We start from the raw sequence: 81917 nt of genomic DNA on the forward strand, positions 1-81917 counted from the left end.
TGAATTTGGACGGGCGGTTTGACTGATGAATCCCCATGTCTAGAACACGACCGACGTAGTAGTACGCGTCTCTATGTCTCATATGAGACTTAAATTGAGTCTATATCTAAGTCTTTTATGAGACTATGAGATGCGATTGCGATCGCAATTTGTACGGGAGCATTTTGGCAATTGAACATAACAGTATTATAAGTCTCACTCGAAACAGTGAGACTTAACTTGAGTCTAGAATTAAGTCTTCTTTGAGACTATGAGATATGATTACGATCGCAATTCTTCTGATCAGCCTACGTGCTGGTTGGTAATTGGCCGTAGTAATGCACACGTCTCAATATCTCAATTGAGACTTAGCTTGAGTCTATGTCTAAGTCTTCTCTGGGACTATGAGATGTGTCGCAATTCTCTGATCAGCCTAGGTGCTGGTTGGTAATTGGCCGTACTAGTATGCGTCTCAACATCTCAATTGAGACTTAGCTCGAGTCTGTTTCTAAGTCTTCTCTGAGACTATGAGATTCGATTGCGATCGTAATTTGTACAGTAGCTCTACGAAAGCACGTTAGGGCAATGATTAAACGCAGTATCGACGCGATCACGAAAGTTCTCAAAGTCATCCCATCGTTGCCGCATCCTTCACTCAAGGTTTGAAATTATGTTTGCAAAGCGATCGCAACTCACACAATGATCAATTCTGGTCAATTCACTCAAAGCACCAAAACCATTGACCTAAAATGCCAAGACCTAAAATGCCAATGCGGTGGCAGCACAACCAATAAAAGCTCTCCAAGTGCTACAAACCCTGGAGAGAAGAATGATTACTGAAAGTATAACGATCGCTGCGATCGCCAATGACCCGCTCAAAGCGTCAGAATTGGGAAGACTGCCGAGTGCAACTAACTATTGCTCTCTTCTAGAGCGGGTTTGGATTTTTGGAGAATTGGGGGACGAAGAAAAATAGGTTCAGAAGGCGTTGCTTGATCAGCAGCTTGATTTAGAACGATGCGATCGACTTTTTCCGGGCCCAAGGTTTGCAGTTCTGATAGAAGATCAGCGGCATCTGCGCTAAATTTCTGAACATCAATTCCACCATAGTCTGGCTGGTAGTCTCGCAGCCGATTCAGTCCTTCACCCAGCAAAATGACTGCACCACGCCAGTTGCGGTTGCCCAAGTGGTAGAGCGCCACCGACACTTGTAAGATGCCTTGGTAGAATTTCTTCTCGAACGTAGGAGCCTCGATCCAGATTGCTTCTAAGGTATCGTGGCAGGCATAGAAGTCGCCTTGATTGAATTGCTCGACTCCAAGCCAAAACTCAGCTGGTAGGGCTTCGATCACGGTTGCTTAAACCTATAGTTGCTTATCTTATGAAACATCTCCACTCTAAAGGTGTCTGCTGCGTTTCTCCACTGCACCCTAGGAGGACGTTGAATCATTTTGTAGCTGACGTTGAAGCGATTGGTTTCGCCCCGCTCCGGTGGGCTGCTCTGGCTGGATCACCAGTCCAGGCAGAGGAATAAGCTGCTTCGGTCGGTCATTCCATAAGATCCAGCGACTTCCGTTCGGTAAGCTATGGAGGCTGAGGGGATTTTGGGTCAGCCAAATCAAAGATGTCATGGGAAGACGCTCGATTTGAGTCTCTTCTGCAGGTGTAATTGCCGCTAAAGTTTCTAAGACAGCTTGATTTCCAGCAATAACACCGCTCCCCGCCGTCCAGACGCGAATATTGATCGTTTGGTGAATCGCATAGAAATAAAGAGAAGCGGCAGCAACCACGGCTTGCTCGAAAGCTTCAGAGTCCCAACTGGTAGTGCTATCGAGGCAAATGGTCATCTCTTGTCCGCTGGTGAGCGTCTCCAATTCTCGAACTCGCAGTTCTCCGTAGCGGGCACTGGTGCGCCAATGAATTAAACGAGTTGAGTCACCCCAGCGATAGGGGCGTAGCGATCGCGTTAAGCCCTCGGTGGCGGCTTGCGTTCGTCGATGGTCATCCAGAAGGCTGGTGTCTTGTCCAAGTTCATCGATCAAAGGGCAGCGCGATAGGGGTAGAACGGTCGGATAGACGGTTGCGATCGCGCTGACACCAAACTCCTGCCGACACCAAAATAGCCCCAAGGGTGCGGCTGTCCTGACTCGTACGCTGTGCCATCGGTAGATTCCGCGTTTGGCGACGGGTTGCTCATACACCCAGTAGTGCGTTCCATGGGCAGCCAACGTTTCTACGACTCGGCGAACGGGTTCACCCAGAACCGACGGAATTAAGTCTTCCACTTGCAGCAGTTCTTTGCGCTTTGAGGTCGAGTTCTGAACGAGTAGTTCTACCGTGAGCGTTTCCCCTGCACTAATCGGCAGAATCGGACGCCGGGAAAGCTGAATCTGGGCGAGTGTTTGTCGGGAAAGCAGAGCGGCGATTGTCAGCAGAGAGACTAGAACGCCACTGATGACGTAAAGCCAGCCTGCCATCGTATTGGTAGCCGCTAAGAAAAAAAAGAGCGCTAATCCACTCAACACCAAGCCACTAAATGATGGAGCGACCCAGCGAGTTTCTAGCCACGGCAGAATGCGAGTGTTCATAGCGAATTATGGCATCAAAATATGAAGGCTTTGCAAAGCGGGGAGCGATGGATCAGTTTCGTTTGGCGCGAGTAATACTTAGAGCGATCTAGAGAAACATAGACTACGTAGCGCTTTTAGGAAGAAAATCAGTTCTTCTTTAATCCCGCTTCTCAATCTCGCTATGTTTAAGGAAATAGAAAAATTTGTAAACACCTAAAATCTCTGTGATTCTACTGGTTAGAATTTTGAACACAGCTACAAATCAAACTTAGACCAGCGAATACACTGACAGCCTCATTTCTATTGCCTCATATTCTGCGCCCCCAGATGTCACTGATTTGATCAAGAGTTTATTCAACTAAATCCGGCCCTAGTAACTATGACAAACAGTAATCCTGATGGCCCTGCTCAGCAGGGCCTAAATCAAGGCGCTTCTCATCGCTCATTCAAAGCCAGCTTGACTCCGCCACCACCCAATTTTGGCCGAATGCGAGTTAGGCAAGCTACCGCCAACACCGTTTCCTCCATTGAGCAACTAGTAAAAGATGCCCATACTAGGCATGCCTCGGACATTCATCTTCGCGTTGGTGAAGTGCCTCGATTTCGGATTCGGGGCAAAATGGTGCAGATGAGTGACCTTGAGATCGTCACACCAGAACACTTTCATCAATATCTCGCTGAAACCCTCACCCCCGAGCAACGCAACCGATTTGCCCAAGAGAAAGAGCTAGACACAGCGATTTACTATCCAGGATTTCTACGGTGTCGGATCAACTGTTTTGAGACTTTGACCGGAGGCGCAATGGTACTGCGCTTAATCTCTCTAGAGGTACCGTCAATTGACAATCTTGGCTTGCCCTCCGTCCTGAAATACCTGATTAACCATGAGCAAGGATTGATTTTGGTGACAGGGCCGACGGGTTCGGGTAAATCCACCTCGATCGCGGCGATGATTCGAGAACTCAATGAGTCTCAGCATCGCCATATTGTCACGATTGAAGATCCGATTGAATATATCCATCCGTCCAACCAGTGCTTGATTAGCCAGCGAGAAGTCGGGCTGCATACTCACCAATTTCATCAAGCACTACGAGCCGTCTTGCGGGAAGACCCGGACGTGATTTTGATTGGAGAAATGCGCGATCGCATCACCGTCGATATTGCGCTTCAAGCGGCTCAAACGGGACATTTGGTGTTGGGAACGCTGCACACCAAAAACGCCATCAGCACGATCAATCGTCTGCTCAATATCTACAACCCTGACGAACAGAGCGCGATGCGGCTTCAGATTTTGGAATCGCTTGTCTCTGTGATTTCACAGCAACTGCTTCCCACTACCGATGGACGCCGAATCGCCGTTCATGAGATTCTGATTAACACGCCTGCCATTCAAGATTATTTGCTCAAGGGCAATGATACGGATGCCTTTCAACTCATGGCAACAAGTACCAGCGAAGGGATGCAGGTGATGAACCAAGCGCTATGCGAATTAATTTTACTGGGTAGAATTAGTCCTGATGATGCGGTCAAGGCCTCTCCTGATTTGGGCGATCTGCGACGACGCGTGCGAAATGAAGGCTATGATCCGGGACAGTCTTCCAATCGCGAGTTTAGTCCCACTGCCCGTCACTATCGCCCGGCGTGAGGCGACTAGTGTTTTGTCAAGCGTAGGTTTTATCAAGCAAGGGAAGAGAGAAGGAGGGATGAAAAAACAAGCCGAACGGCTTCATCTCTCTTCGCCAATCCATCCCTCTTTGCAAAGCGTTGCCGCAGGCATCCCTCTAACGAAGCACTAGGGCCAATCACTAATCCTACTGGGCACTAGGCGTAATTCGACCATCTTTCACCATCGCCTGATACACCAAAGCAGCAGCGTCTGCCCGTGTCGCAACCCGATTCGGCTCAATTTTATTTGGCGATGGATAGTTGGTCGCAATACCAGATTCAACAGCGGCGGCAACCTTACCTTGTGCCCATTTTGGAACCTCTCCAGCATCTTGAAATCGAGACAAAATCTGGCTAGGTTGGGACGGAGGCTTCAACTTCAAGCCTGTTGCTAGTGCTGTTTGAAGCTGAAGAATCGGAATTTCTTGATTAGGTTGAAAGACACCGCCAGGATAGCCATTTAGAAATCCCGTTTGCACCGATTCATCGATCGCGCCCTTTGCCCAATAATTTGGTTCTAAGTCTCGGAACGGCAGGAGTTCCTGGTTTTTTGGTTTCTCAAACGCCTTACTCACAATTCCCGCAAATTCAGCCCGAGTAATAGGTTTATTGGGCTGGAATGTGCCATCTTTGAAGCCGTTAATGATATCGCGGCGGGCTAATTCTGCAATGTAAGCCGACGCCCAAAAGTCCGCAGGCACATCTGAAAAGCCCGTTGGAGATGTGGCATTGGGAACAAGAGAGGAGGATGGAACCCTAGGAGCGGGGGTCAACGTCGGCAGAGGAGAGGCGGCGATCGATGGCGAAGGTGCTCCCGAGGGCACGACTATAACGCCTGGAAACTGAGCGTTCGTTCGTGGGTCAACTTGAGGAGCAGGATCAAACAGAGTACCCCCGGATGAGTAGGGAGCAGCATTTGAAGAGGTTTGCGGTGCGATCGCCGTGCCATTTCCTGTCGTTGGAGCCGTTGTCACCCCTGAATTCGGTAGAAGTGGAGCCGGGGTCGGCAGTGCCCCTGTCAATGCTCCCAAGTCGAATCCTTGATCAGGCTGACTAACTGCCCAAGCGCCAATGCTGCCAATGCTGAGGAACGCGACAAACATAGCAATTAGCTCATCCGCCGTCAGCCTGCGGCGCTCTGAACTGGGTGGAAGTGGGTCGTCGCGGCGTGGATCTGGAGAAGAGGTCATTTTAGAGACAAACTCTCATAGCAATTTATTCCTCCAAATCCTAAAGCAAATTGTTCTAGAACAACAGAGGCCTTAGGAAGATTTGAGAAATTTTGTGATGTTTCTCGGACGATCGACATCGATAGTGCGAGCGATCGCAAGGTGATAGGCCAAGAGTTGCAGCGGAACGATGTTCAGAAATGGAGACAACAACTCCTCACAGGGCGGAAGCACGATCGCAGCATCAGACCCGCCCAGCAGGATTACATCACTGCCGTTACTGCTGATTTTTTGAGCCACTTTAAGAATGCGCTCTGCACTGGCTGATCTAGAGGGCTGAGAAGGACAGATCGCGATCGCAGGAATGGTTTGATCTAACAGGGCAATCGGTCCGTGGAGAAATTCCCCTGCCGCATAACCTTCTGCATGGGTATAGGTGGTTTCTTTTAGTTTCAGTGCGCCTTCTAGCGCGAGCGGATAATTAATTCCTGTACCTAACAGAATGAGAGTTTTCGTGTCTTTTAGAGAAGCTGCGATCGCAGCGATTGTAGCCTCTTGTTGCAGTACCTTCTCCACCTGTGCGGGTAGAGCATCCAACTGGGCGTTCCACCCTTTTAGCTGTTCGTGACTCAAATGCTGTCCCTGCCGGGCGTAGAAAAATGCTAAACCGTAGAATAGCGCTAACTGTGCTGTGAAGGTCTTGGTGGCGGCAACACTTGTTTCAACGCCCGCCGCAACAGAAATCTCACAATCGGCTTCGGTAGCGATGGAGCTTTGGGAATTGTTGGTGATCGCCAGAATCTTGAAAGCCCCACCTGAAGATTGTTTTACAGCCTGCATTGCCGCTAAGACATCGGCTGTTTCTCCCGATTGGCTAACTACCATAAGTAAGGTGTTTCGAGTCCGGGGGAATGGAGCAGCAAGAAATTCTGACGCCGATCGCACTCGCGTTGGAATTCCCGCGACTTGTTCTAATAAAAATTGCCCAACTAGCCCAGCATGAAAACTGGTTCCACAGGCGAGAATTTGAATCTCTTCAACCTGATCTAACGTTGGCAACACCTGAAACGCTTTATTAGGATCGTTGAGGGAGTGACGAATCACCTCTGGTTGCTCATAAATCTCCTTCAGCATGAAATGCTGAAATTTCTGTAGCGCCATCCTCTATTGTCCTTATGCTCTTTAGTTCACTGATTTGGCAGCGCGAGTGTATCCGCAAGTCCGCTTCTAGTGTAGTCTTCTAACTTGTGAGTCAGTCGATTCAACGAATTGAAATTAATAGCGGCTCCTGCTGAAGTTGTAGAGGCGGTGAAAACAGATCCACTTAAAATCTTCGGCTTACTAGGAATTCTGCGGCGCATCTCAACTGTATTAACTGGAATAGGCATCTATCTAAGAGTTATTTTGGCAACGAAGCAACTAGAGTTCTGCTGCCAGACTCGTAAATCAGGATTTCTTAATGATTTTGAATTTCATAACCCAATTCTTTTGTTACTGTAGAAAATACTACCAGCGTACTAAATTTAACGACAACGAGAGAATGGTTTTGCTGATTCTGTCAATACGATGGAGTAAAACATTTTTAGAATACTCTTAGTTAAGATTTTCAACTCTAGTTAAGATTTTCACTTCTCCAGCAGTTTGTTCTCAATGACTTCTACAACGTCTCCTACACCTATTTGCTACACTCAACGCACAATCGATAGAGCCGCCCGTGCGGTTCGCTGCGCTCCGTTTCGGCTCAAACTCTATGCGGCGATGATTGCCCAAAGCGTTGCTTTAGGTGCGATCGCGGGCACATCTGGCGTCCAACATCAGTACACCCACCGCCCCCTGCTCGAACTTGCCGCCGAAGCCGAACTCCTATGGCTAATTCAGGTCGGTCTGCTGAGACGTGAAGTAGACGGACAAGGACTAACCGACAGTTTCCGTCTAACCCCGCTCGGTCGTCAACTCGTTCAGACTTGGCAAACCGAAGGTGGAGTAGAGTTTCGGCCTAGTTTAAGCGATCGCTTTTACAATGCATTCAGTCGTTGGGTCAGGTTGCCGTTTTAGAAGGAATGAGGGATGAGGGATGAGGGATGAATGTATGCTTTTTGGTGGCTGACAATTCAACGTCGAAATCTCCTCTTATTATTTAGCTTTTCTTATTTAGCTTTTCATCCCTCATCTCTCATCCTCCTTGTATCAGCGTTGCGTAAGGTGTCCCTTGTTCTCAGGTTGCCCCGGAGGTCTCTCTAAATGAAAGCCATCATGGTCGTGGGAACAACATCCCACGCTGGAAAATCTCTAATTACCGCCGCACTGTGTCGCATCTTGGCACGGAAAGGATTTCGCGTTGCTCCGTTTAAGGGGCAAAATATGGCGCTAAATTCTTATGTCACCGCCAATGGTGGTGAAATTGGCTATGCGCAAGCGGTGCAGGCATGGGCAGCCGGGATTCCGCCTTGGGTGGAGATGAACCCGATTTTGCTGAAGCCTCAAGGGGATATGACCTCACAGGTGATTTTGAAAGGTCGGGTCGTCGGTCGGTGCGGAGCCGCCGAATATTATGAGCAGTTTTTTGATGCGGGCTGGCAAGCGATCGAGGACTCGCTGCGGCGACTGAGCGAAGAATTTGACATGGTGGTTTGTGAAGGGGCGGGCAGTCCTGCGGAGATTAATTTGAAGCACCGCGACTTGACTAATATGCGGGTGGCGAAGTATCTCAACGCCCCGACCATCTTGGTGGCCGACATCGAGCGGGGCGGCGTGTTTGCCCACATTGTCGGAACGCTAGAGTTACTCGACCCGGAGGAGCGATCGCTGATCAAAGGCATCGTGATCAATAAGTTTCGGGGACAGCGATCGCTGCTGCAATCAGGAATCGAGTGGGTCGAAAACCGCACTGGAATTCCGGTGATTGGCGTAATTCCCTGGCTCGATCAATCGTTTCCGGCTGAAGATTCGCTCAGCTTGCTCGATCGCGGCATCAACGCGAAAGGAGACTTGACGATTGGAGTCGTGCGATTGCCGCGCATCTCAAACTTTACTGATTTCGATCCGCTCGAAGCAGAATCGTCTGTGAATGTGAAATATCTCCATCCGAAGCAATCGTTGGGGCATCCGGATGCGGTGATTTTGCCAGGATCGAAGACGACGATCGCCGATCTGATCCTCTTGCACAAGACAGGAATGGCAGAAGAAATCCAGAACTACGTGGCGGCAGGGGGAACGGTACTAGGCATCTGCGGTGGCTATCAAATGCTAGGTAGAATCCTTGCTGACCCGGAAGGCATTGAAGGGCACGAGGGGCGCTATCGCGGGTTAGGTCTATTGCCGCTTAAAACCGTAATTGCGGGGCAGAAAGTGGCTCGTCAGCGCAGCGTTACCTCTCACTTTCCTCAAGAAGGGTTGCCCGTTGCCGGATACGAAATTCATCAAGGACGGACGCGATTGCTTGAAGAAGACGGTGGTGGCATCCAACCCCTGTTTGACGATGCGAATTTAGGGGTTGTAGACGAATCACATTCGGTTTGGGGCACCTACCTGCACGGTATTTTTGATAATGGTCCGTGGCGGCGGGCATGGCTTAACCGCTTACGGCAACAGCGCGGTTTACGATCGCTTCCGACAGGCGTTGCCAATTACCGTGAGCAGCGAGAACTGATGCTAGACCAGTTAGCAGACGCGATCGCGCCTCACCTTGATCTCAAAACCGTGTTGCCTCAGTAATCCTACTGACAAAAAAACAAGCGCACCAGCAATTCTGAATGCGCTCTTATCCCTAACCCTTTCGGTGCAACGTACCCGTTTGTCCTTGTCTTACACACTAAACTTAAAGCGGCGGGTCAACCCGTTGCGTTTAGATATTCTTTAGAATTGCATCATGAGCATTCGCATTCGATTTTTGCCGGACGATGTCGTAACCACTGCTGAAGTGGGGGAACCGTTGCTTCACGTTGCAGACCGGGCAGGCATTTCAATTCCCACGGGCTGTTTGATGGGGTCTTGTCATGCGTGTGAAGTCGAAATCGATGGTGAGGAATCAGTGTGTAGCTGCATTTCGTCCGTGCCATGCGGACGTGAGGAATTGACGATTAATCTGTTTTTCGATCCAACTTGGTAGCAAAAGTCTCTCCACAGGCAACAGATCCATTCCAGAGATCATCACCTGTTAGTGGGTTGCACGGAGCGGGCTTTTGCAAAAGGATCGACCTGCGAGATCGCGGAAGGCTGCAATGCGGCAACAGAAACAAAGGCAGTTTTAACGTCAACAACTTCAACGCCGTTGAGGTTGTTTAGAGCGCTCCTTTGGAGCTTGGCAAAGCCACTCGTGGCAACTCTATTTCACTGACGCACCGTTCTACAGGATGACGGCGGATGGGGCATGACTATGAGAAACTAGAGATTAGCCTCAAACATTCAGATTTAATGGTTGAAGGGCAAAGACTAAACTCTAAAGGATTGCGGCACGATGGCAGTTCAGAGCGAATTAGAGACGTTAAACCGCGATTCTAAAGATTGGAATTGGTTATGGTGGTTTACGGTACCGCTTTACCCTTACAGCAAACGGCGCACACTTCGCGCAGAAGTGGTTAGAGACACAATATGGACGTTTGACCAAGTTCAAGGCATCTTCTACGTGGCCACGCCGATTCGCATGACTGCTGTGAAGCTTGAAGAAGGCGGACTGTTGATATATGCACCTGTTGCGCCGACACCCGAATGCATTCGGCTCGTGAATGAATTAGTCGCTGAGCATGGGGATGTAAAGTACATTATTCTGCCCACAATTTCTGGCTTGGAGCATAAAGTATTTGTGGGTCCGTTTGCGCGATTTTTCCCGAACGCTCAAGTGTTTGTAGCACCCAATCAGTGGAGCTTTCCGGTCAATTTACCGCTCAGCTGGCTAGGATTTCCAGCAAAGCGCACTCACGTTTTGCCAGATGACGGTTCAGAAACGCCATTTGGCGATCAGTTTGAATATGCGATTTTAGGCCCGGTGGCACAGGGCATTGGTTCATTTGGAGAGGTGGCATTTTTTCACAAGCGATCGCGCACGCTGCTCGTAACGGATTCTGTCCTTTCCATTTCTGACACACCACCTGCGATCGTTCAACTCGATCCGTATCCGTTGCTCTATCACGCGAGAGAGCGCGCCAGCGATGCCATCCAAGATACACCAGAGCTTCGCCGCAAGGGTTGGCATCGTATTTCGCTGTTTGCCTTCTATTTCCTTCCTAGCACGTTAGACACTCTGGATCTGCTGCCATCGATTTGGGATGCTCGAACGGCGATCGATCATTCCAAGAAAAACTATTTTGGGTGGTTTCCCTTCCGGTGGAAAGACGATTGGCAACGATCGTTTGATGCCTTGCGCGGGAACGGACGGTTGTTTGTTGCGCCAATTTTGCAGCGATTAATCTTAAATCGAGTTCCAAAAGAGACGATCGCGTGGGCAGATCGCGTCGCCAATTGGAACTTCGAGCGCGTGATTCCCTGTCACTTTGCTTCGCCTGTGCAAGCTACGCCGCAGCAATTTCGTCAGGCATTCGCGTTTTTAGAGCGTCAGCCATCGTCAGAACAGGCGATTCTGCCCGAAGAAGATTTTGGGCTGCTCAAAGACGTGGAGGCAGGATTGATCAAGCGAGGAATTACGCCACCAGCCAAAGAGAAAATTTAGCGATCGCGCTTTGTCAACATGCGAGTTTGAATTGGCAAGCGTAGATCTATGCGATCGCGCATTTTTTACCTGGCATTCTCTTCCAGCAGTTAGCCTGCTAATGTCGTAGACCGCTGTCTTCTAGATATTTTTCTGCTTAGAAACTGTCGCTTTATAATTTCGTAAGCTTGCTTGTAAATCTGGAAGTCCGTTGGCTTTTCGATTTCAGGAACACTTCTTGTAACCCTGTGAAACGCTTGAAAGAGGGCATTCAAGCCTGCGATCGCGTCTTCTTTAGGAATCGCGATCCGAACCGATTCTTTACTAAATTTAGTCACATAGTTAAGTTCGTTGCGGTTCGCTAGCTTTTCGATCTTGTTTTCGTGAACGAGCCGCGCAATTTCAGTCGGATTAGCACCAATAATTCGGGTGATTCGACTGGCCGTGTCCTCATCTGGATTGCTTTGCTTGCGACAAATCCAACCCAGTCCTGCTCGCGAGATGTTTACTTCTCTCGCCAACTGGCTCATGTTGGTATGCGGATTTTTCTCCAAGTACTGTAGCACCAAGACTCCGAATGCCGAACATTCTTCTGCACGTAGCTTTAAAGGGTTCATAGCAAATTCTTAAACCGAAGCGCTTAACAAGGACGATTTTTCTGAGCAAAATTTTGTAGTGAAGGAATCAACTCATTCACCCAAAACTTTTAGCTTATAAAGACTTGGTTCAGAAAGGGGAGTGCGATTGCAGTCTCTTTCTGTGCGTCCAGCTTTAAGTAAAACGAGTGTAATTACTTTTAGGATAGTCGGCTATTGCTTAGCACTCATCTACCCTTTGCTAGAACCGAATTTAAGCGATCGCTACAAATTAAAACGTTAGATGGGGCAAGTATTTGAGCTGATGATCCGTTGTTGCTCACCTTTGGAGATAGCGCTGAATGTAACTTAAGACAGGTGAATAACATTAGCGCAGCCTCTTTACTGTTAAGTATAAGTATTACGTTTACTTTAAACAAATTAAAGGAGAAAAATGGCACTTCACAAGATTAAAGACTTTGACCCAGACTATCGGAGCCACTTCGACAATGATGATGTGATCGGACTGGATCTCTATTCTGGAGATGACAAAATTGGTTCTGTTGACGATGTGCTTGTTGACGATAATGGGGAGTTTCGTTACCTCGTGATCAACACAGGTATTTGGGTGTTTGGTAAGACTGTATTACTCCCGATCGGCAGTGCTAGGATTGATTATTCCAATCGCCGCGTCTATGCCAAAAGCTTGACCAAGGAACAGGTCGAAAGCCTGCCTGAGTTCAATGAGAATACGCTAGTTGATTATGATCACGAAGAGCAAGTAAGAAGCGTGTATCGTCCTTCTGGGACGACTGGGTTAGCTGGTGCTGTTGCTGCCCCTGACCGCGATCTGACTCCAGACTATCATCGTGATACTTATAATTATCAGAACGAGCCTGCTCTATATGATCTCAACGATCAGGATCACCAGAGTTTAAGGCTGTATCAGGAACGCCTAATTGCTAGCAAGACTCGCAGAAAAGCTGGAGAAGTTACGATCGGCAAGCATGTCGAAACTGAAACCGCACAAGTATCCGTTCCGATTGAGAAAGAGCGCGTCGTAATTGAGCGGACTCCGGTAGATTCTGCAACGATCGCTCCTAGCGAAGCAAACTTCCAGGAAGGGCAAGTTACCCGCGTGGAAGTGTACGAAGAAACGCCAGACATTCGTAAAGAAGCGTTTGTGCGTGAGGAAGTGCGCGTGAAGAAAGTGGTCGATCAAGAAACAGTTACGGCTGAAGAGACAATACGCCGAGAAGAACTTGACGTGAACACAGAAGGCCATCCCGTGATTAACAAGAACCTGTAGGTTTTCGTTGACCACGCTCACAGCAGCGTTGTAGACCTGTTGATTAGCTTGAATGCCGTGTCCTAAAGACACAATTAGAGTGTCCAATTACGGTCTAAGAGTGTCCAACTACGGTCTACAACACTACCAAAACTCATTAAAACTTACGGCTTTGATCACGGGGATTTGTGTAGGCGGATTCATCCAGCATCCGCATGCATTTCCTCCGGACTGCCGTCATACTGCGTTATTTGTTCCAATATTTGAAGGAGGAAAAAGTGAACGTTTTTCAAAGAAGTCGCAAGTTTTTCACTGCGATCGCACTTGTTGTAGTTCTCATGTTCACAACTGCTTGTGGAGCCGCAACGGCAAAAGAACCACGAGCCATCAGCCCAGCACCCATTGATCACACAAGCAATTACAGCCAGCTGGAACGCGGCAATTCAGTTGCAGGTCAGGATTTTGGAAACTGGGTCGTGACTGCGAGCAAAGGCTTGATTAAAGATGCCTATGTGCGAGACAACAACAAACTCGGGGTTGTTATTTCTTCTCAAGTGCGTCCAACTGAAGTGAAAGATTTAACAAAATCCCTCGCGCAAGGCTTTCATAAAAACTTTCCCAATCAAGACTTAACCGTTTTGATGTACGCCCCAGACAAGAAACTGATTCTGACGGCCCGTTACGATAGCCAGTCAAACCAGATTGAGTATCAGCAAGCCAGTTAGTCAATTGTTAAACCTTAACGTGTTAAACCTTAACGTGATTTGACCAGGAGATATAACACCATGTCTAGTAGTGATGCTTACAAGCGCCAAGTGATGCACGATTTGGCAGGCGGCAACACAGAAAGCCTCGATGATGCTAGCACGTCACAGGACTATCAAAACTTTGATGATTTTGCTCAACGATCGACACGAGATGAGCGTCATCAGTTGTTTAGCCGTTCTTTCAATCCAAATCAGGTTCCTGCAAGCCAAATGGAGCCAGAACTTCAAAAAGCGATCGCTCAAATCAAACCCAATGAGCGGGATGATGTAGCGCGTGACTTCCTCAATCATTTCAAGAAGCGCGGCCTTCACGATCGTGACTTAGAACGACAACTAGGACTGTCGAGCCATCATCCCAGTCGGATGAGTGCAGATGATGTCAGCAAACTAGCAGGATTTGCCTACCACAATCACCCTGACATTTTCCATGAGGTGTTGGCGGATCAGCCTGCCTTGGTGAAATTTTTGAGTAATCCTGTCGTGGGTGCTGCATTTGGCGCGATCGCGGCTAAGTGGTTGGGACATCGTTAACTTCTCATCAGCATGAATGCATGAGGAGGTTAAACGGAAATGAGGGAGGCGGATGACCGCCTCCCTTCGCGTCTTTTTACAGGAGTACCTTACTTCACAGCATTAGCTGCTATGGAAAAAATTGATTGTCTGCGTTCAATCAGATTTTGTTGGAATCAAAAGCTGTCCGGTATGCCCAGTTGAACGGTATTGTTCTAGCACGCTTTGAGCAATTTCATAGGGCATAGGTGAAGCCTTGACATCAACCAACGCTACACACGCGCCGCCAAACCCTGCCCCCGTCAGACGTGCGCCAAAAACTTCTGGTGTTGACTGCAAGATTGTTACTAACTGATCGAGCCCTGCGATCGACACTTCATAGTCATCGCGCAAACTAGCATGGGAAGCATTCATCAGTTCTCCAAATCGGGTTGCAGACACACCTTGTTTGGCTTCTAAAACGCGATCGTTTTCGGTAATTACATGTCGTGCCCGACGTTGAAGCGGTTCAGGAAGTTGAGCAATGGCATCAAGATCGGTCACGTCTCGCAGTGCTTTGACACCAAGTAATCGTGCTGCTTCCTCACATTCTGCCCGTCGCTGATTGTATCCACTCGCCGCTAATGTCCGAGGAATGCCACTGTCAATCACTAAAATTGCTGCACCCTCTGGAAGGGGAACAAGTTGGCGATCGAGAGTGCGCGTGTCGAGAAACAAGAGATGCTTGGTGTCTGCAAGACTCGACGCCATTTGATCCATAATGCCACACTGAACTCCGGCGTATTGAATCTCAGCTTGTTGCGCAAGTTTGGCGATGTCGACGTCATCGAGATTGAGATGAAGTAGCGATCGTAGTGCCCGCAACATGGCGACTTCCAATGCCGCACTACTCGATAGACCTGCACCGATCGGTACTGTAGAGGTAACAAACACATTCAGAGGCGGGATTGTATGACCAAGTTGTTCTAGAACTCGAACACATCCGATTAGGTAACTAGCAAACCCTTCAGAAACGGGATCTGTAGAGGTGAGGTTGACTTGTGCTTCTAGGTCTTGCGAATAAAAGTGGTGTTGTGTGTTGGGGCTAAAGCCAAGATAGACAGCCGTGTGTTGCTCGATCGCAGTGGGCAGCACGAATCCATCATTGTAGTCAGTGTGTTCTCCCAGCAAATTGACTCGGCCGGGAGCTTGGGCTTGAACCTGTGGAGCCGCATTAAAGATCTGTTGAAAATCCATTTTAAATCGGAAATTGAATAGAATTATGAAATTTGGAATTGGCAAGATTAATGCCTTTTTTGCATTAAATTTCAATGCTTTGAACAATGCTTACTGAATCACTAACGGAATCGGACGTAACCGACCCGCGACCTCGGCACTTGGCCAGTTTGAATCAAACGTCAGATTCTCTAAAGTACCATCCTCATGCAGTACGAAGGTATCTTCAATTTTCGCTCCCGCTAAGCTTGGATTCCATGCGATCGCAGTATTGGCACTCAAGCGATCGACGGTCGTTGAATTGGCGACAATTTCTCGCGCCAAATATCCCGTTGTTCCGCCTTGATGATGTTCGCGAATCGCTTGTGGGTAACCTTGCTGTTCGTAACTATGATGGAGAGTTTGATAAACCTGATTTAGAGGTGTATTGAGTTGGGACTGGTTCAAGGCAAACGCTTCAATTTCACGCACTTGCTGATGTAACTTGTGTTCCTGAGCGGTCAGCTCACCGAAGACAACAAAGCGGGTCAAGTTCGCGTATAGTCCAAATCCACGGGCACAAAACACGAGCATAGCAACTCGCTCGATCTTCGCTCCACTGGGCACCGGATGTCGATAGCGAGAAATGCGTTGTTCTCCAGCCGCAAGCGTAAGGGCAGGATGTAATCCTCGTTTCCATAACGCTTCTGCTCCCGCTCCAGCGAGATCATACTCCGTCCAAGTGAGTTGTGCTTGGGTCAGAACTTCGGTCATCGCTTCACTAGCAAGTTGTCCGACTTGACGATAGCGATCGAGTTCAGACGGGAATAATTTGCGCTTGTATTGAATTAGAGAACCAGGTAGAGAAAATTCAGATGATGTAGGTCGGTCGCTGAGGATTTTTCCTCGTGCTGTTACTTCTTGCACAAACCGTTCCCGTTGGGCTGAATCTGCCCAGGGAGACACATTCAGGGCATAAGGATTTTGTTTTTCACGGCCCGGTAATTCTTCGTCGGTTAATCGTTGCGCCTCGATTTCATCGGTGAGTATCCACGCATTGTTCTCTGTCACCAATACGTCTGCAACGCCTGTTTCAGCCGCTAATAGCACACTGTTCGAGGCTCCAGCAGTTGCCCACGCGAACCAATCCGTTCCGCGTAGACGAATCGCGGCGGCATCAGTCTCATGCAAACACGCTTGCATCAGTTTCAGCTTCTGCAAGCATTCATCTTGTCTTTCAGAAGGATCTGTGTTCATGCTTCACCAAACTCGATTGCGATCGCTTGAAGTTCCTTTGCCTTTTCTTCCGGTAGGGCATCATTGGCAAACATGCCTGCTGCAAGCTCGGTTCCTGCTAAATACTTGAGTCTGTCAGCAGTGCGATAAGGCGGATAAAATTCGGCGTGCAGATGAAATTCGGGATGCGGCTGCTCGTCTGTGGGCGCTTGATACCAAGCCATTAAGTACGGAAACGATCGATTCCACAAGCCATCATATTTTAGCGTCACGGTCTTCAATGCTTTGGCAAGACTGCGGCGTTGTTCGTCTGATAGATCATTCAAGGTAGCAACAGGTTGAATCGGCGCAATCCAAACTTCATAGGGATAGCGGGCACACACCGGAACAAACGCGATCGCGGCTTCATCGCAATACAAAATTCGCTGATTGTCTGCAATTTCTTTCTCAATCAAGTCTTGTAACAGTCCGCGTTGATGCTGTTGGTAATGCTGTTGTTGTTGGGCCAGCATTCGCGCCGGAACCGGAGGCACAAACGGATAGGCATAAATTTGCCCATGGGGATGGTGCAACGTTACGCCCACTTCAACGCCTTTATTCTCAAAGGGCAACACATATTGAATTTGAGGATAGCTCCCCAAAATTCGAGTGCGATCGCCCCACACTTGCAGCAACAACTCAAGATGGTCGAGTTCTAAAACACTCAACGATTTTGTTGGATCTTGAGTGAAGACAACCACTTCACAAGCTCCTGTAGCAGGCAGTGTATCCACAATCAAATGAGGTGGATCATGTGCCTGCACAGTTAGCGACGGAAAGCGATTCTCGAACACCGCGACATCATATTGTCCTTGAGGAAGTTCAGTCGGAAACTCCGGATTGGTCGTGGGTGCAAGCGGGTTATATTCAGGGGGGGGCATAAACGTCCGCCCCTGACGATGACTCGCATAGGCTACCCACTCCCCCCGCAATGGATGCCACCGCAAATGAGGATTCGCTTGAATCGGTTCATTACCAGGGCTGGGCGCATGAAGGCCCGGCGCAATGGGGCGTCTGCTGTACAGCGTGATCTTCCGACCATCCGGTTTGAGAAGTTCCTGAAAATCCATGATCTGCGCCTGATCCTGTCGCTGAGACTTTGTTTGTGGTCAGTATAGCGCCCCCTGACCCGTGACTATCCCTACCTAGAGTGGCAGACGCGATCGCGTCGAGCGGAAATTTAGGAGTGCGATCGGCATACAGCAATCCATTCGCTTCTTGGAAAGTGTCGGTAAGCTGGGTGTAGCAAAAGCCGCTAAACATCTCGACCCGGTTTACAGCCGTCAGTAAGGCGCTATAGCGTTGATGCAAATCAGTCGCATCGCAAGAGCGAGCATACCCCCAAGCTTTTTGAATATCAGCATCGGTGGGTTGAACGTAAGCAATGCCGCCGAACTCAGTCAACATAATCGGCTGTCCTTGATGCGGATAGCCATCTAGCGTTAAGACTCGTCCACCCGGACGTTGACGCTCGAACAAATCGGATAGTTTGACTTCGGGACCGTAGCGTTTTGCTAATCGCTGGGGCTGATTGTCGTAATCGTGAATCGCCAAAATATCCGTCGTGGTGCTTTCCCAACCATCATTACCAATCACCGGACGAGTGGGGTCAAGAGTTTTGGTCAGGTAGTAAAGCGCTTGAACATAATGACGATGAGCAGCCGTTTGGGTGAGATTCGGAACACCCCAAGATTCATTAAACGGAACCCAAGCAATGATGCAAGGATGACTAGCATCGCGCTCGATCACTTCTGCCCATTCTTTCGTAATGCGCTCAACCGCTTTGCGCGTGAAGCGATAGGCACTCGGCATTTCTTCCCACACCAACAGCCCCATGACATCGGCCCAGTAGAGAAATCGCGGGTCTTCTACTTTCTGATGCTTTCTGACGCCGTTAAAGCCCATGCGTTTCGTGAGTTCAATATCTTGGCGCAAGGCTTCATCTGAAGGCGGCGTCATCAACGTATCCGTCCAGTAGCCCTGATCGAGAACTAATCTCAGATAGTAAGGATGGCCATTCAGCATAAAGCGATCGCGCTGAATATCCACCGTCCGCATCGCGGTGTAGGACTTGACCTCATCCAGCAACACCCCATGATGCCAAAGCTGAATTTGAGCATCAATCAGAGTCGGCTTTTCGGGACTCCACAGTAACGTATTGCGATAATCATCAATTCCAGGATCAGATAAGGCAATGTGGCGATTAATGTCGCCGTTTACCACTTCGTAACAATCGTTCACTAGTAAACGATCGCCCACCGTTAGCCGAACTTTAATCTGTAAGTCATCGCATTTTGTACCAGCAAGCATGGCTTCAAACCCGATTTCCCACCGTTCAAAATCAGAGGTCCACCGCACTTTCTCTAGATAGGTTTCTGGAACGCACTCCACCCAAACCGTTTGCCAAATGCCGCTCGTGCGTGGATACCAAATGCTATGCGGCTCTGGCTGCCAGTCTTGCTTTCCTCTCGGTTTTGCCAAATCTTGCGGATCGTCTTGTGCCCAAACCGTGACTCGTTGCACGGCATCCGAATTCAGAAAATTTGTGATATCAAAACTGAACGGCGTATGTCCGCCTTCATGCGTGCCAACAAACTGACCGTTGACCCAAACGAACGCTTGATAATCGACCGCTCCAAAGTGCAGCAACACATGCTGACGGTCAATTGGCACTTCAAATTCCCGTTCATACCAGCAGTTTGGGTGGAACTGGGTGTCATGAATGCCGCTACGTTCAGTTTCTGGTGCAAAGGGGACTTCAATCTGGTGTGTCCAGGCTTGAACATCTGCGGGTCGCTTGAATTTTCCTTCATCGTCGAAGGAAAATTTCCAGGTGCCGTTTAAGTTAATCCACTGCGCTCGCTGGAGCTGCGGACGTGGATACCCTGTTTCAAGCTGGCGAAATTGAGCAATTGATGGGGACATAGATAGAGATACAGCGTCGAGGCTTTTTCCGAGTAGTTTCATTAGACTTCACTCATCTGACTAGAAGAAAGTATGCTTCGTTTCACCACTTTCTCAACATCAAAATTAACAGTATTAGAAAAACTTTGTAGATTTACGAATCGAATCTTATTTACGAACGCTTCAAGGCGTCAAAGCTATACGTGATAACACTTAAACCGATTTAAAGATTGTTGGGAGGTAATATTTGAGGCTAAATTACTTTACCCTAGCAGTGCTTATACTGAACATTATAACTAATATTAATAATTCTTACGGTAGATGTAAGTTTAATTGTAGAAGCATAATTTTCGTTGCCTTACATATTTTGCCAACAAACAATAAAGGCGGCTGAATTTGCTTTTGAAAGCAGAACAACCTAACTAGGCAAAATTAGAATTTCTACCGATAAAATTGGGATTTATTTTGATGAAAGTTCCGCTTAACCTTACTTAGCTTCCAGCACGGATGACGGAAACCGATGCGCGGTAATTAGATTTAGTATAGAGAATCTCGTTATGATTTCCTCCCTGCAACCTCAAACAATGTCAATCGGCGACTATTTGAAATGAGAGGCTTGTCAAGAAATACGAGTATATTTACGGCGAAGTTCTGGCCATATATCATGGCCAGAACTTCACAACGATATTATGATTATTTTTTGACGGCAGGGTGCCCACTTGCGCCGTGTCGATGTTGATGCCACTGCCAAGCGTGGGCAAGAATTTCGTTGAGATCAGAATACTGGGGTTGCCAGTCAAGCGTTTTCTGAGCTTTGTCACTACTCCCGACTAGAATGGGTGGATCTCCCGAACGGCGATCGCGCTCTACGATCTGAATTTCCCGCCCGGTCACTTGCCTAGCTGCATCAATCACTTCTCGGACTGAAAATCCATTACCGTTGCCCAAGTTAAACACATCACTGTGTCCGCCCTTTTCCAGATATTTCAGCCCCAAAACATGCGCTTGAGCTAGATCAGTGACATGAATATAATCACGAATGCAAGTGCCGTCTCGTGTCGGATAATCGGTGCCCAGAATTTGAATCGCAGATTGTTTGCCGATCGCAGTCAGCAATACCAAAGGAATCAAATGCGTCTCAGGATTGTGATCTTCGCCTAATTGCCCGCTTGGATCGGCTCCTGCCGCATTGAAATAGCGAAATCGAACTGACTTCAGACCATAAGCGACTTCAAAATCAGATAACATTCGTTCGACCATCTGCTTACTGGCAGCGTAAGGACTGATCGGCGCTTGAGGATGATCTTCGGTAATCGGAACGAATTGGGGAATGCCATAGAGCGCGCAAGTCGAAGAAAAAACAAATTGCTGAATCGATGCTGCCGTCATTGCTTCGAGCAATGTTAGCGTTCCCACAACGTTATTGCGGTAGTATTTCGCTGGATCACTAACTGATTCACCTACAGCAATATAAGCAGCAAAGTGCATCACAGCGGTGATGGGATAAGTTGCAAACACGCGATCGAGCAGGGCTCGATCGTGAATGTCTCCAACAATCAATGGCACCTGTAAAACTTGCTCAACCAGTTCTCGATGCCCGTATGACAAATCATCAAGCACAATGACTTCATATCCTGCCCGTTGTAACTCCATTACAGCATGAGCGCCAATATAGCCCGCTCCACCCGTTACTAAAATCATTGGCTTAATTTCTAGAATTGAGCTAGAAATGCGAAAAATTGAGAATTAATGTACTCAAGTCTTACTCATTAAATTTCTCTTTGTCCTCTTTCCATAGTAAGTAAGCAGGTAGTAATTAAGCACATTTAAGTTTAGATGCAACCTGCTTAATTGTATTAGCTACCACATTATTTCAACACAGTTATATAGATTATATAGATGAGACTACATAGATGAAAAACTATAGGTCTTGCGTATAACTTAATATGAGAATTAATGTAACTGTACTTCAAATAAACTCAGTACTAACGATACAAACTGACTTAATGTTTTTTAATTAAACTCTTGATTATTCCGCTGGATAGAAGATTTTTATATCAAGAATGCGTACTTTTAGGCTACTAGTGTAAATTAGACGCCCTGATGAGAATTCGAGAAAGCTTATGGCGCAATCTGAGCAACTGTCAGCCAATTATGGATCTTCAACTGCACCGATAAGGTTATTTCCTAATAGAGCATCGCAATCAGAAAAATCTGATTGCGATGTTTCAGATCTTGAACAAGCCAGTTTGAAGACATTAAAAAATACATCGGATTTAGTTTGTTTTTCTCATCTTCGATGGGATTTTGTTTATCAAAGACCGCAGCATCTTTTGACCCGTTGTACCCAAGAACGAAGAACCTTTTTCATTGAAGAACCAGTCTTCGAATCTAGTGCTTCTTGGTGGTTAGAGGTCAGCAGACGTGAGTGTGGTGTTTGGGTAGGTGTGCCACATCTACCCCATGGAATGAGTGAAGAAATGCTGGCAGCAATGCAGCAGAGTCTTGTAGATGAGCTGTTTACAGAGTTTGCGATCGCAAACCCAATGCTTTGGTACTATAACCCGCTCGCTTTGTCGTTCACAAACCATTTAGAGCCGGTTTATGTTGTGTATGACTGCATGGATGAGTTGACTGCATTCAAAGGCGCATCCGCTACGCTAAAGAACTGGGAAGCGCAACTGTTTAAACGGGCTGACGTGGTATTCACCGGAGGGCAAAGCCTGTACGAAGCGAAACAACATCAGCATTCCAACATTCATCCGTTTCCGAGCAGCATTGATGTCGCGCATTTTGCTCAAGCCAAGGGCATTGCGGACGATCCTCCAGATCAAGCTTGCATTGCTCATCCTCGTCTCGGTTTTTATGGCGTGATTGATGAACGGATGGATCTGGATTTGCTCGATGGAATCGCTCAAGCAAGACCGGATTGGCAATTGGTGATGATTGGTCCGGTCGTAAAGGTTGATGCGGATAGTCTGCCGCGTCGTCCCAACATTCATTACTTAGGCGGCAAGTCTTATCTCGAATTGCCCCGTTACTTAGCCGGATGGGATGTTGCGCTGTTGCCCTTTGCGCTAAACGAATCGACTCGATTTATTAGTCCAACAAAAACGCCGGAATATTTAGCCGCTGGAAAACCTGTGGTTTCAACTTCGATTCGCGATGTTGTCCGTCCTTATGGTCATCAAAATTTAGTTCACATTGCCGATAGCGTTGAAGAATTTGTTGAAAAAGCTGAAATTGCTATGCAGCAAAACCAACATGTCTCTTGCGAAGTGCAACTTCGCGCCTATCAAGATTGGCGCACACGCGTTGACGCATTTCTCTCTCAAACTTCTTGGGATGAGACTTGGGCGAGCATGATGCGACTCATCGAGGCTGCAATTCAGAATCGTGCTTCAGCTTCAGAAGCAATGTCCCCTATTTTGGAGAAATTTTAATGTTTGATTATCTAATTGTGGGTGCAGGCTTTGCAGGTAGTATTCTTGCCGAGCGATTAGCCAGCCAATCTGGCAAGAAAATATTGATTTGCGATCGCAGAACCCATATTGGGGGTAATGCTTACGATCATTACAACAATGCAGGGATTCTTGTTCACCGCTACGGTCCTCACATTTTTCACACCAATTCCCGCGACGTCTTTGAATATCTATCGCATTTCACCGAGTGGCGACCCTATGAACATCGCGTTCTTGCGAGTGTAGATGGGTTGCAAGTTCCAATTCCGATTAACCTCAATACGATCAACAAGCTTTATGGCTTGAATCTCACCTCGTTCCAAGTTGAAGAGTTTCTTGCCTCGCTCGCAGAGCCAAAAGAGTATATTCGCACCTCAGAAGATGTGGTTGTCAGCAAAGTAGGACGCGAATTGTACGAAAAATTCTTCCGGGGCTACACCCGCAAACAATGGGGCGTAGATCCGTCTGAACTCGATAAATCGGTCACAGCACGGGTTCCTACTCGCACCAATCGTGACGATCGCTATTTCACTGATACCTATCAAGCGATGCCGTTGCATGGATACACGCGCATGTTTGAAAATCTGTTGTCACATCCAAACATCAAAGTGATGCTCAACACAGATTACCGCGAGATTCAGAAAGTAATTCCGTTCCGAGAAATGATCTATAGCGGGCCTGTTGATGAATTTTTCGATTATCGGTTTGGCAAACTACCATATCGATCGCTCGAATTCAAACACGAAACACACGACAAAACTGTTTTTCAACCCGCTCCGGTGATCAATTATCCCAATGAACACGCCTACACTCGTGTTACGGAGTTCAAGTATTTGACCGGACAAGAGCATTCCAAAACCAGCATCGTTTACGAGTTGCCGAAAGCAGAAGGCGACCCGTACTATCCTGTGCCTCGCCCCGAAAATGCCGAACTCTACAAGAAATATAAAGAGATCGCCGATGCAACGCCGAACGTGCATTTTGTTGGACGCTTAGCCACGTACAAGTACTACAACATGGATCAAGTTGTTGCTCAGGCACTTGCAATTTACGCCAAACTGTCCGAGCGTCCAAGCTGGCATCCCGAAGAAAAACAAGCAACTCCAAAAGCAGTCGCACTTGATTCTAATGGAAGCTTGCCGAGAAATGGAGACGTAAATCCTCCGGCTCAGAAAAATGGTGCAAAGACCGTAGCGATGACGCAGACCGAATAAGGACAAGTAAAGATGACAATTAGGCAGAATGGTCAGCGACACACACCAAAGGTGCCGCTGGCCTCTGACATGGCGCAGCAGCTTGCAGCCCCTAGCTCTCAACCTTCACCGCTTGAAGTGTGGGGTGGGGTGGAATGTACGGTCAATCGAGTGGGTGACCAATATTTTGATCAACTCGAACGCAACGGGCACGCCACCCGCTTGGAGGATCTCGACCAATTTGCCTCCTTAGGAATTACGGCAATTCGTTACCCAATTCTCTGGGAACGCATTGCTCCAAATGGACTCGCGCAAGCAGATTGGACATGGGCAGACGAGCGGCTCGATCGCTTACAGGCTTTGGGCATTCGTCCAATTTTGGGGCTAGTTCATCATGGCAGCGGTCCCCGTGATACTAGTCTGGTCGATCCGGCGTTTGCCGAGAAAGTCGCACAATTTGCTGCTGCGGTTGCGCGGCGCTATCCTTGGGTGAGCCATTACACGCCAATCAATGAACCTCTAACAACAGCCCGCTTTAGTGGGCTGTATGGTCATTGGTATCCTCACGGACGCGACGACCAAACGTTCATCCGGGTCTTGCTAAACGAGTGTCGTGCTGTCGTTCTGGCAATGCAAGCAATTCGGCAAGTCAATCCACAGGCGCAACTCGTTCAAACTGAGGATTTGGGCAAGATTTTCAGCACACCTTTGTTGGCCTATCAAGCGCAGTTTGAAAACAGTCGGCGTTGGCTCAGTCTCGATTTGCTCTGCGGTCGCATCGATCGCGCCCATCCCCTGTGGAAATATTTACACCATCAAGTTGGGATTGACGAAGCTGAACTGGTTTGGTTTCAAGAGAATGCTTGTCCGCCCGACGTGGTAGGGATTAATCGGTATTTGACCAGCGATCGCTGGCTCGATGAACGTCTCGATCGCTATCCGGCCTCCTCACATGGGGGCAACGAAACTCATCAATATGCCGATGTAGAAGCTGTTCGGGTCTGTATCGAAGGCATCTGGGATCCCTACTCAATGCTCAAAGAAGTGTGGGAACGCTATCAGTTGCCGATTGCTGTCACCGAGGTGCATCTACAATGTACCCGCGAAGAACAATTGCGCTGGTTCAAAGAAATTTGGGACGCTGCACAACGCCTCAGCCGTGATGGGGTAGAGATTCGAGCCATCACGGCTTGGTCATTGCTAGGTGCCTACGATTGGAATAGCTTGGTCACTCGTGCCGACGGATGCTATGAGCCAGGAGTTTTCGATTTGCGTGCGCCTCGCCCCCGAGCGACCGCCATAGCCGAGATGCTGCGATGTTTGGCGCAAGGACAGAACTACTCCCATCCTGTTTTAGAAATTCCAGGATGGTGGCAGCGATCGCTGCGATTGCTTTACCCACCTGTAAGCTGTACAACAGGTGAACAAAGCCCTGAACAACCTCATTCTGTTGAACAACCTATTGAACAACACCCTGTCGCTCAGACGGTCGCCCCCCTCGTCATTACTGGAGCCACAGGAACCCTCGGACGCGCCTTTGCTCGAATGTGTGAGATACGAGGGATTCCCTATCGGCTGCTTTCCCGCCAGGAGATGGACATTACTAACCCAACGTCTGTGGATCAAGCGTTGGTAGCGTTAAAACCTTGGGCGGTGATCAACGCGGCGGGATATGTTCGAGTCGATGATGCGGAACGCGAGCCGCAGTTGTGCCATCAGATTAATGCAGATGGAGCGGCAATCTTGGCAAAAGCTTGTCTTCAGTACGACACTCCTTTAGTCACGTTTTCATCGGATTTGGTGTTCGATGGCGATCGCGCGGCTCCGTACACCGAAAGTTCGCTAGTTAAACCATTGAACATCTACGGGCACAGTAAAGCGATCGCAGAACAATGGGTGTTAAAAACGCATCCCCGTTCGCTTGTCATTCGCACCAGTGCCTTTTTCGGACCTTGGGACGATTACAACTTTCTCGCGATCGCGCTCAAGACGCTAACGGCGGGAGAGTCGTTTATTGCAGCAGAAGACGCGATCGTGTCACCGACTTACGTTCCTGACTTGGTAAATGCAACCCTAGATTTATTAATCGACGGAGAGTATGGCGTTTGGCATTTAGCTAATTCCGGCGCAACCACTTGGGCAAACTTTGCCCAGCAAGCGGCTGAACTGGCTGGACTCGATGCCACTCGGATCGAATCGCGCCCTAGCGAAGAACTAGGGTGGATTGCTCCTCGTCCTGCTTACAGTGTTCTAAGTAGTGAACGAGGAACATTACTGCCGTCATTGGAAGGCGCTATGGATCGCTATATTCAGCAGTACATTGCAAACCGCGCTTAATCAACAGAGCTAAATTGGTGTTGCAGAATCACTGGATTAATTCAGTGATTCTGCAACACCAATTGTTCAATCTATAATTTGTTCGCTCTATGAAGAATTAGCACCAAAAGATTGTTCGAGATAAGAACGAACAGCGCGTCGGCTTAACGCTCGGCCTAGCAAGAACCAAGCAAGATAACCAGCTAGAAAGGTGACGATTAAGGCAAGAATAAGAGAAGGAAGAACTGGTAAACCAAGAACTTCTAATTCAGCGGCTAAAGTGATATAAAAACCACCGATCACGCCTGAAAAAGGGACAATAATTTGTAGCTTTGCTTCCGTTGGTAAGTTTTCAGGGGAAAGGTACTTAGACCAGTACTTAATTCGTTGCCTGACTGCGATCGCGAATGGGATGGCGCAGACAAGGGTAATGAATAGTCCTGATAGCAGCAAAACGTAGGGTGGCGAGGGTCTAGCTGTTACCAGCTCCTCAAATTGCTTTAGAGAAATGAACCAGTCCATAGTTGAGGTAAGAATGTTGTAGGTTTTGGTGAATCTTGAAGACTTATCTTAAGCGGTATACCACCTTTTCTAAAGTGGATAAAGTCGCCCTACAAAACCCAGCAAATAATACCTATAGTCCCAGTTCTATTTGCAAAAAGGGTAGCTGTAGGGTAAAGCGCGATCGCGCTTATTAAGCCAGCGTCTTCACGTATAGTTTATGAAATTGGTTGTTGAGTGACTCCATCAAAAGTTGGAGGTTGAAAAATTAAAATTTTACACAGCATAAATTCATCAATTATTCACTGGCTACTTAATCAGCAACAATTGACATCAGATGGGTAGTTATTAGGCAAAATTGTTCCGTTGATATCTCCGCGCAAATGGGTTTGCAGCCGCATTTTTGGCATCTCTTCCATATTGCAGCACTATTCAAAATCTGCACTCACTAATCCCAATTTTTCAAAGGAATTAGAACTAATCTGTCAGGAAAGATCCATCTTCTAAAATGGGCGATCGCTTCTCTGGCATAGCAATCTCAACAGTTTCCATTTTTAGTGGAACAGATAAATGTCCTAATTTTGTCTGTTCTTCCAAGGCAGAAAGCAAGGTGTGGAGTTCTTCTAACTTCTGATGAATTACTTCTACGTTGCTCTGTAGATCTGAGACACTGTCCATAGTTCATCTGCCTAAATGATTTTAGTTTCAAGCACTAATTGGTATTTCCAAAACTGGAGTTTGTTCTATCACGATCGTCTTTGGTTGATTCAATCGTTCAAAGCGATCGCTGAGCCAGCCAAACCCCTTTCCCAAACATTTCGGACAAACTTCACCGTAGTAAGTGCCCTGCTCATTACAGATAATGATTTTTGCTTCTGTCATCTCAAACAATTGTTTACAAATCAAACAAGATTTTTTCTGAAGCAAACTGCTATTGTGTTCAACTTGAAGTTGCATTGACCCTCTTTTTCGGCTTCTAAAATTTAGTTCTGCAAATCTGTATCTTTACCGATGCTGCAAGCATAAGAATTCGGCCCGACAATAGCTTCTCGCTAGGGAATGAGCGCAGATATAGTCCAGCTGTGACAGTCTATACAAAACAAGTTAAATGTTTCAACTTACGGCCTAACTATTGCCTAACTGATACAAATAGAACAGGCCAATTCATAGGGAAATTTACAGATTTGTTGTCTCTGCAACCAGCAATTTACCCCTTAGAATAGGTGAGCATTATTCTCTAAGAAAAGCAGCGTAGTGAAGTTTGTCTTGAGTGTTTACACCGAGGATTTGAGCGGATTCAGCAAAACTTAGAAGCCATTTCCTCAACAATTGAATTTATCGGTAACGCCAGCAAATTAAGTAACGTAAACAAGGATTTTTTCTAGGCTCCATTGCATAATAAATCGCATAGACTTGTATAAGACGTTACTTCTTCAATTTGCAATGGTGCAAAGTATTAGCCCGGTGAGCTTTTCAGAGGCTGACTTCGATCGGTTTGCCTCAGATCTCAATCAAGATGGAATTTGTGTGATTCGCAATCTTTTCGATCGCAGCCTAATCGAAGAGTGGAAGGATGCCTTTGATCGCGTGGTGAGAGCAAGGAAAAATCAGCCTGGAGGACTCGCGCCACGAGAGCAAAATCGCTACTACCTAACGCTGCCTTGGATTGCTCCGTTTGCCAATGCCGAGGTATTTGCGAATCCTGTCATTATGGGAGTCCTCGATCGCGTATTTCTGCAAGAATATCGCCTGGTGCAGCTGGGCGTTGATTTTCCGATGCAGGGTTCGACGTATCAAGACATTCATCGAGATTTTCGTCCGTTATTTTCGGATCAAATTGTCACTCCACTCTATGCGTTAGCGGTAAACTTTCCCTTAGTCGAAGTCAATGCCGAAAATGGGCCGTTTCAAATGGCGCGCGGAACGCACACGTTATCGCGTGAAGAGGGATTACGGAAAGTCGCGACAGGCGAAATTGAAGTCGAGTCTTTTTACATGCAGCCCGGAGATGTGATGATCCGATCGCCGCTGGCGTTGCATCGCGGTTCGCCAAACCAAACCGATGAAGCGCGGCCGATGGTAGTGATGGGATATGTGATGCATTGGTTGCACACGCCAAAAGTCGATCTCACGCTTCAGCAGGATTATTACGATAGCTTACCGGAACCGTTGCAGGAAATGTTGCGCTGCGAGGTCATCGATCGCTTACCGGAAAATCGAGCGGAAACCTACATCAACTTCAAGTATTAAGATCAAAAACGTTTGCCACTCTAGTTGAGAAGCCTGATGTCAGATACTAAGCCAGTCACATCACTAAAGGAAGCCCGCACTTACATCAATCCGGTTTATCCGGGCTACTTTGCTGATCCATTTGCTTGGGAACATGAAGGCGTTTACTATGCGATCGGGACGAGCGCCGCTGAAGCCGCAGGAGCAGTTGATGAGGTTGACGAACGGCGCGTTTTTCCCCTCCTGCGCTCCGAAGATTTTGTAACTTGGGAGTTTGCAGGCAATGCGCTCATTCGTCCCGATCCTGCCTTGGGTAATGACTTCTGGGCACCTGAAGTGGCCTACTCAGATGGCGTGTTTTATCTTTACTACTCGGTTGGGCACGAGGATAAACAGCATCAGTTACGGGTTGCTAAGAGCGATCGTCCTTTAGGCCCCTATCAAGATTTGGGAGAATCGTTACTTGATCCCGAAGCTTATCCGTTTGCGATCGATCCCCATCCCTTCCGGGATGATGATGGGCAGTGGTATTTGTTTTATGCGTGCGATTTTCTGGATGCGGATGCAGAAATCAGGGCAGGAACAGCGCTCATGGTTGATCGACTTGACGGCATGACCAAGCTAGCTGGAGAAGCAACCGTTGTGCTGCGGGCACGCTCGGACTGGCAGCGCTTCTTAAAAGACCGCCCAATGTACGGGGGCATTTATGATTGGCACACCTTAGAAGGTGCTTGTGTTCGGAAACACGGCGATCGCTATTACTGCTTCTATAGTGGCGGACGATGGGAAACTGAAAACTATGGCGTTGACTATGGCGTTGCCGATAGCGTTATGGGTCCCTACTCGGATGCAGGAAATGAAACAGGGGCGCGAGTGTTGCGATCGCTTCCAGACCGGGTTCTTGGTCCGGGTCACAACTCGATTGTGGTTGGTCCTGATGGACAAACGGAGTACATTGTTTACCATGCGTGGGATATCAGCAGAACTGCCCGTCGAATCTGCCTAGATAAACTGATTTGGACGGCAGATGGACCTCGATGCAATGGTCCAACCTGGACAGTGCAAACCGTTCTTTTCTAAGGCACGGTGCCGAGCGCAAAACTATTTCTAATTGCGTTGCACAATATATTGCGTCTATATTTGTTTTTACTATTGATAGGTTTGTTAATTTAGCCCCGCCGCTAGATGACATTGAGGCTCATTCGACTAATCTAGTCCTTATGTGGGCTAGCGAAGAGTGTTCCTCAGCCAATGATTTTATACTATGGCAGAAAATAATTCTTCAACCTCAACTCTTTCGTTTGAGGTACTCCTGGAGTACCTCAAACGAAAGCATCATTTTGATTTTACAGGCTATAAACGTTCTAGCTTAGAGCGGCGGATACAGCACCGAATGGGCCAGCTTGGTATCGAGAGCTACAGCGAGTATCTGAGCTATTTAGAGGCCACTGAGGAAGAATTTGCACATCTGTTTAGCACGATTGAAATTAACTACACCTACTTCTTCCGCGATCGCGACACGTGGGACTATCTTTGTCAGGACATCATTCCTCGCATTCAGGCGGCTAAGCCACCGGATCAACCGATTCGGGTGTGGAGTGCGGGTTGTGCGTCTGGGGAAGAAACATATACCTTGGCGATCGTTCTGGCTGAAGCGCTGGGGATCGAACAGTTCAACCAACGAGTCCACATTTTTGCTACAGACATAGACGATGATGCACTCCGGAAAGCTCGTCAAAGCAGCTATCTGGAGCACGAAATGACCAGAATTCCTCCCCATCTTCTGAATCAGTATTTTGAACGGATTAACGATCGCTATCAGTTTCGTAAAGACTTACGCGCTGCGATCTCCTTTCATCGGCACAATCTGATTCAAAATGCGCCTATGTCGAAGATTGATTTACTTGTGTGTCGCAATACGCTAATTTACTTCGATCTCGATGCACAGACAAAAGCACTGGTTCGCTTTCACTTTAGTCTCGAAGACCGTGGCTTTCTCTTCTTGGGCAAAGCAGAAATGGTACCGGGCGAATTGGACCTCTTCAGGACGATCAATGTCAATCATCATGTCTACACCAAACTACCAAAGGAATATCTGAGTCCACGTCTGTTCGTCCAAGCGTTTAAGCGACCTCGATGAGTTGCGGTTAGCGCAGAGCGCAACTTCAGAGAAATTAGCTCTGCCAAGCTCCAAGGGGGTTTGCTGCCCGGAGTCCTTCGGATCGCTCTAAAATTTCTAGCAGTGAAGCAGGTTCGGCACCCTCAAACGCCGTTGCCACCTTCTTCGCGCTCTTCCATCAGCAAAATCGCTCCTTGCGGTTGGAGTTCCGCCTCCATCAGCGAACTACAACTCACAGAGCAGTGAATCGTTCTACCGCGACGATTGATCGCCTCCAACGTCACCTTAAGTGCTTCGGGTGTCCGCTGCGCTAAGCATTCTCGAATCGTTTCTAGCAATTGAGCCACCGGAAGCCCAATGTCAAGATTGAGAAGATTCTGTCCCACTGCCTCTTCGGTGCGCAGTCCCCATAAATCTTCGGCTTTATGGTTCCAGATTTGTACTTGCAAATTACGATCGACGACAACCACTCCATCGCGCAAACTTGCCAAAATCGACTCCAGAAACGTATTGGCCTGATTGATTGATTTGCTCCGTCGCTGAAGTTCATCGTTTAACGTCTGCAATTCTTCATTGGTTGACTGCAATTCCTCGTTCATCGTTTCCAATTCTTCGTTACTCGATTGCAGTTCTTCGTTTGTGGTTTCTAATTCTTCGTTACTTGACTGCAATTCTTCGTTTGTCGTTTCTAACTCTTCATTGGCAGACTGCAATTCCTCATAGGCCATTTCTAGCTCTTGATTCGCGTGTTCGAGTTCTTCTCGCAGTCGCTTGTAGCAAGTGACATCAATAAACGTGATGCTGATGCCCAAAATTCGACTTAACGGATCAAACAGCGGCGAAACTTGCACATCAAGGTAAATGGTTTCACCTTGAGCAGTTTGATAAAGTGCGTCATAAACATTAACAGTTCGCCGCTGCTGATAGACCTGTTCTACGCACGATCGCAGTTCTACCGGGCGGTAAGACAGTTCTAAATCTTGCAACGGACGAGCGAGATCACGGGTAGATAAGTTAAACAGGTTTCTTGCCCGTTCGTTTGCCAATGCCAGTGCCCCGTTCGCATCGAGCACTAAGCGAGCCAAAGTACCCGAATCAAACGCCGCTTCTCTCAGGCGGATCTGATGCGAGGGGCGCTCTACCACGTTATTGCCGTTTGTTTTGGAGATGACTGACAAGTGATCGCGCAGATTCAGCCTTGGCAATCTCGTAAAGATGCGGCACTTTAAATCAATCACCGCAAACGTGCTACCGTGCGATAGCAGCGTTTCGGCTTTACCGAGAAATAGAAACCCTTCATCGCGTAGCGCAAAATGAAAGTGGTTGACAATTCTGGCTTGCGTTTCTGCGTTGAAATACATTAACGCATTGCGGCAGATTAACAAATCGAGTCTAGAAATTGGCGCATCTTGAATTAAGTCATGACGACCGAAAATAATCGACCGCCGCAAATCTTTACGAAAGCTATATTCACCGTCTGACTGCTCGAAATACAGCGCTAATTGTTCATCCGATAGGTCTTTTAACTTGTCAGGCGAGTACATCCCCAGCCGCGCTTGAGCCAACGCTTCTTCATCAACATCGGTCGCATAAATTTTGACGCGATCGCGAAATTCTTCAACGCCGATCACATCAGCGATCGCCATCGCAGTGGTGTAGGCTTCCTCTCCAGACGCGCAGCCTGCACTCCAGATGCGAATCTGTTCGTTGGGTTCTCGACGCGACATAATGCGAGGAATCACTTCGCTAGAGAGATAGTCCCATGCAGCGCGATCACGAAAAAACGCAGTGACATTAATTAATAAAGTGTTGAATAAAATATTAAATTCTTCTGGGTGGACTTCTAAATAGTCAAGATACTCTCCATAACTTTCGATATTGATGGCGTGCATTCGCTTAAGCACACGACGTGTTATGGTAGAGCGCTTGTAGCCTGTAAAGTCAAACCCTCGGCTCTGTCTTATATACTCTAAAAGTGTTTCAAACTCAGAATGGCTATTGGCGTTAGTCATGGAATGAAGGAGTCAAGGATCTAGCTGTTCTGGCAAAAAGTAAAGATACCAGATTAAAGGTCGGGTTGCTAGCGCAGAAAAACCCACCTACCTTGGGTTTATCTCTTCTTGGGTTTATCTCTAAGTGAATTGTCTGGAACTTACGCAAAATCTCGTAGGCAACGGATTACACGTGACTGCGGAAGAGGCTTCGCCTGCAAATTGATCAGACGCATACAGCAATGCTTCCCAACGAGGAATGAAGTAAGACAGTTCAAGATCTCCGATCGCGCCGAGAAATCAGAGATTTTTGTACAACGAGGCATGCAATTAATTCTGAGCGTTGCTAAACGTGGGGATAAATCGCCCAGCGATTTGAAATCTTATTTGCCCCCTACATTTCCCAACTCTAGGAAAACTAGATCAGCCCAAAATCCCTCAGAATTGGGGGTTAGGGGACGGATTCATCTCGTAATTCTGCAACACCAAATTCTGTCTCCCTACTATAAGATAATCATTCTTTCATTATTGATTCCTCACTCTTCACCTGCTGCATTTTCTCACCTTGCGTACTAATTACTCCACGCACAACATCCGCCTGCTGCCTAGATTCCTCGGCGCGTCGGAGAAATTGCGCTTCTGAGAGCATTCGTTTTTGCTCCCGTGCCTGTTTTGCCATTCGTTCTGCTAAAGCTGCTTTTTCTTCGAGCGCCCGCACTGCCGACCAAAGCGATGTCTCAACCAAGTCGGCTTGTTCAGACAGCAAACTATCGCTCGAATATGCGTGTCCAGCATGACACCGATAACGAATGAGCCCATTGCTTCGCAGTTCCCACAGCACCCCGCCGCAGTCGGGACAAGTCACCATTGAAGGCGAAGTTTCAGGATGTTCGCCCTGCTCTAACTCCGCCTTGCTTTGTGCCACGAGTTCGGCTTCTTGTTCGAGGTTATTAGACATTGAATTGTCCTCTTCAACAGGATTTTGGCTCAAAACAACTAACTGAGCCGCTAAATCACTAAGCCTCAAAATAGCGTCAACCTTCACATTTTTTATTGCGCTGGACACCATTCCGTCAAATAAGGCTTCGCTAGGATCTTGCACGATCGCAATCCCACCGTGGGCTTTGATCAGTTTCAGTCCAGCAGTGCCATCGTCTAACATTCCCGACAAAATTACTCCAATCGTTCGCGGCCCATAGGATCGCGCTGCCGATCGAAACATGGTATCAACCGCCGGACGGTGCCCATTTTCTCGCGGACCTCGATCGAGGCGAATGTGAGAATTGCCCAGCAATAAATGATAGTCAGGCGGAGCAATATAAATTCGTCCTAACTCGATCAGGTCGCCGTCATTCGCATGCATAGCAGGTAAAGTACAGCAACGGTTGAGAATCTGCGGTAGCATGCTGGTCGCATAGGACGGAAAATGCAACGTCACAAAAACTGCAACAGGCAGATCAGCAGGAAGCGCTTTGGCAAGTTGGCTCAGTGTTTCGACCCCACCCGCCGAAGCACCAACAACAATAATATTGCGCTCAAGCATAAAGTCTTTCGGGTTAGCAAACTGTTGATACCGATGATTGGTATTTCAATTAGTCGGTAGTTCAATCTAGCAAGATCTGAACGATCGCTCATCCATCCTGGGGTGTCTTCTTTCAGGAGCCAGGGTTTTGCATCGATACTCGGCGCGGAAGCTCGGCGCGGAAGGTGGTTCCCACCCCGACTTGACTTTCGACTGAAATCGTTCCTTGCATGAGTTCGACTAGAGCCTTAGTGATCGACAAGCCCAGCCCCGTGCCGCCTTGAGATCGAGTATTGGTTTGATTCACTTGCCAAAATTCGCGAAAAATCTGAGAGTGATCGGCAGTATCAATGCCAATTCCAGTATCACTCACCACGATCGCAAAGCGTCCTTCAGGCAATTCTAAGACTTCTAAAGAAACACGTCCAATATCAGTAAATTTGATGGCGTTTGAAAGCAAATTAATGACGATTTGACGCAACCGCATTGGGTCATTCACGATCGCGATGGGAGCCGACGGTACGCAAAACTGCAACTCTATCTGTTTTTGATCCGCCAAAGGACGCAGTTCCTCAACGATCGCGCTCATCAATTCGCTTACATCAACCGCTTGTAAGGTGAGTTGTAATCGGTTCGCTTGCAGTTTAGAAAAATCTAGAATGTCTTCAATTAGCATGAGCAGGTGGTGTCCGTTTTTCAGCACCCGTTCTAGCATTGTGATCTCACGAGCCTGACCCTGAGCGCGAAATTGACGCATCAGTAAATCAGAAAATCCTAGAATTGCATTCATCGGTGTGCGTAGCTCGTGTGTGACCGTTGCCATAAACTGCTGTCTGAGGCGATCGGCTTCGATCAGTTGCACGTTTTGTAACTGTGCTTGGTGCAGTTGTTCTTCAGCATGCTTGCGCCCAGTGATATCCCGAATCAGCCACCGCAGCCCAACGGTCTGCCCGTCATTGCGCACAGTTTCCACCGTAATTGCGGCTTCAAATAGCCTTTGCTCTCTGTTACGCAATTGCACTTCCCATTCTTGAATTCGGCTCAAGACCGGAAGCTGATTCAGAATCGCGCGAAATGCCTGACGATTTTCCTCAGGTACAAAGGTGAGGATCGGTTTGCCAATTAGATGTTTGGAGCCAACCTTTAGTAGATTTACGGCTGCCCGATTTGCCTCGCGCACAGTGCCAAATCGATCGGTAATTAAATAGCCATCAGGGGCAAATTCAAATAGCTCCCGATAGCGTTGCCGCTCTGCCTCAATAGTTTGCTGAGCCTCTAAAATGCTGATTTGCTGTTCGCGGATTTCTTCTTGAGCAACTTGCAATTCTTCTAGCGATACATGAAGTTCCTCTAAACAGTCCACCAAAATTTGTGATTGTTCTCCAGGCAGTTCTTTGACCGCCTGGTTCATTATTCTGGCGCGTTGGTGGACTGCCTGAATTTGCTGATCAAAGAAGCCGCTTTCAGCTTTCATTTTCATTCTCATGCAAACAAAACATAGATGATTTCGTCAAGCGCATATCCATTTCAGGCAGTATAGATAAATCCTGAGTTGGCTTCTATCATTTAATATGAGCTTCCTTTTTGCATCTATGGTTGGGCAGAGAAGAGCATGTTCCAATACTCATAGTAGCAAACATTGTAAAGATTGTTTAACTCCTAAAAATTGAACTGAAAACTTAATTTTTACGCTCACTGGTATTGTTTGATACAGCTTGAATTAGCACTTCTTGGTGCTTGGGATAGACCAGGAAATACCTCTCTAGTTGTTACGTTAGTTTTAGTTAATGTTTACAGAAGATTTTCTCTGCAAGATTCATTCTTATTTTGAAGAAATTCATGACACAAACCTATTTAACTCAGGACAGTTCTGAGAGTATCTATGGCTACAAAAATAGAACTCGTCAACTCCAAATTGTGAGAATTACAAATATTCCCAATTGGTATTATGAGCGGGTTGTGTTTCCTAGCCAGTATCTTTTGTTTCATGCCCCAACTGGAGCTAAGCTTGAAATCCACGATGGCAAACCGATCACCGCAGTTGTAAAAGATACAATCGATTGCGCTTCGCTAAAAATTTGCACCTTGAGTCGCTGAATTTAGGTTGGTAGTGCTGGAGACTTGTTGATCAGCTTCAATGCCCTTGTTAAAAACAAAACTTATCGTGTTTTTAACAAGGGCAATGTGATCGTTCCACACTGTTCAATCCTGGGTCTACTACCCTAATTCTTAATCTTCAAAAATTCTTAATCTCTTAGAATTAAATGGTTATGGGAATCGAAATAAATTTTGCCTTGCTGCTGAAGTTGTCCGAGTAGGCGGGTAATCGTTACTCGCGTCGTACAGCAAGCGCTGGCAAAATCTTGATGCGTAAGTTTTACCTTTAACCGAACTTCAGGCTTGTTCCCGGTAGAAGCGTCACCAGATGCAGGAACCGCTTCCCCAACCTCTTCTTTCAACAAGCGCAACAACTGATTAAACCGCTCTTGCGTGCGCAGATGTCCGTGCATCATCAGAAACTTTTCCGCACGCTGTAACCGTTGCATAATACGCGGGAGTAGCGCTTGGGACAGTTCCAGTGATTGAGCCATTTCTGCAACTGGAATCCCAACTAGCTCCACATCCGAAAGCGCGATCGCTTGATAGACCGATAGCGTTGTCAAACACGCTCCAAACACTTGTTCTTCGGCCACTAAGCCCACCACAATTTCTTCGCCGCATTGAGAGAGCGTGGTCAGCTTCACAATGCCTTGCTTGACGAGCCATAGGGTCTGCGGCTCAAGAGGGATCACTTCTCCTTTGCGGTAGCGATCGCAGGAAGGAAACTTTGACACATCTTGACTTGCCTGAGTTAACGCCATCAGCGATCGCTGACGGCTGCTTAAATCTTGCACCTGCCATCGCAACAAAAGCGGTTCGTCTTGGTCGTTGCGAATCACATCGACGGTCAACCCTGCTTCAAACCAATCTTGCTGCCGCCGCTGTAACCGAACGCTCAACTGCGCCCGATTTCGCTGCCCGTTGGCTGAGCTATCTTGCTGACTAATCTGAGTCAGAATGTTACGAAATCCATTGCGATCGTCGAGGGTGACAAGACTCGATAAAGGTTTTCCGATCAGATAAAGCATATGGCGATCGAACAGGGTCACCGCTGCCCGATTCACTTCTTGAATCACTCCAGAAAGCGTCGTAATAATCAATGCATCGGGAGCAAATTCAAACAAGCTTTGATAGCGAAATCGCGCGGCATTTGCTTCGTGTTGAACAACGGTAAGAGCTTCGTTTTGGCGAGTCAATTCTTCTACAGCAACCTGCAATTCTTCTGAAGCAAGCCCCAATTCTTTTAGCGCGATCGGCAGTACATCAGCTGTTACATTTTTCGATTGTGGCGACAACTGATGCAGTCCTAAAACCTGTCCATGGATAACTTGAATCTGCTTGTTCAATAAATCCATGTCATACATGCGTTTCTCCCCCTAGCCAGATACCTAGAACTAAGCATAAAGAATTACGCTCAACTTTGCTATTGAACCAAATAGAGATTTCTTGTATTACCTGACTTGAGATTACTTTGCTTTGTCTCAAGTAAAGTAATCGTACAAAATTTTTTTAATTATACAAATGTTCCTTCCTCATTTTCGATTTCAGTGCGTTTTGTCGCAAAGCCACTCAGAATAATTCCTCGAATCAATGACACTTCTTCATCCAAGCTCTTTGCATGATCCTCATATTTCAGGGCTGCCTTTTGTAAGTTGTGACCTTTCATTCGCCCTGCCATTTGGCGCGAAAACGTGACTTTTTCCTCCATCACCCGAATTGCTGACCAAAGGGCATTTTCTAGATTCTGCGTTTGCTCGGATAGGAAGGCATCCGCTGTAAATGAATGCCCGGTATGACAGCGGAACCGGAGCGGATCTTCGTCACCAATCTGCCAAATGCTCCCGTTACACTCAGGACAGGTGTAGGTTGTTCGGGTTCCAATCGATTCAACGTTTTCCAGAAATTCCTGGGTGTTCAGTTGCTGTTCAGCAATTTTAGATTCAATTTCGATTTCTTTAGTCACTGGGTACGCTTCCTCCGGTTCTGCGGATTCAGTGGATAAACGGACGAGAAGGGCGGGAATTTCGGCAAGCGGCAGACAATGATCGACTTTGACAAATCGCAAGGCATTCTTCACCATGCTGGGGTATTCTGCTTCTTTCGGATCTTGTACGATCGCGACCCCGCCGCGTTTCTTGATCGCTTGCAATCCTACGGTGCCATCATCGAGAAAACCCGTCAACACCGCTCCTACCACCCTAGAACCATAAGCGAGGGCGGCAGAACGAAACAGCGCATCAACGGCGGGTCTAAATCGGTTTTCTTGAGGTCCGCGCACGACCCGTACGTATCCTTGATTCACCAACAAGTGATGATCGGGCGGCGCAACATAAATTCGCCCCGGTTGAAGCTTCTCTCCGTCCTTTGGGTGAGAGGCTGGCAGAGACCCTACCTCTGTCAGAATGTCGGGGATCATACTCGCTCGATTGGGATCGAGGTGCTGAACGATCAAGATAGCAGCATTTATATCAGCAGGCAGAGCGCTAACGATCACACCGAGTGCTTTGAGTCCACCTGCTGAAGCTCCGATAACAATAATGTCGTGTCCAGGCATAAATTTCTTCTAATTTTCTCTGTGTTTGTACTTTGCTCTATGTTTGTAAATGTAAGTTTTGTAAATGAGAATAGCACCATCTACTCCGCATATTCACAATGATTCAGCACAAATAAAATAATCAATTTTCCATTCAAATGCTTGTCGAAATATGATTTTCAACAGCAAAATATCATGCTAACTCTAACATCTACAAATCCTACAGAAGAACCATATGCGATCGTGCAGCGAGACAATCCCGAGACACACGGAATTTCTCATCACCGATGTTCTCAACCGCAAAACAAATCTATTTGCGAATCAGTAAATGCTTCTCCACGCTTTGACGGTTCCTTGACCGATCGCACTATCCACTACTTCGCCGTTATCCGCGATCGCTCTGAGTTGAACGTTCTGTGGCGCATTCCTGAGCGCAGTTGCTAATTCTGGATTGATTGGAAACTGCCCGTTTTTGTTCTGGAGCTGAAAAACGCGATCGCCCGCTTTGACTGATAGCTCGGTAATCTTTTGAACGCCATTATTAGCAACGCAAATAGAATCGGGAAAGTCATCATAAAAATATCCAAACGGATAATATCCAAACCTTGAGGCATGTAACCGACGATGAAACGGGAATGAATGCCGAGCGAGTCCTCCAAAGTTATGCCTAGAGCTAATCGCACATTCTCGTCCACTGTAAGCCAACAGCACACGCACCGAGTCAGGCTTCCACAGACTAACGACCTTGACTTGACTATTGGTATTGCGGAACGATCTCGGAAAATAATTTTGATCAAAGACCGCGAGCGATTCTCCCTCAAACGGATCAATCACTCTCACAGGCTGCGACCACGGCACCCGCAAATTTGGCTGCAAGATCGACGATCGCACGATCGGCAGCCCCGATGTAGACGTTTGCGCAGCGAGTTTTCCAAGGTTGCGATCGGCGCTCATCGCGGGGGAACTTAAGAGGCTGGTGGTTACAAGTGCAGCAATTCCTACAGAGTTGCACAGGGCGCTAATTGTACCAGTCCGAATCCAAGACCTCATCAAGCAAGTTAACATCGCTCTTCCACTCAATCAGCAGGATATAGTTTGATTCTAGCGATTGGTTTTACGATCAGGGAGCGGGAGAAATGAAGGAAATGCTTGGATGTTGTTTTGTCCACTGCCTGTCCAGACTTGAAGCTAAACGTCAGTAGAAACCAGCTTCATACCCTAGATAACGTCAATGGATGACCAACTTAAATACGTAGGTATAGGACTTACGTAAATCATTACAGATGTTTCAGTGCAGCCGTAGGTCTTTACAAACAGAGTGCCTGTGGTAAGGAGGTTGCTTCTGGCGCAAGGAAGGTTGCTTTCGACGGAAGGAGGGTTGCTTCTGGCGCAAGGAAGGTTGCTTTCGACGGAAGGAGGGTTGCTTCTGGCGCAAGGAAGGTTGCTTTCGACGGAAGGAAGGTTGCTTCTGGCGCAAGGAAGGTTGCTTTCGACGGAAGGAAGGTTGCTTCTGGTGTAAGGAAAGTTGCTTCCCAACGCAAGGAAGGTTGCTTCTAGTTTAAGGAAGGTTGCTTCTGGTGTAAGGAAGGTTGCTTCCCAACGCAAGGAAGGTTGCTTCTAGTTTAAGGAAGGTTGCTTTCGACGGAAGGAAGGCTGCTTCTGCCGTAACGAACCTTGCTTCTAGCGTAAGGAATATTGCTTCTGTGATGAAGTCTAGGTTCGTGTCGTTATAAGGTCAGTGTTTTGATGTCACCAGTGCGTAAGTCCTGATATAGAGAAATTTAGGACGTGGATTTTCTGGCTTGAATCCACGCTGTCTGACTGCTCCAAATCACCGTTTGATTAGTCAAGCGAGTCGAGAAAATCCGCTGAATTTGGGCGAGTTCAGTGGGGGACAACACGCGAGCGAGGTGATCTGCATAGGTGAGTTGACTTGGGTTAGAGGTAAACCAACGATCAATCAACGATTCCGATAGATATACCTCGGTTTGGGTCTGCTCGGTTTGCAACTCGACCTCGAAGCCTACTTGCTCAAAGTAAGAGTGCAAGTCTTGGGTCGTCCAATTCAGCTTAGGATCCGCAGACTGGCTATAAATTGCTTCCTCGGCTTGCTGCCAGCGATCGTACAGTTTCGAGTTTACCCAAGACGGATCAGCCAGTCGATACAATCGCTGGGCAGCTCGTGGAACGGATTCTGCTAACACAACTCGCCCATTTGCTGTCATCAGCGATGCGAGTGATGCAACCATATCCGCTTTATCGACCTCAGCTTGAAGGGCGTTGCGTCCAATGATGCGATCGAACGGTATGGACTCTGGCAAAGCTTGCACCAGAATCGGACGAGATAGTTCCGGCAAGGACTGCATTTGCTCACTCAATGCCGCAAAGTCTTTCTCACTTTGCACACGAGCATACACACCTCCTTCGGGAACTTGACGAATCGCTTCCCACACGAGCAAACCGCTACCTGCATTCAAATCGAGAATCACATGATGGCGCTGCGGCTGTGCGATCGTAAAAATGCGATCGCGAACCTTCCCTAGCGTTTCTCCCACTTGACCGAGCGAGCGGGCTATCCATCGATCTACACTCGAATTGGCAGGACTTACCGTGAGCGTTTCAGGCATCTCAATTCCGATTCCTTCGATCAAGGCCGCCAGTTGCGCTTCGCGATCGCGCTGCACCCTGATTCGAATCGAGCCTTCAAATCCTTGCTCTGACGGTTGATAAAACACTTGACCTTGCAAATTGCTGGGTAGGTACTGCTGTGCGACCCAATGTTCTCGATACGAGTGCGGATAGAGATAGCCTGCTCCATCTCCAAACCCCTGTCGGTCGCGATTCGAGTCGCGCAGATGCAGCGGTACTTCTGCTTCGCGTTCTCGCTCCACAGCAGATAGCGCATCGAAAAAGCCCATTACACTGTTTGATTTGGGTGCAGTCGCAAGATACAGTGCTGCTTGCGCCAGCGGATAGCGACCTTCCGGCATTCCCACCCGATCAAACGCCGTAGCACAAGCATTCACAACCACGATCGCATTCGGATCAGCGAGTCCCACATCTTCGCCCGCTAAAATCAGCATGCGACGAAAGAGGAATCGCGGATCTTCTCCGGCATACACCATCCGCGCCAACCAATACATCGCCGCATCTGGATCAGAACCGCGCAAGCTTTTAATGAAGGCGCTAATCGTGTCAAAGTGGGCATCGCCTTCTTTGTCATACAGAACCGCGCGTTGCTGGATCGACTCTTCCGCGATCGTCATGGTGAGATGAATGATACCTTGGTCGTTCGGTGGTGTCGTTTTGACAGCTAGTTCCAGTGCATTGAGGAGCGATCTAGCATCCCCATTTGCAACATTCACCAAATGATCAAGTGCGTCTGGATCAAGAGCAATATTTAAGGTTCCATAGCCACGAGTGCGATCGTGCAACGCTTGCTCAACCACTTGCTTCAGGTCGTCAAACGTGAGTGGTTTGAGTTGGAAAATGCGCGATCGACTGACCAACGCTTTGTTGACTTCAAAGTAAGGATTCTCGGTCGTCGCTCCAATCAGAATAACAGTTCCATTTTCCACCCACGGCAGCAGCGCATCTTGTTGCGCTTTGTTGAATCGATGGACTTCATCGACAAAGAGAATCGTGCGCTGATTCGATTGTCGATATCGCTCCTGGGCAGTTGCGATCGCGTCTCGAATGTCTTTAATACCTGCAAGAACCGCATTGATCGCAATGAAATGAGCCTTCGTAGTGTTGGCAATGATTTGTGCGATCGTAGTTTTTCCGGTTCCTGGTGGGCCGGAGAAGATCAGCGAAGACAACTGATCCGCTTGAATGGCGCGGCGTAATAATCGTCCTTGACCAACGATCTCGGTTTGTCCAATAAATTCATCGATCGTTCTGGGCCGCATTCGAGCAGCAAGTGGGGCTTCTTCAGAAGCGCGACGAGGCAAGTCAAATAGATCCACGGGCTTAAGAAAGGCTGTCACAACTGAGAAATAAACTGTAGCACTGTAAGCTTTCTCCTTTGCTTACAGGAGTAATACCAAGTTAAACAAGATCTGCTAGGAATGAGGTCAACTGCCTTCAGGGTGTCGGATACTCATTCTGATCGCAGGACGACACTCGATGGGTCAATCCTCAACATCAATCCTCAACAATAGTGACTCAATAGCCTCACTTGACGAGCCAATGGCACAAACTGACTAGGGAAGATACTGAATTGACGGGTCAATGGACTGCATTGGTTAGGGAAGATACTGAATCAATCGACTAGGAGAGATACTGAATCGACGCGTCGATGGCACGAACCGACTAGGGAAGATACTGAATCGAGGGATGGAGCGATTGAACGCACAGGACGATTAGCGTTGCAGAGCTTCCCAAGAAGTGCTTCCCTACTCTTGCTGTCCCTGTTGCGAGAGATTTTTTAGGGCATTTGCCGCAACGATTGATTTGGTATGAGTTGACTGCAATACCTAAAATCCAGCAAAGCTGCGTTATTTAGAACCGCCGAGAATTAAAGAAGTCAGTGCTGACCCCTTTCGTTTATAGTGGGTAGCTGACTCTTTGAGAACATCCATGACTAGGGATTGGGATAGCAAAAAAGCGAGAGAAAATCGGTTTGATGGCTGGTCACTAGAGGGACGAGACCCCAGCGTCATTCAAGCCCTTCTGCCGTTAGGAGACTGGCTCTATCGCCACTATTTTCGGGTGACAAGCGATGGCTGGCAGCACTTACCCCCATCGGGAAAGATGTTGATTGTCGGATCTCACAATGGCGGCATGATCGCCCCAGACACCTTGATGTTTATGGTGGACTGGTTTCACCGCTTTGGTGCAGAACGATTAGTGTATGGGCTGATGCACCCCAACGTCTGGATGGTTCCTGGGTATTCCAAACTGACGGTGCAATTAGGAGCCATCCGAGCGCATCCTCACATGGCAGCGGCTGCTCTGCAAAAGGATGCAGCAGTCTTGGTCTACCCTGGCGGCGCTGAAGATTTATGGCGACCGCACCACGATCGTCATCGCATTCACTTTGCAGGACGGAAAGGGTTTATTAAACTCGCCCTGCGAGAAGGGGTGCCCATTGTTCCGGCGATCTCGATCGGTGCTCACGAGACGCTGATCATTCTGGCGAATCTCTACCCGCAACTGCGACAACTGCACGAGTGGGGAATGCCGTGGCCGTTGGGGATTGATCCGATCGTCTTTCCCGTTTACCTAGGATTGCCGTGGGGATTAGCAGTGGGTCCGTTGCCTAACATTCCGTTGCCTGTGCAGATCCACACTCGGGTGTGTGCGCCGATCGTGTTTGAGCGCGCAGGTCGGGCAGCGGCAAACGATCGGGACTATGTCGATGCCTGCTATGAGCAAGTCTGTATGCAGATGCAACAGGAACTCGATCGACTTGTGCAAGGGTTGGACGGTCTCGCTCCCAATGGCGGTGGCGTCGAGCCGTTGCCTAACGAAGCCGTAGGAACTGGCAGCCCTATGGATGTTGCAGACGTGTGAAAACGGCGAAAGTTGTTCATCCGCCGTCCAGCTAGAAAAATCTGATCTTAGTTCGGAAGGTGGGTGTTAGCTCTCTTCTTCCAATTGGAACTGCTTCTAAAATTATTGCCAACTGAATCGCAACTCCGATTGGAGCGTTGGGAGATCGATTCCGAAGACACGCAAATTACTTTAGTGATTCGCTCTATTCAAACTCAAATTCACTGTTCAGGTTGTCAAAGGTTAAGCTATCGGGCGGAGTTTGTAAAATGTTCTGTGTCAGAGGGTCAGAAGTTTGATCTAATAAACCTCTGAACCGAAAGAACAACGATTATGACATTTCGACCTGAATTGCTCGATGAATTGCTGAAACACTATCAAAGTCCGGACGACTTAGTAGGAGAAGGAGAAATTCTGAAACAGCAGCTACAACACCAGCAGCAGCGCAGCATATCCAACTGCCCCCACCGCAAATGCCCAGAAGCGGCTTTCTCGTTCTTCTGGCAGTTCTTCTTTTAATACATTAAGCACAATACCACCCGCTAAAAATGCAAACAGAATTGCGATCGCAGCGTTAGAGAGTTTTGTGCCACTACCGATCGCCCAACCTGCAATCACAGCAGCGGCTAAAATCCAGCGTCCGGCGTGGTCGTACATCTTCTTGTGGTGTTCGCGCAAGCCATAGTCATTCACGATAAAGTGCAGGGCCATAGCGATCGCGAAAAATAGCAGACTTGTTAACCCTGACACTTCCCGATGCAGCAGCAGGTAGCCAATCAACGCATTATAAATAGCAAAGGAAGCCATGTGTAGCCAGAACATTTCAGTACTGGTCACATCTCCATTGCCCATCTCTTGGCTTCGTCGCCGTGATATTTTCGCGGCTCGTTCCAATCCGTAAAATACAGCTAGACCAAATAACGCCAACAAATAGATGTGATGTTCTAGAAACGCTAGTTCTACATTTAAGTCTTGCTGGATCGTTTTCTGGGCGTCGCTTAGATCAGGCAGAATATGTACAAACACATAAGCAACCGAAACACCACTGCTAAATGAGAGCCAATAGCTACGAGGAGTTGCTTGAAGAAACCGTAATCGACTAGAGAACAGGTGAATTAGTGCCAATCCTACAGCCAGAAATCCTGTTAATATAATTAGCTCTATTGAAGGGACAGATGCTTCAGGAATTGCAGCAAGCATATTTATAGAGTTCATTACAATTATCCATTAGCTTGCTTAAAACCAGATTTTAGCAAGTCTTCCAATCGGTGGATCTTGGAATTAAGTTTTGTTAATCAGAATAAATTGGAATCATTCTTTGCCTCATTAACTGGAGTGCCCATGCAGTAATGCCTGCGATCGCTAACAAGGCTTGCCCGATCCAAGCAGCAATGCAATAACCTTTCCAGTTTGCGTGTTGCATCATGCTTTTCCAGTTTCCATTACCTGACGCTACACTTCCTCTACAATTTGCTGATCCCGCTGCTGAAACGATCCCTCTCGGCTTCCTTACACAATCATCTCCACTTGTTGTTCTAGAGTCAGTGGCTTTTTGGCGAAAGTCTGATAGAATCTCTGAGGATTTTAATTGACGACTTTAAGCAAGATTACGAGAAGTTACTGTAAGAATTCAAAGTAATCGGCGCTAATTGTTGAACATTCAAAATTCACGGAATGAATCAGGAGAACACGAATGCATTATCGGATACTCACGCTTGGATCGCTCCTGCTCCTGCTCGTTGGGTTTTCTGTGCCAATGGCTCGTGCAGAATCAACGATCGCGAATTTTACAGCAGGTTCCAATTCTGCAATTCCGTCTATGACCCCATATGATGTAGTTTTCTTGGCGTATCAAGGATACTTTCGTAACCAAGGACTGAGAGGGTATGGAGCCTTTGCCGATGGCTGCAATCAAGGAAAGTTGACTGCTCAAGATGTGGTTGAAGCAGCAATCAAAGCCAATCAATTACCTAGGACGATTGTGAATAATCGGGGCTTCATGAATGCTGTAGATGCGAACATGAAGGCATTTAAAAATAACTCTGGTGCATGAGAGTTCAACTGTCATCTAATAAAATTCCGGGCGTTGAATAATAGAAGTATGAATTGAGGCTAAGTACAGGACAAAGGTTTTTGTCTTGTACTTTTTGTCCTGTACTTAGATTAGCTAGTTGTAATGCGCTTCATCTACCCCATAAGTTGACGATCTTTGTGCCAAATCTAGCATTACACTTCAGCAACGCCGCCTTTGATTGTCTTTCTCCACAAGTCTAGTTCACTAGCCCTTCCCTTTGCCTTGATTTCTGTCGCATGGCGTCTCCCACCACGACATTTAACTCACTCCCCAATAACATCGCAAATGCACTGAGGTAGAGCCACAACAGCAGGATGATGGCTGCCCCGATCGCGCCATAGGCTTGGTTATAGTAGCCAAAGCGTGAAACATAAAACCGAAGTAGCCCAGAGAGAACTGCCCACAGGAGCGCTGCCAAAATGGCTCCCGGCATAATTGGGGTTCCTTTGCGCCAGCGACTCGTTCCAAAACGGTAAATAAAACCAAGGGAGAGCGCCACAATTCCTAACGCGATCGGTAGACTCAGCAGATGCCAGTACCGAAACAGGCTGGGAGCCATCGTGCCGCTGCGCTGCGCCACAACCGTGACGCTCACATCACCAATAAAGATGACCAGCAAAGCGATGACGAGCAATAGAAAGGTTCCTAAACTCAGTCCAATCGAGACCAGCTTTGCCTTCCAGAAGGGACGAACGCGATCGCGAGGGATTTGATGAATTTGATCTAACGCCGCCATTGCCGCTCCTAGCACGCTGGAGGACACCCAAATCGCTGCCAGGAAACTGAGCGAGAAAAGTCCCCGAGTGCGGGCGATACTCAGTTGCGGCAGAACTTTTTGAATCAGTATCATTGCTTCATTTGGGATGACGCCACTCACTTGATGAGTGAAGTGACGAAATTCTGACTCTGGAATATTCAGCAGCCCGATCGCGGTTAGAACGACCAGAATTGCTGGAAATAGCGCAAAGACAGCGTTATAAGCGATTTCTGCGGATAGACCAAATAAACGATGCTGCCCACTGCGGCGAATCACTTCTGATATCACCCCAATGTTGAGATACTTGAAAAACCGAAAAAAACGGGCAGTTAGATTAGACACAGTTGAAATCAAAGCAAGTGCTTGAACATTTGATCGTGAATCCGAGTTTGTTGCGCGAGTACAGGTTGCGTTGAGAAGAGTCTAAGTTTTATGTTGCCACTTGCCCCGTCCTCAAGGAAGTTACTGAGTAAATCACAAGCGCTGTCCAAATCAAGGTAAAGGTGACAGTGTGAGTCAGAGTGAAAGGCTCATGGTAGAGGAACACGCCTAACAAAAGCTGCAGACTGGGTGCAAGGTACTGAAAAAATCCCAATGTTGAGAGCCGTAACCGTTTAGCGGCATTGTTGAACCAGAGCAGCGGAAATGAAGTCACCACACCACAGCCGACAAACAAAGCGGTCAGCCATCCATTGATCCCTAAATGTCCTGTTCCCTGGCTTGCCAAGTATTCAACGAATATCAATGCGGCAGGAGTTGCTAAGCCTGTTTCTACCGTTAAGCCGACCAGTGGCGTGACCGGAATTAGTTTACGCAGAAAACCATACAGCGCAAACGATCCGGCTAAACCAATCGCAATCCAAGGGATTTGACCAAAGTTCCTTACAAAGTTTGCTACTCCCACTGCCGCCAGCACCACCGCGATCGTTTGCCCCCGATTCAATCGCTCTTTGAGAAACACAGATCCCAGTAACACACTGACCAGAGGATTGATGTAGTATCCCAAACTCGCTTCAACAACCTGATTGATCGTAATGCTGTAGATGAACAATCCCCAGTTGAAGGAAATCAGAACAGTTGTCATTAGTAAAGCACTCAGCGTTTTAGGGTCGCGTGCTAATTGACGCAACTCAGCTCCACGCTGTTGAAGCACAAGAAGTACAGTTAGAAAGACCATCGACCAAATGATTCGGTGGCTGAGGATTTCTAAGGCTGGAATTTGTCCGAACAACTTCCAGTACAGTGGAACAATCCCCCAAGCGGTATACGCTAAAACAGCATAGAGTGCGCCAATTCTAGTCAACCTAGGCGATGAGGCGGAAACGACAGAATTCTTCAAGGGAGATGCTGAATGATGAACAGAAGTCTATCTTAGCGATCGCGATCGCCATTCATCCAGTCACAGTTTGCTGGTGAACTAGGCAATACAGATGCTTAGCAAGAATGTAAATCCACCTGTAAATTCTTCTGGGATGAAGCTTTAGAGCTGACAAAACTTATATTGTAAAATCCCCATCCTCTCTACCCCATCCCTTTGGTAGAAGATCATATGCAAATCAACTAAGTACGGGACAAAAACTTGCAAAGTGGGAACAGGAAAGGGTTTCATGCAAATAGCAATAAATGATATGAGACCCTATGCATCAGATTACCGAATTACGCTGCACCTGGGAGCCTCATCTCGGCTGGCATGGTGCACGAGTCACCTTTCTGGCTTTGTTCCTCGTCGCCCTGTATCGGTTCAAAACGGTGAATCTGGCTCGGCAGATTCTGCTGAATCTAGAGAGCCGCATGGCTGGATATTTTGCTGTTTTACGATTTTTGTCCTGTACTTAGACCCTGCACAAGTTGCCACAGGAATTGGCCTATTTGACCGATCTCTTGTGTCACCTTGTCAGGCCCAATGCCAATAAACTGCAAGGCAAACAGTACGATCGCAACTAGAAGTGCCGTTTTTACCGTGGCTTTGACTACTTTGACAAGCCATGTAAATACCAAAAACGTAACAACGATCGCAGCCCCAAGCAGTAGCAGATCCATAGCACTATTAGCGGTCGAGTATAGCTGACTTTACCTCAAATCCGTAGCGATGTAGCCAATCGCTTTAGAAAAGTCTGTGTGCCGTAAGTCTGTATTCTTAAACGTTGCATCCGTCAAATCGGCTTCTCGAAACGAGGTGCCAGTGACGTTTTTCCAGTGGTAGACAATTGATCGCAGCGACAGAGTTGTACACCCCAAGTAGAACACCGTCGCAAGGCTTAGTAACACTCCAAACCCAAACTCATGCGTGCTGAGAAACGCGCCTGCTGTTGTGCCCCAGAAAAAAGCAGCCCCGTAGCTGACAATGGTTCCGGCAATGGCGATCGCGACTTTAAAGGCTGGAGTATGTCTAAATCGCGTCAACAGCAGGAGCGCGATCGCGCCAATCACGATTCCTCGCTGAGCCAGTCTAGTGCGCTGTCCGGCTAAACGTCGAGTCGCGTCATAAAGCTCTAGGGGTATTGTATCGGGGTGATGTAGCTCGTAGATCGTGAGATAATGGTGCAGTGCTGATCCGTAAAAGAAGGCGATGGTGAATCCCATTAATGCACCGCATAACGTCGCAGTGGTGATTCGGGCGATTTGTCCTCGTTTCGTGTTAGGCCACAGCGCAGCCAGTGTGGAACAAACGCTCGTCACACTGAGGATGATAGCCAGGACAGGAATGAATTCTGCACTCTTGTCTAAGGGCGATTGTGAGATCGTATTCAACACGAGCCGAGAAACCGCATCTCCGCTAACGAGTGCAACGCTGATCGTCAGCAAGACCAAACCAACTTTCTGCCGTCTGCTCAGACCTGTGATCGCGCCTGTAAAATTTGCCCCATTCAACTGAGCATTTTTGAAGTTGCACCCTCGAATGTCTGCACCCTGAAAGTCAGATCCAGCTAGATTCTGCGCTTTGAAGGAGCGATTTTGAAGATTTTGGTGAGTGAAGTTCGGCATAGCGGAAATTGCAAGATTCAGCCTGAAGTACAGTAAACCATGTGATGTGTAAGTTGTTACCATCAATTCCCAGTCACTCAATCCTCAATAACAATGATGAAACTGCATTTTCCGGGACATCTTAAACCGATTTTCAGTATTTTAGTGGGAGGATTGCTCAGTATTCCAATCTTGCTGTACGTTTTGGCGCAATTCTCTCGTCCCCCTCGTACGGATGAGACGCGATCGCTCTTTCCCAATGTGACCTACACCCGGGATGCCATAGCCCTTCCCCGTCCGGTCATGATTCACGTTGTTCGCTTAGATCTATCTGCTCAGAATCTGAAGGTGTTTGCCACTCCGGGAGTTCGGGCAGAGCGAAATAGGCCAGAAGTCAAAGCGCGAACCGTTTCAGAGTTTCTTAGGGAATTTCGCGTTCAGGTTGCCATTAACGCCAATTTTTTCTATCCGTTTCGAGAATTAGCGCCGTGGGATTTCTATCCTCGTAGTGGGGATGGGGCAAACAATACAGGCCAAGTCGTCTCCAACGGGACAACCTATTCTTTGCCTCAGTATGATTGGTCTACGCTCTGCTTTTCGGCCCAAAATCGCGCTCAAATCGATAAGCTTGGAGTGTGTCCGGCGGGGACGGCACAGGCGATCGCGGGAAATGATGTATTAGTGAAGCAAGGCAAACCTGTGTCTCTGCCCCCAGACGTGGCAAAAAAAGATGAGCCATATCCACGCACAGCCATTGCGATCGATAAAACAGGTGAGAAAGTTTGGTTAGTGGTGGTTGATGGAAAGCAGTTTCGCTATAGCGAAGGGCTAACGATCGCCGAATTGACAGACTATATTGTGACCCAATTGGGAGCCGATGCTGCTCTAAACTTAGATGGCGGTGGATCTGTAACTCTAGCTGTGGAAACGCCAACAGGAGCGCAGGTTTTAAATGCACCAATTCAGACTCGATTACCGATGCGAGAACGCCCGGTGGCGAGCCACTTAGGATTTTACGTTGGGCGATAGGAGCGGGTATAGGATGTGAGCTAACGCAATGCCCAAGCTAGAAACCGCTCGGTGTAATATAGGGCTAGTTGATTACCCACTCCATTAAACACGGCATCAAACGCATGTTCTGCCCATGGAACTTCAATGAATACAGTAGTATTGCCATTTTTATTTAACTTTTCATACAAGGCGCGTCCATATTTTGATTGAACGACGTGATCACGCTTGCCATAAATCAGCAGAGTTGGTGGCAATCCAGGTTTCACATATTCGTAAGGAGATGCCTGCCGATATAATCCTGGCAACTCTTGAGGAGTGCCGCCTAGAAACGATCGCAAAATAGCCTGTATGTCTAGTGGGTCAGGAGAGGGCGGATCTTCATAGCCAAGGGTCAGCTCCACTGGACTGTAGTAACTGACGATCGCCCGAATTGGCAACACTTGAGATTGAAAGCCCGTTAATTTTGCTAAGTGCCCGCCTGCCGAACGGCCCATCAATGCAATTCTATTAATATCAATATCGTATTCATTAGCATGTTGCTGAATAAACTCAAGTGCAGTTTTAATATCTGCTATCTGTGTTGGGAACTTATACTGAGGTGCATGACGATAATCGATTGCCATTACGGTATATCCGCGAGCCGCCATGTATTGGCTAAAATTTTCATTGGCGGACGGAGAACCCGTTACCCACGCTCCTCCGTAAATCATGATAATGGTTGGATTTTTACCCGGCTCCATCGGGCGGTATGCATTCATCGTTAACTGAACGCCATCAGGACTCGCCACTTGAATTCCTGTTGTTTTACGGATCTCTTGAGTCGGGATTCCGCGAAATGCATCGATCAAAACAAACGGATCAGGACGCATTTTCGCTTGAGAGATTTGAGTTAAGTACGTTTCACCGAGACCCACTTTCATGGAGATCGCAGCTTCCTGATTGGCTCCCGAAAACTGCACCAGCGGCAATGTACTGATGACTAACGCCACTATACTGATCCCCAACACGACATAAGATCCCCGGTTTGACAACAGCTTGAGGGCAATTAACGTTGCGATCGCATTGAGTCCAATCAGCCAAGGACTCACCTCCGCTGCGCCCACGGCTAACGGCAGCACTGCAATCACGGGAGGGGGCACGACAATCCAACTAGCAAGAAATAGCCCCGTGCAACTTAATAACAGGGCAATCACCCTGAGGTAGTAAACGTTGAGCAGTTTGTTTATAAGGTTCATAGTGGCCACAAATGAGGTCTATTCTAAACCATCATTTCTTTCCTCGACGCCCAGCATCTTCTTAGCCAACTGCTGTTTAACTAGAGATCCTAGCGTTTGCATCGCGTCATTAATGGTTTGTGACCACGGCAGTCCACAATTTAACCGGAGACAGTTTGTATAGTTTCCAGAGGGCGAAAACATATTACCAGGAGCCACGCTAATGCGATGTTCCAGCGCCTTTTCGTAGAGTGCCATCGCGTCAAATTCATTGGGTAATTCTAGCCACAGCACATGCCCGCCGCCGGGTCGAGTGACTCGCGTTGGGCAGGGGAAATACTCACAAATGGCTTGAGTCATGCGGGAAAGCTGGGCTTGATAAGCGCGGCGGAGATGGCGAAGATGGCGATCGTAACTGCCCGTCGATAGAAATGCGGCGACCGTCAGTTGAGGTGCGATCGCGGTTGTCCAGTTCATTGCCATTTTCAACTGTTGAACCTTCATCTGATAGCGTCCTGGCGCACACCAACCAATTCTCAATCCAGGCGACAGCGTTTTGCTAACCGATGCACAATACAACACCCGTTCTGTTGTATCAAACGCTTTAATCGCTTTAGGCCGATGCCCTGACAGAAACGTCTCGCCGTAGGTGTCATCTTCAATCAAAGGTACGTCATAGCGTTCGAGCAGTTCCAGAAGGTGCTTTTTCTTCGAGTCACTCATACAACTGCCCAATGGATTACTAAAGTTGGACACTAGAAGACAAGCGGCAATAGGGCGTTGTTCGAGGGCAATTTCCAACTGCTCAAGGGAGATTCCATCTTTTGGATGAGTTGAAATTTCCAACGCTTTGAGGTGCAAAGATTCTAAGATTTCTAGAAATCCATAATAGGTCGGCGACTCGATCGCTACGATGTCTCCTGGTTTCGTCACAGCTCGCAATGCTAAATGAATCGCCTCGGTTGCACCATTGGTAATGACTAAGTCATCGGGAGATAAAGAACATCCTGCCTCCATTAATCGTTTGGCAACCTCATGGCGCAACGCTTCACATCCATTCGATGGACTGTAGGTGTGCAGGAGCGCAGGATTTGTCCGCAAGATTTTTCCCATCAACCGATTTAATGCGTCAACAGGCAGCAATTCAATACCGGGAACCGCTGTTCCTAAGCCAACATTGCAGGTATCGCGCATCGTTTCACTGACTCGAAACGCTAGAGAAATATCAACGGGAAGCGCTTGTTTTGGCAACGTACACTGATGGGGTTCATCTGGAGGGTTGAGGTGAACGGGCTTGACAAAATAGCCTGACTGCGGACGAGCTTCAATCACTCCTTGATCTTCAAGAGAGCGATAGGCTTCAAGAACAGTCGAGATACTGATGGAGAGTTGCTGATGAAGCTTGCGAACAGACGGTAAGCGATCGCCGTCTTGTAATGTACCTTCGCTGATCAACGTGCGAATCCGATCGGCAACTTGCTCATACAACGTTGAAGACGGCGTTGCATCAATGGGCTTTATTTTCATCGTTCATTCCTCTGTGTTCATTTCTCCGCCGTTAGCGATCAGCAATACAGTTATGGGCAGGAAAGACCATAACAGTGACTAAAAAATAAACTGTATTCATAACAATTTAGTCTAACTGCATCTGTTTAGACAAGAAAAAATGACTCAAAATTAACGTTAGAGGAAATACAACTACGGCGCTCGAAAAGCACATAGGGCAAGCATTTTGTCCTCTGCTTTTCCATGCCAAACAACGGAGAAATAATCATGAAAATTCGACTTGACCAGATTTGGCAACATTGGATAAATACGATCGCAAACCGCTATGAACCGCAAGTGTCGCACCGCCGCGATCGCAAGGGCAACAACTACTTCAAAACGTATGATCCGGAAACTCGCAAGTCTAATACATTTAGTTCTGAGCAAGAGATCCGCATCTGGTTAGATCAACGTCACTCCGATCTGTAACAAATATAAAAAGTGTTCGAGATCAATTGACAACAGAATCTATAACGGTAAGGCACAAGATATTAATTGCGGTCTCAAAAGCACATTACAACGCAGCAGTTTAATTCAAAATCGGAACATGAATAACGCTTCAGAGCTTAGCGGAGCCAATCGCATGTACTACACCACACTGGCTGAGTATAACTATTGGATGAACCAGAAACTCTATGCAGTTTGTGCAGATATTCCTGACGCAAAGCGAAAAGAAGATTTGGGAGCCTTTTTCAAGTCAATTCATGGAACGTTAAACCATATTTTGATCGGCGATCGCATCTGGATGGGACGCTTCACCCATCAGCCCTTTATCGCTAAACTCGATGAAGACCTGTATGCTGACTTTGACGAATTACGGCGAGCGCGCGATCGCACCGATCAAGATATTCTAAATTGGACAACTCGGCTCTCTCCAGAGTGGCTAAATGCACCATTCGCCTTTACCAGTACTCAACAACCTGTGAAGACGCGAACACGACCCGCTTGGCTGCTCGTGACTCATCTGTTTAATCATCAAACCCATCACAGAGGCCAATTAGCGACGCTGCTGAGCCAGCTTGGGTATGATTTAGGTAGAACTGATCTGCCCTATTTGCCTAGCTTCGACGACTCATGAAGACCAACGCCATTCGCGTTTTAGACAATCTTGGTATCTCCTACGAACTGCGAACCTATGAGGTCGATCCTAACGATCTAGCGGCAGAAAGCGTTGCCCAGAAAATCGGATTGCCTGCGGAACAAGTGTTTAAAACTTTGGTGGTGCGAGGTGATAAACATGGAATTGCTCTTGCTGTGATTCCAGGCAATACTCAGCTAGATCTCAAAGCGTTCGCGCAACTATCTGAAAATCGAAGAATTGAAACGGTTTCTCTTAAGGAAGTGCAGCCCCTTACAGGATACATTCGCGGAGGGGTGACAGCATTAGCGTGCAAAAAAGAGTATCCAGTCTACGTTGATGAATTGATTGAACTTTTTGATGTCATCTCTATTTCTGCTGGTATGCGAGGACTGCAAATTTTATTACATCCTAGCGATTATATTCACGCTGTTAAAGGTGTTGTTGGGATGATTTCACAGGATAAGACTACTTGAGCGAGGCTATTGGATGCGATCGCGAAGCTGTATCTGTATCAAATTTGAGAACAACTCCCCAATCAACTGAACAGCGAGGCTAATATCGTTGCACAACATTCATTTTGCGCTTTCTACAAAATCCTTGAAGAAGCGTATTTTCGGAGAAACGTATGGCTACTCGCAAATTTGGACTTATTCTTGGTTTTCTCTCACTAACAGCAAGTGCTTCGGCAGCAGTTCTGATGTTCCCAGAACAAACTATCGGACTTACGCCGCTTACAAAGCCGCTTCAGCAAAATCAAACTCGCGTTGTATTAACGCGTCAATCGACCTCAACAACTCGAAAAAGCTACACTAATAAGCAGTTTGGGTTTCGCTTCAGCTATCCAACCCAATTGGCTTTAGATAAGACTCATGAGAAGAAACAGCCACGAGCCGGAGAAACGCTGCGGTCGAGTCTTTCTCTCTGGCCTCAGAAGGTCTACGACAACATTCAGGCAGGCAAATATGAAGGCGGAACAGAATATCCTCCCAGCATTGATGTTTCAGTACACAGCAATCCTAAAAAACTCTCTCTTATAAATTGGGCCAAAGGGCATCAACCAGGAATTCAGAACGTGCGATCGCTGAAAGTGGACGGACAAGCGGGCATTGCATACACGGCAGATGGGCTTTACGCATCCGATAATGTGGCATTCTATAGCCCGAACCGCCAAATCATTCTCTTGAGTGTGGGCTATCTCAACCCAAATGAGCAACCTCTACGCAGCGCTTTTCAGGATATTGTTGCCAGCTTTCGATTTGTTCGGTAGCAGATGAACTCTCTAGCGCTCTTGACCCACAAGGCATTGCTCTGAAAAAATGCCATTGACTTATGCCTATAGGAACTACAGGCACGGCTCAGTCTGTCTGAATTATCTGAATTAATTGAAGTCTGGGATTCAGGTTTCTCAATCTGGTGAGTCACTAAAGTGGAAAGTCCAAAGTGGAAAGTCCAACCAGACTCATCCAATCTACCTTAAGCGCATCGTTCAACACAGCCACATGAACCATCGGATTTCTTACCTACTCCCTCTGGGAATTGGTCTACTAATCACCCTTTCGCAATCGCTTGCAGGAATGGCAGCGGATTTGAGTCAGCGTTCTGTCCTAACGGCACAAACGACTGCGGCTCCTAGCCAAGACTATAAGCTGCTACAGAATTTGCTCGCTGCCAAGAACTGGCAGGCAGCAGATCAAGAAACCCGGCGCATTTTACAGCAGTGGATACATGCAGATGGTGATCTGTTTGCAGTCCCACGAGCGAACACTATTCCAGCAGAAGCGATTCAGACTCTCGATCGGATGTGGCGAGATGCGAGTGGAGGTCGCTTTGGCTTTGGTGTGCAGCAGCGAATCTGGCAAGAAGCCTTGGCTCAGAATCCAACGAACGTTAATGCTGCCGTGAAAGCGTTTGGCGATCGCGTCGGCTGGACTCGCACCACACCAGACCCCACGAATTTCATTGCTCCTGACTGGCTCACAGAGCCGGAATTGAAGTACAGCACTCAGGCTCCTCAAGGGCATCTGCCGTGGGCAGGCATCTCATGGGAAGTCGTCTCTAAGCTGGCTCAAGCGCAGGGCTGCGGCAGTTGCACGACCGACGCTCTATATTTACAGGGAGAGCGCTTTATCCGCTATGTTCCTGCCCTATTCAACCGAGTCGGAACGGCTCTCGATACTCCATCCTCTGTCAATCCTTGGCAGAACCTGCAACAACGACAACAAATTAATCTCAAGGCACTTTATCCAAATATCTCCTGTCCTGTTTACACCCTAGATCAAGCGATTAGTCCAAACAGTCAAATTCTGGCTGTGAGCAGCTATAGCTATGAGCGGGCGTGTGTCGGAGCAACAAACAACAGCACACTGGCTCTGTGGAACCTTCAGCGAGGAACGCGACTCGTTACCTTAGTGCGAGGACAGGCGACGGAATCTTCTTCCTACAAAGGACAAGCTCAAGAACCGCCGACCCAACCGACTCGAATTGTGGGGGATGTGGCAAATGCGATCGCGTTTACGCCAGATAGCCGTCTAATTGCCGCAGGTCTCTCAAATGGCAACATTCGCCTATGGGCAACCGATACAGGACAAGTTATTCGGGCTATAGCTGCTCATCCCTACGCAGTCAGAGCGATCTCCATCAGTCCCGATGCCCAGTTCCTAGCGAGCGGTAGTTCCGACCAGACGGTCAAGATCTGGAATCTTCAAACTGGACAGGTACGGCAAACCATTCGGCTACAACCCGCCGGTGGAATCGTGCATACGGTGCTGATTAGCCCTGATGGTCAACGAGTTGCTACGGCTACCGACAAAAACAGGCTACAGCTTTGGGAGATTTCAACGGGTCGGCTGATTCGCACTCTTGTGAATGAAACCGTCACCACCGATGATCGACTGCCCATGATGTTTAGCCCCAGTGGGCAAGTGATCGCGATCGCAGATGTTGACCATAGCGTTAAGCTTTGGAACGCTACAACAGGGGCACGGCTGATTACCCTGCGAGGACACCAAAAGACGGTGCAAGCGATCGCCTTTAGTCCAGATGGTCAAACGCTAGCCAGCAGTAGCCAGGACAACAGCGTGCGATTGTGGAATCTGAAAACTTACCAGTCGGCACGAACGCTCAAGGTTGCAGACTCAGCGGGTCACCCGATCATGCCAATCAACGCAGGACATCTAGCCTTTAGTCCAACTGGACAAGTGCTGGCAATGAGTGCCTTACTGCTGCCGACTGTCCAGAGCGAACCAATTCCCACCCAAGGCATTCGGTTGTGGGATGTGGCAAGTGGTCAGACGGTGAAAGCGATCGAAGGGGCGTATACGTTTGACTTTAGTCCGAATAATCGGTTTCTAGTCACTAACGGTCAAACAGTGCAAATCTGGCAGACGCCGCAGTGACTTTAGAGCGTTTCCTTCGGAGTTGCGCTCTGCGCTAATCGCTTTGCCAGAACCTTTCAAAGGGGATCGCATTAAGATTCCAGCGCCTTCAGTTGGGGTAATAGCGCCTGAAATGCCCGTCCGCGATGGCTCACCTCCTGTTTCATCGCGGGGGGCATTTCTGCAAACGTTAATCCCTTTTCGGGCACAAAGAAGATCGGATCGTAGCCAAACCCACCTTCCCCACGGGGAGCCAGAAGAATCTCACCAGGACAAATTCCCTCGGTTTGCATCGCGATCGCGCCATCAGGTCGAGCTACCGCGATCGCACACACAAACCGCGCCTCTCGGTCCGGGCGATCGCCCAATTCCCGCAATAATCGCTCAATCCGATCCGCGTCAGATGTTCCGTATCGCGCCGAAAAAATGCCTGGCGCGTTGTCTAGCGCCGTCACTTCTAAACCCGAATCGTCCGCGATCGCCCAGTTTCCAGTGGCGATCGCCACTTGTGAGGCTTTCAGCGCTGCATTCTCAGCAAACGTTATCCCTACCTCATCGACCTCTATTTCCTCAGGCTTTAGCTTCAGGTCCCAACTCAACCCTTCCAAATAAGGTTGAATCTCACGCAACTTTCCTGGATTTCCCGTCGCAAGAACCAGTACCGTCATGATTATTTTTCCTTCGCGATCGGCATCTTATACCTTATCGCCTTCCCCAATCCATTGCTGAAATGCCTGCCAATTTAATACATCTTGCAAAAGAGTTTGATAGCCAGACACATTTGGATGCAATCCATCTTCTGTAAACTGCGCCTTGCACCACTCTGATCCACGCGCCATCCAAAGGTCAAAGAGATCGAGATAGGGAATTCGGCGATCGTCACACGCCGATCGTGTGGCTTCTTTGTAGCGATATTGATCAGCGTGGTTGTAATACAAGCAGTCAAGAAACGGCATTTGTTCTTCATTCACCGGAATCATGCCCACAAACAAAACGGGGCACAAGCGCCGAGCGCGATCGAGCAGGTCCGTCATCTCAGCCCCAAACTGATCAAACTCAGTGTAATTCTTGCCGTCTGGTCGCCCTAATCGCGAGGAATCATTTACTCCAACCGATAAAATAATCAAATCAGGAACGCGATTTCGCAACTCGCCTCGGCTCTTAAACTCATCTTCCAACCGATGCGAAACCTGCCGCACTCCATCGCCCCGCACTCCCAGGTTATACAGCGCGTGATTCGCTCCTCCTGGTGTCATCCACTGCCGCCTGAGTCGCTCAACCCAGCCACCCCCAACCGGATCGCCAAAGCCGTAAACTAAACTATCACCCAATGCCAGTATTCTGAGGGAGGCTGGCAGAGCCTGAACGCGGTTGGATTGAGACGGAGAGACAAGCGTTTGCATGAAGCCGAATAATTTGAGCTAGGGCTAAACTATGTAATTAAAAAAACGTTACTTGAACTCTATCATCGTTAACAGAGGTCTTTAAAACTTTACATAACGTCGAGTAAAATGTCATCCCTATAATCTAAGTAGATAATCTAGTAGGGTGTGGTAGTCACTCACTCATAGACCGCATCACTAACATTCCAAATCCTATGGCAAAATCTGGCTCTCTCCATAAACGTCCATCCTTTGATACGGTTCAACTCATGCGCCGCGCCGATGAGCTGATCAACGCGGCGTCTAACCGCTATCGCATTACTGTTCAAGTTGCGAACCGCGCTAAGCGACGTCGCTTTGAGGATTTTGATAGCGGTGAAGATCCAATGATGAAACCTGTAATGCGGGCGATCATTGAGATGTCCGATGAACTGACCCAACCGGAAATCATTGGCGAATAAGGTCTAATCTAGAGCGGGGTGAAGTCTTTTCACCTCGCTTTTTGGATGCTCAATTTTTAGATGGTCAATCAAATTAGACGTTCGATTTAAGACGGGAGTGCCTGAGACGATGAAAACCTCTAAGCGGCTGTTGATCGGGTTACTGCTGCTGACCTCCATCTTGGTTAGCCGTGTTCATCTGTCTGTTGCTAAAGAAGCACCGAGTCCTCAGCCGATACGATCGCAAGACGTTAACTCACCTCATCTACTAGCACAATCGAACGCGACTCCAGCCAGTCCTGCATCGCCAGGACGCGTCAGAATTCAAGAGGTTTGGCGACGAATTTATCAAATGTTGCCTGATCTTCCCCTCGAAAACCAGTATGTCAATCGTGCAAACGGAAAGGTCGATCTGAACAACACGCTGGTGAGCCGTTTGATCCGCTATCACTACTATGGGAAAGGGCGGCCGGTCAACTATCGCCTCGATTGGAAGTTTACTCTAGCTGATTATTTAGGAGTGAATGAGCCGATGGATGTCTCCACCTATCCCGGTGCAGACAATTTGAAGCAAAATCCGTTTGAGCGCGATCGTGCCGCGATTGCCAAGCTCGATCGTAAACAGCGCAACGCGCTCATTCAAGCCTTAGTCACTGCTTTTAGTCCGTTAGAGAACGCCTCATCGCCACCGACCCCATCTCCAGCACCAGGACTTCCTCGCACCCCCCTACGCCAACCTTCTGGTGGAGCGCAGTTATTGAAATAGAACCTCATGGGACGACTGCTTAAAACTGGGTCGGGTTGGCGAGTTGGATGGAACCCAACCGCTTCTGAGTTTAAAGGATTAGTGGGAGCAGAGGATTGGGCAGTCGAACTCACCGAAGCGGAATTCAACGATTTCTGCCGTCTTGCGGAGCAACTCAGCCAAACCCTACAGCAGATTGCCAACGAATTAATGGACGAAGAGAAAATAGCCTGTGAACTAGAAAGCAGTTTAGTGTGGCTAGAAGTCGAAGGATACCCCACTAGTTACACACTGCGGTTGATCGTTTTATCTGGGAGACGAGCGGAGGGATTTTGGTCAGCCACTGCCGCACCAGAGTTGCTACAAGCGATTCAAACTCTAAGTGTTTTCTAGAGAGTGTTATGCACTTTTGAACCTGGTTATTCTAGGTATTACTGGCCATCAACACGACAAACACAATCAGGGAAAAGCCAACCAACGCGCGATCGCAAGCTACTGAATTACGCGCTACCGCACGCTTAGGGGAGGGTAGACTGTAGTTTTGCGGGTTCAAGATTAATGAAGGGGACAGCACCCTCGCCTCCTAACACCTGCGGAAATTTGCCATCCCATTTTTCGATCGCTTGCTTTTGCAACAGTTCTGACGTTAGAGTTTCCCGCAGTAGCCGTTGGGCTTCCGCTTGTCCTTTTGCTCGATTAATCGTTGCTTCGGCTTCTTGCTCCGCTTCTCGCGCAATATAAACTGCTCGTTGCGCACGCTGCTCTGCAATTTGCTTCTCTTCAACCGCCTTTGAGAACTCGGTTGAAAAATTTAGATCGACTACGCTGGTATCTAAAACAAGAATGCCGTACTTATTCAGGCGTTCTCCCAATGCTTCATCAAAGTCCTGCTTGAGTTCATCCCGTTTGGTAATCGCTTCTTCTACGGTGCGTCGCGCCGCTGCAATCTTGAACGACTCTTGCGTTTGAGGCGCGATGATTTTCGACACGATATTCTGCAAGGTGCCTTGAGTGCGGCGAATTGTGACGACCTGCATCGGGTCTAATCGAAAGTTAATGGCGAAACTAGCCGATAGCTGTTGCAGATCTTTGGTAGAACTTTGAGCAGGCACCTCAAATTTTTGTACTGTTACGTCATAAATATCTGCCTTTGAAATAAAGGGTGGTTTCAAGTGAACACCTTCTAGAAGCACTCCATCTCTGGATTTGCCTAGAATGCTCAGTACTCCTGCCTGACCCGGATTAATGATTAGAAAGGAACTCAGTCCGAGGGCGACTAAAATTCCTAACACTCCCACCAGCAGGATCGTTTGCCAGCTTGGTTGCTCTTTCATCGGTTGTCTCCAGCAATTTAAGCTTTTAGAGTCTAATGTACATACTAGAGTTGCCTAAGAGAGGCCATTATTCCACACGGAATGCAGACAAGCAGTACTTCGCCAAGATAGGGACGAGGAATGAAGCGAAGCATCATGGCACTTCTTTGCACTCTCAGTTTCGTTTAGTAAAAGTTAATTCACCTATACGCTATCTCACGAGTAATTAAACAGCGCATGATCGTTCTTCACCTTTAACTTCAGGGGACATTTTGTTACCACTCTGGTAGATGAACTAACGGTGCTCAAGCAATTAGCAATCGGCTGAGCAATTTGGTTAAACAGTAAAGCGAAGTAATTTACAGCTAGGAGAGGATTTGCTACATCCACTGGCGATATTAGAGAAAACGCTCATCAGTGGTCAGCATGTTGTCTTAGAAATTTTTATTTTCTAGCCAACACTTTATATTCATTTATTCCAAAGCTGCTGCAAATAGAGATTATGTAAAGCGAGTGCGCTGCAACAAAGCTGGCGGGATATCTGAGTGAAGTAACACTGGCTGAAATTTACATCAATGAAGGACCTTTCGCTCTGGAGAGACGATCGCTCAACGCCTCAAGAGCCGCAGGGAAATCCTGAATTTTTTCATGCAGTTCTAAAGTCTGCCCTATAGATTTATATGGCATTGCTTAGGAAAAGTTAGGTGTTGTAGTCCCCACATCACGACCGGCGAGTTTGAGCTAGAAATATCCAATCTTTATTCAGTTTGGGAGACGCACTACTATGAAAAACCTGAAGCGACTATTCGTCGGAGCCTCGGTTGCGATCGTTCTAGAAGCAAGTGCTACTACGTTAGCTTCTGCGGCGACGCTTGGACCTCAAGAGATTGTATTTGATACAGCCAATATCAACACTTGGCTGTACAAAGATCCCACAAATCCTACCTATGAAGTCGTGCAAGGAGTCTCACGTAAGTCATTAAATGACTTCAACAATCAGGGAAATGTTGCAAAGGCAATTCAAGCGCTGACGGATGAAAATCGAGAGACCAATGTTGAACTGTGGACTAGCGCAGAGACCATCACAGCGAATGTAGGCTTTTCTGCCAAACTCGGTAAAAATACGGTTCGGGTTGAAAGTGTGACGCTAGCAGATTGGTCAAACAACAATGGTCAACTCGCTAAAAGCTGGCTCAACGGCTTTTTGACTGCTTACGATTCGGTTCTGCTGCCTGAATGGAAGAGCTTAATTCCTAGCAAGTATGACGAGATGCTAACCGCCCTAACCACAAAAGGGCTTTATAGCTCTGGCGACCCGAATATTGGCAGTTTGTCTTTTGACACGGACACGAACGAGTTGAAGGCGGATTTGGTAGGACACCTAGATCGAGCTGGCTTATACATCGACACGAGACCAACCGTTACTGATACTCGCCGCAACATAAATGGTAAACCAAATCCAAATTATGGCAAACCAATGTCCAATCCAACCTACCTAAAGCCTAAGTACGATGCTCGTTATGCAACAGGCAGTAAGGTGCTGGATGATGTAATCGCTGCGATCGCGGCTGTGTCAGTTCAGCAAGGAAAGTATTTCCAAATGAGCGAAATTGCCAAGATCACCTTTAACGACCAGCTAGACTACGCCTTTGCCTTTGCTGCTACGGATTCGGGTGCAATCGCGGGCGATCGCAATAAGACCACTGACTCTACCTCTCATACAGGGATCTACACTTGGACAAAGAAATTTCAGTCTCCTCCAACCTCTGTACCAGAACCTGGCACGATTTTTGGCACCTTGGCGGTAGCGGGGCTTGCATATCGGATTAGGCGTAAAGGGGTTGTATCTAAATAGCAGACGGATAGCACCTTAGAGTAAAACCAAGTAAAACGCTCGATCACCTCAAGATTGAGCGTTTTTAACATAGAAGACGAAGAGCCTGTGACTTGATCATGTCAGATGATTCTACTTTCGAGTTAATTTGACAACACTGTTGCGATGCAGGGGCAAGACGTCGCGCTGCTAGGACTGCTAGACACAATAGCCCCGCTTGACTATACCAAACCATTGTCCTCCTCATTGCGGCTCATGGCTTATTAGGCTCGTTTCTTGCAAGTCAAACCCGCTGTCGCGATCGCCAAAATCAAGCATCAACTCGACGTTCGCATCTCAAATATCCTGCACTTGAAGCGGCTTGGCGCTGGCTTTATCAAACCCTTGATCGTCCTTTTCCCAATGCAATGCAGGAGACGCGTTACATGCAGCAAAGTGAGCAATCTGTAAATCAATACACACCACACCTGTATCCGGGTTGGATCACAGGGTTTCAGGCAAGTGTCAAGATGCAGTTCACAGCTAAAGGGAAATGCCTTGAGCAATCAAAGCATTAATGTCAAACATTGACGAGAGCGATCGCGGAGTAACCAGTTTCGCTGACTGACGAAATTTAAGACTGATGAACTCTACGGCGTCGGAAAGCAGACTCGAATGCGGCGCAACAAATCATCGTTATCAATGGGTTTACAGAGAAAATCATCTGCGCCTAATTTCCAGCCTGGTTCTATCATCGATTCGTCATACGCCGTAATTAGCACAACAGGAATTGACGAGAGGCGACGATTGCCCCGGATGCGCCGCACCACCTCAAACCCATTCATCTCTGGCATCATGACATCTAACAGAACTAAGTCAGGTGGCTCAGCCTTCATGTGTTGCAACGCCGCTTGACCACTATCTGCTACATCCACGTCATACCCTTCGGCTTCCAAAAGAGCTTGCAGCAAGAAATAGTTATCTGGATTATCATCAACGACCAGAATGCGATGGGTCTCAGAAGTTGGGTTTAACGCTTCAGGCATAGACGTAAACTGGGCTGAGTGGTTCGTATAGCCTTGCATTTTAGAATGTAACCTTTCAAGTACACATCGCTCCTGTGGAATAGGTAGAGCTTGATGCCGATCGTCCAATCACAGATCTACAACCCTACTGACGCCTGCGGCAGCGCTTTGTCGTAAAGAGGAATGAAGCTCATCCCTCATTCCTTTCCAAACCCAATTAGTCCGAATTTGACAGATTACACATTGAACAGGCTACTAGCTCACTTATTCCTCAAATCCCTTTTAAGAAGGACGACATAAAATGGCTACTTCAGTAGGGTTGGATTACTTTTTATCCTAGCCCCCTATGTTTAGTACTCACGATCGGCTTGTTAAGAAACAAGTCAGTATTGGAAATGCGGCTGGCTCTGACAAATTGCAAATGGGTTCGCCAAGCGAAGTCCACACGATTGCCTACCTAGAAGCGGGCACAGATCATGATGCAACGCCAATTGTGTTCTTGCATGGCTGGGCGATCGCGGCTAAGCCCTATCGAGAGATTCTGGATTTGCTGTCGCAGCGCCATCGGGTAATCATGCCTGACTTGCCTGGATTTGGCGACTCGCGCGACTGCGGACTGGTAGAGAGCTACGATCGCTATGCTGACTATTTACTTGCCTTTCTAGCTGCATTAGACTTAGATAGGGTGCATCTAATTGGGCACTCAATTGGCGGGGGGATTGGCATCACAATGGCAACATCAGCACCTGATAAGATTGTCAGCCTAATTTTACTTGATAGTACCGGAACGCCTAAAGTTCCGCTGCTCGAAGTTCCGGTGCGGCGTGCGATCGAGATGACCTTACAGATTTCGCCAGCCAAACTTTACCTACAACTTCTAGAGATTCCTCAAGTATTTATACCAAATCTCGCATTCAATCTTCCAAACGTTCTCACAGCATTGTGGCTCTCGTTAGAAAAAGATCTCCAAGCCCTATTGCCTCACATTCAATCGCCCTGCTTGCTCCTATGGTCTGCTAAAGATCTTACCACTCCCCTTGCAGCGGCTGAGACAATGCAGCAAGCCATTCCAAATTCTCGTTTGGTCGTAGTCGAAGAGGGATTTCACGAATGGGGACTGTGGTATCCAGAAAAGTTTAGTGCGATCGTGTCTCGCTTCCTTGAAGATGTGAGTTCTAATCAAGCACCCCGCACTTCCCTTACCGCTTAAAGCGCAATCAGCCAGAGATAAAGCCTTGCCAGAACAACGTCTGACAAGGCTTCTGATGAGCTCAACCAGGCAATCTAGATTAGAACGAGAATGTTGTTCTAAGAGCGCCAACGAACTGAGTAGCATTGCTGCTGTTATGTTCAGGATTAAAGATCACAATTACACCCGGTGTGATCGCAATGTTGTCGGTCAGACGATACCGATATAACGCTTCCACATGAATCGCAGTGTCATTATCTTCACGGTTAGCAATATCGTTCTTGACCACCTTAGAAGGAACGCCAACAATGATACCGCCTAGGTTACCCTCCTTACCCAAGTCAGGGAACGCTAAGAATACAGCCCCATTAAGGGATTCTGCCTCATTATCTCCATCCTCCTGATCGATAAACGAGTATCCAAACCAGCCGCCAATGATAAATTTAGGGCTGAGACGCAACTGCACCTCACCAGCAAAAGTATCTGACGAAGTGGGTCTACCAAGAGTTGCGCTGGAACCAAAGGGATTTGCTGCAAATGAACTACCTGTGCTTGCTGTGAGGTTGACCTCACCACCAGGATAGTAGGAGTGAGCATAGGTCAGCGCCAGATCGGTCGATTTGCTTGGTTTGATAACAACCTGTCCTAAAGCGGTATAAGCACCGTTGAAGAGACCGTTCTTTGCACTTGGGTCGTTGCTGTTCGTGTCAGAAACGTAACCTCCCTGTAGGGCGAGGAAATCATTGAACTTGTATTCAAAAGAGCCGCCCGCGCCAGCTGCCCCACTTCGGTAGATGTTGTTAAACCGTCCAAAACGAGAGAGCGCGCCGGTACCGCTGCTTGTAAATGGGCTAAGAGTGCTGACTAATCCGTTATAGAACTCACTCCCGACCGCATCGACCTGGAATCTAAATTTGTCACCGACGGGGAAACGGTAGAACAGCTTAGCAACACCGAGAGCGTTTGACTCATTGCCGTCATGCCCTAAGCGAGTCATGTTGGTTCCCGTGAAGGCACCAGAAAACGGAGTGATGTTGCGTGCTTGCAGACGAATTCTTAACTGATCCTTACCCGTAAAGCTACTGTCTAAGTTAAGGCGGGCCCGGGCAGCAAAGATAGTCTCAGTATTATCGTCCCTTAATCTGCCTTCGTTTGCAGCATTCACACCACCCAGAAAGCCATCGCTACCGTTACGGGTGGCACGATCGCCGAAGGTATCAGCAATCGTAAAGACAGCCTCACCGACGAGTTTGGTAGTGGTGGAAAACTGCTGTTTTTCTAACGTTGTCGTTCGCGCTTCCAAGGCATCGACCTGACCCCGCAGCGTGGCTATTTCAGCCGCAAATTCTTCTTGCAGCTTTTGTAATGTTGCTAGATCTTCTCGTTTGACTAAATCTGCGGTAGACGCCGCGATCAGTTCATTCACCCGATCTAAACAGGCATTGAGACCCGCCGCAAACTCATAACGAGTCAGAGCGCGGTTGCCTCGATAGGTTCTGTCAGGATAGCCAGCAATACATCCGTAGCGCTCGACTAGCGATTGCAAGGCTTGAAACGCCCAGTCTGTAGGTCTGACATCTGAAAGTTGAGAAACCGAAGTAACTTGATCAGCCGCATCGCTGCCTTCTGCATTGTCAGTATTCACTGGAACGATCGAGGCAGGTGGGGTCTGCTCAATATTTTGAGCAATTCTTTGGGCTTCAACTCTTTGGACTTCGCTTTGGGAGTTCCTTTGAAGCTTAGCGGAGCTAGTCGTAGAAGTTACATCAGCCGTCGTCTCTAGTTTGAGCGACTTCATCCCCGAATTAACCATAGTTAGGTCGGCGCGAGACGTTTCAGAAGTCTCAGTTGCTTTTGCAGGAGTTACTGCAAGCATTACAGCAGTAATCGCCAACGTTGCACTCAGCAGGGATGGAACACCAACGATCGATGTTCGTGCCGTAATTGCTCTCATTCCTTTGTCCTCACACCAAATATAAAAAGCAATCTACCACGCCATCCAGTTCTCTTAGATGTTTTCTAGATCACACGCTCTTGCTCTTTCTAAACGGGATTTACTGCACTTGCCTACGACTCGACCACGTTTAAAGATAATCCATTGAATACCTTGCAACGTTACTCGAAGGTGTCCCTCATCTCTTCTCTAAAAAGGTTGTGCTTAACTGAGGACTTCCACATTCCGCCTATCTCGACTTGCAAAACGTATACCTTCCGTATTGAATGGAAGACGCAGAAGATAAACTTTTATGAAGCGGGGGTAAAAATGTATATCGTACAAGTCGCGTCAGAATGTGCGCCCGTCATTAAAGCCGGAGGATTGGGCGATGTTGTCTACGGGCTAAGCCGCGAACTCGAAGCGCAAGGGCATTGCGTCGAAGTCGTCTTGCCCAAATATGACTGCATGAGATACGACCATATTTGGGGTCTACACAGTGCCTACGACAACCTATTTGTGCCCTGGTTTGGCGGCAAGGTTCACTGCTCGGTTTATTGCGGGTGGGTACATGGGCAGATTTGCTTTTTCATTGAGCCACACTCACAGGACATGTACTTCGATCGCGGCTGCTATTACGGCTGTAACGATGACAATCTGCGATTTGCCTTTTTTAGCAGAGCCGCGCTGGAATTTTTACAGCAAAGCAACAAGCGCCCTGATGTGATTCACTGCCACGATTGGCAAACGGGCTTAGTGCCGGTGATGCTCTACGAAATCTACAAACATCACGGAATGCCGAACCAGCGGGTGTGCTACACGATTCACAACTTCAAGCACCAAGGCACAGCCGGAACCGAAGTTTTAACGGCAACGAATTTGAATCGTCCAGAGTACTACTTTAGCCAAGATAAACTAGGCGATAACTTCAATCCGTTCGCCATCAATATGATGAAGGGCGGCATTGTTTACTCTAACTATGTCAACACCGTCTCGCCTCATCACGCTTGGGAAGCGCGATATACAGGAATCAGCTACGGCTTGGGTCACACGCTCGCGCTCTATCAAGACAAATTTGGGGGCATTCTCAATGGATTAGACTACACGTTCTGGAATCCAGAGAGCGATCGCTATATTCCTCATCCGTACAGTAAAGAAACCTTCGAGCAAAAACGATATAACACCAAAGCGTTAAGAGAGCGACTGCTGTTACGCGATGAGGAGAAGCCAATTGTCTGCTATGTCGGGCGTTTAGATGACCAAAAAGGCGTCCATCTGGTTCATCACGCGATGTATTATTCGCTGCAACGAGGCGCGCAGTTTGTATTACTTGGATCGGCAACAGAATCGAAGATTAATGATTGGTTTCAACACGAAAAGAATTTTCTCAACAATAATCCAGATTGCCATATTGAACTTGGCTTTAACGAAGAGTTATCGCATCTGATTTATGCCGGATCAGACATCATTGTTGTTCCTAGCAACTACGAACCGTGCGGTTTGACGCAAGTAATTAGTTTGAAATACGGAACAGTGCCAGTCGTGCGCGGAGTCGGCGGATTGGTTAACACTGTTTTCGATCGCGATTACGACCAGAAGCATCCTCCCGAAAAGCGCAACGGCTACATGTTCTACGAAACCGATAATAACGCTCTAGAATCTGCATTAGGACGCGCGTTTGATCTTTGGGGCAGAGATCGCAGCGAATTTGAAAACCTTGCACTTCAAGGTATGGAGTATGACTACTCTTGGCATGATCCCGCCAAAGACTACACGGCAGTATATGACCATATCCGGCATCGGTAACGTGATTCTGATGCTTGAAAGCAGACGTAGAGAAAAGATCAATAAATTAAAGCTGAAGGCTTCTCTAGGACAGCCTTCAGCTTAAGTCAAAAAACACCAGCGCTCTATTAAGGTTAGCGAGTGAATTACACAATAAGGCTCAGTTCAAACGGTCAGTCTAACTTCGCTATTGGAGCCTGTTAGACACAATTTTCTGGAGCCTGGTAAAGGTGATCGCTAAATTAACAGTGGACGGAATCCATGTTTGACTGATGCTTGACCGATTTGATCCATTTTCTCAACAGTAATTCGGTTGCGCCCCCACGAAAAATTGGTGTACAACTTCTCAAATTCGAGCAGCATCGATTCTGCAAAGCAGGCAAATAGCTGACGAGCGGGAACGTCCATATTGACGATGCTCATGATTCGCCAATCAATATCTAATGAATGTTCAACAATGCCACCATTGAGAACATGCACGCCGGGATGCTGAACCTTTGTTCCTAAATTTTTGGGATAGCCACCATCGATCAGCAAGCAAGGCTGTTTCAGAACGGTCGGGTCAATTTCGACGCCTTTTGGCATACTTGCGACCCATACAATAATGTCAGCTTGCGGCAGCGCTTCTTCCAAGCCCATAATTTTGCCGCGACCGAGTTCGGCTTGCAACGCTTGCAGGCGTTCTTGATCGCGGGCAATTAGCAGGAGCTCAGCGGCATCGGTACGAGCGTCTAGCCAGCGACAGATGGCGCTACCGATATCTCCCGTCGCGCCGCAAACTGCGATCGTCGCCGTTGAAAGATCGATACCCACTTGCTTGGACGCTTGCTCAACCTGCCGACAAAGAATATAAGCCGTATGCGTATTGCCAGTTGTGAAGCGCTCAAACTCAAGCTTGACGTTGCGGACTTGCTGAATTTGCTGCAAATTAAAATTCTCGAAAATAATTGACGAGAAGCCGCCTAACGCCGTGATGTTAATGCCATGCTTTTGAGCATGTGCCATCGCATTAATTATTTTCCGGGTCGCCGCTTTAATACGACGGCTTGCCAGCATTTCTGGCAAAAAGCAAGATTCAACGTATTGCCCTTCGATCTTTTGCCCCGTGGCACTCGTAACCTTGATCGTGTCCACGATCTGAGGGGGGGCGCTGCACCAAAAATCTAACCCCTGATCAGCATATTCTGGATAACCCAGTTCTCGTGCGACAGATTGAGCGTGTTCTAAACTTGTAAGATGACCAATTAAACCAAACATCGATGAATTTGGGCCTGAGATCCAGGTGTTGAAAGAGTTAAACCAAATTATAGAGATCAGGGGAACTCGTCATCCGTAATACCTCATCGGCAGCACGAATGACGAGCAGATTTTTCATGCTAGAAGAAAACCAGGCAAGAAAAAGTCGGCTACGAGCAATCTCTTCTCCCATAGCCGATTGACGTTCACTAGGCAGCCGATAAACCGTAGGCTGACATCCGCATAATGTCGCGAGTGGTAAAGCCAATGTTGCTGAGCGCTTCACCGTACTGAATCATGAAGTCTTCTACCAAGGCTTCTCGTTCCATCGCGAGAACACTAGCGTCGGTTTCGACTTGATTGAGCATTGTCCAGACTAACGGCAGGTTTTGGCGGTTTGCCTCTTCTAGCTCGGCTTTAGACGCTTCAAAGTTTGCTTTGAGCCATTCCTCACCAAAGTTGAGGTGCAAATACTCGTCTTTAACAACACCTTCGGTGATTTTGCGAGCAAAGTCATCGGCAACCGGAATGTAGATGTTGTATGCGGCGATCGCAAAACATTCGATGATCAGCGACTGAATCAGCAAGCAGGTGACAATTTTACCTTCGGCGGCGGCAACTTGGAAGTTGTTGTGTAGTTTAGAGAAGAATTCTTGAGCAAACTCCATGTCTGGTGTTACCTTCAAGTTCTTCCCACAGGCTTCAAAGCCTTTCTTATGGCGATTTTCCATCTTTGCTAGACCTAACAAGTTATCGCGGTTGTCAGGCAGCAGTTCGGCTAATCGCTGGTAATTATCGTGAGCTTCGCGCTCGCCTTCGATGACGATCGCATTGATGCGGCTGTAAGCATCTTTGTAGGTTTCACTATGAAAATCTAGGTCTGGGGTCGCCTCAAGTTGGGGCATAGATTCGGTGTCTCCTGGTCACGAATGCATCGGCAGTCGCCGATTGAGTTTCAGGTTAGGGAAAAGCGGAGATCGGCTCAACTCCGATTAGCTCCTAACCTACACTTTACCTTCTCAAGCTAAGGATGAAGCCGAGAATGAGTAAATTCTGCCTATGTGCGTGTTTTAGCCCTCTAAAACACTGATTTTTGAAGTCTGAGTCGTCAAGCGTTAGTGTAACGTGTAGAAATGCTAATTTTCTAGCAAAGCTGTTTTCTCAATAGTATGAGCCGCGATCGATTCTTCTCCCTAATCAATTCAAGATCAGTGACGGCAATTGTGTGGTTTATGTTGCTGACACTGGGAGCAGGATTGGTGCTGCTGCCGTTGGGCGTTGTCTTCATAACGTCGTTGATGCCTGCTGGAGAGGGATCTGCTTCGTTGACCTTGGAAAATTATCGGGTCGCGTGGCAACGCGGCGGCTTTCTGTTGGCGTTTGCCAATTCGACGCTGGTTGCCCTAGCTGTGACGGGATTGCAGATCATCACGTCGGCGTTGGCGGGGTATGCGCTGGCACGGCTGAAGTTTCGTGGCAAGCAAGCGTTATTGCTGGTTGTTTTAGCAACGTTGGTCATCCCATTTCAGATGTTAGTCATTCCGATTTTTCTAGTGCTGAAGTGGGGACATCTGATCAATACGTATGGGGCGCTGATTCTGCCGACAGCAGCGAATGGATTTGGAATTTTCTTGCTGCGCCAATTTTTTCAGACGATCCCAGTAGAGCTAGAAGAAGCGGCAATGTTAGACGGGGCAAATCGATGGCAGGTGTTGTGGCGAATTATGTTGCCATTGGCGCGTCCGGCATTGGTAACCTTGTTTCTCTTTACATTTATTGGCGAGTGGAATGATTTGTTTAAGCCGTTGGTATTTACGACTCGCCCAGAGTTGCGAACGGTGCAGTTAGCGTTAGCCAGTTTTCAGGAGCAGTTTACAAACAGCTGGACGTTGATGATGGCGGCTGTAGTGATTGCGACAATTCCGGTGATTGTGCTGTTTCTAATCGGTCAACGTCAGTTGATTCGAGGCATTGCGACAACGGGAATTAAGAACTAATTTTCTCGTTCTAGGATTGCATTGATATTTCGGGCTGCATGAAGAACGCGGACAATCTCAATTTCATTGTCTTTGTAGACATAGAAATCAAATCGATTCTCAATATCTATCAATGCCTATCGATAAACGCTTTCATGTCTTCGGGCAGGGAGATCGGCAGGGATGTCATGGTACAAATCTCCGTACTTACACTTTCAATCAAGGTGACTCAATGCGAAAGGTCGGAATCGGGCTGCTGATCGTCTCGTTTGTGCCGTGGGGACTAGCGTTTGCCGTCCCATTTATGGAGATACCGCTTTCGCAAAAGGCCGCGATCGCAGCAATTCTTTTTATTGTGGCAGAGGTAATGTTTTGGATCGGAGTGCTGATTGTTGGCAAGGAAGTGGCAGATCGCTACCGACAGTGGCTTAATCCACGTTTTATATGGAGCAGAATTCGTCGGGGTAGACGATGAGATCGCGCTAGGATTCTTCCCACGTTCCCGTGTCCAAGGCCAAATCTGCCTCTAGTTTCAGGCGAATTGTGCGCGAGAACTTGTCGCCTCTCGGATCGCCAAAGAAAAATTCGATGTCTTCCCCCGATAACCGCTCTAGAGACTTCAGCATAGTGCGGAGGTTGGGTGTGCTGGCTCCCGTATCGACATAAAGCCGTTCAGACAGACTGTTAAGGCGTTTCCAAGTGGTGTAAAGCTTTGCGATCGCGCCTTCTAACTGCGCGGCTTGATTGACAATTTCTGCTGTTGTATTGAGACATCCGAGGCGCAACGCTTCTTCTAATGCCTGTTCGATATCCATATCATCCAGGGCTTGGACTTGGGCCGCAGATTCGAGGTAGCGAGAGAGCGATCGCGCTTCGCCCGTGGCTTGTTTAAGCGTGTCCAGGTCAGGACTGCTTGCCATCGCTTCACGAATCGAGTCTTGATGACTTGCTGGCAGTTTCTCTAAGTGGCGAACCAGAGGTGCCACGTAGCGCGTCGGAATCGTTTGATCGGTGACTTTGGCCCGAATTTCTTCGGGCAGCAGATCAGAGGTCATCGCCGTCCAATCGTCAGAGAGTTGGCGGACCTCTCGGCGGGTAATGCGATCGCCGCGTTTGGCAGCATCTCCCACCATTTGCTGCACTTCAGGCACCGATTGCGCGGTTTCGACAAACGCCCGTTTGCTAAATCGGTTGACATCTTGCGAATCGAGATAGCCGTTTTCAAGCAGCGTGTCGGCGCTGTTGGCGAGTTCAATTAGGTTGTAGGCGTTAGTTTTGCTAATTTCTCGATCTTGCAGCCAGTTGAGAAATCCGGTTCCGCGCCCGTCGCCGCGTTTCTTTTCGCGATCGCGCACAGCTCTCAAAATTTGTCCGCGCCAGATATCAGTTTGCAAGTCAAAGCGATCGCACACCTGCCAAGCCCGCTCGATCTGCTGCTGAAACTCAATCTCCGGGATCTTCTCATCGTCTGGATCAGGAAGCTGAAACTGGAGATCCAAATTCTGTTCGAGGTCAGACAGCATGAGCGGTTTGGCATTCGTCGGTTGAGCCATTAGATCGGGAGAGAAACAGCCGAATCATTATTACACTCTTGGGGAGTGTGCGGGTTATTTTGTCAAAGCATTCCAAATCAAAGCAATGACTAACCCAGTTAGAGCCGCAAGCCCGATCGCAATGACCAAAAATCCCAATAGCAACAGCACAACAAACGCTGGATTCGCCCGTTTATGGGACGTTGGAGCGTCTAAATGGGCTTCTAGAAGCGCTATATTTTTGCTATTGGCTTTCCACGTTGCATCAAAGAAATCTCCAGCGACGGGAAGTGATCCGAGTACCGCATCTAGAACCAAATTCGAGACCATTTGCCGGACTGTGGCGGGCGGCAGTCCCATTCGTGCGGCTTCCCACACGATATACACCGAGAGAACGGCTGTAATCATATCTCCGCCTCCTGGCAACAATCCTAAAATCGGGTCGATGCCGATGCGGTAGCGGGTGCCTGGAATGCCGATCGCATTGTCGAGGACGTGAGAAATCGATCGGAGTCTTGATAAGGAAGTCATTTTTTTCGTATCAGTTTTCATAATAGTTACCCAGAATTTTTGTCATTAGAATACACTGTGCTTCGATCTCAAATTAGATTCTTCCCTCAGAACGACGGTCTTGAAAGGGATAAATTGCTATGGTCGCTACAGAATTTAATTAGGAGAAGTCTGCCATGACGATCGCTGACTCTAACACACCGCAACAGAGTGCGCCGCTTGGAACTCCTGAACGAACCATTTCAGCCATCTTCAAGAATCGTGAGCAAATTGATACCGTGGTTCGTCGCTTGCTCGATCACGGCGTTTCTCGGGATCATATTTCGGTGGTTGGCAAGAACTTTCATTCAGAAACGCGAATTTCTGGCTTTATTACCAAGCGAGATGTGATTCTGGGTGGATTGAAGCAGGGAGCCGCATTTGGTTCGTTTTTTGGTTCGATCTTAGGCTTGCTTACAGGGGTTGGCGTTTTGTTTGTGCCGTTTGTTGGAACTGTGGTGGCGGCAGGCCCTATTGGAGCGTTGCTGATTGGGGCGGCGAGCGGCGCGATCGCAGGATCGGCGGGAGCAGGTCTCGTATCCGCGTTTGTCGCGATTGGAATGCCAGAAGACAAAGCGACCATCTATCAAACTCGCGTCGAAGCGGGAGAATTTCTAACGATGGTGGAAGTACCCGACAGTAAGACAGGCGAAATTCAAACGCTGCTTCAAGAATCGGGTGGTGAAGAAATTTCAACGCTACAATCCGCCTTGCCGAGGCAGAAAGAAGGCGCGATCGAGGATGTCAGTCACCTGTCTCCCGAAGTGCGATCGCACTTATCAGAAGATGCGCAGCGCAAGTATTTAGAGCGTTATAATGCGGCGCTAACCGAGACGAATGATGAAACCCAAGCAGAACGGTTAGCTTGGGATGCCATTCATCAACAGTATGAAGAAGATGAATCTGGCGTTTGGTCAAAGCCCAAAATAGCCGTTTAGAAGGGTGACAACTCAGGGATTTTAATCCAGACTCCGCTTGTCTAATCCTGTGACAAGCGGAGTCTTTGCTGACGTTGCGCAATCGTCCGCATCCATAGGGCGATCGCACCCAGCGAAAAAATTCCCACAATTCCCGCCAACGGATTTCTTTCAACCCCCGTCACCCACTCAGGAACATGATTAGAATACTTCACCAACTGTCCTACATTGACGATGTAGTAGCCCCAGATCAGCCCGGCGTGCAGTCCGATCGAGAGCCCTAATCGTCCATCTGTCGCTCGCTTTGCCCAGACTAAGATCAGGCCGAGGACGAATAGCGCTGGGAACTGAACGAATCTGAGATGCAGTCCAGCGAAGATCAAGCTACTCAATAGCAGAGCCGTTCGAGCCGAATAGCCGCGCTGAAGTTCATCCAATAGCCAGCCGCGAAACAGCAGTTCTTCTGCCACGCCGTATGCGATCGCCACGATCGCGCCTTCTACAAAGATTTGGGCAAATGTGGGTTGAGGAGCCTGCCAGATTACCCATCCAAATAGACTTTGAACCACAAACATCAGCATTAAGCTAATTAACCCAATGCTCAATCCTTTCGCAAGATTACGAATCGTCCTGCGAGGTTGCCGAAATCCGTATCGCTTCAACAGATTGGGCTGCTGATAGACAAATCGCCCCCACAGTACAACCAAGAGAACAAACTCGGCGTACAGCAGAGGCATCGTCAAAATTGTGGCGAGGTTGTTATCGCTAACTAACCGGGTAATCGGTAGCGCGATCGGAACCCAAATCGTTAACAACGTCAGCACAAACAACCCAATTCTGATCGGAGTTGGATATTGGGCAATGCGAGTAAGATTGAGTTTCAAAATGTGGACAAAACGCTATTCGTCAGGCTCGATCGTACTATCTAAACCATGCATCTTGAGCGTTTCACTGTAGAATTCAGCGGGTTCTTGAGCGCAAGTAATCACCAAGGCAAGCCCATTTACATGAGCTTCCATCATGATATTTACAGCTTGGGGTTGAGTCAGACTAGGTACAGTCTGAATCAAAACTTGCACCACATGCTCCATAGAGTTAATGGCATCGTTATGGAGCAATACTCGATAGCGCGGTGCAGGTTTACGGACGGTCGATGTTGAGCGCTGTTCGATGGTTTCGACAGACACGATTTTCACCTCTGCGTAATCGATGGACAACAAATTGTGGAAGCTGCTCCCTCTAAGATCGTTCCTTTCCCTGCAATGGCAACCAATTTAGACTTTCCGCTAGTTTGGTTTACGAGGGAAAAACACCTTGAGTAAGCCTTTGTTATTCTAACTTAGCTTTTCCTGATAGAAGTCACGCATTGAGTGATTTCTTCCGCTTCAACCGGGATTCGTCTCCTTTGTTATACAGGCGTCTCCTGATCGGGCGGAAGGTGAGTGTCTGGCAGATTTGACAGTCCCCACTTCAAGATCGACTTCAGCACAGGACGTAGACTTTCTCCTGTTCGGTCAGCTGATAGTTCATCCGACGGGCATGAGTGCTGTAAGGCTGTTTGGCAACTAAACCCAATTGTTCTAACTTTTTAAGCCGATCAGTCAAAACATTGGTTGAAATTCCTTCGGGTGAGTCTAGAAACTCCTCAAATCGCTGTTTCTTGAAAAACAGCATGTCGCGGATAATCAGCAACGTCCAGCGATCGCCAATCAGATCTAATGTCCCTGCGATCGGGCAACTCGAACGACGCTCTTGCATACTTTAGAAGCTCTAAAATCAACGCTTACTTGCATTTTACAAGTTGCTCTGGTATTGTCACTTTTAACTTGCAATTTACAACTTACAGTTTATGAATAGCAGATCAGGCGAAAACTTTTCAGTCGTCAATGTTGGGTCGTTTTCTGAGCTAGACGAATTTACCTTCGAGGCAGCTAATTTGCCTCTCAAAGTTCAGGGCAAAGTGTTCTTAAAAGAGCTTCTTAGCCTCACTAGTGCAGAGATTTCCTTTAATTCAATCCCGCCCGGAAAATCCATTCCCTTCTATCACAAGCATCGTTTCAATGAAGAAATTTATATCTTTATTCATGGCGCGGGAGAGTTTCAGGTTGACGATGTGATGTTTCCGGTCACCGAAGGAACGGTTGTGAGAGTTGATTGTGAGGGAGAGCGGTGCTGGCGAAACACGTCAGATGCCGATTTGCATTGCATCACCATACAGGCACGGGCAGGATCGTTCCCAAATCACACGATTCAAGATGGGCTTACAGTTGAACGAGCGGTCAGTTGGGAAGAAAAGACGCGAATGTAGCATCGTTGGAGTTGAGTGGATTCTAAAATGTCGGTAACAGAGCGATCGCTGGCTGAACTGCCAAAATCCGGTTTATATCTCACTGGAGTCATCGGAAATCTTAGAGCGATCGCAACCAACAAAGTTCAGCTTTGAAGCTTCTTAACCCTATTAATTTTATAAGCATTACGACCTACAACTTAGGTATGGGACGGTAAACCGTCACCTGTGACTGAGGTAGAAGCATCAACTTTATTGTTAAGTTTATTAAAGAAAGCTTAGAAGCATTATCCATGATGAAGCATTCCAATCCGCCGTCCAACGCTTAGAGGAAGAACTAAACCTTCCTTAAACCACTCTCTTACTGAGGGCACTGGCGCTCAGTCACCTCACCTTCTATCGATCGCGATTTGAGGCTATGACTTTGTCACGCTAGGGCAGTTAGCTCACATCTGGGACTGACTGTAATAGCGTAACTATCTCTGCAAACCGAAGTACATTCCCTCAGAAGCAGGATGGATTTAGCCTGCACTTTGCGCTCATCTTAGAGGGTGAAACTACAACAACAAATCAGGATCGAGATAACATGCCGATTAAAGATAAACCAACGCCTTCCCGTCCTCGCTTGATTGCGAACCTGCTGCTAGGCGTCTCAGGACTTTTCCTACTCACTAATCTGTTTTTGCCAGGGTTGTTCGGGACGCAGAACACGAGCGTTCCATACAGTCTGTTCATTCATCAGGTGCAGGAAGGTGAAGTGAGCCAGGTGTCCGTAGGACAAAACCAAATTCGCTATCAGCTCAAAGGCGAAAACGGTACACCAGGTCCTGTTTATGTGACGACTCCTATTTTCGACTTAGGACTGCCTAACTTACTTGAAGAGAAAGGCGTTGAGTTTGCAGCTACCCCTCCACCGAAAAATGGCTGGTTTACAAGTCTCTTAGGCTGGGTAATTCCGCCGCTCATTTTTGTGGCAATTTGGCAGTTCTTTATAGCGCGTGGTGGTGGCCCAGGCCAACAAGGCGTACTCTCGATTGGAAAAAGTAAAGCGAAAGTGTACGTTGAGGGAGAATCTGACAAAGTGACCTTTACCGACGTGGCAGGGGTCGAAGAAGCCAAGACAGAATTGGTTGAAATTGTGGATTTCCTCAAAACGCCGGCTCGCTACCTTCAAATTGGCGCACGAATTCCGAAAGGGGTGTTGCTTGTAGGTCCGCCAGGAACGGGTAAAACACTATTGGCAAAGGCGGTCGCTGGAGAAGCGGGCGTTCCGTTCTTTAGTATTTCTGGCTCTGAGTTTGTGGAAATGTTTGTGGGCGTTGGCTCGTCGCGGGTGCGCGACCTGTTTGACCAAGCGAAGAAGCAGGCTCCATGTATTGTCTTTATTGACGAATTGGATGCGATCGGGAAGTCTCGCAGTTCCGGTGGGTTTTACGGTGGCAACGATGAGCGAGAGCAAACACTCAATCAACTGCTAACCGAGATGGATGGCTTTGCCGCAGGTGATGCCACCGTGATCGTCTTGGCTGCCACCAACCGCCCTGAATCGCTTGATCCCGCGTTGTTGCGTCCGGGTCGTTTTGACCGTCAAGTTTTAGTCGATCGCCCAGATTTGTCAGGTCGTGAAGAGATTCTGAACATTCATGCACAAAAAGTGAAATTGGGGCAGGACGTGAACTTAAGAGCGATCGCAACTCGTACCCCAGGATTTGCTGGAGCAGACTTGGCTAACTTAGTGAATGAAGCGGCACTGTTAGCGGCTCGAAACCAACGCCAGACGGTTGCCCAAGAAGACTTTGCCGAAGCGATCGAGCGAGTTGTGGCAGGACTTGAGAAAAAGAGTCGTGTGTTGAACGAAACCGAGAAAAAGATCGTTGCCTATCATGAGGTGGGTCATGCTCTAGTCGGTGCTTTGATTCCAGGCAGTGGTCGAGTTGAGAAGATTTCGATCGTGCCTCGCGGTATGGCAGCGTTAGGATACACGTTGCAACTGCCAACAGAAGATCGCTTCTTAATGAATGAAATGGAGTTGCGCGGTCAGATTGCTACGCTTCTAGGGGGACGCTCCGCAGAGGAAGTTATCTTTGGCAGTATTACGACCGGAGCCTCGAATGATTTGCAACGGGCAACCGATTTAGCAGAGCGCATGGTGACGACTTACGGCATGAGTAAAGTTCTAGGGCCGTTGGCATATCAACAAGGACAACAGGCAATGTTCTTGGGTGACAATTCACCCAATCCTCGGCGATCGCTGAGTGAAGATACTGCCAAGGCGATTGATGTCGAGGTCAAAGACATTGTGGAAACAGCTCACAAGCAAGCATTGGCAATTTTGGAAGCGAACCGAGAGCTACTAGAAACCATTACCGAACAGCTCCTTGAGACCGAAGTGATTGAGGGTGAGAAATTGCAGAGTTTGTTGAATCAGGTGAAATCGGCTGAATTGCCGTCGGCTGAACTGTCTCTGAGCAACTCACGTTAATTAGAGTTCAACGATTAGCGCCAACTCTCAATTCTTCAGGCATGAGTACGCTATGCATAAGTGCGATCGCGGTTAAATTGTGGCTCTGCGATCGCACCTACCAGTCCCACTTCAATCCATCCCACTCGCGATGTATGCAATACTCTATGCAATTGCGATCGGGTTGCTGCCCCTGTTTCTAGGTTTCCACTTGCTTTGGAAGTAAGTGGAAATTTTGGTTTAAAGCGGGCTAGAGCTCAGAGCTAATTCATTGTATGAGGAGGAAAAGAGCATCAATGGCATGCGCTACTCG

Annotated in this window: 76 protein-coding genes and 1 pseudogene; 35 read left to right on the forward strand and 42 right to left on the reverse strand. The window is 47.9% G+C overall.

What is annotated here, in order from left to right:
- Positions 1-890: 890 nt before the first annotated feature.
- Together AC5I6P_RS27540 and AC5I6P_RS27545 are read right to left on the reverse strand one after the other, a co-directional pair.
- Positions 891-1331, reverse strand: coding sequence for a DUF309 domain-containing protein (locus AC5I6P_RS27540; RefSeq protein ID WP_495696974.1), 441 nt, complete (start codon positions 1329-1331; stop codon positions 891-893).
- Positions 1332-1409: 78 nt separating this feature from the next.
- Positions 1410-2567 (reverse strand): DUF58 domain-containing protein, encoded by a 1158-nt coding sequence (locus tag AC5I6P_RS27545; RefSeq protein WP_495696975.1) that lies wholly within the window; start codon positions 2565-2567, stop codon positions 1410-1412.
- A gap of 361 nt (positions 2568-2928) precedes the next feature.
- On the opposite strand from AC5I6P_RS27545, the gene AC5I6P_RS27550 reads away from it, so the two are divergent.
- On the forward strand, positions 2929-4194 hold the full coding sequence (locus tag AC5I6P_RS27550; RefSeq protein ID WP_495696976.1) for a type IV pilus twitching motility protein PilT: 1266 nt from the start codon (positions 2929-2931) through the stop codon (positions 4192-4194).
- 166 nt (positions 4195-4360) lie between these two features.
- Here the strand turns inward: AC5I6P_RS27550 and AC5I6P_RS27555 are convergent, their stop codons facing one another.
- The 3 genes from AC5I6P_RS27555 to AC5I6P_RS27565 form a co-directional block, all read right to left on the reverse strand.
- A complete protein-coding gene (locus AC5I6P_RS27555; RefSeq protein ID WP_495696977.1) occupies positions 4361-5404 on the reverse strand; it encodes an S-layer homology domain-containing protein in 1044 nt (347 codons plus the stop codon).
- Positions 5405-5476: 72 nt separating this feature from the next.
- Positions 5477-6544, reverse strand: a complete 1068-nt coding sequence (locus tag AC5I6P_RS27560; RefSeq protein ID WP_495696978.1) for an SIS domain-containing protein — start codon at positions 6542-6544, stop codon at positions 5477-5479.
- 26 nt (positions 6545-6570) lie between these two features.
- Positions 6571-6771 carry a hypothetical protein gene (locus AC5I6P_RS27565; protein ID WP_495696979.1) on the reverse strand — a complete coding sequence of 67 codons (201 nt, stop codon included), beginning with the start codon at positions 6769-6771 and terminating at the stop codon, positions 6571-6573.
- A gap of 262 nt (positions 6772-7033) precedes the next feature.
- Between AC5I6P_RS27565 and AC5I6P_RS27570 the strand changes: the two genes are divergently transcribed.
- From AC5I6P_RS27570 to AC5I6P_RS27585, 4 genes are all read left to right on the forward strand, one after another.
- The gene (locus tag AC5I6P_RS27570; protein WP_495696980.1) at positions 7034-7438 is read left to right on the forward strand and encodes an Npun_F0494 family protein; all 405 of its coding nucleotides are present in this window, start codon (positions 7034-7036) and stop codon (positions 7436-7438) included.
- Between the two features lie 186 nt (positions 7439-7624).
- Positions 7625-9097, forward strand: coding sequence for a cobyric acid synthase CobQ (cobQ, locus tag AC5I6P_RS27575; protein ID WP_495696981.1), 1473 nt, complete (start codon positions 7625-7627; stop codon positions 9095-9097).
- 154 nt (positions 9098-9251) lie between these two features.
- Complete coding sequence (locus AC5I6P_RS27580) at positions 9252-9491, forward strand: 2Fe-2S iron-sulfur cluster-binding protein (protein WP_495696982.1); 240 nt, start codon at positions 9252-9254, stop codon at positions 9489-9491.
- A gap of 348 nt (positions 9492-9839) precedes the next feature.
- On the forward strand, positions 9840-11048 hold the full coding sequence (locus tag AC5I6P_RS27585; RefSeq protein ID WP_495696983.1) for a DUF4336 domain-containing protein: 1209 nt from the start codon (positions 9840-9842) through the stop codon (positions 11046-11048).
- 89 nt (positions 11049-11137) lie between these two features.
- Here the strand turns inward: AC5I6P_RS27585 and AC5I6P_RS27590 are convergent, their stop codons facing one another.
- Positions 11138-11644, reverse strand: a complete 507-nt coding sequence (locus AC5I6P_RS27590; protein ID WP_495696984.1) for a helix-turn-helix domain-containing protein — start codon at positions 11642-11644, stop codon at positions 11138-11140.
- Between the two features lie 412 nt (positions 11645-12056).
- Between AC5I6P_RS27590 and AC5I6P_RS27595 the strand changes: the two genes are divergently transcribed.
- From AC5I6P_RS27595 to AC5I6P_RS27605, 3 genes are all read left to right on the forward strand, one after another.
- A complete protein-coding gene (locus tag AC5I6P_RS27595; protein WP_495696985.1) occupies positions 12057-12911 on the forward strand; it encodes a DUF2382 domain-containing protein in 855 nt (284 codons plus the stop codon).
- Between the two features lie 257 nt (positions 12912-13168).
- Positions 13169-13615, forward strand: coding sequence for a hypothetical protein (locus AC5I6P_RS27600; protein ID WP_495696986.1), 447 nt, complete (start codon positions 13169-13171; stop codon positions 13613-13615).
- A gap of 60 nt (positions 13616-13675) precedes the next feature.
- Positions 13676-14188, forward strand: a complete 513-nt coding sequence (locus tag AC5I6P_RS27605) for a hypothetical protein (protein ID WP_495696987.1) — start codon at positions 13676-13678, stop codon at positions 14186-14188.
- A gap of 135 nt (positions 14189-14323) precedes the next feature.
- Here AC5I6P_RS27605 and galK read toward each other — a convergent pair whose 3' ends face one another.
- The 5 genes from galK to galE all read right to left on the reverse strand — a co-directional run bounded on the left by galK (position 14324) and on the right by galE (position 21241).
- On the reverse strand, positions 14324-15403 hold the full coding sequence (gene galK, locus AC5I6P_RS27610; RefSeq protein ID WP_495696988.1) for a galactokinase: 1080 nt from the start codon (positions 15401-15403) through the stop codon (positions 14324-14326).
- 90 nt (positions 15404-15493) lie between these two features.
- Positions 15494-16618 carry a M24 family metallopeptidase gene (locus tag AC5I6P_RS27615; RefSeq protein ID WP_495696989.1) on the reverse strand — a complete coding sequence of 375 codons (1125 nt, stop codon included), beginning with the start codon at positions 16616-16618 and terminating at the stop codon, positions 15494-15496.
- Positions 16615-17706: a galactose-1-phosphate uridylyltransferase gene (galT, locus tag AC5I6P_RS27620; RefSeq protein ID WP_495696990.1), complete on the reverse strand. Its 1092-nt coding sequence runs from the start codon at positions 17704-17706 to the stop codon at positions 16615-16617. The genes AC5I6P_RS27615 and galT overlap by 4 nt, the downstream gene beginning before the upstream one ends.
- Entirely contained in the window at positions 17609-19561 is a 1953-nt protein-coding gene (locus AC5I6P_RS27625; RefSeq protein ID WP_495696991.1) for a glycoside hydrolase family 2 protein, read from the reverse strand. Before AC5I6P_RS27625 ends, galT begins: the two co-directional genes overlap by 98 nt.
- A 672-nt stretch (positions 19562-20233) precedes the next feature.
- Positions 20234-21241, reverse strand: coding sequence for a UDP-glucose 4-epimerase GalE (galE, locus tag AC5I6P_RS27630; protein ID WP_495696992.1), 1008 nt, complete (start codon positions 21239-21241; stop codon positions 20234-20236).
- Between the two features lie 746 nt (positions 21242-21987).
- Here galE and AC5I6P_RS27635 point away from each other — a divergent pair.
- From AC5I6P_RS27635 to AC5I6P_RS27645, 3 genes are read left to right on the forward strand one after another with little or no spacing between them, the layout of a single operon-like run.
- Positions 21988-22983 (forward strand): glycosyltransferase, encoded by a 996-nt coding sequence (locus tag AC5I6P_RS27635; RefSeq protein ID WP_495696993.1) that lies wholly within the window; start codon positions 21988-21990, stop codon positions 22981-22983.
- Positions 22983-24215: a UDP-galactopyranose mutase gene (gene glf / locus AC5I6P_RS27640; RefSeq protein WP_495696994.1), complete on the forward strand. Its 1233-nt coding sequence runs from the start codon at positions 22983-22985 to the stop codon at positions 24213-24215. The genes AC5I6P_RS27635 and glf overlap by 1 nt, the downstream gene beginning before the upstream one ends.
- A 12-nt stretch (positions 24216-24227) precedes the next feature.
- Positions 24228-26531 carry a family 1 glycosylhydrolase gene (locus AC5I6P_RS27645; RefSeq protein WP_495696995.1) on the forward strand — a complete coding sequence of 768 codons (2304 nt, stop codon included), beginning with the start codon at positions 24228-24230 and terminating at the stop codon, positions 26529-26531.
- An 87-nt stretch (positions 26532-26618) separates the two neighbouring features.
- On the opposite strand, the gene AC5I6P_RS27650 is transcribed toward AC5I6P_RS27645, so the two are convergent.
- The 3 genes from AC5I6P_RS27650 to AC5I6P_RS27660 form a co-directional block, all read right to left on the reverse strand.
- On the reverse strand, positions 26619-27032 hold the full coding sequence (locus tag AC5I6P_RS27650; RefSeq protein WP_495696996.1) for a hypothetical protein: 414 nt from the start codon (positions 27030-27032) through the stop codon (positions 26619-26621).
- A gap of 456 nt (positions 27033-27488) precedes the next feature.
- Entirely contained in the window at positions 27489-27689 is a 201-nt protein-coding gene (locus AC5I6P_RS27655) for a hypothetical protein (RefSeq protein WP_495696997.1), read from the reverse strand.
- 27 nt (positions 27690-27716) lie between these two features.
- Positions 27717-27893 (reverse strand): hypothetical protein, encoded by a 177-nt coding sequence (locus tag AC5I6P_RS27660; RefSeq protein WP_495696998.1) that lies wholly within the window; start codon positions 27891-27893, stop codon positions 27717-27719.
- A gap of 561 nt (positions 27894-28454) precedes the next feature.
- Here AC5I6P_RS27660 and AC5I6P_RS27665 point away from each other — a divergent pair.
- The 3 genes from AC5I6P_RS27665 to AC5I6P_RS27675 all read left to right on the forward strand — a co-directional run bounded on the left by AC5I6P_RS27665 (position 28455) and on the right by AC5I6P_RS27675 (position 31380).
- Entirely contained in the window at positions 28455-29261 is an 807-nt protein-coding gene (locus AC5I6P_RS27665; protein WP_495696999.1) for a phytanoyl-CoA dioxygenase family protein, read from the forward strand.
- Between the two features lie 36 nt (positions 29262-29297).
- Positions 29298-30320, forward strand: coding sequence for a glycoside hydrolase family 43 protein (locus AC5I6P_RS27670; RefSeq protein ID WP_495697000.1), 1023 nt, complete (start codon positions 29298-29300; stop codon positions 30318-30320).
- A 184-nt stretch (positions 30321-30504) separates the two neighbouring features.
- The gene (locus tag AC5I6P_RS27675) at positions 30505-31380 is read left to right on the forward strand and encodes a CheR family methyltransferase (RefSeq protein ID WP_495697001.1); all 876 of its coding nucleotides are present in this window, start codon (positions 30505-30507) and stop codon (positions 31378-31380) included.
- 122 nt (positions 31381-31502) lie between these two features.
- On the opposite strand, the gene AC5I6P_RS27680 is transcribed toward AC5I6P_RS27675, so the two are convergent.
- The 3 genes from AC5I6P_RS27680 to AC5I6P_RS27690 all read right to left on the reverse strand — a co-directional run bounded on the left by AC5I6P_RS27680 (position 31503) and on the right by AC5I6P_RS27690 (position 36346).
- The gene (locus AC5I6P_RS27680; RefSeq protein ID WP_495697002.1) at positions 31503-33371 is read right to left on the reverse strand and encodes a CheR family methyltransferase; all 1869 of its coding nucleotides are present in this window, start codon (positions 33369-33371) and stop codon (positions 31503-31505) included.
- A gap of 493 nt (positions 33372-33864) precedes the next feature.
- Entirely contained in the window at positions 33865-34893 is a 1029-nt protein-coding gene (locus AC5I6P_RS27685) for a chemotaxis protein CheB (RefSeq protein ID WP_495697003.1), read from the reverse strand.
- Between the two features lie 112 nt (positions 34894-35005).
- On the reverse strand, positions 35006-36346 hold the full coding sequence (locus tag AC5I6P_RS27690; RefSeq protein WP_495697004.1) for a PAS domain-containing sensor histidine kinase: 1341 nt from the start codon (positions 36344-36346) through the stop codon (positions 35006-35008).
- A gap of 365 nt (positions 36347-36711) precedes the next feature.
- Between AC5I6P_RS27690 and AC5I6P_RS27695 the strand changes: the two genes are divergently transcribed.
- A complete protein-coding gene (locus AC5I6P_RS27695) occupies positions 36712-36969 on the forward strand; it encodes a DUF1830 domain-containing protein (protein WP_495697005.1) in 258 nt (85 codons plus the stop codon).
- A gap of 149 nt (positions 36970-37118) precedes the next feature.
- Here AC5I6P_RS27695 and AC5I6P_RS27700 read toward each other — a convergent pair whose 3' ends face one another.
- The 5 genes from AC5I6P_RS27700 to AC5I6P_RS27720 all read right to left on the reverse strand — a co-directional run bounded on the left by AC5I6P_RS27700 (position 37119) and on the right by AC5I6P_RS27720 (position 43494).
- Positions 37119-38327, reverse strand: a complete 1209-nt coding sequence (locus AC5I6P_RS27700) for a Crp/Fnr family transcriptional regulator (RefSeq protein ID WP_495697006.1) — start codon at positions 38325-38327, stop codon at positions 37119-37121.
- 158 nt (positions 38328-38485) lie between these two features.
- The gene (locus AC5I6P_RS27705; RefSeq protein WP_495697007.1) at positions 38486-39526 is read right to left on the reverse strand and encodes a chemotaxis protein CheB; all 1041 of its coding nucleotides are present in this window, start codon (positions 39524-39526) and stop codon (positions 38486-38488) included.
- 300 nt (positions 39527-39826) lie between these two features.
- Positions 39827-40570 carry a hypothetical protein gene (locus AC5I6P_RS27710; RefSeq protein ID WP_495697008.1) on the reverse strand — a complete coding sequence of 248 codons (744 nt, stop codon included), beginning with the start codon at positions 40568-40570 and terminating at the stop codon, positions 39827-39829.
- Positions 40571-40812: 242 nt separating this feature from the next.
- Positions 40813-41046 carry a hypothetical protein gene (locus tag AC5I6P_RS27715; RefSeq protein ID WP_495697009.1) on the reverse strand — a complete coding sequence of 78 codons (234 nt, stop codon included), beginning with the start codon at positions 41044-41046 and terminating at the stop codon, positions 40813-40815.
- A 240-nt stretch (positions 41047-41286) separates the two neighbouring features.
- On the reverse strand, positions 41287-43494 hold the full coding sequence (locus tag AC5I6P_RS27720) for an AAA family ATPase (protein ID WP_495697010.1): 2208 nt from the start codon (positions 43492-43494) through the stop codon (positions 41287-41289).
- Between the two features lie 592 nt (positions 43495-44086).
- Between AC5I6P_RS27720 and AC5I6P_RS27725 the strand changes: the two genes are divergently transcribed.
- Positions 44087-45022 (forward strand): lysophospholipid acyltransferase family protein, encoded by a 936-nt coding sequence (locus AC5I6P_RS27725; protein WP_495697011.1) that lies wholly within the window; start codon positions 44087-44089, stop codon positions 45020-45022.
- A gap of 405 nt (positions 45023-45427) precedes the next feature.
- Here the strand turns inward: AC5I6P_RS27725 and AC5I6P_RS27730 are convergent, their stop codons facing one another.
- Complete coding sequence (locus tag AC5I6P_RS27730; RefSeq protein ID WP_495697012.1) at positions 45428-46216, reverse strand: hypothetical protein; 789 nt, start codon at positions 46214-46216, stop codon at positions 45428-45430.
- A 76-nt stretch (positions 46217-46292) separates the two neighbouring features.
- Positions 46293-46427, reverse strand: a complete 135-nt coding sequence (locus tag AC5I6P_RS27735; RefSeq protein ID WP_495697013.1) for a hypothetical protein — start codon at positions 46425-46427, stop codon at positions 46293-46295.
- A gap of 267 nt (positions 46428-46694) precedes the next feature.
- On the opposite strand from AC5I6P_RS27735, the gene AC5I6P_RS27740 reads away from it, so the two are divergent.
- A complete protein-coding gene (locus tag AC5I6P_RS27740) occupies positions 46695-47054 on the forward strand; it encodes a hypothetical protein (RefSeq protein WP_495697014.1) in 360 nt (119 codons plus the stop codon).
- Between the two features lie 217 nt (positions 47055-47271).
- Here AC5I6P_RS27740 and AC5I6P_RS27745 read toward each other — a convergent pair whose 3' ends face one another.
- Both AC5I6P_RS27745 and rarD read right to left on the reverse strand, forming a co-directional pair.
- Entirely contained in the window at positions 47272-48174 is a 903-nt protein-coding gene (locus AC5I6P_RS27745) for a YihY/virulence factor BrkB family protein (protein ID WP_495697015.1), read from the reverse strand.
- 88 nt (positions 48175-48262) lie between these two features.
- Positions 48263-49135 carry an EamA family transporter RarD gene (gene rarD, locus AC5I6P_RS27750; protein WP_495697016.1) on the reverse strand — a complete coding sequence of 291 codons (873 nt, stop codon included), beginning with the start codon at positions 49133-49135 and terminating at the stop codon, positions 48263-48265.
- 335 nt (positions 49136-49470) lie between these two features.
- On the opposite strand from rarD, the pseudogene AC5I6P_RS27755 reads away from it, so the two are divergent.
- Positions 49471-49596: pseudogene (locus AC5I6P_RS27755) on the forward strand (IS4 family transposase); the annotation flags it as partial.
- Positions 49597-49644: 48 nt separating this feature from the next.
- On the opposite strand, the gene AC5I6P_RS27760 reads toward AC5I6P_RS27755, so the two are convergent.
- Together AC5I6P_RS27760 and AC5I6P_RS27765 are read right to left on the reverse strand one after the other, a co-directional pair.
- Positions 49645-49872 carry a hypothetical protein gene (locus tag AC5I6P_RS27760; protein ID WP_495697017.1) on the reverse strand — a complete coding sequence of 76 codons (228 nt, stop codon included), beginning with the start codon at positions 49870-49872 and terminating at the stop codon, positions 49645-49647.
- A 30-nt stretch (positions 49873-49902) separates the two neighbouring features.
- Positions 49903-50817 carry a pentapeptide repeat-containing protein gene (locus tag AC5I6P_RS27765; protein WP_495697018.1) on the reverse strand — a complete coding sequence of 305 codons (915 nt, stop codon included), beginning with the start codon at positions 50815-50817 and terminating at the stop codon, positions 49903-49905.
- 93 nt (positions 50818-50910) lie between these two features.
- On the opposite strand from AC5I6P_RS27765, the gene AC5I6P_RS27770 reads away from it, so the two are divergent.
- Positions 50911-51825, forward strand: a complete 915-nt coding sequence (locus tag AC5I6P_RS27770; protein WP_495697019.1) for a phosphodiester glycosidase family protein — start codon at positions 50911-50913, stop codon at positions 51823-51825.
- Positions 51826-51845: 20 nt separating this feature from the next.
- Here the strand turns inward: AC5I6P_RS27770 and AC5I6P_RS27775 are convergent, their stop codons facing one another.
- Together AC5I6P_RS27775 and AC5I6P_RS27780 are read right to left on the reverse strand one after the other, a co-directional pair.
- Positions 51846-53042, reverse strand: coding sequence for an alpha/beta hydrolase fold domain-containing protein (locus AC5I6P_RS27775; RefSeq protein ID WP_495697020.1), 1197 nt, complete (start codon positions 53040-53042; stop codon positions 51846-51848).
- Positions 53043-53060: 18 nt separating this feature from the next.
- Positions 53061-54548: an aminotransferase-like domain-containing protein gene (locus AC5I6P_RS27780; RefSeq protein WP_495697021.1), complete on the reverse strand. Its 1488-nt coding sequence runs from the start codon at positions 54546-54548 to the stop codon at positions 53061-53063.
- A gap of 246 nt (positions 54549-54794) precedes the next feature.
- Between AC5I6P_RS27780 and AC5I6P_RS27785 the strand changes: the two genes are divergently transcribed.
- From AC5I6P_RS27785 to AC5I6P_RS27805, 5 genes are all read left to right on the forward strand, one after another.
- Positions 54795-54995, forward strand: a complete 201-nt coding sequence (locus tag AC5I6P_RS27785; protein ID WP_495697022.1) for a hypothetical protein — start codon at positions 54795-54797, stop codon at positions 54993-54995.
- 118 nt (positions 54996-55113) lie between these two features.
- Positions 55114-55644, forward strand: coding sequence for a DinB family protein (locus AC5I6P_RS27790; protein ID WP_495697023.1), 531 nt, complete (start codon positions 55114-55116; stop codon positions 55642-55644).
- Positions 55641-56120 (forward strand): Cys-tRNA(Pro) deacylase, encoded by a 480-nt coding sequence (ybaK, locus tag AC5I6P_RS27795; RefSeq protein WP_495697024.1) that lies wholly within the window; start codon positions 55641-55643, stop codon positions 56118-56120. The genes AC5I6P_RS27790 and ybaK overlap by 4 nt, the downstream gene beginning before the upstream one ends.
- 152 nt (positions 56121-56272) lie before the next feature.
- Positions 56273-56914: a hypothetical protein gene (locus tag AC5I6P_RS27800; RefSeq protein WP_495697025.1), complete on the forward strand. Its 642-nt coding sequence runs from the start codon at positions 56273-56275 to the stop codon at positions 56912-56914.
- A 232-nt stretch (positions 56915-57146) separates the two neighbouring features.
- Entirely contained in the window at positions 57147-59042 is a 1896-nt protein-coding gene (locus AC5I6P_RS27805) for a GUN4 domain-containing protein (RefSeq protein WP_495697026.1), read from the forward strand.
- A gap of 71 nt (positions 59043-59113) precedes the next feature.
- Here the strand turns inward: AC5I6P_RS27805 and rdgB are convergent, their stop codons facing one another.
- Together rdgB and AC5I6P_RS27815 are read right to left on the reverse strand one after the other, a co-directional pair.
- Entirely contained in the window at positions 59114-59689 is a 576-nt protein-coding gene (rdgB, locus tag AC5I6P_RS27810; RefSeq protein ID WP_495697027.1) for an RdgB/HAM1 family non-canonical purine NTP pyrophosphatase, read from the reverse strand.
- Positions 59690-59716: 27 nt separating this feature from the next.
- Positions 59717-60424, reverse strand: coding sequence for a GDSL-type esterase/lipase family protein (locus tag AC5I6P_RS27815; RefSeq protein WP_495697028.1), 708 nt, complete (start codon positions 60422-60424; stop codon positions 59717-59719).
- A 194-nt stretch (positions 60425-60618) separates the two neighbouring features.
- Here AC5I6P_RS27815 and AC5I6P_RS27820 point away from each other — a divergent pair, with 194 nt between their 5' ends.
- The 3 genes from AC5I6P_RS27820 to AC5I6P_RS27830 all read left to right on the forward strand — a co-directional run bounded on the left by AC5I6P_RS27820 (position 60619) and on the right by AC5I6P_RS27830 (position 61981).
- A complete protein-coding gene (locus tag AC5I6P_RS27820; RefSeq protein WP_495697029.1) occupies positions 60619-60864 on the forward strand; it encodes a DNA-directed RNA polymerase subunit omega in 246 nt (81 codons plus the stop codon).
- A 109-nt stretch (positions 60865-60973) separates the two neighbouring features.
- The gene (locus AC5I6P_RS27825) at positions 60974-61609 is read left to right on the forward strand and encodes a hypothetical protein (RefSeq protein WP_495697030.1); all 636 of its coding nucleotides are present in this window, start codon (positions 60974-60976) and stop codon (positions 61607-61609) included.
- Between the two features lie 6 nt (positions 61610-61615).
- The gene (locus AC5I6P_RS27830) at positions 61616-61981 is read left to right on the forward strand and encodes a DUF1818 family protein (RefSeq protein WP_495697031.1); all 366 of its coding nucleotides are present in this window, start codon (positions 61616-61618) and stop codon (positions 61979-61981) included.
- Between the two features lie 125 nt (positions 61982-62106).
- Here the strand turns inward: AC5I6P_RS27830 and AC5I6P_RS27835 are convergent, their stop codons facing one another.
- A complete protein-coding gene (locus AC5I6P_RS27835) occupies positions 62107-62922 on the reverse strand; it encodes a prohibitin family protein (RefSeq protein WP_495697032.1) in 816 nt (271 codons plus the stop codon).
- Positions 62923-63685: 763 nt separating this feature from the next.
- Between AC5I6P_RS27835 and AC5I6P_RS27840 the strand changes: the two genes are divergently transcribed.
- Entirely contained in the window at positions 63686-64756 is a 1071-nt protein-coding gene (locus tag AC5I6P_RS27840) for an NF038130 family PEP-CTERM protein (RefSeq protein ID WP_495697033.1), read from the forward strand.
- Positions 64757-65364: 608 nt separating this feature from the next.
- Here AC5I6P_RS27840 and AC5I6P_RS27845 read toward each other — a convergent pair.
- A complete protein-coding gene (locus tag AC5I6P_RS27845; RefSeq protein ID WP_495697034.1) occupies positions 65365-65760 on the reverse strand; it encodes a response regulator in 396 nt (131 codons plus the stop codon).
- A gap of 325 nt (positions 65761-66085) precedes the next feature.
- On the opposite strand from AC5I6P_RS27845, the gene AC5I6P_RS27850 reads away from it, so the two are divergent.
- Positions 66086-66949, forward strand: a complete 864-nt coding sequence (locus AC5I6P_RS27850; protein ID WP_495697035.1) for an alpha/beta fold hydrolase — start codon at positions 66086-66088, stop codon at positions 66947-66949.
- A gap of 79 nt (positions 66950-67028) precedes the next feature.
- Here AC5I6P_RS27850 and AC5I6P_RS27855 read toward each other — a convergent pair whose 3' ends face one another.
- On the reverse strand, positions 67029-68882 hold the full coding sequence (locus AC5I6P_RS27855) for an iron uptake porin (RefSeq protein WP_495697036.1): 1854 nt from the start codon (positions 68880-68882) through the stop codon (positions 67029-67031).
- A 309-nt stretch (positions 68883-69191) separates the two neighbouring features.
- Here AC5I6P_RS27855 and glgA point away from each other — a divergent pair, with 309 nt between their 5' ends.
- Positions 69192-70667 (forward strand): glycogen synthase GlgA, encoded by a 1476-nt coding sequence (gene glgA / locus AC5I6P_RS27860; protein WP_495697037.1) that lies wholly within the window; start codon positions 69192-69194, stop codon positions 70665-70667.
- Positions 70668-70883: 216 nt separating this feature from the next.
- Here the strand turns inward: glgA and AC5I6P_RS27865 are convergent, their stop codons facing one another.
- Complete coding sequence (locus tag AC5I6P_RS27865) at positions 70884-71903, reverse strand: long-chain acyl-[acyl-carrier-protein] reductase (RefSeq protein WP_495697038.1); 1020 nt, start codon at positions 71901-71903, stop codon at positions 70884-70886.
- A gap of 188 nt (positions 71904-72091) precedes the next feature.
- On the reverse strand, positions 72092-72787 hold the full coding sequence (locus tag AC5I6P_RS27870) for an aldehyde oxygenase (deformylating) (RefSeq protein WP_495697039.1): 696 nt from the start codon (positions 72785-72787) through the stop codon (positions 72092-72094).
- Between the two features lie 306 nt (positions 72788-73093).
- Between AC5I6P_RS27870 and AC5I6P_RS27875 the strand changes: the two genes are divergently transcribed.
- Both AC5I6P_RS27875 and AC5I6P_RS27880 read left to right on the forward strand, forming a co-directional pair.
- Complete coding sequence (locus AC5I6P_RS27875; RefSeq protein WP_495697040.1) at positions 73094-73879, forward strand: carbohydrate ABC transporter permease; 786 nt, start codon at positions 73094-73096, stop codon at positions 73877-73879.
- Between the two features lie 112 nt (positions 73880-73991).
- Positions 73992-74333 carry a transporter suffix domain-containing protein gene (locus AC5I6P_RS27880; protein WP_495697041.1) on the forward strand — a complete coding sequence of 114 codons (342 nt, stop codon included), beginning with the start codon at positions 73992-73994 and terminating at the stop codon, positions 74331-74333.
- 7 nt (positions 74334-74340) lie between these two features.
- Here AC5I6P_RS27880 and AC5I6P_RS27885 read toward each other — a convergent pair whose 3' ends face one another.
- Positions 74341-75411, reverse strand: coding sequence for a hypothetical protein (locus AC5I6P_RS27885; protein WP_495697042.1), 1071 nt, complete (start codon positions 75409-75411; stop codon positions 74341-74343).
- A 54-nt stretch (positions 75412-75465) separates the two neighbouring features.
- Positions 75466-75942, reverse strand: coding sequence for a DUF4112 domain-containing protein (locus AC5I6P_RS27890; protein ID WP_495697043.1), 477 nt, complete (start codon positions 75940-75942; stop codon positions 75466-75468).
- A gap of 134 nt (positions 75943-76076) precedes the next feature.
- On the opposite strand from AC5I6P_RS27890, the gene AC5I6P_RS27895 reads away from it, so the two are divergent.
- Positions 76077-76877: a ChaB family protein gene (locus AC5I6P_RS27895; RefSeq protein WP_495697044.1), complete on the forward strand. Its 801-nt coding sequence runs from the start codon at positions 76077-76079 to the stop codon at positions 76875-76877.
- A gap of 41 nt (positions 76878-76918) precedes the next feature.
- On the opposite strand, the gene AC5I6P_RS27900 is transcribed toward AC5I6P_RS27895, so the two are convergent.
- The 3 genes from AC5I6P_RS27900 to AC5I6P_RS27910 all read right to left on the reverse strand — a co-directional run bounded on the left by AC5I6P_RS27900 (position 76919) and on the right by AC5I6P_RS27910 (position 78614).
- A complete protein-coding gene (locus AC5I6P_RS27900) occupies positions 76919-77740 on the reverse strand; it encodes a CPBP family intramembrane glutamic endopeptidase (RefSeq protein WP_495697045.1) in 822 nt (273 codons plus the stop codon).
- A 15-nt stretch (positions 77741-77755) separates the two neighbouring features.
- Positions 77756-78043 (reverse strand): ATP-dependent Clp protease adapter ClpS, encoded by a 288-nt coding sequence (gene clpS / locus AC5I6P_RS27905; RefSeq protein ID WP_495697046.1) that lies wholly within the window; start codon positions 78041-78043, stop codon positions 77756-77758.
- A 295-nt stretch (positions 78044-78338) separates the two neighbouring features.
- Positions 78339-78614 (reverse strand): winged helix-turn-helix transcriptional regulator, encoded by a 276-nt coding sequence (locus AC5I6P_RS27910; protein ID WP_495697047.1) that lies wholly within the window; start codon positions 78612-78614, stop codon positions 78339-78341.
- A gap of 91 nt (positions 78615-78705) precedes the next feature.
- Here AC5I6P_RS27910 and AC5I6P_RS27915 point away from each other — a divergent pair, with 91 nt between their 5' ends.
- Both AC5I6P_RS27915 and ftsH4 read left to right on the forward strand, forming a co-directional pair.
- Positions 78706-79164: a cupin domain-containing protein gene (locus tag AC5I6P_RS27915; RefSeq protein WP_495697048.1), complete on the forward strand. Its 459-nt coding sequence runs from the start codon at positions 78706-78708 to the stop codon at positions 79162-79164.
- A 565-nt stretch (positions 79165-79729) separates the two neighbouring features.
- Positions 79730-81625: an ATP-dependent zinc metalloprotease FtsH4 gene (gene ftsH4 / locus AC5I6P_RS27920; protein ID WP_495697049.1), complete on the forward strand. Its 1896-nt coding sequence runs from the start codon at positions 79730-79732 to the stop codon at positions 81623-81625.
- Positions 81626-81917 lie beyond the last annotated feature (292 nt).

Source organism: Myxacorys sp. (genome assembly GCF_059501405.1).

Excerpts from the sequence above, each read along its gene's own strand:
- AC5I6P_RS27545 (WP_495696975.1), bottom strand. The coding sequence starts at position 2,567 with ATGAACACTCGCATTCTGCCGTGGCTAGAAACTCGCTGGGTCGCTCCA.
- AC5I6P_RS27550 (WP_495696976.1), top strand. The coding sequence starts at position 2,929 with ATGACAAACAGTAATCCTGATGGCCCTGCTCAGCAGGGCCTAAATCAA.
- AC5I6P_RS27555 (WP_495696977.1), bottom strand. The coding sequence starts at position 5,404 with ATGACCTCTTCTCCAGATCCACGCCGCGACGACCCACTTCCACCCAGT.
- AC5I6P_RS27560 (WP_495696978.1), bottom strand. The coding sequence starts at position 6,544 with ATGGCGCTACAGAAATTTCAGCATTTCATGCTGAAGGAGATTTATGAG.
- AC5I6P_RS27565 (WP_495696979.1), bottom strand. The coding sequence starts at position 6,771 with ATGCCTATTCCAGTTAATACAGTTGAGATGCGCCGCAGAATTCCTAGT.
- AC5I6P_RS27570 (WP_495696980.1), top strand. The coding sequence starts at position 7,034 with ATGACTTCTACAACGTCTCCTACACCTATTTGCTACACTCAACGCACA.
- cobQ (WP_495696981.1), top strand. The coding sequence starts at position 7,625 with ATGAAAGCCATCATGGTCGTGGGAACAACATCCCACGCTGGAAAATCT.
- AC5I6P_RS27580 (WP_495696982.1), top strand. The coding sequence starts at position 9,252 with ATGAGCATTCGCATTCGATTTTTGCCGGACGATGTCGTAACCACTGCT.
- AC5I6P_RS27585 (WP_495696983.1), top strand. The coding sequence starts at position 9,840 with ATGGCAGTTCAGAGCGAATTAGAGACGTTAAACCGCGATTCTAAAGAT.
- AC5I6P_RS27590 (WP_495696984.1), bottom strand. The coding sequence starts at position 11,644 with ATGAACCCTTTAAAGCTACGTGCAGAAGAATGTTCGGCATTCGGAGTC.
- AC5I6P_RS27595 (WP_495696985.1), top strand. The coding sequence starts at position 12,057 with ATGGCACTTCACAAGATTAAAGACTTTGACCCAGACTATCGGAGCCAC.
- AC5I6P_RS27605 (WP_495696987.1), top strand. The coding sequence starts at position 13,676 with ATGTCTAGTAGTGATGCTTACAAGCGCCAAGTGATGCACGATTTGGCA.
- galK (WP_495696988.1), bottom strand. The coding sequence starts at position 15,403 with ATGGATTTTCAACAGATCTTTAATGCGGCTCCACAGGTTCAAGCCCAA.
- AC5I6P_RS27615 (WP_495696989.1), bottom strand. The coding sequence starts at position 16,618 with ATGAACACAGATCCTTCTGAAAGACAAGATGAATGCTTGCAGAAGCTG.
- galT (WP_495696990.1), bottom strand. The coding sequence starts at position 17,706 with ATGGATTTTCAGGAACTTCTCAAACCGGATGGTCGGAAGATCACGCTG.
- AC5I6P_RS27625 (WP_495696991.1), bottom strand. The coding sequence starts at position 19,561 with ATGTCCCCATCAATTGCTCAATTTCGCCAGCTTGAAACAGGGTATCCA.
- galE (WP_495696992.1), bottom strand. The coding sequence starts at position 21,241 with ATGATTTTAGTAACGGGTGGAGCGGGCTATATTGGCGCTCATGCTGTA.
- glf (WP_495696994.1), top strand. The coding sequence starts at position 22,983 with ATGTTTGATTATCTAATTGTGGGTGCAGGCTTTGCAGGTAGTATTCTT.
- AC5I6P_RS27645 (WP_495696995.1), top strand. The coding sequence starts at position 24,228 with ATGACAATTAGGCAGAATGGTCAGCGACACACACCAAAGGTGCCGCTG.
- AC5I6P_RS27650 (WP_495696996.1), bottom strand. The coding sequence starts at position 27,032 with ATGGACTGGTTCATTTCTCTAAAGCAATTTGAGGAGCTGGTAACAGCT.
- AC5I6P_RS27655 (WP_495696997.1), bottom strand. The coding sequence starts at position 27,689 with ATGGACAGTGTCTCAGATCTACAGAGCAACGTAGAAGTAATTCATCAG.
- AC5I6P_RS27660 (WP_495696998.1), bottom strand. The coding sequence starts at position 27,893 with ATGACAGAAGCAAAAATCATTATCTGTAATGAGCAGGGCACTTACTAC.
- AC5I6P_RS27665 (WP_495696999.1), top strand. The coding sequence starts at position 28,455 with ATGGTGCAAAGTATTAGCCCGGTGAGCTTTTCAGAGGCTGACTTCGAT.
- AC5I6P_RS27670 (WP_495697000.1), top strand. The coding sequence starts at position 29,298 with ATGTCAGATACTAAGCCAGTCACATCACTAAAGGAAGCCCGCACTTAC.
- AC5I6P_RS27675 (WP_495697001.1), top strand. The coding sequence starts at position 30,505 with ATGGCAGAAAATAATTCTTCAACCTCAACTCTTTCGTTTGAGGTACTC.
- AC5I6P_RS27680 (WP_495697002.1), bottom strand. The coding sequence starts at position 33,371 with ATGACTAACGCCAATAGCCATTCTGAGTTTGAAACACTTTTAGAGTAT.
- AC5I6P_RS27685 (WP_495697003.1), bottom strand. The coding sequence starts at position 34,893 with ATGCTTGAGCGCAATATTATTGTTGTTGGTGCTTCGGCGGGTGGGGTC.
- AC5I6P_RS27690 (WP_495697004.1), bottom strand. The coding sequence starts at position 36,346 with ATGAAAGCTGAAAGCGGCTTCTTTGATCAGCAAATTCAGGCAGTCCAC.
- AC5I6P_RS27695 (WP_495697005.1), top strand. The coding sequence starts at position 36,712 with ATGACACAAACCTATTTAACTCAGGACAGTTCTGAGAGTATCTATGGC.
- AC5I6P_RS27700 (WP_495697006.1), bottom strand. The coding sequence starts at position 38,327 with ATGGATTTATTGAACAAGCAGATTCAAGTTATCCATGGACAGGTTTTA.
- AC5I6P_RS27705 (WP_495697007.1), bottom strand. The coding sequence starts at position 39,526 with ATGCCTGGACACGACATTATTGTTATCGGAGCTTCAGCAGGTGGACTC.
- AC5I6P_RS27710 (WP_495697008.1), bottom strand. The coding sequence starts at position 40,570 with ATGTTAACTTGCTTGATGAGGTCTTGGATTCGGACTGGTACAATTAGC.
- AC5I6P_RS27725 (WP_495697011.1), top strand. The coding sequence starts at position 44,087 with ATGACTAGGGATTGGGATAGCAAAAAAGCGAGAGAAAATCGGTTTGAT.
- AC5I6P_RS27730 (WP_495697012.1), bottom strand. The coding sequence starts at position 46,216 with ATGAACTCTATAAATATGCTTGCTGCAATTCCTGAAGCATCTGTCCCT.
- AC5I6P_RS27735 (WP_495697013.1), bottom strand. The coding sequence starts at position 46,427 with ATGATGCAACACGCAAACTGGAAAGGTTATTGCATTGCTGCTTGGATC.
- AC5I6P_RS27740 (WP_495697014.1), top strand. The coding sequence starts at position 46,695 with ATGCATTATCGGATACTCACGCTTGGATCGCTCCTGCTCCTGCTCGTT.
- AC5I6P_RS27760 (WP_495697017.1), bottom strand. The coding sequence starts at position 49,872 with ATGGATCTGCTACTGCTTGGGGCTGCGATCGTTGTTACGTTTTTGGTA.
- AC5I6P_RS27765 (WP_495697018.1), bottom strand. The coding sequence starts at position 50,817 with ATGCCGAACTTCACTCACCAAAATCTTCAAAATCGCTCCTTCAAAGCG.
- AC5I6P_RS27770 (WP_495697019.1), top strand. The coding sequence starts at position 50,911 with ATGATGAAACTGCATTTTCCGGGACATCTTAAACCGATTTTCAGTATT.
- AC5I6P_RS27775 (WP_495697020.1), bottom strand. The coding sequence starts at position 53,042 with ATGAACCTTATAAACAAACTGCTCAACGTTTACTACCTCAGGGTGATT.
- AC5I6P_RS27780 (WP_495697021.1), bottom strand. The coding sequence starts at position 54,548 with ATGAAAATAAAGCCCATTGATGCAACGCCGTCTTCAACGTTGTATGAG.
- AC5I6P_RS27785 (WP_495697022.1), top strand. The coding sequence starts at position 54,795 with ATGAAAATTCGACTTGACCAGATTTGGCAACATTGGATAAATACGATC.
- AC5I6P_RS27790 (WP_495697023.1), top strand. The coding sequence starts at position 55,114 with ATGAATAACGCTTCAGAGCTTAGCGGAGCCAATCGCATGTACTACACC.
- ybaK (WP_495697024.1), top strand. The coding sequence starts at position 55,641 with ATGAAGACCAACGCCATTCGCGTTTTAGACAATCTTGGTATCTCCTAC.
- AC5I6P_RS27800 (WP_495697025.1), top strand. The coding sequence starts at position 56,273 with ATGGCTACTCGCAAATTTGGACTTATTCTTGGTTTTCTCTCACTAACA.
- AC5I6P_RS27805 (WP_495697026.1), top strand. The coding sequence starts at position 57,147 with ATGAACCATCGGATTTCTTACCTACTCCCTCTGGGAATTGGTCTACTA.
- rdgB (WP_495697027.1), bottom strand. The coding sequence starts at position 59,689 with ATGACGGTACTGGTTCTTGCGACGGGAAATCCAGGAAAGTTGCGTGAG.
- AC5I6P_RS27815 (WP_495697028.1), bottom strand. The coding sequence starts at position 60,424 with ATGCAAACGCTTGTCTCTCCGTCTCAATCCAACCGCGTTCAGGCTCTG.
- AC5I6P_RS27820 (WP_495697029.1), top strand. The coding sequence starts at position 60,619 with ATGGCAAAATCTGGCTCTCTCCATAAACGTCCATCCTTTGATACGGTT.
- AC5I6P_RS27825 (WP_495697030.1), top strand. The coding sequence starts at position 60,974 with ATGAAAACCTCTAAGCGGCTGTTGATCGGGTTACTGCTGCTGACCTCC.
- AC5I6P_RS27830 (WP_495697031.1), top strand. The coding sequence starts at position 61,616 with ATGGGACGACTGCTTAAAACTGGGTCGGGTTGGCGAGTTGGATGGAAC.
- AC5I6P_RS27835 (WP_495697032.1), bottom strand. The coding sequence starts at position 62,922 with ATGAAAGAGCAACCAAGCTGGCAAACGATCCTGCTGGTGGGAGTGTTA.
- AC5I6P_RS27840 (WP_495697033.1), top strand. The coding sequence starts at position 63,686 with ATGAAAAACCTGAAGCGACTATTCGTCGGAGCCTCGGTTGCGATCGTT.
- AC5I6P_RS27845 (WP_495697034.1), bottom strand. The coding sequence starts at position 65,760 with ATGCCTGAAGCGTTAAACCCAACTTCTGAGACCCATCGCATTCTGGTC.
- AC5I6P_RS27850 (WP_495697035.1), top strand. The coding sequence starts at position 66,086 with ATGTTTAGTACTCACGATCGGCTTGTTAAGAAACAAGTCAGTATTGGA.
- AC5I6P_RS27855 (WP_495697036.1), bottom strand. The coding sequence starts at position 68,882 with ATGAGAGCAATTACGGCACGAACATCGATCGTTGGTGTTCCATCCCTG.
- glgA (WP_495697037.1), top strand. The coding sequence starts at position 69,192 with ATGTATATCGTACAAGTCGCGTCAGAATGTGCGCCCGTCATTAAAGCC.
- AC5I6P_RS27865 (WP_495697038.1), bottom strand. The coding sequence starts at position 71,903 with ATGTTTGGTTTAATTGGTCATCTTACAAGTTTAGAACACGCTCAATCT.
- AC5I6P_RS27870 (WP_495697039.1), bottom strand. The coding sequence starts at position 72,787 with ATGCCCCAACTTGAGGCGACCCCAGACCTAGATTTTCATAGTGAAACC.
- AC5I6P_RS27880 (WP_495697041.1), top strand. The coding sequence starts at position 73,992 with ATGCCTATCGATAAACGCTTTCATGTCTTCGGGCAGGGAGATCGGCAG.
- AC5I6P_RS27885 (WP_495697042.1), bottom strand. The coding sequence starts at position 75,411 with ATGGCTCAACCGACGAATGCCAAACCGCTCATGCTGTCTGACCTCGAA.
- AC5I6P_RS27890 (WP_495697043.1), bottom strand. The coding sequence starts at position 75,942 with ATGAAAACTGATACGAAAAAAATGACTTCCTTATCAAGACTCCGATCG.
- AC5I6P_RS27895 (WP_495697044.1), top strand. The coding sequence starts at position 76,077 with ATGACGATCGCTGACTCTAACACACCGCAACAGAGTGCGCCGCTTGGA.
- AC5I6P_RS27910 (WP_495697047.1), bottom strand. The coding sequence starts at position 78,614 with ATGCAAGAGCGTCGTTCGAGTTGCCCGATCGCAGGGACATTAGATCTG.
- AC5I6P_RS27915 (WP_495697048.1), top strand. The coding sequence starts at position 78,706 with ATGAATAGCAGATCAGGCGAAAACTTTTCAGTCGTCAATGTTGGGTCG.
- ftsH4 (WP_495697049.1), top strand. The coding sequence starts at position 79,730 with ATGCCGATTAAAGATAAACCAACGCCTTCCCGTCCTCGCTTGATTGCG.